This is a genomic window from Novosphingobium aquiterrae (genome assembly GCF_042434435.1).
In the GTDB taxonomy this organism is placed as follows: Bacteria; Pseudomonadota; Alphaproteobacteria; order Sphingomonadales; family Sphingomonadaceae; genus Novosphingobium; species Novosphingobium aquiterrae.
On sequence record NZ_JBHLTL010000011.1, the window covers coordinates 220,042 to 334,520 of the forward strand.

Consider the following 114,479-nt stretch of genomic DNA (forward strand, 5'->3'; position numbering starts at 1 on the left):
GCGGGATCAAGCTGCATGGGCGTTCTTTCGATAGATGTTCATGAAATGTTCTACACGTTCTTCGGTTGCAGGGCGGGGGGTGCGGCCGTTGCGCAGGTCTTCGACGAAGCGCGGATCGTGGGCGGCGAGCCGGCCGAACTTGGTCCACGGCATTCCGGTTTCACGCAAGAAGCGCTCGATCCGGGTAATCAACATTGCTCTGCCCCTTTCCGCTGGCGAATCGACGAAGGATTTATCCCTTTGTTCTTCGCCAAATCCTACTTGTCTAGGAAAAATACTTCGAGTAAGGCAATTCCATGATTGCAACCAATCCGCGCGCCCGTTTGCTTGATCTGGCCACCCAGCGCGGCGTCAGCCTGTCCGGGCTGTCCGAACTAATCGGACGCAATGGCACGTATTTGCAGCAATTTATCCGCAAGGGCAGCCCGCGCAAGCTGGAAGAGACCGATCGCCGGACGCTGGCGCGGTTCTTTGGTGTGGCCGAATCGGAACTTGGTGCACCAGAGGAAAAATCCATTCAAGGTGCAGGAAATGCGCGTCGCGGTGACTGGTGCGATGTGCCGCGGTTGGCGCTGGGCGCCTCGGCCGGTCCAGGCTTGCTGACAGGGGAAGAGGCGGCGATCGGCGCTTTCCGCTTTTCCAGCCGCTGGCTGCGCGAACAGGGGCTCGATCCGGCGCAGCTGTCGGCGATCCGGGTCGAAGGCGATTCGATGGAAGGCACGCTGCGCGACGGCGACGAGATTCTGGTCGACCGGGCCCCGCGCCCCTTGCGCGACGGGATCCACGTGGTGCGGGCGGGCGATGCCTTGCTGGTCAAGCGACTCGATACCGCGCAGCCGGGCAAGGTCGTGCTGGTCAGCGACAATCCGGCCTATCGCCCAATCGAGCTGGCCCCCGACGAGGTCCAGGTGATCGGCCGGGTGGTGTGGAAGAGTGGCCGGCTTTGAGGGAATTCGTCCGCTTCGATCAGCGCAGATCCACCAGCGAAACCCCCGGCAAGGCCGCTGCGCCGGGCTGTTCGGTCCAATGGCGCATGTTGAGCACCGCGCCGTCCGCCTGCAGCGCGCCGACCCGGCCCGGATCGATCTCTGCATAGAGCCACTGCCCGGCGTCGACCGGCCCCAGGGCGACGATGCCGTCATCGGGGAAGGGGCCATCGGGCGGGCCGAAGATGCCAGCAGCGCCGCGGTTGACGTCGATCGCGGGGGACCAGTCGGCATTGCCCACCAAGGGCGCCTGGACGGTGTAGCACTGTCCTTCCATCGCCCGCGCCTGTGCTGCCAGGCGGACGCGCCAATAGCCGTGCAGACTGTCGGTGCAGGACGGCATCAGCAGCACCTGCGCGCCGGCCTCGACCTGCGCGCGGGCCAGTAGCGGAAACTCGCTGTCATAGCAGATCAGCACCCCGATCCGACCCAGCGCGGTGTCGAACAGGCGCAGCGGTGCGCCGGCCGAAACACCCCAGGTCTCGCGTTCGAAGCGGGTCATGATCAGCTTGTCCTGCACGCCCATCTTGCCGTTCGGCGCGAACAGCCGGGCGCGATTGACGAAGCTGCCGTCGCCCTGGCGGCAGGGGCCGCTGGCCGCCAGAATATGCATGCCGTGACGCGCTGCCAACTCGCGGTGCAGCTGATCGACCCGCGGCATCAGCCCGGCAACGAAGGCCATCGACCGGGCCAGATCGCCCATTGTCGCGGGATCGAGCGAGGCGAGCTCCATCGCGCCGTACTCAGGAAACACCGCAAGCCTAGCGCCGCGATCGGCAGCCTCGGCAAGCCAGCGTTCGAGCTTGGCGGCGTAGTGCGCCCAGTCGGCCAGGCGCTCCACCGGATATTGTGCGGCAGCGACGATGAAGGTCATGCCCGGCGAATCCAGTACTGCATCGGCTTCAGGCTTTCGGCGGCCTCGCCATGTTCCTTCCAGGCCAGTTCGGTCACGACACCGGGCAGCGGCGCATAGCCGCGCTTGCGCCAGAACCCGTCGAGCGGGACATAGCCGGTGGGCCTGGACGGGTGATCGTCAGGCCGGACAACGGCCGCGAAATAGGTTGCGGCCGCGCCCCAGGCGGCTGCGTGCGCCTCGCGGTGATCGAAAAAGGCGTGGCCGACGCCCTGACCGCGATAATTGGGCAGCAGCACGCTTTCGCCGAAATAGAACAGCGTGGCCGTGTCGATCCCGCGCGCTTCGAAGGGTGCGCGGAATTCGGCCTTGCTGGCGTCCATCGGCGATGCCGTGGCCGCGCCGACGATCGCCGCGCCGTCGAAGGCGGCGACCAGCACGGCATCGCGCGCCGCGACGAAATCGCGCAGATAGTCCGCTTCGTATGCGGCATCACCGTCGTAAAGATAGGGATAGGCCGCGAAGACTTCGATCCGCAGCCGGGCCAGGTCGTCGATCGCGGCGTCGATCTCGCCGCCGGTCAGCGGCCGGACGGTCAGGCTCATCCGCCGACCTGCGCGGTCCAGTCGGCCAGGTTGTAGTAAACGCTGACCCGGGTGATCGCACCGTCCGACAGATCGAAGAAGGCGCCGGCGGGCAGCTCATAGGTCTGCCCGGCGGCTTCGGGCAGGCCTTCGTCGGTGGCGAGGTATTTGCCGTGAACGACGAACTCGGCGCTGGCGCGGGTTCCTTCGTCGTTGGCCATGGTGACGATGTCGGTCAGCCGTTCGCTGTAGCAGCGGTCCATATGCGCCAGGAACGCGGCAAAGACCGCCTTGCCCGATTGGCGCGCGCCCTGGTTGATGTCATGCGCGACATCGTCCGCCAGGCAGTCGAGCATGGCCTGGTTGTCGCCCCGGTTGAAGGCGTCGTAATAGCGGTCGAGCAGCGCGATGGCGTCGGAGCGGGTCAAGTACGGGTCCTTTCGTGTCAGGGCAGGTTCGGGGCCAGCAGGTCCACCGCAGCCCGCGCAATCGGACTGAGCGCGGCCCGGTCACTGGCCAGGATCGCGGCGGTCATCCGCGGATCCCAGAAATCGATGATGTGCTGCGCCGTGGCAGCCACCGCCGCCGCTTCGCCGCCCGCCGCCAGATTGCGCGCGATCTGGTTGGCCATGTAGATCAGGTGATCAGCGTCCATTGTGCTACTCGGCAGGCTCGACCGCGGCGACGATGCGGCGGCTGCGTGCCGACCACGCGGCATAGTCTTCCTGCCAGTCGGTCGGGCCGTTCGACGGCATCACCTGGACCGCGGTCACCTTGTATTCCGGGCAATTGGTCGCCCAGTCGGAGTATTCGGTGGTGACCACATTGGCCTGGGTCGCAGGGTGGTGGAAGGTGGTATAGACCACGCCCGGCGCGACCCGGTCGGTGACCAGAACCCGCAGCGTGGTCTCGCCGGTGCGGCTGGCCAGCCGCGTCCAGTCACCATCCTTGAGCCCGCGATTCTCGGCATCGGTCGGGTGCATTTCCAGCAGGTCTTCGGGGTGCCAGACGGTGTTGCCGGTCCGCCGGGTCTGCGCGCCGACGTTGTACTGGCTGAGAATCCGCCCGGTGGTCAGCAGCAGCGGAAAGCGCGGGCCGGTCTTTTCGTCGGTCGGGACATAGTCGGTGACGACGAACTTGCCCTTGCCGCGAACAAAGCCGTCGACATGCATGATCGGGCTGCCATCGGGCGCGGCGGCGTTGATCGGCCATTGCAGCGATCCCGCCTGGTCGAGACGCTGGTGGCTGACCCCGGCAAAGCTGGGGGTCAGGCGGGCGATCTCGTCCATGATTTCGCTTGAATTGGCATAGTCCCAATCCAGGCCCATGGCATTGGCCAACGCCTGGGTGACTTGCCAGTCTTCCATGCCGTTGGCCGGCTCCATCACCTTGCGCACCATCTGGATGCGGCGTTCGGCATTGGTGAAGGTCCCGGTCTTTTCCAGGAAGGTCGATCCGGGCAGGAAGACATGCGCGTAGTCGGCGGTCTCGTTGAGGAACAGGTCGTGGACGATCACGCAGTCCATCGCCTTCAGCCCCGCCGCGACGTGCTTGGTATTGGGATCGGACTGGAGGATGTCTTCGCCCTGGACGTAGAGCGCGCGGAAGCTGCCATCCATCGCCGCGTCGAGCATGTTGGGGATGCGCAGACCCGGTTCCGGATCGAGCGCAACCCGCCAGTCCGCCTCGAACAGCGCCCGGGCGTCGCCGTCCGAGATATGGCGGTAACCCGACAGTTCGTGCGGGAAGCTGCCCATGTCGCAGGCGCCCTGGACATTGTTCTGGCCGCGCAGCGGGTTGACCCCCACGCCGCGCCGCCCGATGTTGCCGGTGACCATCGCCAGATTGGCGATCGCCATCACGGTCGAGCTGCCCTGGCTGTGCTCGGTGACGCCAAGGCCATAGTAAATCGCGCCGTTGCCGCCGGTGGCGAACAGCCGCGCCGCAGCGCGCAGTTCGACCGCCGGGACGCGGGTGACCGCCGCCAGCACTTCGGGGCTGTGGCGCGGCTCCGACACGAACCGCGCCCAGTCCTGGTATTCGTCCCAGTCGCAGCGTTCGCGAATGAACGCCTCGTCGGCCAGGCCTTCGCCGACGATGACGTGGGCCATCGCGGTCAGCACCGCGACGTTGGTTCCAGGCTGGAGCGGCAAGTGATGCGCCGCCTCCACATGCGGCATCCGCACCAGATCGATCCGCCGCGGGTCGATCACGATCAACTTGGCGCCCTGGCGCAGGCGGCGCTTCATCCGGCTGGCGAAGACCGGGTGGGCGTCGGTCGGGTTGGCCCCGATCACCAGGATCACGTCGCTCTGGTCGACCGAGTCGAAATCCTGCGTCCCGGCACTGGTCCCGAAGGTGGTCTTGAGCCCGTATCCGGTCGGTGAGTGGCACACCCGCGCGCAGGTATCGACATTGTTGGATCCGAACCCGGCGCGCACCAGCTTCTGTACCAGGAAGGTCTCCTCGTTGGTGCAGCGGCTCGAGGTGATCCCGCCCAGCGCCCGCGCGCCATACTGCGCCTTGATCGATTGCAGGCGTCCGGCGGTGAAAGCCAGCGCCTCGTCCCACGAAACCTCGCGCCACGGCTGGTCGATGTGCTCGCGGATCATCGGGCTGGTGATCCGGTCCTGGTGGTTGGCATAGCCCCAGGCGAAGCGGCCCTTGACGCAGGAATGGCCGTGGTTGGCCTTGCCGTCCTTCCATGGCACCATCCGCACCAGTTGTTCGCCGCGCATCTCGGCGCGGAAGGTGCAGCCGACCCCGCAATAAGCGCAGGTGGTGATCACCGCGCGCTCGGGCTTGCCGATCTCCTTGACCGCCTTTTCCTGCAAGGTCGCGGTCGGGCAGGCCTGGACGCAGGCGCCGCAGCTGACGCATTCGGACGAGAGGAAATCGTCGCCGCTCTGCCCCGCACTGACCTTGCTGGCAAAACCGCGGCCGTCGATGGTCAGGGCGAGAGTGCCCTGAACCTCGTCGCAGGCGCGCACGCAGCGCGAACAGGCGATGCATTTGCTCGGGTCGAAATCGAAGTAGGGGTTCGAGGTGTCGGCGGCGAGGCCCAGGTGATTGTCCCCGGCATAGCCGTACCGCACATCGCGCAGGCCCACTGCGGCGGCCTGGTCCTGCAATTCGCAATCGTTGTTGGCGCTGCAGGTCAGGCAATCGAGCGGATGGTCCGAGATGTAGAGTTCCATCACCCCCTTGCGCAGCCTTTGCAGCCGCGGAGTCTGGGTGTGGACCACCATGCCTTCGGCCGCCGGGGTGGTGCAGCTCGCCGGAGTGCCGCGCATGCCGTCGACCTCGACCAGGCACAGCCGGCACGATCCGAAGGCCTTGACGTTGTCGGTCGCGCAGAGCTTTGGAATCGAGCCGCCGCATTCCGCCGCCGCGCGCATCACGCTGGTGCCAGTGGGCACGGTGACTGCCCGGCCGTCGATCGTCAGCGTGACGCTGCTATCGGCATGGACCTCGGGGGTGCCGAAGTCGCTTTGGCGTTCATAGCCCATCGCGGTGCTCCTGTGCGTCGGCCCTGACGGACGCGGCGATCATACCACGCGCGCCGCTCATGCGAAATCCTCCGGCCAGTGCTTCAGCGCGCTGAGCACCGGATAGGGGGTGAACCCGCCCAGGGCGCAGAGCGAACCGAATTTCATCGTCTCGCACAGGTCTTCCAGCAGTTGCAGATCGGCCGCGCGGCTGGGTGGCTGCTTGGGCGCATTGCGCATCTGGGGCAGGGCCGCGACAGGATCGGTAGCAGAAGCCCCCGAGCCGCGGATCCGGTCGATCAGCTCGACCCCGCGGGTCGATCCGATCCGGCAAGGGGTGCATTTGCCGCAGCTTTCTGCGGCGCAAAATTGCATGGCGAAGCGCGCCATGCGGCCCATGTCGGCGCTGTCGTCGAACACGACCACGCCGCCGTGGCCGATCAGCGCATCGGCATTGGCATAGGCCTCGTAATCGAACGGAAGGTCGAACTGGTCGGGGTGGATATAGGCGCCCAGCGGCCCGCCGACTTGCGCCGCCTTGACCGGGTGGCCCGATGCCGTGCCGCCGCCGATGTCGTGGATCAGTTCGCGCAGGGTGATGCCGAATGCGGTCTCGTACAGCCCGCCGCGCTTGATATTGCCGGCGAGCTGGATCGGCATGGTGCCCTTGGACCGGTCGATGCCCAGGCTGTTGTAGAGCGCTGCGCCGCCTTCGCTGAGGATGTGCGGGATCGCGGACAGGGTCAGGACGTTGTTGACCACGGTCGGGCAGCCGAACAGGCCTTCCAGCGCGGGCAGCGGCGGCTTGGCCCGCACTTCGCCGCGCTTGCCTTCGATGCTGTTGAGCAGCGATGTCTCCTCGCCGCAGACATAGGCGCCGGCGCCGACCCGGACTTCGACCGCGAAGGGCGCGACGATCTGCGCCGAAAGCGCGATGGCAGCGTTGAGCTTGGCAATCGCGTGCGGATATTCGCTGCGCACATAGATATAGCCGCGGCTGGCACCGACGGCGTGCGCGGCGATCGCCATGCCTTCGATCAGCTGGAAGGGATCGCCTTCCATCACCATGCGATCGGCAAAAGTCCCGCTGTCGCCCTCGTCGGCGTTGCAGACCACGTATTTGCGCGCCCCGGCGGCCTTGCGCACGGTCTCCCACTTGATCCCGGCGGGGAAGCCAGCACCGCCGCGTCCGCGCAGGCCGGAGCGGGTTACCTCGGCAACCAGCGCCTCCGCAGAGAGCGACCGGGCCCGATCGAGCCCGGCCCAGCCGCCGCTTGCTGCATAGTCGTACAGGCTGAGCGGCCGGGTCTTGCCCGCGCGGGCAAAGGTCAGGCGCTGCTGGCCCGCGATAAAGGGGTGATGGGCGATCTTGCCGATGCCCTTGTCGCTCGAACCTGCGAGGATTGCGGCGATATCGTCGGCACTGGTTGGGCCGAAGCCCACGCCATCGATCTCAACCAGCGGCTCGAGCCAATGCATGCCCCAGCTCGAAACCCGCTCGACCGCACTCCCGGCGGCAGCGAAGGCATCGGCAACCGCATCGGCACCGCAGGCCTGAGCGAGGGCATCGTCGGAGATCCGCACCACAGTCATGCCGATTGTACCAGCGCAAGCAGAGCCGCCTGATCGAGCCGGGCATGAACCTGATCGCCGAGCCGCGCTGCCGGACCGGCGCTGCACAGGCCCAGGCAATAGACCGTCTTGAGCTTGACCCGGCTGCCGGCCGCGGCCTCGGCGGCGCCGACCAGCGCTTCCACGCCGCGCGCCTGGCAGGCCTCGGCCCGGCACAGTTCGATGCAGGGGCGGCGATCCGGCTCTGCAGTGAAATCGTGGTAGAAGCTGACCACGCCGTGGACCTCGGCCCGGCTGAGGTTCAGCGCATGGGCCAAGTGGGCCTCGGCTGCGGCATCGACACAGCCGAAGGCATGCTGGACGTCGTGCAGGATTGGCAGCAGCGGCCCTTCGCGTCCGGCATGGGCGGCGATGATTTCGTCGAGGCGCGCGGCATCGCTCACGCCTTCAGCCGCTCCGCATGCCAGGCCACGTGCTCGGCCATGAAGCTGCTGATGAAGTAGTACGAATGATCGTAGCCCGGCTGCATCCGCACCGTCGCCGGAATCCCGGCCTTGCGGCAGGCCATGACCAGCAGCCCGGTCTTCAGTTGCTCATGCAGAAAATTGTCCGCCTCGCCCTGGTCGACCAGCAGATCGGGCAGCCGCGCGCCGTCCTCGATTAGCGCGCAGGCATCGTATTCGCGCCAGGCATTTTCGTCCGCGCCAAGGTAGCCGGTCAGCGCCTTTTCGCCCCACTGGCAATGCATCGGGCTGACGATCGGCGCGAAGGCGCTGACCGAGCGGAAGCGGCCGGGATTGCGCAGGGCAATGGTCAGCGCGCCGTGCCCGCCCATCGAATGCCCGGTGATCCCTTGACGCGCCATGTCGGCCGGAAACTCCGCCGCGATCAGCGCGGGCAGCTCGGTCTCGATATAGTCGCGCATGTGGAAATGCGTCGCCCACGGCGCCTGGGTTGCGTTGACATAGAAGCCCGCGCCCTTGCCGAAGTCGTAGCCTTCGTCATCGGGTACATCGTCGCCGCGCGGCGAGGTGTCTGGCGCGACAAAGATGATCCCGGCACGCGCGCAGGCGGCGCGAAATTCGCCCTTCTCGGTGACATTGGCGTGGGTGCAGGTCAGCCCCGACAGATACCACAGCACCGGCAGCTTCGCCCCCGGCGCATGGTCCGGCACGAAGACCGAAAAGGTCATCGCGGTGCCGGTGGCAGTGCTCTGGTGGGTATAGACGCCCTGTGTCCCGCCATGACTGCGATTGGCGCTGACCTGCTCCATGCTCAGAATACCACGACCGAGCGGATGCTTGTCCCGGCGTGCATCAGCTCGAAGGCCTTGTTGATGTCTTCCAGGCCCATGACGTGGGTGATCATCGGGTCGATCTCGATCTTGCCGGTCATGTACATGTCGACGATCTTGGGCACGTCGGTGCGGCCCTTGGCCCCGCCAAACGCGGTGCCGCGCCAGTTGCGGCCGGTGACCAGCTGGAACGGACGGGTGCTGATTTCCTTGCCGGCTTCGGCCACGCCGATGATGATCGAGGTGCCCCAGCCGCGGTGGCAGGCCTCCAGCGCGGTGCGCATGACCTCGGTGTTGCCGGTCGCATCGAAGGTATAGTCGGCCCCGCCGTCGGTCAGCGCGACGATCGCGGCCACGGTCTCTTCGCGGCTCATGCCCTTTGAATTGAGGAAGTCGGTCATGCCGAACTTGCGGCCCCATTCCTCGCGTGCCGGGTTGATGTCGACCCCGACGATCTTGCCCGCGCCGGCCAGCCGCGCGCCCTGGATCACGTTGAGCCCGATCCCGCCGAGCCCGAACACCACGACATTGTCGCCGACCTGGACCTTGGCGGTGTTGACCACCGCGCCGACCCCGGTGGTCACCCCGCAGCCGATGTAGCAGCTCGACTGGAACGGGGCGTCCTCGCGGATTTTGGCTACGGCGATTTCGGGCAGCACGGTGAAGTTGGAAAAGGTGCTGCAGCCCATGTAGTGGAAAATGGTCTCACCCTTGTAGCTGAACCGGCTGGTCCCGTCGGGCATCAGCCCCTTGCCCTGGGTGGCGCGGATCGCGGTGCACAGGTTGGTTTTGCCGCTGAGGCACGACTTACACTGGCGGCATTCGGGGGTGTAGAGCGGGATGACATGGTCGCCCGGCTTGACGCTGGTCACCCCGGCGCCGACTTCGCGGACGATCCCGGCGCCCTCGTGGCCCAGTACGCTGGGGAAGATCCCCTCGCTGTCGAAGCCGTCGAGGGTATAGGCATCGGTGTGGCAGATCCCGGTCGCCATGATCTCGACCAGGACTTCGCCCGCCTTGGGCCCTTCAAGGTCAAGCTCGACGATCTCGAGCGGCTGCTTGGCGGCAAAGGCAACTGCGGCGCGGGTCTTCATTTCTGGGCTCTCCTGGTCTTCAGCATTCGACGACATTGACGGCCAGGCCGCCAAGCGATGTTTCCTTGTACTTGGCTCGCATATCCATCCCGGTCTGGCGCATTGTTTCGATCACCTTGTCAAGGCTGACCATGTGCGAACCATCGCCCATCATGGCGAGGCGCGAGGCATCGATCGCCTTGACCGCGCCCATTGCATTACGCTCGATGCAGGGAATTTGCACCAGTCCGCCAACCGGATCGCAGGTCAGCCCAAGGTTGTGCTCCATCCCGATCTCGGCGGCGTTTTCGACCTGGGCATTGCTGCCGCCAAGCGCAGCAGTCAGCCCGGCCGCGGCCATCGAGCAGGCAACCCCGACTTCCCCCTGGCAGCCGACCTCGGCCCCGGAAATTGACGCGTTCTTCTTGTACAGCGCGCCGATTGCCGCGGCGGTCAGCAGGAATATGCGGCGGGTTTCGGCGGTGCCCTGATAGCAGCGATCGTGGAAGCGCATGACCGCCGGAATGATCCCGGCGGCGCCGTTGGTCGGCGCAGTGACGACGCGGCCGCCGGCGGCATTCTCTTCGTTGACCGCCATGGCCCACAGATTGATCCAGTCGAGCACGGCCAGCGGATCGCTGAGATTGGCTCCTTGCCGGGCGCTGAGCTCCTCGGTCAGGCACGGTGCGCGGCGTTTGACCTTGAGCCCGCCGGGAAGCACGCCGGTCTGGCGGCAGCCGCGGTCGATCGATTCCGACATTGCCTGAGCGATAGCATCGAGCGCAGCCTCGACCTGCTCGGCCGGCTGACGGACGCATTCATTGGCAAAGACCAGATCGGCAAAGCGCAGGCCTGTGCTTTCGCCCAGCTCCAGCAGTTCGGTGCCCGAGGCAAAGTCATAGGGCAGGCTGGCGTGATCGCTGGCGGTGCGGCTGTTGCTGCCGGCCTCATCCTCATCGACGACAAAGCCCCCGCCGACCGAATAGTACATCCGCCGGCCCAGTTCCTTGCCGGCATCATCGAGCGCTGAAAATGCCAGTGCGTTGGTGTGGAAGGGCTGGCGGGTCCGCTGATGGAAGACCATGTCGACGGCTGGATCGAAAGCGATCGACCGGCCATCGGACATCCGGACCGACTTCTGCGCGGTGACATCGGCAACGATCTGCGGAACCTGATCGACATCGATCGTGGCAGGGGCCGCGCCGCACAGGCCCAGGATGATCGCGTGATCGGTGGCGTGGCCCTTGCCGGTCAGCGCCAGCGAGCCATACAGGTCGACGTGCAGGCTCGCGGTCTTGCCGAGCAGGCCCTGCCCATCCAGCCACGCGACAAAGCGGCCCGCGGCAACCATCGGCCCGGTGGTGTGCGAGCTGGACGGTCCGATCCCGACCTTGAACAATTCGAAGGTGCTGATGCTCACAACGGTGCCGGGACAGTAACGACCAGCGGCGTGTGGCCGGTGGCTTGAAGGAATCGCAGCAAATCAGCGCCGGAAAGGCCCAGTGTGGCTGTATTGCGAAGGGGGTGCACGTTGACGCAGTCCGCGTCGGCAAGCCTGCTGTCAATCACGACACGAACCAGGGCTGCTTCGTCGTTGAATGCCGCCAGCGGCGTGACCGATCCGGGCGTAACGCCAAGCAAACGTTCCATATCGTCCGCCTTGCCGAAACTGACTTTCCTGGACCCGATCGCGGCGGGCAAGGCCTTCAGATCGACCCGGGCATCGTGCGGCACGGTCACGATCCAGAACTGTCCAGTAGCGTCCTTGAGGAACAGGTTCTTGGTGTGCATCCCGGCAATGGCCGCGTGCAGGCTTTCGCTTTCTTCGACTGTGAAGACGGCGTCATGCTCGGTAACCGAATAGGCAATCCCCGCGCTGTTCAGTGCGGACAACAGGGACGCTTCGCGGGACAAGGCAGACATTTCGGTCAACGGCTTACTTGAAGACGATGGTGCGGCTGCCGTTGAGCATCACCCGGTGTTCCAGGTGCAGCTTGACCGCGCGCGCCAGGACCCGGCTTTCGGTATCCTGACCCTGCGCGATCAGATCCTCGACCGTATCGGCGTGATCGACGATCGAGACATCCTGCGTGATGATCGGTCCTTCATCGAGGTCGGGCGTGACATAGTGCGCCGTTGCGCCAACCATCTTGACCCCGCGCTCATAGGCCCGGTGATAGGGCTTGGCGCCCTTGAAGCCGGGCAGGAAACTGTGGTGGATATTGATGACGCGGCCATCCAGCTTGCGGCACAGCTGGTCCGACAGCACCTGCATGTAGCGGGCCAGAATGATCAGATCGACCTCTTGCTCTTCCACCAGCTGCATCAAGCGGGCTTCCTGTTCCAGCTTGGTCTCGGGGGTGATCGGCAGGTGGTAGAAGGGCACGCCCTCGTGTTCGGCGCGTCGCTGCCAGGTGGTATGGTTGGAAACGACGCTGGTCACTTCCATCGGCAGCCGGTTGGTCGAGGTCCGGTAGAGCAGGTCGTTCAGGCAATGGCCGCCCTGGCTGACCATGATCATGGCTTTGAGCTTGCGCCGCAGATCGTGAATGCGCCATTCAAGACGGAAAGCGGTGGCCACCGGGGTAAACGCTTCGGTGAAGCTTTCGATCGTCATGGCCTGCGGTCCGCAGATCGCCACGCGCATGAAGAACCTGCCGGTATAGGCATCGCCGAACTGCGAATTCTCGACGATGTTGCAGTCCTGGCTGGCGATCGAATTGGCAACGGCCGCAACGATGCCCTTGCGATCTTCGGTCGCAATCAGAAGTACGAAATCGGCAGTTTTTTGCATTGCGTCCCCACCCTTGAGCGCCGGCGGAACGGGCTAGCGTCTAGTCGCGCCCCGGTCCATTGAACCCAGCGCTACATTAGCGGCTCTGATAGCAACATGTAGAAGTTGTGATCGATGCACTAACAATTTTTACCGGACAGGAAAATTTGGTGAATTGCCACTTGGATCGCGCAGGGACAGCCTTCATCGCGTCTGAATGGGATTGCCAAAGATCCGACAGGCTCAGGGCACATATGGGGAGACAGAAATTGAAAGCCAGCTGGAAAATGTCGTCGGCCATTGTCGCGGTGGCAATGCTCGGAGCAGGCGGTACACCCGTTTTTGCCCAGGACGCGGCCCAAACTGCGGACGACGGGGGCATCGAGCAGATCGTCGTGACGGCAACGCGGCGCGATGAAGCCGCCAACTCCATTCCGCTCGCGATTCAGGCCGTAGGCGGCAAGCAGCTTGAGCAGCTCAACGTCACCAACTTCGAAAAGCTGGTAGAATATCTTCCCTCGGTGCGCACCGCGTCGCGCGGGCCGGGGATTTCCTCGATCTACATCCGCGGCCTGTCGACGGATACGGCGGGGTCGCAGATTCTGGGCGTGGCCGGCGTGCAGCCCAACGTCGCGCTTTACATCAACGACGCGCCGGCCTCCACGCCGGGCCGCAACCTTGACATTCACCCGACTGACATCAACCGCATCGAAGTGCTGGCCGGTCCGCAGGGTACCCTGTTCGGCGCCAACGCGATGGGCGGCGCGATCCGCTATATCACCAACAAGCCCGATCTGGCCGAATTCCACGCCGGGTTCAGCGGCAATGCTTCTACGACCAAGGGTGGCGCGCCCAGCTTCGGTGTCGATGCTTTCGTCAACCTGCCGATCGTCAAGGACAAGCTGGGCCTGCGCCTGGCGGTCTACAGCGATCACCAGGGCGGCTATATCGACAACGTCGCCGGGACCTATCGCATGCCTTGGGATGCGGGCGGCCCGGGCCGCCTGCCGACCGGCAACCCGCTGCTGGTCCAGCAAGCGATCCAGTCGTGCGTCGGCGTCGTGAACTGCGTTGCCACAGCGACCGGAACCACTGGTGGTTTCCGGGTTCCGCTGCGCCGGTCGATCACCAACAACAACTTCATCGAGGACAACTATAACGACGCCAACTACAACGGCGGCCGCGGAACGCTGACCTATCAGATCGACGAAGACTGGTCGATCGAGGCGATGACGCTGTATCAGGAACTCAAGACCAACGGCGTGTTCGACTATGCCCCGGGGGTCGGTGATCTCAAGGTTCAGCAATATGGTCCGAACACGCTGAAGGACACGATCAGCCTGACCACGCTGACCCTCAAGGGCCGTCTGGGCATTCTCGATCTGATCTACACCTCGTCCTATCAGGATCACCACGCGGTCCAGCAGGCCGACTATGCCAAGTACGCCAATATCGGCCTGTTCATGCCCTACTACAACTGCGATCGCGGTGTGTACTATGCAGGGTACGCCAATTCCGCGGCAAGCGGTCAGACGTGCTACTCGCCGGCCAACAGCTACAAGGTCAACGACCGCAACCGGCGCTGGACGCAGGAATTCCGCATCACGACGCCGTCGGACAAGCGGGTCCGCGCCACGCTTGGCGTGTTCTATGACGTCAACCGGCTCTATGACATTACGCAGTGGAACTATGTGCTGCCCGATGCCGGTTTCGTCTATAATCTGGCGCCGAACCCGGCGGTAAATCAGGAAATCAACGCCGGCGTCCTGCCGGGCGCGGGCTTCGTCAACACCATCCTGCGGCGTGACCGCCAGTTCTCGGTCTATGGCGAAGCTTCCTTCGACATAATTCCAGACAAGCTGATCCTCACCGGCGGTGCCCGCTATTACAACGAGAACGCCTCGATGTACGGCGGGTCGAGCACCAGCTTCGTTGGTGGCATTCGCCAGAACTGCAGCGCAGTCACGACCGATCCGGCCACCGGACTGACAACCTGCGTCTATACGCCGCTGGCCACCCCGCCGACCGTTCTTGGTGCAAGTTCAGTGCTGTCGACGCGGCTCGCGGGGATCAACCCAACGACCTACACGGGCGTGCTTTTCAAGGGCAACTTGACTTACAAGCTTGATCCGACTTCGCTGGTCTACCTGACCTATTCCGAAGGGTTCCGCCCCGGCGGCTTCAACCGCAAGGGCTGCAACAATCCGAACGGCTCGGGTGGTCTTTCAGCTGCCGCCTGCTCGGCCAATCGCGCTTATGCACCGGATAGCGTCAAGAACTATGAATTGGGCGCAAAGCTGGGGCTGTTCGACCGCAAGTTGCAGGTCAACCTGGCAGCCTACATCATCGATTGGCGCGACATCCAGATCGCGGCGTTCGATCAGAACATCTCGAACCAGACCTTCGTCAACAATCTGGCCAATGCCCGGATCCACGGGATCGAAGGCGACATCACCGCGCGGCCGAGCCATGGCCTGACGCTTAGCGCCGGGTTCTCGTACAACGACACCAAACTGACCGGCTGCTCTGGCTCCGAGGTCGCCCAGACACTCTGTGCACAGGGCGTCATTGCACCTGCGGGAACGCCGCTGGCGCTCAGCCCCAAGTTCCAGGGCAACGTCCGCGTGCGCTACGAATGGGAAATGGAAAATGGGCTGAAGCCGTTCGTTCAGGCCGGGTTCCACCATGTCGGCAGCACGATCACGTCCGATCTGGTCAACGTGAACATCCTCTATGCCTGTGCTTCGCCTTATTCGGGCTGCGGCGTGCCCTCGACGATCAACGGGGTAACCGTCAACCCTGGCGACGCGATCACGAACCTGCAGAACCAGTTCACCCAGCCGGCCTATAACACGGTCGAGGCGTCGTTCGGGTTCAGCATGGATAACTGGTCGCTGACGGTCTACGGCGAAAACCTGACCAACGAACGACCGCAGCTGTTCACCAGTGCAAACGATGGTGAAAAGCGCGTAACCACATCGCGTCCGCAGACCTTCGGGCTGCGGGTGTCCTACAAGATGTAACGAGGCGTTGCCCGGTCCCGTCCGGGATCGGGCAACGACCTTCGGGTCCGGGCGAGGGCGGCGCCACACAGCGCTGCCCTTGTTCGCGAACAGCGCACTTAGGGATTGGACAATTGGCGCAATCCGGCCAGATTGAACGCATGAAAACCGACCAGAGTCCGCAAGATATGTCGTCGGGCGCGTTCGATGAAGCCGAGCGGCTGGTTGCCGCGGCCCGCGGCGATCTTCAACGCGGCCAGATGGGGGATGCCGAAAACAAGTGCCAGGAAGCGCTGGACCATGTGCCAACACATCGTGAAGCGTTATATCTGCTGGCGGTGATCCAGCGCATTTCCCGCCGCCCGCTGGACAGCCTCGCAAACGTTACCCGGCTGATCGAAGCCGACCCCGGCAATGGCCGCGCCTATCAGGAACGCGGCCATAGTCTGCTGGCGCTGGGCCGGACGGAAGAAGCCCTGGGCGCATTCCAGGACGCCGTCGCCTATAACGCCGGCTTGCTGGCCAGCTGGCGTATCCTGGCTGACATGCATGAGCGCGCCGGCCGGACCGAGGCCGCCCGTTACGCGCGTGCGCAATGCGCTTACCTTGAAAGCCTGCCTGAGGAATTGCAGGCCGTCGTCCGCCTGGTTCAGGAAAACCGGCTTGGCATGGCCGAAAACCAGTGCCGAGCGTTCTTGCAGCGGCATGGCCACCATACCGAGGCGATGCGCCTGCTGGCCGAGATCGGGACCAAGTTCAATTCTTACGAGGAGGCGGAATTTCTGCTTGAAAGCTGCCTGGTGCTCGAACCGCAGAATACCAATGCCCACTTCGACTATGTCAACCTGCTGCAAAAGCGGCAGAAGTTCGGCGAAGCGCTGGACCAGGCACGGGCACTTAGGGACAAGGCGCCCGAAAATGGCCAGTTCGACCTGCTCTATGCCAACCAGAGCCTTGCCGTGGGTGAGTTCGACGAAGCACTGGCGATCTATCGGCGGCACATCGCCAAAATGCCCGACAACCCGACGCTTCACCTGTCGGTCGGCCATGCGCTGAAAACCATCGGCAATCAGGCCGAAGCGATCGCGGCCTATCGCGAAGCGTACCGGGTTCGCCCCGAATTCGGTGATGCCTACTGGAGCCTGGCGAACCTCAAGACTTATCGGTTCGAGCCTGATGAAATTCGCCAGATGCGCGCGTTTGAGAGCCGGCCGACAACAGGGCTGGTCGACCGCTATCACCTCTGCTTCGCACTTGGCAAAGCTCTCGAAGATCGCGGCGACTACGCAGATTCGTTCGCCTATTACGAGCGCGGCAATCGCCTGAAGCGCGATGAACTGGGCTACGACTGGCGCCGGATCACCGCCGAAGTCGCGCTGCAGAAGCAGCATTGCGGGGCAGAGCTGTTCGAACGCTTCACGGGGGCCGGGTGCCAGTCCGCTGACCCGATTTTCATCCTTGGCCTGCCGCGCGCCGGATCGACTTTGCTCGAACAGATCCTGTCGTCGCACAGCCAGGTCGAAGGCACGCTCGAACTGCCCAATATCCTGGCTTTGTCGCACCAGATTGATGGCCGACGCAGGATCGGCGACGAAGCCAATTATCCGGGCAATCTCGTCGATCTCAGTGCAGACCAGCTAACGGAATTCGGCGAGGCCTTCATTCGCGACACCCGCGTCCACCGCAAGCAGGGCAAGGCGTTCTTCATCGACAAGATGCCAAACAATTTCAGGCACATCGCGCTTATCCACCTGATCCTGCCCAACGCCAAGATCATCGATGCCCGGCGCGGGGCGATGGGGTGCTGTTTCTCAGGGTTCAAGCAGCTCTTCGCCGAAGGACAGGAATTCACTTACGGGCTTGAGGAAATCGGTCACTACTATCGCGATTACGTCGACCTGATGGACCATTGGGACAACGTATTGCCCGGCAAGGTGCTTCGCGTCCGCTATGAAGACGTCGTTGCCGATCTCGAAACCCAGGTTCGCCGCCTGCTCGATTTCTGCGGCCTGCCGTTCGAAGCGGCCTGCCTCGAATTCCATCACACCGAAAGAGCGGTGCGCACCGCCAGCTCGGAGCAGGTGCGGCAACCAATCTACAAGACCGGTGTCGATCAATGGGAGAATTTTTCGGATTACCTGGACCCGCTGCGCGGTGTCCTGGGGCCGGAACTGGTCGCAACCTGAAGGGGAGAAGGCATGGCATCAACAGCAGCGACGCACGAGGCGGATATGCCCTCAATGGGGCAGCGCTGGTACGTGCTGATCGTGATGATGCTGGTCTATACGATCAACATTGCCGACCGGTACGTCATGTCCACGGTGCTCGAACCCATCCGGGTCGAGCTCAAGCTGTCCGATGGCGGGGTTGCCTTCCTGACCGGTGTTTCGCTCGCTCTGTTCTATGTCACCATGGGCTTGCCGCTTTCGTGGATTGCCGACCGGCACAATCGGCGCAACCTGCTGTCGTTTTCGATTGCCGTCTGGTCGGTGATGACGACGCTATGCGGTCTGGCAACAGGCTATTGGCATTTGCTGCTGGCCCGGATCGGCGTCGGTATCGGTGAGGCCGGCGGTACGCCGCCATGCAACACCATTGTCGCCGACTATTTTCCGCCCGATCGCCGGGCGATGGCGATGACGATCTTTGCCTTGGGCGCACCGATCGGTGCCTGGCTTGGGGCGGATCTCGCCGGTTATGTCGCCAATGCCTATGGCTGGCGTCATGCCTTCTTTGTGCTGGGCATTCCAGGACTGCTGCTGGCAGTGCTGATCATGGTGACAGTCAAGGAGCCGCCGCGCGGTCGCTACGATGCGCCGATGGAAGGCAATGCTCCTGATTTCGCCGCCACGATGCGGTTCATGCTGTCACAGAAGGCGGCAATCCATACGATGATGGGCAGCGGCGTTTCGGCGCTGTGGGGCTGGGGGCTGATGTGGTTCACTCCTGCCTATATCGAGCGGACCTATGGCTTGCCGGTTGGCGGCGGCGGCGGGGTTCTCGCGCCGATTCACCTGATTGGCGGGATCGGTGCCTCGCTTCTCACGGCGTGGCTATTTGCCAGGCCCAGCTACACCGATCCCCGCAAGATTCTTCGGGTGCTGGCCGTGGTTACCGGACTGGCGACGGTGCCGTCGTTCCTGGCCTATTACACCCACTCGCTCGATACCGCGCGGGTGATGTGGTGGATCTTCATTCCGGCGATCTACTTCTACATCGGCCCGGCCTTTGCCCTGGGCCAGAACTTCGCCCCGCCGAAAATGCGGGCCATGTTCATTGCCATTTCATTGCTTGTCGCGAACGTCTTCAACCTGATTGTCGCGCCGCAGGCCGTGGGCTGGATGAGCGACTATTTCGCTGGCGGCGGAGAGCCAAGCGCAGCCTCGCTGCGGATGGCCCTGCTGGTGCTGGCTCCGACCGGCTTCTGGGCGGCATGGCATTACTGGCGGGCCGAAGCGCTGGCGGTCGAAGACCAGAAGCGGGCGGTGGGTTATGTCTGATCAGCCGCTCAGGTCCTACATTGGTGGTCGCTGGGTAAGCCCGGCGCGATCGACCCAGACCTTCGAGGCGATCAACCCGGCGACCGAAGCGCGCGCTGCGCTGGTCGCGCTGTGCGGCCCCGAAGATGTCGAGAACGCCGTGGCCGCCGCCCGCGCGGCATTCCCTGCCTATTCGGCGCTGTTGCTGGACGAGCGCATCGCGCTGGTGGAACGGCTGATCGCGGTGTTCGAGCGTCGCTATGACGAGATGGTGACGGCGATCTCCACCGAAATGGGCGCGCCCTACGATCTGTCGTGCAATTCGCAGGCGGAGTGCGGGCCGGGCCACCTCAAGGAGACGATCCGCGCGGCCAAGGCCATGGAATGGGAACGCGCGATCGGAACTGGCGGCAGACTGGTACATGAACCGATCGGTGTCTGCGTGCTGATCACGCCGTGGAACTGGCCGATCAATCAGCTTGCTGCAAAGGTCGGCCCGGCCTTGATCGCGGGCTGCACCATGGTGCTCAAACCCAGCGAAGTAGCACCGCTATCTGCACAGCTCTTCGCTGCATTCATCGACGAGGCTGGATTTCCGCCCGGTGTTTTCAACATGTTGCACGGCACCGGACCGATGATCGGTAATGCGCTGACCAGCGATCCGGACGTCGACATGGTTTCCTTCACCGGTTCGACCCGGGCCGGAATTCAGGTTGCGAAGTCGGCGGCAGATACCGTCAAGCGCGTCTCGCAGGAGCTTGGCGGAAAGTCGGCCAACATCGTGTTTGCCGACGCCGGACTGGAAGCGGCGATAACCCGCGGCGTGCTCCACTGTTTCAACAACACCGGGCAATCGTGCAACGCGCCAACCCGCCTGCTGGTGGAGGCGTCAGCCTATGATCAGGCGGTCGAAATTGCCGCGGAAGTGGCGGCAAAGGTCAAACTGGGCGATCCGCGCGACAAGGGGCCGCATCTCGGGCCAGTGGTCAGCAAGCCGCAATACGACAAGATCCAGCATCTGATTCAGGTCGGTATCGACGAAGGCGCGCGGCTGGTTTCCGGCGGTCCCGGACGCGCCGATGGCTTTGCGCGCGGCTACTACGTCAAGCCAACGATCTTTGCCGGCGTCACCAATCAGATGGCCATCGCGCGCGAGGAAATCTTTGGCCCGGTCCTCGTGATGATACCCTTCGCGGATGAGGCCGAGGCGATCGCTATTGCCAATGATACGCCCTACGGCTTGGCGGGCTATGTCCAGAGCGGTGACCTCAATCGCGCACGGCGCGTCGCCCGGCAGGTTCGGGCAGGAAGCGTGCACATCAACGGGGCGGGGCAGGATTATTGCTCGCCGTTCGGGGGCTACAAGCAGTCCGGAAACGGGCGTGAATGGGGCGAATTCGGATTGCACGACTTCCTTGAGGTCAAGGTGATCAACGGGTTTGATCCAACATGAAGCTGACGGGTATCAGGACCTTCGTCGTCGGCAATCCGCCGCCTCACTTCGGCGGGCGCTATTTCGTCTTTGTGAAACTGACGACCGCCTGCGGGATAAGCGGAATCGGCGAAGCCTATTGCGTCCCCTTCGATCCGCACTTGGTGGCGAAGATGATCGAGGACGTCTTTGCCCGCTACGCCGAGGGCCGCGATCCGCATGATATCGAGGCATTGTGGCGCCGCGTCTATTCCAGCGGCTTTACCCAGCACCCCGACCTGACATTGATGGGGGTTTTGAGCGCGCTGGAAATGGCGTGCTGGGACATCGTGGGCAAGGCCGCGGGCCAACCGGTCTACAAGCTGCTTGGCGGCCAGGTGCACGAGAAGCTGCGCGCCTATACCTATATTTATCCGCGGCCAGGCGACCAGAGTGACGTCTATCATGATCCCGATCTGGCGGCGGTGCGCGCGGCGGAATACCTTGCCCAGGGCTTCACCGCTCTGAAGTTCGATCCAGCCGGGCCCTATTCCGCGTTTGACGGGCGGCAGCTGTCGCTTGAGGCGCTGGACCTTAGCGCGCGGTTCGCCCGGCAGCTGCGCGACGCGGTGGGCACCAGGGCCGACCTGCTGTTCGGCACGCACGGCCAGATGACCGCGGCGGGGGCGATTCGCCTGGCACGACGGCTGGAGCCCTTTGATCCCTTATGGCTGGAAGAGCCGGTGCCACCCGATGCGCCGGAGGAGATGGCCAAAGTCGCGCGGGCAACCAGCATTCCGATTGCCACGGGAGAGCGACTGGCCACCAAGTACGATTTTGCACGGCTGCTGCAGGCCGGCAGTGCTGCAATTTTCCAGATGAATCTGGGCCGGGTCGGCGGCTTGCTAGAGGCAAAGAAGATCGCCGGAATGGCCGAAGTGCACCATGTGCAGATTGCACCGCATCTCTATTGCGGACCAATTGTCGGCGCGGCCAATGTCCAGCTCGCCACCTGCTCACCCAATTTCCTGATCCTGGAAAGCATCGAAAGCTGGGGCGGGTTCCACAGCGACATTTTGGTCAAGCCCATGCAGTTCGAGCAGGGGCACGTCATCCCGCCGACAGAACCTGGCCTGGGGGCTGAACTGAATGAGGCAGTGGCCCTGGCCAATCCCTACACCGGTTCGATGCTCCATCTGGAAATGACCCAGACCCCGGTACGGTGATGGAAACGTTCGACTACGTTATCGTTGGCGCCGGCACCGCGGGTTGCGTCCTGGCCAGTCGGCTGACCGAAGACGGCAGGACAACCGTGCTGCTGCTCGAAGCCGGCGGAAGCGACCGCTCGATCTGGATCCAGATGCCGATCGGTTACGGCCGGACTTTCTTCGACCGGCGGATCAACTGGATGTACGATACCGAACCGGTCGAGGCGCTGGGTGGGCGGCGCAGCTATTGGCCGCGGGGTAAGGTCATCGGCGGTTCTGGCTCGATCAATGCAATGGTCTATGTGCGCGGTCAGCCCCACGATTTCGATGATTGGCGCGCCGCCGGCAATCCGGGCTGGGGCTGGGACGACGTGCTGCCATACTTCAAGAAGTCGGAGGATTTCGATCGCTACAGTTCCCATCATGGCCGCGGCGGGCCCCAGCATGTAACCGACATCACTCCGCATGTTCATCCGGTCTGTCACTCCTTTATCGATGCGGCGGCCGCCTTGGGTTTTCCGCCGACCAGCGATTTCAACGGCCAGCATCCCGAAGGGGTCGGGATCTACCATATCAACACCCGCGGCGGCTGGCGGGCCTCCACAGCCAACGCCTTTCTCCATCCCGCGCGCAAGCGTTCCTGCCTGAAAATTCAGTCCAAGGCGCTGGCGACGCGGATAGTGCTGGATGGGCGACGCGCCACCGGTGTCGAATATCTGGTCAATGGCAGAACCGTCACGGCGCAGGCCCGGCGCGAAGTCATACTGAGTGGCGGCGCGATCAATTCGCCGCAACTGCTGATGCTGTCGGGCATCGGCGATCCGGCGCAGCTTGCCGCGCTAGGCATCGCGCCAGTGGTTGCCGCCAAGGCCGTCGGCCAGAACCTGCAGGACCACCTTGCGGTATCGTACTTTTACAAGACTCGCACCGCGACGCTTAACGACATCCTCTATCCGGCAATCGGCAAGGCCATGGCAGGGCTGCGCTACATGTTCGATCGCGCCGGCCCCTTGTCGATGAGCGTCAATCAGAGTGGCGGCTTCGTGCGCAGCGACGCCTCGCAAAAGACGGTCAATCTGCAGCTCTATTTCAGTCCGGTCAGTTATACCAAAACGCCACTGTCAGAGCGCAAGCTGCTCAATCCCGATCCGTTCTCGGCATTTCTGCTGTCGCACAACCCCTGCCGTCCGACCAGTCGCGGCTATATCACGCTGGCGTCAGCGGATCCGACGCAACATCCGGTCATCCAGCCGAACTATCTGGCGACCCAGCACGATATAGACGATGTCCTGGCTGGCAATCGCCTGTTGCGACGGCTTGCCGCAACGAGGCCGCTGGCTGACATTATTACCGAAGAGATCGTCCCGGGCGTCCAGATTGACGGCGACGCCGCTCTGCTCGACGATTTCCGCAACCGCGCCGATACGGTCTACCATCCGACCAGCACCTGCATGATGGGCAGAGATATCGATACAGCGGTGGTCGACCATCGGCTGCGGGTGCATGGCGTACAGGGTTTGCGGGTCATCGATGCGTCGATTTTTCCCAACATTACGTCGGGTAACACGAATGCGCCGACCGTCATGGTGGCGGAAAAAGGCGCCGCGATGGCAATCGAGGATGCACGCGAGATCACCTGAATCTACACACGTCAAAATATTTTACCGATGGGTTTTCGGCTGATAGCCTGCGGCTCACAAAGCGTTCAGCCGAGTCAGCACCCATGAGCACCAAGATCGAACTTCGCCGCTTACCCCCGCTCAAGGCGCTGAAGGGGTTCGAAGCGGCGACGCGCCATCAAAGCATCCGCGATGCTGCAGCCGAACTGTGCCTTACCCACCCGGCAATCAGCCATCAGGTCCAGTTGATCGAAGAGGCGCTTGGCGTTGCGCTGTTCGCACAGGAAGGGCGGCATATCGTTTCAACCGAGGAAGGGCGTGTGCTCTATCCATACGTGCGCAGCGCGTTTGAATCGCTGTTGGAAGGTGTCGAAGCGGTCCACCGTCATGCCCTGGACAAGCCGCTGCGCGTGCAGACCTATGTCACCGCATCGATCCGCTGGCTCGCAAGGCGTGTGCCCCAGTTCCTTAACGCGCACCCCGAAATCAAGCTCACGCTCAGCACCTGCGCCGTTGAATGGGAGTTTGATGATGTCCATGCCGACGTCGGCCTGGTCTATTGCGATGTTGTCCCCGATCCGACAAAGTTTCACTGGATGCCGCTGTTCGATTACGCGCTGTTCCCGGTGTGCAGTCCGGGCTTTCTTGAAAGGATGGGCCCCGGGCCGCGACTTGAAGACCTGATGCAGCAGCCGCTGGTGGCAATCTATACCGAGGTACAGAACTGGGAGAGCTGGTTTACCTCCGCGGGCGCGAGGTTTGAGCCCAAGGTTCCCTACCTGATGGTCGATACGCTTGCGGTGGCTCTGGAAATGGCTCTCAACGGCGAGGGCGTTGCTTTGGTCAACGGGCCCTTTGTCGATCAGGATCTGGCCTCGGGGCGTCTGGTGCGGCCGTCCGACCATGTTGAGACGTGCCCCGGCGCGTGGGGCCTGATCTGCCGCAAGGATATGAAAGAGAATTTGCGCATCCGGACCTTTATGGACTGGATGGCCGATCACGTGGCTAATCCAAATTGAACCAGGCCGACTTGGACTGCATGTAGCCGGCAAGGCACTCCAGCGATTTGTCGCGCGTGTTTCCGGATTGCTTGTAGCCACCGAATGGCTGGGTCATGTCCCCATCGCCGAAGCAGTTGATCCAGACGACGCCCGCTTCAAGTGCCCTGACCATCCGGTGCGCGCGTTTGACATCGCTAGTCCAGACGCTGGCTGCAAGTCCATAGACAGAATCGTTGGCAAGGCGGATTGCGTCGTGCTCGCTCGCAAAGCGCTGAACGCAAGCAATCGGACCGAAGATCTCTTCGCGGCCGACAGCCATCGCAGGCGAGACATCCCGGAACAGGGTCGGGTTGACATAGGCGCCGGCGCTTCCTGCAAGGCCCGCGGTCCCGCCCATCGCCAGCGTTGCCCCGTCCGCCTTGCCCCTTTCGATCCAGTCCAGCACTGTCTGCCGATGCGCATGCGACACCAGCGGGCCCATGCTGGTGGCAGGATCAAGCGGATCGCCCGGAACATAGAACTGCGGGGTGCGGGCGATGAACCTGGCGATGAAATCTTCGTACAGGTCATCATGCACCAACAATCGCGAACCGGCGTTGCAGACCTGCCCGGCATTGTCGAAAATGCCCATGATTGCGCAGTCAACGGCCGCGTCCAGGTCTGCAAGATCGGGCATGAAGATCTGCGGGCTTTTGCCGCCCGTTTCCAGTGACACGCGCTTGAGGTTCGATTCCCCCGCCGCGATCAAAAGGCGCTTTCCGGTTGCAGTCGATCCGGTGAAGCTGATCTTGGCGACGTCAGGGTGCAACGCCAGGCGGTTACCGGCATCATGTCCAAGGCCATTGACCAGGTTGAAGACGCCGGGCGGGCCCCCGGCTTCGACAAAAAGCTGCGCCAGGCGAATGCAGGAAAGGCCCGCCCTTTCCGACGGCTTGAGCACGACACAGTTGCCCGCAGCAAGGGCGGGGGCGACTTTCCATGCCGCCATCAGCAGGGGATAGTTCCATGCCGATATCGCCCCAACCACGCCAAGCGGCTCGCGCGCGATCATGTGGCTGGCATTGTGCGGGCTGTTGGTGACCGATCCGCCGACCTTATCGATCGCCTCGCCGAAATAGCGGATTGTCACAATCGTCTCTGGCAGATCGATGCCCAATGCATCGCTGATCGGTTTGCCCATGCTGAGCGTCTCGAGCAGGGCCAGGTCGGCTGCGTTGCTCTCGATCAGATCGGCCCAGCGCCGGAAAACGTCCATCCGTGACCGCGGCGTCATGTACCGCCAGCGCCCATCGTCCCACGCCGCCTTTGCCGAGGCCACGGCGCGGTCCATGTCGGCAGTCGTGCCGCAGGCCAGTTCGGTCATGGTGCTGCCATTGGCAGGGTTGACCACGGCGAGCGGCTGGCCCGAACCAGCAATGCTGCGGCCCTCGATGAAAAGCCCCGTCTCGAATGCCAGGGCTGCGGCGCGCGCCGCCCAGATGGCGCGGTCGGACGATGGGGCCTTGTTCATGGACGTTTTCCTGACAGGCTAGCGCTTCGGCACGACCTCATAACCCGGCTCTTCTGGCTCGTCGTCCATCATCTGCGCGGGGAACCCCGTGCCGAGTACCTTGATCCCCAGCGGTTCTTCATAGCGGCGGATGATATTCGGCGAAAATTCGCGGCTGCCATAGCTGGCCTCGGCCTCCTTGAAGAGCCGGACGATGAGCGGGGAGATTTCAACCGGCACGCCAGCCTGCTGCGCGATCCTGTCGAACAGGCCGATATCCTTGCTGACCAGATCCATGGTGAAATTGATGTCGCGGCTGCCGTTGAGGATAACCTGACTTTCGGTTTCATGGACGAAGCTGTTGCCGGATGAAATGCGGATCGCTTCATAGGTCGTGTTCATGTCCAGCCCGATTGCCTTGCAGGTCGTCAGCGCCTCGGCCAGCGCGACAAGATGCACGGTGCACAGATAGTTGGTCATGACCTTGAGTTGAGAGGCCGTGCCCAGTTCGCCGGTATGCAGAATCCGCCGGCCCATGGTGGTCAGAACGGGCAACACGGTTTCGAATGCCGCGCGCGGACCGCCTGCGAAGATCGCGATGTTGCCGGTGTCGGCACGGTGGCAGCCGCCCGATACCGGGCATTCCATAAACATCGCGCCGCGCGCTTCGACCAGGGCGCCAAGCCGGATGATTTCCGAATAGTCGGTCGTGCTCATTTCGAGCCAGACCTGACCGGGCCGCATGACCTGGATTAAGCCGTCATCGCCTTCGGCAACGTCCGAGCTGGCCGCCGGGCTGGGCAGGCACGTGACGATCAGGTCGACCGCTTCGGCCAGTGCCCTGGGAGACGAGGCGGACTGGGCACCGCGTGCGACAAAGTCGCTGACCAGTCCGGCATCGAGATCCCGGACGGTAACGTCGTGGCCATTGCGAATAAGGCTTCCGGCAAGTTTGCCGCCGACATTGCCCAGGCCAATGAATCCAATTTTCATAATCGCTTTCTGCGCTGATGAGACCCCGCTATTCCGCCGGTTAGAGCCACGGGGGCGAAGCGCCACAAATGAATTTTTTGGGTTTAAGGCTAAATTTTTTGAACGCGGGGCCAACGGCACAGGCGGCGTCAGACCCGAAAATTTTTTGAACCAATGGCGCGGAATTGCCCATTTGTCGTGCCTATCGATCCCGCCCTAAAGTCATCCCAAAATGCCCCCGGGAGTGAGGCCGAATTACATGCAGACACAGGCGCGCGTAGTCATCATCGGTGGCGGGATCATGGGAGCAAGCCTGCTCTACCATCTGGCCGAGCTTGGCTGGACCGATTGCATGCTGATCGAAAAGGATGAGCTGACTTCGGGTTCCACCTGGCACGCCGCCGGGCAGTGTCCCAGCATCACCGGAAGTTTCAATCTTGCCAAGATCCATGCCTACAGCAACGAACTCTATCCGAGGCTAGAGGGGCTGACCGGACAGTATGTCAGCTGGCATAAGTCCGGCGGGATCCGCTTTGCCACCAATGAGCGCGAACTGGCCTGGTTCAAGTACATCCATGGCTTTTCGAAGATCATCGGATTCGACATGGAAATCATCCCGCCCGAAGAGATCCGGCGGATCAATCCGTTTGTCACCACCGAGGGCGTGATCGCCGGCGCGCGCACCACAAGCGACGGTCACGCCGATCCATCGGGCATATGCAATGCCCTGGCGATCGGCGCGAGGGACAAGGGCGCAACCATCGTTCGCCGCAACCGGGTAACCGGACTGTCGCAGCTGCCAGGCGGTGAGTGGGACGTCGCGACCGAACAAGGCACCGTCCGCGCAGAGATCGTCGTCAATGCGGCGGGGTGCTATGCCCGGCAGGTTGCCCAGATGGCCGGGATCGACATTCCCGTCACCAACATGGAACATCACTACATCGTCACGGACCCGATCCCCGCCTTCATGGAGCGGGACGAGGAAATTCCGGTGATGCGTTGCCCCTATGTCTCGGGCTATTTCCGGCAGGAGCAGAAGAGCGGGCTGATCGGCGTCTACGAGAACACCGGGCTAGCCGAGGCCTGGGCACCCAAGGGCATGCCCGAATGGGAATCGACCAGCGAGCTTTTCATCGATGATCTGGATCGCATCTCCAAATGGCTGGAGCGCGCGATCGAACGCATGCCGGTGTTCGGCGAAGTCGGCATCCGCCGGATCGTCAATGGCGCAATTCCCCATACCCCAGATGGTGGCCCGCTGCTTGGCCCCGCGGCAGGCTTGCGCAACTTCTGGCAGTGCTGCGGAACCTCGTTCGGGATTGCCCAGGGTGGCGGCTCGGGCAAGTACCTGGCCCAGTCGATCGTCTACGGTGACGCCGACATCAACATGGCCGAGTTCGACCCGCGCCGGTACGGACCGTTCGCCGATGAGGCCTACAGCCGGGCCAAGGTCTTCCTAGACTACCGGATGACATTCACTACCCGCCCGCCCGGCGAGGAAGAACCCGATGGCCGGCCGCAGAAGATCAGCCCGCTGTACGGGCGGTTGCTGGCAGCGGGCGCGAACTATGGCGAGACCTATGGCTGGGAACGGCCCAAGTGGTTCTCACTCGACGGTCGCACCGAGGAGCCGGGCTATCACCGCACCAATGTGTTCGATGTGGTCGCTGCCGAAGTGAAGGCGGTCGAGCGGCGGGTCGGGGTGCTCGACCTGTCGGGCTTCGCCAAATACGACGTCACCGGGCCCGACGCAGAGGCGTTCCTCAACCGGATTTGCGCCAACCGGATGCCCAGGAAGCTAGGCGGCATTGGCCTGGTCCACCCACTTTCGCGACTGGGCCGAATCTATGGCGAAATGACCGTGACGCGGATGGCCGACGATCACTTCTACTGCCTCTGCGCCGCGGCTGCAGAACAGCGCGACGCAGATCACCTGCATCAGAGCAAATTGCCGCACGAAGACGTCACGATTCGCAACGTCACCATGGATCGCGGCGTGCTGGTGATCAGCGGACCGCGCAGCCGCGATGTGCTGGCCAAGCTGACCGATGCAGACCTGTCCAACGAAGGCTTCCGCTGGCTGAGCGGGCAGGACATCGTCATCGCGGGCATACCTGTGCGGGCGCTGCGGGTGTCATATGTCGGTGAGCTGGGTTGGGAATTGCACCCGGCGATGGATGATCTGGCCGCGCTCTATGACGCCGTCTGGGCCGCAGGGCAGGAATTCGGGATCGCCAATTACGGACTTTACGCCGTCAACACCATGCGGATGGAAAAGGGCTACAAGGCCTGGGGCAGCGAGCTGACCAACGAGCAGACCATGATCGAGGCGGGAATGGACCGCTTCATCCAGTTCAAGAAGGACGATTTCGTCGGCAGACAGGCCACGCTCGATGCGCCGGACCGGTTCCGGATCGTCTATGGCGCGGTCGATGCCGCGGACGTCGATGTGCGCGGGGCTGAGCCATGCCTGGTTGGCGATGCTTGCATCGGCCTGACAACTTCGGGCGGCTATGGCCACCGTGTGGGCACGAGCCTGTTCTTCGCCTGCGTCCCGATCGAGCACGCCGCGCCGGGATCGACCTTCCAGATTCAGCTGCAAGGCGAGCTGCGCAATGCCGAGGTGCTGGAACATCCCGCCTACGACTCTGACAATGCCAAGATGAAGGCCTGAAGCGATGGCGGCAGATCTCCCACGCAAGGCCCGCGTTGTCATCATCGGCGGCGGTGTCATTGGCTGCTCGATCGCTTATCACCTGACCAGGATCGGCTGGGACGACGTAGTGCTGCTTGAGCGCAAGCAGTTGACCAGCGGCACCACCTGGCACGCCGCCGGACTGGTCGGGCAATTGCGCCCTTCGATCAACATGACCAAGCTCGCCAAATATACCGGCGAGCTTTATCGAGGGCTCGAGGCGGAAACCGGCCAGGCGACCGGCTACCGCCAGTGCGGTTCGATCTCGATGGCGACCAATGCCGAGCGGTTCGAGGAATTGAAGCGCAGCGCCTCGATGGCCAAGGTGTTCGACCTGCCGGTCCACGTCGTGACCCCGCAAGAGATCAAGGACCTCGCCGGGATCGTCAATGTCGACGACGTGGTTGGCGGGATCCATATTCCCAGCGACGGCTATGCCAACGCAGTCGACATCACGATGGCGCTGGCCAAGGGCGCGCGCAGCGGCGGGGCGCGGATCTTCGAGAACACCAAGGTCACCCGGATCCGCCACGACGGCACCCGCGCGACCGGGGTCGATACTGCCGACGGGCCGATCGATGCCGACTATGTCGTGATCTGCGGCGGAATGTGGACCCGCGATCTGGCCGCCAGCGTCGGGGTCACGGCGCCGCTCCATGCCTGCGAGCATTACTACGTGCTGTTTGAGGGCGTCGAAGGGATCGACCCAAGCCTGCCGGTGCTGCGCGACTACGACTATTGCGGCTACTACAAGTATGATGCCGGAAAACTTCTGGTCGGGGCGTTCGAGCCCAATGCCAGGCCATGGGGCATGGACGGCATTTCCGAAGACTTCTGCTTCGATGAGATTGCCGGCAGCTTCGAGCACTTTGAACCGTTGCTGATGGATGCGATGCGCCGTGTCCCGGCACTGGAGAATGCGGGCATCCTCAAGTTCTTCTGCGGCCCGGAGAGCTTCACCCCGGACGTTCGCTATCACCTGGGCGAAAGCGCCGAACTCAAGGGCTGCTTTGTTGCTGCCGGTCTCAATTCGATCGGCCTGCAGTCGGCTGGCGGCGTGGGCAAGGTCATGGCCGAATGGATTCGCGACGGCATCCCGCCCGCCGACCTATGGACTGTCGATATTCGCCGCAACATGCCGTTCCAGAACAACCGCAAGTACCTGCGCGAGCGTGTGACCGAGAGTCTTGGCCTGCTTTACGCCACGCATTATCCCTTCAAGCAGTACGAGACCGCGCGCGGGGTCCGCAAATCGGCGATCCATGATCGGCTGGCGGCTGCCGGGGCGTGTTTCGGCGAGGCCTTCGGTTGGGAGCGGGCCAACTGGTACGCAGAGCCGGGCACCAGCCCCCGATACGAATACAGCTACGGCCGTCAGAACTGGTTCGACGCCAGCGCCGGCGAATGCAAGGCGGTTCGTGAAGCGGTGGCACTGTTCGACCAGTCGAGCTTCGCCAAGTTCCGCCTGGAAGGGCGCGATGCCTGCGCGGTGCTGAACCGGGTCTGCGCCAACGATGTCGACGTCGCGCCGGGCAAACTGGTCTATACCCAGTGGCTCAACGACAAGGGCGGGATCGAAGCCGACCTGACGGTGACGCGGCTCAGCCGGGATGTCTTCTTGATTGTCGGCGGAGCCGAGACCGAGACCAAGGATTTCAACTGGCTCAAGCGGCATACGCCGGATGATGCCCGTGCCGTGCTGACCAATGTCAGCTCGGGGATGGGGGTGCTGTCGATCATGGGGCCCAATGCGCGCGCCTTGCTGCAATCGCTCAGCCCCAGCGATCTGTCAGACGCAGCGTTTTCCTTCGGGACCAGCCAGGAGATCGAGCTTGGTTATGCGATCGTCCGGGCCTCGCGGATCACCTACGTCGGAGAACTGGGCTGGGAAGTCTACATCCCGACCGAATTCATGGCCGGTGTCTACGACGAGATCGTATCCGGTGGCGCGGCGTTCGGCCTCAGGCACGCCGGCTATCACGCGCTCAACTCGTTGCGGATGGAAAAGGCCTATCGCCATTGGGGCCATGATATCACCGATGAAGATACCCCGCTGGAAGCCGGGTTGGGTTTCGCGGTCAAGCTGGACAAACCCGGCGGCTTCATCGGCCGCGAGGCCTTGCTGCGGCAGAAGCAGGACGGGCTCAAGCAACGCCTGGTCCAGTTCCTGCTCAAGTCGCCCGAGCCGATGCTCTATCATAACGAGCCGATCTGGCAGGGCGACCGGATCGCCGGATACATCCGCTCTGGCATGTATGCCCATAGCCTGGGCGCGGCCTGCGGGCTTGGCTACGTGACGGCCGCCGATGGCGGTGTGGTAGGACCGATCAGCCCGGATGACTACGAGATCGAAATAGCGGGCGTGCGCTATTCGGCTATCGCCTCGCTCAAACCCTTGTACGACCCCGCCAGCACCCGGATCAAAATGTGATGACCGAAACGTCAAACCAATTGATGCAGCGCCTCGCCGCCAACACGCGGGTGGGTTACAGCTTCGAGCAGGAATTCTACACCAGCGAAAGCGTGTTCAAGGCCGACTTCGAGCATGTAATTGGCCGGAAGTGGATTGTGGCGGGGCACGTCTCGCGCGTCCAGAACAAGGGTGACTATTTCCTGTTCCGTATCGGTAGCGAACAGATCATCGTCATCCGTGAGAACGAAGCGAGCGTCCGCGCGTTCTTCAATGTCTGCCGCCATCGGGGATCGACCATCTGCTCGGCCGAAAGCGGCAATGCGCCACGGCTGGTCTGCCCCTATCACGCCTGGACCTTCGGCCTCGATGGCCGGCTGCTTGCCGCGCGGCTGATGCCGGACGATTTCGACAAGGCCGCAAACGGCCTGTTCGCCTGCCATGTCCGCGTCTTCCACGGGCTGATCTTCATCAACCTGAGCGTGGATGAGCCCGACGATTTCGATGCGACCTTTGGTGATATGGGGCCGATCCTGGACTATCAGGGAATCGCCGATGCCCGGATCGCCCATGCCGGCAGCTATCCTACGGACGCCAACTGGAAGCTCGTCGTCGAGAACTTCTTCGAATGCTATCACTGCGTTCCATCGCATCCGGAATTCTGTTCGATGCACGCGGCCGAGTCGATCATTGCGGTTGGAGCAGGGCCGAGCTCGGGACCGGCAGAGGCAATTGCCAGCTTTACGCCGAAGCTCAAGGCGTGGGAGGAACGCGCCGCCAGACAAGGGCGCCCGATCGGCAATATCGACGAGACGCCGGACAGCAGCCATCTGCGCCTGTTGATGCAACGCATGAACAAAGAGGGCTGGGCTTCCGAAACGCAGGATGGAACTGCCCCCGCGCCGCTGATGGGCAAGCGCAAGGCAGCCGATGGCGGGCGGATGCATCTGAGCTTCAGTCCGTTTACCCAGATCGTCGCCGACGATCATTTTGCCATCCTGTTCCAGTTCACGCCGCGATCGGCATTGCGATCGGATGTTGAGATGATCTGGCTTGTCGATGGCCGTGCCGGTGCAGACCAGGTGGATATTCCCAAGATGATCTGGGGCTATCACGCCACAACGATGCAGGACAAAGTCATTACGGAGGACAACCAGGCTGGCATCATGTCGAGCCGCTATCGCCCGGGCCGCTATTCCGATCAGGAGGGCAGCGTGATCAAGTTTCAGAAATGGTATCTGAACCAGTTCGGTCTGGCCCGCGCCGAATGACCGTTCCGGCGGTCATGCGCGCGGTCCTGCTTACCGGCAATGGCGGATTCGACCGGCTTGAGCTGCGCAACGATGTACCCGTGCCGATCCCGCAAGCGGGACAGGTCCTGATCAAGGTTGGGGCTGCCGGGGTCAACAATACCGATATCAACACCCGCATCGGCTGGTATTCCAAGGCGGTGGCCGAGGCGACCGAAGCCGGAGCAGCCGAGGGAATTGCCGGCGCTGAGGATGATGGCTGGTCGGGCGCGGCCTTCCGCTTTCCGCGCATCCAGGGCGCCGACGGCTGCGGGCGGATCGTCGCCGTAGGACCCGGGGTTGACCCGTCCCGGATTGGCGAACTGGTTCTGGTCGAGCCGGTGTTCCGGGGCGCAGATCCCTTCGACGTCGTCTATTTCGGCTCGGAAGTGGACGGTGCCTTCGCCGAATATTCGACTGCGCCCTCCGTCCACGCTCACGCCATTCGGAGCGATCTGAGCGATGCCGAGCTGGCCAGCTTCCCCTGTGCCTATTCGGCAGCAGAGAACATGCTGACGCGCATAGGCCTTGATGCAGGGGAACGGGTCCTGATCACGGGGGCATCGGGCGGTGTTGGTTCGGCGGCGGTGCAGCTGGCCAGACGGCGGGGGGCGCAGGTCATTGCCATGGCAGGCAGCGACAAGGCCGAAGCGATCCGGTCGCTGGGCGCAGCAGACGTGATTGCCAGGGATGCCGATCTTGCCAGTCTGTTTGAACACGATCCGTTCGACGCTGCGGTCGATATTGTCGGCGGGACAAAGTTTGCCGCCATTCTCAAAAGCCTGCGCAACGGGGGACGCTATGCCGCTGCCGGCGCCATTGCGGGGCCGCTGGTCGAACTCGACCTGAGGACCCTCTACCTAAAGGATCTGCGCCTGATCGGCTGCACGGTGCTGGAACCTGAAGTCTTCCCGAACCTTATCGGCTATATCGAACGCGGTGAAATCGTGCCGTTGTTGTCGCGAACCTATCCGCTTTCCGACATCGTCCGCGCGCAAGAGGATTTCCTCACCAAGCGGCACGTTGGCAAGATCGTGCTGACCCTTTAGTCGACTGTTGCCAGCAAGTCCCCGATCCGCCCGATCATCTCGTCGATGTGCGCCTTTTCAAGGATCAGGGGCGGGGATAGTGCGACGATATCGCCGGTGACGCGGATCAGCAGCCCGGTATCGAAGCACTTGTGGAACAGCTCCATCGCGCGTTTGCCCGCAGCGCCGGCGCGCGGTTCCAGCTCGATTCCCGCGACAATGCCCAGGTTGCGCAGGTCGATGACGTGGGGCTTGCCTTTCAGACTGTGGACGGCGTCCTGCCAATAGCCTGACAAGTCGGCCGCCCGTTCAAACAAGCCTTCGTCGCGGTAGAGATCGAGCGAGGCGATGCCGGCGGCGGCGGCCAGCGGATGGCCCGAATAGGTGTAGCCATGGAACAGCTCGATGCCATCGGGGCCGCCTTCGACGACCGCGTCATGGATCACGCGGCTGACCGCGACCGCGCCCATCGGCACGGCGGCGTTGGTCAGGCCCTTGGCCATGGTGATGATGTCCGGAGTAACCCCCAGCACCTCGGCAGCGGTCGCTCCGCCAAGCCGGCCGAAGGCGGTGATCACCTCGTCGAAAATCAGGACAATGCCGTGCCGGGTGCAGATTTCGCGCAGCCGTTCGAGATAGCCGAGCGGCGGGATCAGCACCCCGGTCGATCCGGCCATCGGCTCGACGATCACCGCGGCGATCGTCTCCGCGCCGTGCAGGGCGACGATCCGCTCAAGATCGTCGGCCAGATGCGCGCCGTGCTGCGGGCGGCCCTTGGTGAAGGCGTTGGCGGCCAGATCGTGCGTGTGCGGAAGGTGGTCGACCCCGGTCAGCAGGGTGCCGAACTGGCGGCGATTGTTGACGATCCCGCCGACCGAGATCCCGCCGAACCCGACTCCGTGATAGCCGCGTTCGCGCCCGATCAGCCGGGTCCGCGTGCCTTCGCCGCGCGCGCGCTGATAGGCCAAGGCGATCTTCAGCGCGGTATCGACCGATTCCGAACCCGAATTGGTGAAGAAGATCCGGTCGAGCGGTTCGGGCATCAATGCCGCAAGCCGCGTCGCCAGTTCGAAGGCCAGGGGATGGGCCAGCTGGAACGTCGGGCCGAAGTCCATCTCGCCCGCGGTCTTGCGGATCGCCTCGACGATCGGCGCCCGGCAGTGCCCGGCATTGACGCACCACAGCCCGGCCGTGCCATCCAGCACCTGCCGCCCGTCGCTGCTGGTGTAATGCATGTCCTTGGCTGACGAGAGCAGGCGCGGCGCCGCCTTGAACGCCCGGTTGGCCGTAAAGGGCATCCAGAATGCCGCGAGCGGATCGTTCTCCAATTTCATGCCCGGGCTCCCTTGGCTTGGCTTTGCGGTTGTAGCCTTCGTCGATCCGCTTGTCGCCAGCGATTGAAAAGATTGCCGCGATCGGAAAATTTCCGTTGGCGGATTGGCCCCGCGTTCAACCGGTCCCGGTGCGGCGGGCGAACCATAGCTTGGCAGCGTACCCCGCCATGAAACCGCACGTCACCGCGATACTGGCCCACAGTTCGACCCGGTGCCCTGGCGAAAGCCCCATCAGCGCGATCACGCCGGCCATGCCGGCCATCGCCGCCCAGGTGCCATAAGGATGAAACCACATCCGCAGCTTCAAGGCATCGGGCGCTTCGGCCTCGAACTGGCCGCGCAGGCGCAGCTGGGCCCAGGCGATCAGCAGGTAGATGAACAGCATGATTGCACCCGACGAATTGATCAGGAAATTGAACACCCGGTCAGGCGACAGGATCGATGCGGCGAGCGCGCCGTAACTGAACAGGCTGGCGATCAGGATCGCGCGGGCGGGGACCCGCGCCTTGCTGAGCCTGACACAGGCCTTCGGGGCATCGCCGTTCTGGGCCAGCCCGAACATCGCGCGGCTGGTGATATAGATCCCGGAATTGAGGCACGACAGCACCGCGACCAGCACAATCCCGTCCATCACCATGTCCGCCGCCGGATAGCCCATCACGCGCAGCGCATGGGCAAACGGCGATACCCCGACGACGATCTGGTTCCATGGCACCACCGAAACGATCATCAGGATCGACAGCACGAAGAATACAAGGATGCGGATCGACACCGAAATGGTCATGCGCGCAATGGTCTGCGCGCCTTCGTCGGATTCGGCAGCGGCCAGGGTGGCGATCTCGGCCCCGCACAGCGAGAAGATCGTGGTTGCGACCCCGGCGAAGATCGCGGTCACGCCGGCCGGAGCAAAGCCGCCATGCGCGGTAAGATTGGCGAAGGTCGAGCCGCCGGGCGACGTGATCCCGAATGCATAGGCCGCCGCGATCACGATGAAAGCGATCACGGCAATCACCTTGGTCGAGGCAAACCAGAACTCGAACTCGCCATAGGACCGCGCCGACAGCAGGTTCACCGCGGTCAGCAGGGCCATCAGGGTCACCCCGATCTGCCACACTTCGAACTGGGGGAACCAGCTGTTGATGATCTTGGCCCCGGCGATCGCCTCGACCGCGATCACCACCACCCAGAAGTACCAGTAGAGCCAGCCCACCAGATAACCCGCCCAGGCGCCGACACCTTCCCTGGCGAAGGCGGGAAATGTCTGAACGCCCGGCATGGCCATGGCCATTTCGGAGATCATCCGCATCACCAGCAGGACGAGAAACCCGGCAAGGGCATAGCTGACCACGGCGGCCGGTCCGATCGTGCTGATCGCGGTGGAGGAGCCGACGAACAGCCCCGCGCCGATGATCCCGCCAAAGGTAATCATCGAGACGTGCCGGGCCTTGAGCGCGCGGCTCAGCTGATCTGCGGCGCGGTCTTCGTCCATCGGTCCTGATAGTGTCGCCAAGTTTCCCCCCATTGCCGGCAATCGATGCCGGCCTGTGGATCATTCATGCCGACAAACCGGGGGCAGAGCCAAGGACAAAACGACACGCGGGGTCTGATCAAGCTCTAATCCTAGATATTAGAATGGCCGATAGTGAGCCCGGATCGGCTTTTGACAGTTGTCGCTGCGCCGGGTTGGCTGACATAGCGAGAGTTCTTCGGGAACAATCGGGCAGCCAAAATGAAATCGACGGCCAGAGCAGTGGTGATCGGCGGCGGCGTCGTCGGGGTCTCTACGCTGTACCACCTTGCCAAGCTGGGCTGGACGGATTCGATCCTGCTCGAGCGCAAGGAGCTGACATCGGGATCGACCTGGCATGCCGCCGGGCTGCTACCGCTGTTCAACCTCAGCTATTCGGTGGGCAAGCTGCACCAGTATTCGGTCGACCTGTACCCTAGCCTTGAAGCGGAGACCGAACTCAATGTCGGGTTCTCGCGCGTTAGCAATATCCGCCTGGCAACCACGCGCGACCGGCTGGACGAATATCATTACTATGCCGGGGTCGCCAAGACGATCGGGGTCGACGTCAACTTCCTGACCGCCGACCAGGTCAAGGAGATCTGGCCGCTGTGCAACACCGATGGGGTGATTGGCGCGATCCAGCACCCTGAAGATGGCTATATCCAGCCTGCCGACCTGACCCAGGCGCTGGCCAAGGGTGCCCGTCAGCGCGGCGCGACGATCCATCGCAACACCACGGTGACCGGGATCACCCAGCTGCACTCGGGCGAATGGCTGGTCTCGACCGATCAGGGTGACATCACCTGCGAACACGTAATCTCGTGTTCGGGCAACTTTGCGCGCCAGACCGGGGCGATGGTCGGTCTCGACATTCCCGTCATCCCGGTCGAGCATCAATACATCGTCACCGAACAGCATCCCGCGATCATGGAGCGCAAGCGCCAGGGCCTGCCCGAAATGGGCGTGCTGCGCGAATCCGATGCCAGCTATTACATGCGCGAGGAAGCCGGAGGGCTGCTGCTGGGGCCTTATGAAGTCGGCGCGCCGGCCTGCTATGTCGACGGTCCGGCCGCCAACAGCGAATACGAGCTGTTCCCCGACGCGCTGGAACGGCTCGAGCCCTACATCCTGGCGGCGATGGAGCGGGTTCCCGCCTTCGGTGAGGTCGGGATCAAGAAGGTCTATAACGGCGCGATCGCCTATACCCCGGATGGTTCGCCGATTGTCGGCCCGGCCTGGGGCTTGAAGAACTTCTGGCTCAACGAAGGCCACAGTTTCGGCGTGACCGCCGCGGGCGGGGCGGGCTGGCAGCTGGCCCACTGGGTGGTCGACGGCGAACCGACGATCGACATGATGGGGGTCGATCCGCGCCGCTTCGGCGACTATGCCGGGCGCGGCTACCTGATCGAGAAGAACGAAGAGGCCTATGCCAAGGTCTTCACGGTCCATTACCCCGACGAGGAGCGCGAAGCCGGACGGGCGCTGCGCCGCACCCCGTGCTATGACCGGATGAAGGCGCTGGGCGCGGTTTTCGGCTCGGTGTTCGGGTGGGAACGGCCGAACTGGTTCGCCCCGACCGGCTATGCGCTGAGCGACGCCGAACTCGACCGGCCCGAGGTGCTGCTCAACCACAATCATCCGGCAACCGGCGACGCCGAGCCGATCCGCGAGAAATGGTCATTCCGCCGTTCCAACTATTTCGAGCACGTCGGCAACGAATGCCGCCATGTCCACGAAAAGGTCGGCATCCAGGACATGAGCGCTTTCGCCAAGTGCGAGATCAGCGGTCCCGGTGCGGAGGCCTGGCTCGACGGCTTGCTGACCAATGCCGTGCCCAAGAAGGTCGGGCGGGTCTCGCTGTCCTATCTGCTGACCAGCAAGGGCGGGGTCCGCGCCGAATTCACCGTCTACAAGACTGCGCCGCAGCGGTACTACCTGGTGTCGGCCGGTGCCTATGAGCGGCACGATCACGATTACCTGCGCAAGGCCCTGCCGCGCGACGGCTCGGTGACGATGGAACGGCTGACCACGGCGATGGGCGTGCTCGTCCTCGCCGGACCGCGCAGCCGGGATGTGCTGGCCAAGCTGACCGATGCCGACCTGTCGAACGAAGCCTTCCCATGGCTGACCGGCCAGCGCATCAGCATCGGGCTGGCCCCGGTCGACGCGCTGCGGGTGAATTTCATCGGCGAACTGGGCTGGGAAATCCATCACCCGATCGAGATGCAGAACTACATCTTCGACCAGCTGATGGCGGCCGGCGCCGAATTCGATATCAAGCCATTCGGGATCCGGGCGATGACCTTGATGGCGCTGGAAAAGAGCTACAAGCTGATCCCGCGCGAACTGTCGGTCGAATATTCGGCGCACGAAAGCGGCCTCGATCGCTTCATCAGCCTCAAGAAGCCGGGCTTCTTCGGCAAGGATGCCTTGCTCGCCTGGCGCGACAAGGGACTGGCCAATCGGCTGGTCACCCTGGAAGTCCACGGCGTCACCGATGCCGATGCGCGCGGCTCCGAAGCGATCTATCGCGGCACCGAGCTGGTCGGCCGCGCCACCTCGGGCGGGTTTGGCTGGCGCTGCAACAAGAGCCTGGCGCTGGCGATGGTCAGCCCGGCCTGCGACGAAGTCGGCACCGAGCTTGAGATCGTGATCCTCGGCGCGCGCTACAAGGCCACGGTGATCGCCGATTCCCCGTTCGATCCGGACAACAATGCGCTGAGGAGCTGAGCCTATGTCGCGCCTTGAACCCATTGCCACCTGGCTGAACCAGAATCGCCCCGGCTATACCCTGCCGCGCGAACTCTACGTCAGCGAAGAGGCGTTCCAGTTCGACGTCCACGTCATGCTCAAGTCGGTGTGGCTCTATGCCTGCACCGTCGCCCACGTGAAGAACCCGGGCGACTATTTCGTCTTCGAACTGGCCAGCAATTCGGTGATCATCGTGCGCGGGCGCGACAACCAGGTGCGGGCCTTCTGGAATTCGTGCCGCCACCGCGGTGCCCGGATCTGCCAGGAACAACGCGGGCGCGCGCCGAGGCTGATGTGCCCCTATCACCAGTGGACCTACGGCCTTGATGGCGGACTGCTGGCCGCGCGGAGCATGGCGGAAGATTTCGACAAGAAGGACCACGGCCTGGTTCCCGTGGCGCTGGAAAACATCGGCGGGCTGATCTTCATCTGCATGGATGACAATCCGCCGCCGATCGACCGGGTCAAGGCCGACATTGTCGACCAGATCGCGGTCTACGACCTGGAAAAGTGCAAGGTGGCCGTTCAGGACAACCTGATCGAGGACGCCAACTGGAAGCTGGTGATGGAGAACAATCGCGAGTGCTATCACTGCGATGCCGGCCACCCCGAACTGATCAGCGTGCTAGGCACCTATGGCTTCGGCAAGGGCCTGCCCGAAGACGGCGAGGCCGACGTCGTCGATGACAGCGCGTTCGACGCAATGGTCGAGGCCAAGCGCGCGCAGTGGAAGGATCTGGGCATCTACCGCGACTTGATCGAGTTCCCCGACGGGTGGTGGCACCGCGTCGCGCGGCTGCCGCTGGCGAACGGGGCGGTGACCCAGTCGATCGACGGCAAGCTGGCATCGCAGAAGCTGATCGGTCCTTTTACCGAGCCGGAAACGTCGAGCCTCTCGGTCTGGACCCAGCCCAACAGCTGGCACCATTTCTGCTGCGATCACGTCGTGACCTTTTCGCTCACGCCCCTGTCGGCCGACAAGACCCTGCTGCGCACCAGCTGGCTGGTGCATGAGGATGCTGTCGAGGGCGTGGACTACGATCCCGATCACATCGCCGCGCTGTGGCGCACGACCAACAACCAGGACGGGCACTTCTCGCACCTCAACCATATCGGCATCGCGACCGACGGCTATCGCCAGGGTCCCTATGCGGTGGAAGAGAAGCTGGTCGAGGATTTCAAGGACTTCTACGTCGACCGGGCCAAGGCCGCCCTTCAGCAGGCGGCACAATGAGCTTGGGCAATCCGCTGCCGGCAGCCGGTTCGCAGAAGATCCGGGCAGCTGACTGGCTTGCCGGCGAGCGGCCGGGTGAGACTGTCCGCGCGCTGATCGACGATCCGGCGGGGTATCGCACCATGCTGATGCAGATTGCGCCAGGCCCGCTGGGCATGATGCACGCGCACGACACGATCGAGCAGATCTATGTCCTGGAGGGTGATTTCTTCGACGATGAGGCAAGCTATGGCCCCGGCGACTTTGTCGTACGCATGCCCGGCACCCAGCACCGCGCGGGGAGCCGCAACGGCTGCACCATGATGGTGATCTATGCCCCGCAGGTAGGGGCGGCAGCATGACCCGGTTCAGCGCCTTCAGCCTGTTCGCCAAGGCCCTGGGCGGGCATCAGACCTGGCCTGAGCAGTGGCCCGATGCGCAGCCCAAGCCGGCTTACGAGGCGATCATCGTCGGTGCCGGCGGGCACGGGCTGGGCGCAGCCTATTACCTCGCCAAGAAATATGGGATCACCAATGTCGCGGTGATCGAGAAGGGCTGGCTGGGCGGCGGCAATACCGGCCGCAACACCACGATCATCCGCTCGAACTATCTCTATGACGAAAGCGCCCATCTCTACGATCACGCAGTCAAGCTGTGGGACGGGCTGAGCCAGGAGCTCAACTACAACACGATGTATTCAAAGCGCGGCGTGATGATGCTGGCGCACAATGTCCACGATGTGCAGAGCTTCAAGCGGCACATCCACGCCAACCGCCTGAACGGCGTCGACAACGAATGGCTGACCACGGAGCAGGCCAAGGACTATTGCCCGCCGCTCAATGTCTCGCCCGGTGCGCGCTATCCGGTGCTTGGCGCCGCGCTGCAGCGCCGCGGCGGCACCGCCCGGCACGATACGGTGGCCTGGGGCTATGCCCGCGCGGCGGCAGCGCTGGGCGTCGATATCATTCAGAACTGCGCGGTCACCGGCATTCGCCGCGGCGCGGACGGGGCGGTCGAGGGGGTCGAGACCGAACGCGGCTTCATCGCGTCGAAGCGGATCGGGGTATCTGCTGCCGGCAATTCCTCGGTCATCATGCAGATGGCCGGGCTCGACTTCCCGCTGGAAAGCTATCCGCTCCAGGCGCTGGTTTCCGAACCGGTGAAGCCGATCTTTCCCTGCGTCGTGATGTCGAACACGGTCCACGCCTACATGAGCCAGTCCGACAAGGGCGAGCTGGTCATTGGCGCCGGGACCGACCAGTACGTCAGCTATTCGCAGCGCGGTGCGCTGCACATCGTCGAGCATACCCTGGCGGCGATCTGCGAGATTTTCCCGATCTTTCGCCGGATGCGGATGCTGCGGACCTGGGGCGGGGTGGTCGATGTCACGCCCGATCGCTCGCCGATCCTGGGCAAGACTCCGGTCAAGGGCCTCTACGTCAATTGCGGCTGGGGCACCGGGGGCTTCAAGGCGACCCCGGGGGCGGGCGATCTGCTCGCCTACACCATGGCCAGGGACGAACCGCACCCGATCAACGCACCCTACAACCTCGACCGGTTCCGGAGCGGCCGCCTGATCGACGAGGCCGCGGCCGCCGCGGTGGCGCACTGACATGCTGCTGATCCACTGCCCCTACTGCGACGAGCAGCGCGCCGAAATCGAGTTCGCCTATGCCGGCGAGGCCCATATCACCCGCCCGGCCGACCCTGCGGCGCTGAGCGATGAGGATTGGCAGTACTATCTGTTCATCCGTTCCAACCCGCGCGGTCGGCATCACGAACGCTGGCGCCACATCCACGGCTGCGGACGCTTCTTCAACGCGGTGCGCGACACGGTGACGGACAAGTTCGAAGTGACCTACAAGGCCGGGGAGCCGCGGCGATGAGCGGGTATCGGCTTGCCCAGGGCGGGCGCAGCGATCGCGGCCGCCAGGTCAGCTTCAGCTTCGATGGCGTGACCTATCAGGGCTTTGCCGGGGATACGCTGGCGTCGGCACTGCTGGCAAACGGGGTCAGGCTGTTCGGCCGCTCGTTCAAGTATCACCGCCCGCGCGGGCTGCTTGGGGCGGGCAGCGAGGAGCCCAACGCGCTGCTTTCGGTCAGCCGCGGACCGGGTCGCCATACGCCCAACCTCCGCGCCACCGCGGTGGAGATCTACGATGGCCTGGTCGCAACCAGCCAGAACCGCTGGCCTTCGCTCAAGAACGATCTTGGCGCGATCAACGACCGGCTGGGCATGTTCCTGCCCGCGGGCTTCTACAACAAGACCTTCATGTGGCCGCGCTCGGGCTGGGACAAGCTGTACGAGCCGGTCATCCGCCGCATGGCCGGGCTGGGCGAAGCACCGCGCGAGATCGACCCCGACCACTACGCCGCGACCTATGCCCACTGCGACCTGCTGATCGTCGGCGCCGGCCCCGCCGGGATCGACGCAGCGCTGGAAGCAAGCGGGACGGCCAGGCGGGTGATCCTGATCGACGAACAGGACGAGCCCGGCGGCGGGGCGCTGAGCGATCCGGCGCTGTGGCCGTGGCTGAAGGAAAGCCTGAAAGACCTGGCCGCCGCACCGAATATCACGCTGCTCACCCGCACGACCGCGTTCGGGTACTATCACGACAACTTCATCGGCGCGGTCGAGCGGCTGACCGATCATCTTGCCGATACCGCCAGCGGCGCCCGCGAGAAGCTTTGGCGGATCCGCGCCGGTGAAGTGATCCTGGCCCAGGGCGCGATCGAGCGCCCGCTGGTTTTTGCCGGAAACGACGTGCCCGGGGTGATGCTCGCCTCCGCCGCGCGGACGTACCTGCTGCGCCACGGGGTGGCGGTCGGACGGTCGATTGCGCTGATGGCATCGCACGACAGCGGTTGGCACGATGCCTTCGCCCATGCCCGGGCGGGGGTGAAGGTCGCCGCGATTGTCGATGTCCGCGATACGGTTGCTGCGGCGCTGACCGCAGAGGCGGAGGAACTCGGCATCCCGGTCATGCTGGGCCACAGCGTCTGCGACGTGCATGGCCGCCACGGGGTGAACGCGATCAGCGTCGCCCGCAACGACGGCAGCGGCGTGTCGCGGATTGCCTGCGATGCCCTGCTGATGGCGGGCGGCTGGACCCCCAGCGTGCACTTGTGGTCGCACAGCAAGGGCAGCCTGGCCTGGGATGCTGCGCTGGGTGCCTATGTGCCCGACAAGCCGAATGAAAGGGTCCGCTGCGTCGGCGCCTGTTCGGGCAAATGGAACTTCGGCAGCGGGGTGGTGATCGACGTCTTGCCGACCCCGCGCGATCAGAGCCGCATCAAGGCCTTTGTCGATTTCCAGAACGATGTGACGGCCAAGGACATCAAGCTGGCGGTGCGCGAAGGCTTCAAATCGATCGAGCACATCAAGCGCTATACCACCAACGGCATGGCGACCGACCAGGGCAAGACCTCGAACCTCAATGGCCTGCAGATCGCTTCGGGGGCGCTGGCCAAGCCGGTTACCGAAATCGGGCTGACCTCGTTCCGCCCGCCCTATACCCCGCAGACCTTCGGGGCGCTGGCGGGTCACGCCAAGGATGCCCTGTTCCAGGCCACCCGCCAGACCCCGATCGACAGCTGGGCCGAAGCGAACGGCGCGGTCTTCGAACTGGTCGCGCAGTGGCGGCGCGCGCGCTATTTTCCGCGCGGCGGGGAAGACATGCACGCCGCGGTCAACCGCGAATGCCGTGCGGTCCGATCAGCCGTCGGGATCTTCGATGCCTCGACGCTGGGCAAGATCGAAGTGGTCGGGCCCGATGCCGCCGAATTCCTCAACCGCATGTACACCAACCCGTGGAAGGCGCTGGAGCCAGGGCGGTGCCGCTATGGCCTGCTGCTGAAGGAAGACGGCTTCATCACCGACGACGGCGTCTCGGCGCGGCTCGCCCCGGACCGGTTCCACCTGACCACCACCACCGGCGGTGCCGCCCGGGTGCTCAACATGATGGAGGACTACCTCCAGACCGAATGGCCCGATCTTGACGTCTGGCTGACCAGCACAACCGAGCAATGGGCGGTGATCGCGCTGCAGGGACCGTTGGCGCGCACGCTGCTTGAACCGCTGGTCGAGGGCATCGACCTTTCGGCCGAGGCGTTTCCCCACATGGCGATCCGCGAAGGGACAATCTGCGGCGTCCCGACGCGCTTGTTTCGCGTCAGCTTCACCGGTGAACTTGGCTTTGAGATCAACGTCCCGGCCGCCTATGGCCGCGCCGTGTGGGAGCGCCTGATGGCGGACGGCGCTTCCCATGGGATCACGCCTTACGGCACCGAGGCGATGCACGTGCTGCGTGCCGAAAAGGGCTTCATCATCGTCGGTCAGGACACCGACGGCACCGTGACCCCCTATGACGCCGGGCTCGACTGGGCGGTCGGCAAGAAGAAGCCCGACTTCGTCGGCCGACGCAGCCTGGCCCGCCCCGACATCGTCGCGCCGGGGCGCAAGCAGCTGGTCGGGCTGCTCACCGAAGATCCCACCGTGATCCTTGAGGAAGGCGCGCAAATCGTCGCCGATCCGAACCAAGCCATTCCGATGACGATGATCGGGCATGTCACCTCGTCGTACTGGAGCGAGGCGCTGGGCCGGTCGATCGCCCTGGCGCTGGTTGCGGGCGGACAGGGCCGGATGGGCGAAACGCTGCACGTTCCCATGCCGGGCCAGACCCACCGCGCTGTCGTCAGCGGCATGGTCTTCTACGATCCTGAGGGGGCACGGCTGAATGTCTGAACGCCTTGCGCGCCTTGAGCCGGTTGCCAGCGCGCCGCTGGACCTGCGCGGTGTGACCGTCACGCTGGCACAGCCGATGCGCCGCTATTCGCTGCGCGCACGCGACCGCGCGCTGCTTGAAGCGGCCCTGTCGCTACCCTTGCCGGCGCAGATTGGCGAGACCAGGGGGCCGGCGGCCTGCCTCGGTCCCGACGAATGGCTGCTGCGCCTGCCCGATCACCAGCCGCTGGCCATTCCGGACGGCCAGAGGCTGGGCATTACCGAAATCAGCGAACGCGCGGTTTGCCTGGTGGTCGAAGGGCCGCGCGCTGCCGCGGTGCTGATGGCCGGATGCCCGCTCGATCTTGACCGCTTCGCCAACGGACGCGCCACGCGCACGGTGTTCGAAACGGTGGAGATCGTCCTGCTGCGCACTGGCGAAAGCCGCTTCGAAGTCGAAGTATGGCGCAGTTTCGCACCGTGGCTGAAGTCGGCATTGGAAGCCGCAGCGGAGTAGCTGCACCAAGGGGGAATTTTACGCATGTCGGATTGGACCAGGGACATTGATCCTGCTGGCTATGGTCAATCCAACCGGCGTTGGGGCGGGATGATCGTCAATCCGGCGGTGTTTTTCCCGACGGCGATCATCTCGCTTGCGGTCATCCTGTTCAGCGTGATCGCGCCCCAGGCTTCAGCCGATCTGTTCGGTGCGATGCGCGGCGGAGTGGTTGCGCACTTCGACTGGTTCCTGATGTCGGCGGGCAACCTGTTGCTGCTGTTCTGCGTGGCAGTCGCGGTGTCACCGCTCGGCCGGATCCGGCTGGGAGGAAAAGGGGCGACGCCGGACTATTCGCGGCTGTCATGGTTTTCGATGCTGTTTGGCGCCGGCATGGGTATCGGACTGGTGTTCTATGGCGTGGGCGAGCCCGTGACCCATTTTGCTTCGTCTTTGTCGGGCGCGGCAGGTGCACCGCTGGGCGGCGCGCCGGGCAATCCAGAGGCTGCGCGCAGCCTGGCATTGGCGGCGACAATCTTTGACTGGTCGCTTCATCCATGGGCCATTTTCGCCGTTACCGGGCTGGCATTTGCCCTGTTTGCCTATGATTTCAACATGCCGCTTTCGATGCGCTCGGCCTTCTATCCGATATTTGGCAAGGCGGTCTGGGGCCGGGCGGGCGACCTGATCGAAGTGCTGGCCGTGCTGGCAACGATCTTTGGCCTGGCGACGTCACTGGGGCTGGGTGCGCAGCAGGCGATGGCGGGAATCACCTTCCTGTACGGCGTCACCAGTTCACCGCTGACGATCCTGGCCCTGATCGGGATAATGGCCAGCATCACGTTCCTGTCGGTGCGGGGCGGGATTGATCGCGGCATCAGGATCCTGAGCGAGGCGAACATGTGGGTCGCCTTGGCGCTGCTGCTGTTCGTGCTGGCAACCGGGCCGATGTGGCACCTGCTGGCCGACTTCGCGAAAAACATCGGCAATTATCTGAAGCTCCTTCCCGCGCTGTCCAACCCGGTCGGTCGCAGCGACCGCGGGTTCTACGATGACTGGTCGGTCTATTACTGGGCCTGGTGGATCAGCTGGGCGCCGTTCGTCGGCATGTTCATGGCGCGAATTTCGCTGGGCCGCACAGTGCGTGAATTCATTGCCGGGGCCATGGTCGCACCAAGCCTGCTGGGGATCATCTGGCTGACGATTTTCGGCGATGCCAGCATCGAGCAGATCCTGGCCGGCAAGGCACCGGAATTGGCGAAGGCATCGCTGGATACCCAGTTGTTCGTTCTTCTGGAGACACTGCCCTATGCGCAGATCACCTCGTTCGTCTCGATCGCGCTGATCCTGATATTCTTCGTCACCGGGTGGGATTCGGGAACGCTGGTAATCGATACGATGACGGCCGGGGGGCGCACAGACACGCCCTTGCGCCAGAAGGCAATCTGGCTGTTTGCGGTCGGCGGGATCGGCGTGGTCCTGCTGCTGAGCGGCGGTCTCAATTCGCTGCAGGCCGGCGCGATCGCAACGGGGTTGCCGTTGGCGCTAGTCTTGTTGGTGATGTGTGCCGGCACGCTGCGCGGATTGCTGGCGATTCATCGCCAAGCGCGGACTAGCTGACCTTGAGCGACCATAGGTGAGTCAGCCAGACAACGACGATCCCTGCACCAAGCGCCACATAGGGCAAAATGCCTGCGCGCGGAACGACCACGGTCTTTTCGAACGGATCGGCGTCGGTGCCTTCGGACACCGGGAACTTGCCCGTGTCCTGCACATAGTGGCGGAAGGCGAAGACCGGTACGATCAGCAACACTGCCAACAATCCGTTGCGCAAGGTGCCTGCGCCCCAGACGTCGGCACCGGCCCCCATCCAGATCATGTTGATGAACCCGAAGGCCGCGCCGGTGGCGAGCAGCCAGGTCGGGCAGCGATAGGGCCGGTTCCAGTCCTTGCGGTCGATCCGGTGAATCCACCCGGCTTGCAGATTGAGGAAATTGAAGATGAAGTAGCAGACGTTGGAAATCATCAGCACGGCGAAATAGTCTGATGCCAGCAGCAGGATCAGGTTGAAGCCAAGATCGGTCCACATCGCCGCGGTCGGCGCGCCATGATGGTTGACCTTTGACAGGTACCTTGGCAGCCACCCGTCGACCGAGGCCTGGTACAGGGTGCGCGAAGATCCCATCATCGACGTCATCACGATCAGCAGCAATGCCAGGACCAGCATGACGATCAGCATGTTGCCGATGATCGCGCCGCCGCCGACGATCCGCGCCAGCGCCTGGGCGACGCCCGAACCATCGTAGATCGCCGGATCGAGCATCCCTTCCAGCCCCAGCGTGGCCTGGAAGGCCAGCGGAACCAGTGTGAAGATCCCAATGCACAGCATACCCGCAGCGATGATCGCCCGCGACGTGTCACGCGCCGGATCGCGGAATTCGCGCGTGTAACAGACCGCCGTCTCGAACCCGTAGGTCGACCATCCCGCGCCGAACATGGCCCCTGCCAACAGGGTCAGTCCGGCCGTGTTCCAGGTTCCGAAACCGGGATTGCCGGCCGCATCGCGCAGCATCGGCAGCAGCGGGAAAAGATGGTCGCGGGGAAGATCGCCGGTCAGCAGCGGAACCAGCCCGACCAGCAGCAGCGGCGCCATGCACAGTAGGCCCAGAACTTTCTGGAAGTTGGCCGCCTTGGCCGCACCATGGTGCTGCAGGGCGAAGGTCAGCAGCAGGAACGCCGCGCCGATGATCGATACCAGATTGATCCTAAGCGTCAGTCCGTTGCGCACGAAGCCGAGGTCGAACAGCTGGATCTGCCAGGTTCGGATGGCGGCATCGGGTGCGAACAGGCTGGCCATGACATAGCCGGCACCAAGGCTGGTCCCAAGCGCGAGAACGGGCGACCAGGCCAGCCAGTTGCACCAGACCGAGATCGGCGCAATGAACTTGCCATAGGGTAGCCAGCCGGCCGCGCCATAGACTGAAGCACCGCCCGACTTATTGGGATAGAGCCCGGCAATTTCGGCATAGACGAAGGACTGGATGAAACCCATGAAGATGGATGCGATCCAGATCACCCAGCTGGGCTGACCGATCACCGTGGCGATGCCGCCCATGGTCAGCAAGACGCCAGCCGGCACTCCGCTCGATGCCCAGAAGGCGTCCTTCCAATCGAGCTGACGGCGCAGCTGCAGCGGATCGGGGGCCTGTGCCGCCTCAGCCTGTGATGCCACTGGTTATGCTCCCCGACCTGTGCAGCGCCTGATTTTCTGCGTGTCCTATTTGCCGAAGTTGTAGGTAACGCTCACGCCCCAGGTGCGGGGCTTGGCATAGACGCCAAGGACATCGCCCCAATACAGCGATCCGTCGAAAGCGTAGACCCGGTACGCCTTTTCGAACAGGTTGTTGACGAAGACGGCGACGTCGATCTTTTCGTCTGCCGTGGTGAAGCCCAGCCGCGCATTGGCTACCGCATAGCCCTTTTCCCGCTCGACAGGGGCACACATGACGGTGAAGCACATCGAGGACTGGAACAGCGCATCGCCCTGGATCGAGGCCGTACCGCCAGCCAGATCAAACTCGTAGCGCGCCATGGCGCTGCCCGAGAACTCGGGAGCCTGTGGCAGGGAATGGTCTTCCAGCGTGACCCCATCAGGCAGCAGCACGTTCTTGACCGTGCTGGTCTGGTACGCGCCCGATAGTTGCAGGGTGAGCCCCTTGACAGGCCGGGTCGAAAAGTCCGCCTCGATACCCTTTACTGTCGCCGGCAGATTACGCACGACCTGGGTAAGACCGACCTGCACGAAGGCCTGATAGTTCTTGTAGTCGTAATAGAAGCCAGCGACGTTGAAGGTGGTTCCCGGCGCCAGTGTCGCCTTCAGACCCACTTCATAGTCGTTCAGCGTTTCCGGACGATAGGGCAGGTTATTGATCGTATCGATGAGCTGATAAGGGAACGGCGTGCCGGTCGAGAACGTGAAACCGCCGGATTTGGACCCGCGATTGTAGCTGGCATAAAGCAGAACGTTGTCGCTTGGCTTGTAATCGATCTCGGCGCGCGCAGTCAGGCCGCTGAAGCTTGGTGTCGCTGCGGCCGGCGTGATCGTCACTCCGGAATCTACGCCGCTGCCATAGGTCCATGACAAGGGATCATTGGTGCTGCCCGGCGACGTGTCGGTATAGGAGATATCGTTCGGGCCAAAATGCAGCGAAAGGGCATAGAGCGGCAAGGTGTGGACTGCAGTGTAATCCCCGATCTTGTGATCGTGCCAGTAACGCAGGCCGCCGATCAACTTCACCTGATCGCTGATCTTGAATTCGTCCTGGGCGAAGAAGGCGAACGATTCGGTGCGCTGTGTGAATTTGACGCTGGGATCGTAACCATCGAAAGGCGTGGCATATTTTGCCTTGTACTTGCCGTCGATGATCATGCCGAAGGCGCCGAAAGTCAGGAAATTGCGGTCGCTGGTGCGCGAGAACCGAAATTCCTGCGAAACCTGGTTCACCCTGGCGTCCTGATAGAACACCGTACCCGACGGATAGCAGGTTACGCTTGACGCTGGCGCCGGGCACGGTGCCGGACCCGCCGGAGTGACGTTTTCGACATAGGGCAGCTCGGGCGGGCCATCGCCGCTTTCGATGTAGAACTTCTTGAGGTGCTGGTAATCGGTGATCGATACCAGGTCGAAAGCCCCCAGTTGGGCATCGAGCCGCAACGTCGCACCGAACAGCTTGCGATCGACATAGGCAGGTCCGGTTCCGGCGGTCTTCCATGGGCTGCCGCCTTGCGAGGCGGCAATCTCTGGATTGAAATAGCCGGGGCCGGCCGTTCCCGTGGTACCCCAAACCGCACAGGTGTCGGTGGGCGACATGAACGTGCCCTGGAGCTGGGAATTGAAGCAGGCCGGAGCATAGTTGTAGACGCCGGCCTGGCGTTCCTTGTCGGCTTGCGAGAAGCGTAGCGTCAGTTTGGCCTTGAAGCTGCTTGAAGGCTCAAGCGCGAAGATCCCCCGTAGCGCCCAGTGGTTGTTGGCGCCGCGGTCTTTTTCGCCGGGGGTGATGTTCTTGATGTAGCCATCGTCGCGGTCATAGATGCCCGCAATGCGCGCGCTCAGGGTGTCGCTCAGTGGACCGGATACCGCAGCCTCGAAAATCGTCTGGTTGTAACGCCCGTAGGTCGCCTTGACGAAGCCATCGAATGTGTCCGTCGGCTGGTTCGAAACGAATTGCACCGCGCCGCCTGTGGCATTGCGGCCGAACAGCGTCCCTTGCGGCCCGCGCAGCGCTTCGACGCGGGCCAGGTCGAATACCGGGAAGCTCGCGGTGGTGATCGAACTGGCGTAGGAATCGTCCTGATAGACAGCGACCGGTGGCTCTTGTTGATCGCCGTAGTCATTCTGTGAGACACCTCGCATGTTGAACACGACCTGCGAAGACGAATAGGCATTGTATTTCAGGTTGGGGATGGCAGCGACCACGTCGGTCGCATTGTTGATCGAGCGGTGCCGCAGCTCTTCCTGGCCAAGTACCGAAATTGCGATACCGACGTCCTGAAGCTTCTGCTCACGGCGCTGCGCGGTAACGACGATATCGGCTTCGCCGGTCTGCTCATCGGCCGCTGCGCTCGGCGCAGACTGGGCCAATGCGCTACCTGCCGACATTCCCGCCGTGATCAGCGCGAGTGCAGTGCCTGCCCGCAGCCAGACATAGAGCGGCAAAGTGTGATTGCGATTGGCCATGCTAACCCCCAGTCAGTGGGCGACACCCACGGAGTTTTCCGTTCAGGTTGGCCGCCGCTATTTATCCATCCTCAGCAAAGAATGACCCATATTGAATGGACGTGCAAGACGGTCAGGTGTCGCTCTGGACCGGCTTTTGCAGAATCTGGCTCGCACCGTTTTATCCGAAGTCACCGTGTTGTGCAGATTATATAATTGAAAACGAACATAAACATATTTATCCAGCAACAAAATTGCGCATTTATGATGATCATCAATCCGGCTAATAGTGTATATCGGATTGCAGTTTCTTGATTGGAGATAGCCATCCTCGTTGATATTGAATGCTCGTTCAATGAATGGGAAGAGGTAAAGTCGATGCGCCGCCGCGAACCTGAAGATCGACGCGTGCAGCTGCTCCAGGCTGCCCTGGCGGCTCTGGCCGAGACTGGCATCGAGCAATTTACCATGGCCGAAGTCGCGCGCCGCGCCAAAGTATCCCCCGCGCTGATTGTGCATTACTTTGGTGATCGCGACACCTTGATCGAGGCGACGTTCCGCCAGCTGGTCGAGCGGGTCACCACCCGGCCCATGGATGCGCTTTCCACTGGCGGCGATCCCGAAGATCGCCTTCGCGCATTCGTACTTGCCCATCTCAACCCGGGAGAACTGAGTTCAGAGGCATCGCGCGCCTGGCTCTCATTCTGGGGCCTGGCGCTTTACAATCCCGCACTGGCCCGACTGCAACGCGTCCATCAGGAGCGGATGATTTCGAACCTCAAGCACGAGTTGCGCGCGCTTGTCGTTGCAGACGCCGTGACGCGGATCGCTGAAACCATTGCGGCCCTCATCGACGGGTTCTGGCTTCGTGCTGCGCTGGCGGGCGCGTGGAAGCCCGATGTCCAGATACCAGTCGACTGGATCTTTGCGGTTATCGAACGCGATCTGGCTGATTCCCGCCTGCCGGAAGCCGGCGCCAAGCCCGTCGCCGTCAGCTTCGATACGATCAATCCCGCAACTGGAGAGGTGCTGGCGACAATCCGGATCGACGGTCAGGCAGAAATCGACAATGCCGTGGCGCGCGCGGTCGAAGCGCAGAAGCACTGGGCGCGCGTTCCCGGAGTCGAACGCGGCCGTATCCTGTTTCGCGCTGCGCAGCTGCTGGTCGCCCGCAATGAGGAGCTGGCGCGACTGGAAACATGCGACACCGGCAAGCCGATCCAGGAGACCATCGCGGTCGATGTGCTGTCAGGCGCGGATTGCATCGAATACTACGCCGGTCTGGCACGAACGATAGCCGGAGAGCATATTGACCTTGGCGATGCGGCGTTCGGCTATACCCGGCGCGAGCCGCTTGGCGTGGTCGGCGGGATCGGTGCCTGGAACTATCCCTTGCAGATCGCCTGCTGGAAATCTGCTCCCGCGCTTGCTTGCGGCAATGCAATGATCTTCAAGCCGGCCGAATTGACCCCGCTTACCGCAATCGAACTCGAAAAGGTCTATCGCGAGGCAGGCCTTCCTGACGGTCTGTTCCAGGTGGTGCAGGGCAAGGGCGACACCGGACGGCTGCTCAGCCGACATCCCGGGATCGCCAAGATGTCACTGACTGGAGAGGTTGGCACGGGCAAGAAAGTGATGATCGATGCGGCAGGGACGCTGAAACACGTGACCCTGGAGCTGGGCGGCAAGTCTGCGCTGATCGTGTTCGAGGATGCCGACATCGATGAAGCCGTCTCCGGCGCGTTGCTGGCCAATTTCTATTCGGCCGGGGAGGTCTGCACCAACGGAACGCGGGTCTTCGTGCACGCCTCCGTGCGCGACGATTTCCTCGCCCGCCTCAAGCACCGGACCGAAGCGATGGTGCTGGGGGATCCACTGAACCCGGCCACCCAGATGGGCGCGCTGATTTCGCGCGAGCACATGGACAAGGTGCTGGGATATATCGCGTCAGGTCAGCAACAGGGCGCCAGACTGCTCACCGGCGGCAAGCGCGCCACCCATCTCGCCGGCAATTTTGTCGAACCGACCATTTTTGTCGATTGCCAGGACGACATGGCGATCGTGCGCGAGGAGATCTTCGGTCCGGTCATGACGGTTCTTGACTTCACGAACGAGGACGAGGTGATCGCGCGCGCCAATGCCACCGACTTCGGTCTGGCGGCCGGCATCTTCACGCGGGATCTGGCCAGGGCGCACCGGACGATTGCCCGCCTCGATGCCGGAACCTGCTGGATCAACACGTACAATATCACCCCGATCGAGTTGCCCTTCGGGGGCAACAAGCAATCCGGACTGGGACGCGAAAACGGTCTTGCGGCGATCGAGCATTATACGCAGCTGAAGAGCGTCTACGTGGCGATGGAGCCGATCGATGCCCCGTACTGACGAAAACTTCGATTATGTGATCGTCGGGGCCGGTTCCGCCGGCTGCGTCCTTGCCGATCGCCTTAGCGCGGATGGCCGGCACCAGGTGCTATTGCTCGAGTACGGCGGGAGTGATCGTTCCGTCCTGATCCAGATGCCCGCAGCGCTGGCTTATCCGATGAATACGCGGCGGTGGAACTGGGGTTATGAAAGCGAGACAGAGCCACATCTCAACAACCGCCGTCTCAATTGCCCAAGGGGCAAGGGCCTGGGTGGATCGTCCTCGATCAACGGGCTGGTCTACGTCCGCGGCAATCCGCTCGATTTCGAACGCTGGCAGGACGACGAAGGCGCGCGCGGCTGGGGTTATGCCGATGTTCTGCCCTATTTCAAACGCGCCGAAGAACGTGCAGAAGGCGGTGACGCCTATCGCGGCGGCGACGGGCCGCTTTCCACGACATACGGAACGCTTAAGAATCCGCTGCACCAGGCCTGGCTCGATGCGGCCCAGCAGGCGGGCTATCATCTGACCGAAGACTACAACGGTTTTCGCCAGGAAGGGTTCGGCCGGATGGATATGACCGTTCGCCGGGGCACTCGCTGCTCTGCGGCGAAGGCCTATCTTTATCCGGCCAGAAAGCGCGCAAACCTGACCGTCATCCAGCACGCGCTGGCAACCCGGGTGCTGTTTGAAGGGACGCGCGCGGTCGGCATCGCATATGAGCGCGATGGGCGGACCCATGAAGTTCGTGCCCGGCGCGAGGTCATTCTGTCCGGCGGGTCGATCAATTCGGTTCAGTTGCTCAAGCTGTCGGGGATTGGCCCGGCGCAGGAGCTAACGGATCTTGGCATACCGGTGGTGGCGCACCGGGAGGGCGTTGGTGCCAATCTGCAGGATCATCTGGAATTCTATTTCCAGATGGCCTGCACCAAGCCTGTGACGCTTTATGGCCAGTCGGGCCTGATCGGCAAGGCTTTGGCCGGCGCGCAGTGGCTGTTTCTGCGGAGCGGGATCGGCGCGACCAACCACTTCGAAAGCTGCGGCTTCATCCGCAGCCGCGCCGGGATCAAATATCCCGACGTGCAATACCACTTCTTCCCGCTAGCGATCAATTACGATGGCAGTTCCCTTGCCAGCGAGCACGGCTTTCAGGCGCATGTCGGCCCCATGCGCTCGAAGAGCCGCGGCACCGTGACGCTGCGCACTGCGGACCCGCGCGACAAGCCGGTCATCCGGTTCAACTATATGAGTCATCCCGATGACTGGGCAGAGATGCGCGCCTGTGTCCGCCTGACCCGCGAAATCTTCCAGCAGCCTGCGTTTGCGCCGTGGCGTGGCCGCGAAATTCAGCCCGGGGCGGATTGCATCAGCGATGAAGCAATTGACGCTTTCATTGCCGATCATGTCGAAAGTGCGCTGCACCCTAGCTGCACATGCAAGATGGGCGCACCCAGTGATCCGATGGCAGTCGTCGATCCGGATTTGCGGGTGATCGGGGTGGAAGGTCTGCGGGTGATCGACAGTTCGGTCATGCCATCGATCACGACCGGCAATCTCAACGCGCCAACCATCATGATCGGTGAAAAGGGCGCCGACCTGGTGCTCGGCAAGCAGCCACTGCCGCCTTCCAACGCGCCCTACTATGTCGCGCCCAACTGGCAGCACGAGCAGCGATGACCCGGTATGTCGCGGAACCTGCCCGGCACGTTGCGGTCATCCGTAAGACCGATGTCGTCGCACCCAGGCCATGAAACGGCCCGCGCCCGGGCCAGCAGGGCGCGAATACCGCCATCGACTGCTGGCCAAAGTGGATGCGAGCTATTAGTCAGGGTAATACTGCTCGATTGCGAGTGACTCCTTGGGGAAGGTCCATCCGTGAAGCCGACGCAAGAGTTCGATCTCCATGCCATCGAGGTGTTCATCATGACCGTCGAGCTTGGCGGGATGTCGCAGTGCGCACTGCACTTGCAGATCACCCAGTCGGCGGTGTCGCAAACGATTGCCCGACTCGAAGCGAATATCGGGACGCCCCTGTTCGATCGATCGATGCGTCCCCTGGGCCTGACGACCAGCGGCCGTTCGTTGTTCGAACGCGGCAAGCGGCTTCTGGCGCTGGCGCGCAGTACCTATGACGACATTCGCGTTGGGGCCAATTTGCCGCTGGCCAGCCTGACCCTGGCGATGTCCTTCAGCCTCGCTTACCAGCTGACCGCCACGATCATGAGCAACCTGGGCGACCGCGCCGAACGCTGGAACATCCGGTCGGGCATTTCGCAGGAACACCAGGGCGAGTTCATGGCCCGCGACATCGATGTGCTGATGACTGGCAGCTACAATCTGGAGCACCGCGACAACGTCGAACTTCACCCGGTGTTCGAGGAAGGCTTCGTCATTGTCACGCCGGCAAACTATCGCAAGCCCTTGCAGATCGACGTGGACAACCATGAGCTGCCGTTCATCCGCTTCTCGCACCTGACCGGGATGGGCCAGCAGATCGAGCGGCAGATCGTCCGGCTCAAGCTGAATCTGCGCCAGGTCGTCGAAGTCGAATCGTCGCATCAGCAGCTTGCGCTGGTCGCGGCGGGGTTGGGCTGGACGATAACCTCGCCGATCTGTCTGCTGGCGGCGCCCGAACTGCTGCGCAAGACCCGGATCGAACCGATGCCACGCGGGCGGTTCTCGCGCACGGTTCAGGTCGTTTCCCGGGTCGGAGAATTGGGAACGCTTCCGCAGGATATTGCCAAGGTCTGCGCCAACGAGCTGAGGGAAGTGACCTTCCCGCCGCTGTTCGAACACATTCCGTGGATGAAAGAGCAAGTCAGCTGGCATGCCTGACCTGGCAGGACGACCGGTCTAGGGCAGCGTTTCCGACGCCACCTGCCAGAAATGCAGCATGTCGTGCGCATAGCTTCGCGGCACGAAAGCAAGGCAGCTTTCGTCGCTTTCGACCAGCAGCCGGACATTGACGTGATCAATGAGGGTAGCCGCGCTGTACCCGGGCGCGAATTCAGGCGACTCGGCATCGAACACCCCGTGCTCCATCAGCAAGCTGCGCCATCCTGGACCGTTCAGCCGAAACCGGACGATTCCGCCGCCAATTGCCGTCAGGCTGCCATCGCCGCCCAACGCTGCCTGCAAGGGCGCCATGTCCCCCTCGACCAGCCAGACCGTTGGCTCGAAGCGTATGAAGTGCAGCGATGCTGTGCGAGAAGATCTGCCAAGCGGCGGCAAGGCAGTGCCGATGGTCGTCCTTATCCGTTTTGCGACAGCTGCAGCGTTGCCCCAGATCTCGAGAACATAGAGCGGTGTCGGCGGCAGCGCGGTGATCGTAACGTCAGTCACGGTAACGCTCTCCCGCCGTGTCGTAGAAGTGCGGTGCCACCACACGCACGCGTGCGGTCTGTCCCCGCGTTGGTGACGTCGCGATCAACTCTTCGCCGTGCCGCGCGAAGCCATTGGTCAGCTGACCAAGTGCGATCGATCCGCCTGCTCGTACGCGATAGGCAGCCGCGGTGACGTGCCCTTCGGCAGGGCTGTCATTGCCCGCAACCAGCATGGCGCCTTCAGGTATTGTGCCGCTGATCGCCTCAAGCCCGACCAATTGCTTACGGCCCGACAGGGCGAGTGAAGGTCGGGTCAGACCGGCTGCACCAACATAACCGCCTGCCTTGTTGAGCATCCGGTCAAGACCCAGATCGTGCGGCGTCAGCCGTCCGTCGATCTCGCCGCCGACAACCAGATGGCCCTTTTCAATCCGCAACAGCTCCATCGCCTCTAGGCCGTAAAGGCATCCGCCCCGGGCAGCCACTTCGGCATGGCAGGCGTTCCATACCGGTTCGGCGTGATCTGCCTCGACATAGATCTCGAACGCCCGCTCGCCGCTATAGCTTGCCGCCAGGACGATGACCGGAACGCCAACGATGGTGGCTGCAATTGTCGACATGTGTCGCGGCGCGGCCTCGCCGATCAGGGCGGACACGACCTCCACCGCCTTCGGCCCGGCGACGGCGATACCGGCATGGTGTTCCTGAACATTGACAGCCGAGACGCGAAATTCCGGGCGCAGGACCTGGCGGACGTATGAAATGTGCGTGGCCATGCGGTCGGCGCCGCCGGTCGAACTTGTCAGCAGGTAGCGATCTTCGGCCAGGCGCCAGACCGTGCCGTCATCGAACACCAGGCCGTCCTCGCGCAGCATGAAGGTATAGCGACCGCGCCCCACCGCCAGCTTGCCAACGCTGGTCGCACAGATCAGTTCGAGCAATGCCGCGGCATCGGGGCCGCTGACTTCGAATTTGGCCAGCGTCGAAACATCGGTCATGCCGACCACGCTGCGCACGCTGCGCGCCTCGCGAAGGGCTGCTTCGGCCAGGCCCTCGCTACCCTGCGGATAGGCCCGCGGTCGTTTCCAATAGCCGAGTGGTTGCCAGATCGGCTGATGCGCAAGATGCGCCTCGTAAAGCGCCAGGCGGCGCAGATGCGCGCCAGCATCGCGCTCGGTCCGTCCGGCCAGCAACCCCATTGTGACGGGGGTGTAGGGCGGGCGGAAGGTTGTCAGCCCGGCCTCGGGAATGGCCACGCCCTGCTTTTCCGCAAGTCTGCCTAGCGCAGCCATGTTGCTGGTCTTGCCCTGGTCTGTAGCCATGCCCAGCGTGGTATAGCGCTTGAGATGCTCAACCGAGCGGTACCCTTCGGCCCAGGCCAGATCGACGTCGCCCAGTGACACATCGTTCTGGAAATCGATGAACGCCTTGGCCGGATTTTCCGGCGCGAATATCGGTCCGACTGGATCGGCAGAAGCGGCTGCGCCAATCGATGAAACGTTTTGCCGAGCCGTCCCCGGCAGGAATGTCTGGCTTGCCTGATCCCAGTCCAGCGCGGCCCCGCCAGCCTGCATGTGGAGATGGACAACCGGCGTGAAGCCGCCTGACATAGCCAGCAAGTCGGCCTGCCAGCGCACGATCTTCCCGTCGATCCTGGCGCTGACTGCCCGCAGGTGATGCGCTGCTCCCTTGGTTGCTAAAGGCGCCGCATTGTTGAACACGGCAAAGCCACTTTCCGCTCCGGCAGGGGCGGGCCGCGTATCAAGCACGGCGACAATCGCAGCGCCCGCATCGCGCAAGGCGGCAGCAGTCAGATAAGCATCGTCGTTGTTGGTTGCGATGACTACTCTGCGGCCCGGAATGACGCCAAAACGCCGAACGTAGGTGCGCACCGCCTGACTGAGCATGACACCGGGCCGATCGTTGTGGGCAAATGCCAACGGACGCTCCAGCGCCCCGGTGGCAAGTACCACGCGCTTGGCGCGCACATGCCAAAGCCTTTGCGCGATGCCGCCGGGCGGCTCTTCCCCGGGCTCGGCCAGCCGCTGGGTCAGGGTGACCAGATTATCGTCCCAATAGCCCGTTGCCGTTGTGCGCAGCAGTATCCGCCCGCCCAGCGCGGCAATCCGCTTCGCCGTCGCATCAGCCCAATCGGGATCCTGCTGCGGCGGATCGCGGCGAAGCGAAGGAGCAAGAATCGTGTCCTGCTCTACCAGCATGACGCGTTCGCCGCTTTCTGCTGCGTCCAGCGCCGCGGACAGACCGGCGGGACCCGCCCCGACGATCAATACGTCGCAAAACGCCGCCCGCTGGGCAAATCGATCGGGATCGGCGTGGCTTGGCGCTTCGCCTAGACCGGCGGCACGGCGGATGAACCATTCGTAGACCATCCAGCGCTTGGCCGAGCCAAAGAAGGTCTTGTAATAGAACCCGGCGGGCAACGCCTTGGCGACCAGGCCAAGCACCGCACCGAAATCAAGCCGCAGGCTGGGCCAGCGGTTCTGGCTGCGCGCGACCAGTCCGTCGTAGACCAGGAGATCAGTCGCGCGGGTGTTTGGCTCGGTTCGGCCGCCGGTGCCTACGGTCACCAGTGCGTTGGGTTCTTCCACCCCGGCCGCCATGATCCCGCGCGGGCGATGATATTTGAAACTGCGGGCGACCAAGCCAATGCCATTGGCCAGCAGCGCTGCGGCCAGTGTATCGCCGGGGCGGGCAAGCAATGGCTTGCCCTCAAAGGTAAAGCGGATCGTTCCCGCCTCGCCGTCGCGCGATGGCCCGCTCATGGCAAAGCCTCTGGCCCCACGGCACGGATCGCGGCGATCTGGTGGGTTACGCGGTGCCGGGTCAGGATCAGCCATGCGCGGCAGCCAAACGTATGACGCCACAGTTCCTCGTCCAGACCGCGTGGATTGCCGCGCGCGAAAAGGGCTTCCATGGCGCCGGCGGCTTCGGCATCGGGCTGCACGACCGAATCCACAGTCCGTTCATAGACGAACTCGACCTGGGCGCGCGGGCCGCAGTGCGGGCAGGTGATCAGCAACATCGCAGTGCCCTTTCCTAGCGGTGGTTCGGCATCGGGCCGACGCCGTTTTCGTCGATGGTGTCGCCGCGGCGAAAGCGGTCCAAATCGAACGGCGCGTTGAGAGCATGCGGCGCGCCTGTGGCCAAGGTGTGGGCATAGGTCCAGCCCGACGCAGGCGTCGCCTTGTAACCGCCGTAGCACCACCCCCCGTTGATGAAGAGGTTCGGTACCGGGGTGGTGCCGATGATCGGCGATCCGTCGAAGCTCATGTCGGTCACCCCGGCCCAGGTCCGCAGCATGCGCAGGCGCGACAACGCCGGGACCAGCGCGATCGCCTGGGCAATGGCGCCCTGGGTGACCATCGGCTGGCCACGCTGGGCATAGCTGGGCCAGTTGTCGGGGTCGCCCCCCATCACGATCCCGCCCTTGTCCGACTGGCTGATATAGCAATGCAGAGATTGCGACATGATCACGCCGTTGATCATCGGCTTGACCCCTTCGGTGACCAGGGCCTGCAGGGTCTGGCTTTCGACCGGCAGCTTCAGCCCGGCCATTGCCGCGACGTGGCCGCTGTGCCCGGCAACGCAGATCCCGACCCGGCCCGCGCCGATCCGGCCGCGGGTGGTTTCAACCCCGACCACCGCATCGCCCTGCCTGACGAAGCCGGTGACTTCGCACTTCTGGATGATGTCGACCCCAAGCCGGTCGGCGCCGCGGGCATAACCCCAGGCCACGGCATCGTGGCGGGCGGTGCCGCCGCGGCGCTGGATCAGGCCGCCCTCGATCGGAAAGCGGGCATCACGCGACATATCGAGCAGCGGTTCCAGCTTCGCGACCTGGTCGCGGCTGAGCAATTCGGCATCGATCCCGTTGACCCGCATGGCATCGCCGCGCTCGGCCAGTCTGGTCATGTCGGCGTCGCTGTGGCCCAGGAACATCGCGCCGCGCGGGCTGAACATGACATTGTAGTTAAGTTCGTCGCTGAGATGCTCCCACATCTTAAGCCCGAATTCGAAGAAGTTGTGCAGCTGCGGCAGGCGATAGTTGGAACGGACCAGGGTGGTGTTGCGCCCGGTATTGCCGCCCCCGATCCAGCCCTTTTCCAGCACCGCGACCTTGCGGATGCCGTGGACGCTGGCAAGGTAATAGGCCGTCGCCAGCCCGTGTCCGCCGCCGCCGATGATGACGATGTCATAGCTGGCACGCGGTTCGGGATCGCGCCAGGCCGGCTGCCAGTGGCTCTGGCCGTTGAACGCGCCGCGCAGCAGCGAAAATGCCGAGTATTTGCCCATCAGACCGGCAGCCAGCCCTTGCTTGTCCGCCAGTCCGCCGCAATCCCGTCGAACCGGCTGAGCGCCAGCTTGTCGATGTCGGTAAAGCTGCAGCGTCCTTCCAGCACGAGGTCGCTGATGGCATGGCCCGAGGCGGGCGACAGGCCGAAGCCGACCCCCGACATGGTGCACAGCGTCACGTTCTCATGCCGGTCGATCACCGGGCGCCCATCCGGGGTCATCTCGATCACCCCGGCCCACGAGCGGATGACGTTGAGATGGGCCGCATTGGGGAACAGTTCCGCCAGCCGCCTTGCCAGGTTGCGCGTGAGGGGGGTGCTGGGCTTCACCTCGGGGCCAAGATCGCCGAAGGTCACCCATTCGTGCGGGCCGCCGCCATAGGCCAGGTTGCCGCGCAGGGTCTGGCGTCCGTACAGCCCGTTGCCGTCGACTCCGCCCAGCTTCATCATCGGGGCCGGCTCGGTGACGATCATTTCGGCGCGCGCCGCGGCCAGCGGCACTTCGATGCCCAGCTGTGCGGCTAGCGTGCCGGTCTGCGGTCCGGCAGCGATGACCACCGCATCGCAAGCGTGAGACGTGCCGTTGCTTTCGACCGAAACGACATTGCCGCTATTGGTCTTGAATCCGGTCACCGGCGAATGCTGCACGATCCTGCCGCCCAGGTCCTGCAGCGCCCAGGCATAGGCCTGCACCGTGCGATGCGGATTGGCGTGGCCGCCGAAGCGGTAGTGGATGCCGCCCAGGCAGTTGTCCCCAGCCAGCGGCACCGCTTCGCGCACCTGCTGCGGGTCAAGCAGGTCGACCCGGTGGCCCAGCCGGTTGTTCATCTCGGCGATGTAATGGTATTGCTCCAGCTGGCGCGGCGTCACCGCCATGACGATCCGCTCTGGGCTGAATTCGGTCGGATAGCCCAGCAGTTCGTCCATCTGCGGCCACAGCCGCTGCTCTTCCTTGAACAGCGGGCTTTGATAGTGCGAGCAGCCGCCGCCATTGCGGCCCGATGCTTCCCAGCCGACGATGCCCTTGTCGAGGACAGTCACCTGCACGCCGGATCGTGCCAGCCACCAGGCCGCGCTGAGGCCCGATGCACCTGCACCCACCACGACAACCCGCTGCGCGCTCACAGGCTCATGTTCCCGCCCAGGCGGCGCCGGTTTTCTTCCTCGAACGGCGTGCCGATGTCGGCATAGGGCACCCACTGCGTCGGGATCCCCATCCACACGTCCCAGCCGGCGCGCATCTCCTCACCTTCTTCCCAGTCGGCGATGACCTTGAGAGTCAAGGGGCGGACCGGCGCGCGGTGCGTGGCCAGCGGCACCTCGCCCAGCGGCGTTCCCGCCTCGGCCGCCAGGATCATCGCGACCTGATCGCGGCAACGCCGCCCCTGGCACTGGCCCATTCCGCTGCGGGTCAGACGCTTGACCTGATCCTGATTGGGCGGGCCATCTTGCAGCAGGCTTTTCAGCGAGCGTTTCTGCATGGCCGTCGGACGATCAAGATACTGCGGCGGTTGCACGCCGATCAGGTCGGCCAGCGTCATTTCCTCGCACTGGCAGATGATCGTATCGCCGCCGCAGGCTCCGCCAAGGGCGTCCATCCAATCCTGCCGATAAGCGGCGTGATCGAATCCCGTGTCCGGCAGTCCGGCGCAGCGCCCGACCGTCTGAATGTTGCCTTCCACCGCAGGAATCCATCCACCGCGCGCCGGCTCAAAACGGCGCGCGCCGTTCATGGCATCGACCAGCTCGATCATCGGAACCAGGCCGACGGCCATGACCAGGCTATCGCAGGTGATCGTGCTGCCATCCGAAAGGACCAGCGCTTCGACGCCATCGATGCCGCCCTTGGCCAATACCGGCGATACGCCGCAAAGGACAGGAATGCCCGCCTGCGCAATGTCCGCGACGCGCGCCGGGTCGCCCTGCGGTGCGTCGCGCACTTCGAGAATGCACGCCACTGCGATGCCGCGGCTGTGGGCCAGCAAAGCTGTTTCAAGGCCAAGATCTTGCGATCCCGCGACCACGATCCGCCGACCAGCAAAAGCGTCGTACATCTCCAGCAATTTGCGCAGCGCCGCAGCGCCCATGACCCCGGGCTGGTTCCAGCCGGGAAAGGCAATCGGCAGATCGCGCGCTCCGGTGGCCAGCACCAGCCGGTCAAAGCCGACTAGCCACGAGCGCTCCGCATCAGCGAGGCCGATCACTTGGGCAGGGAGGCTGCCGACCAGTGGGCCATTGCGATAGACCCCCCAGGCAGTCGTGCCGAGCTGCACGTCGACCCCGGCGTCGATCGCCTCCATCAGCCACGGAAGGTTGGTGAAGACCGTCTCGACCATGCGTTCGCTGTTCTGAACCGCAGTCGTGGCGCGCCCGCCGAAGAAGTAAGGTACGTCGGTGCCGATCAGCGCGCTCGAGACCGGGTTCTCGTCGACCAGCAATACTGTCTGTCCGCTCTTTGCAGCCTCGACGGCAGCCTGGGTGCCGCTTTTCCCCGCACCGACGACCACCACAGCAAAATGCTGCGCGGGCAGGGGGAACTTGCCGTCGATGGCATGCGGGTCAATCGAACGTGTGGTCACACCGCCTCCAATGCCTGGTCAAGGTCTGAGATCAGATCGTCGACGTGTTCCAGGCCCACCGAAAGCCGCATCGTGCCCGCAGTGATCCCGCCCTCGTGCCGCTGGTCCGGCGTCAGTGCATAATGTGTGGTGCTGGCGGAATGACAGATCAGCGTTTCCGATCCGCCAAGGCTGACCGCAAGTTTGAGCAGGCGAAGGCGGTCGAGCATGCGGAACGCTTCCGCTTCGCCGCCGTGGAGGTGGAACGAGAATGTCGAACCGGCGGCCTTGCACTGCCGGTCGTAAACCGCGCGCTGGCGACTGCCCTCGGGCAGGAAGCCCAGATAGGTAACGCCTGCGACCTTGGGGTGGTCGCGCAGAAATTCGGCAACCTTGCGGGCGTTGTCCATCGCCCGCTCGGTACGAACGTGCAACGATTCAAGGCTGCGCGTAACCAGCCAGGCGGTATAGGGATCCAGATGGTTGCCCCATGTCGTGCGCATGGCTTTCAGCCGGTCGATCGGGTCGTGTTTGCCGCTGACACCGCCGGCAAGCAGATCGCTGTGACCGCCGAAGTATTTCGTCAGTGAGGTCATGCACAAATCCGCACCCAGCGCGATCGGGCGCTGGGCAAAGGGGCCAAGCAGCGTGTTGTCGACGACCACAAGTGGCCGGTGGCCCTGCGCGGTTCCGACCGCATCGGCGAGGCGGACCATCAGCGCAAGGTCGACGATCGCGGCGGTGGGATTAGCAGGCGTTTCGGCGATAATCAGCTTGAGCGGCCCTTGCGCCATAGCCTGATCCGCTGCCGCACGAACGGCGGCTTCGTCGGTCCCGTCGCTGTAGGCAGCCGCATGACAGCCGTACTGGGGCATGATGCTGTTGTAGAGCATATCGACGCCGCCATAGATCGGGCGGCCATGCAAGACGCTATCACCGGGGGTGAGAAAGGCCAGCGCGATCGACGAATGCGCGGCCATGCCGCTGCTGTAGGCGACGGCTGCCTCCGCACCGTCGATGGCTGCGAGACGCGATTCAAGGATGTCTAGCCCCGGATGGCCAAGTCTTGAATAGATGTGGTGGCTTTCACCGGCCAGGGGCCCGGTGCCATCGAAGAACGCCTCGTGCACATGTTTGGCGTGCTGCGCCGAAGGGTAGACGAAAGTCGAGGTCATATAGATCGGCGGCTTGGCCGATCCCCCGGCGGACTGCGGGTCGTAACCGAAGGCTACAGCAAGTGTTTCCGGCCTGAAGCCGGTGGGCGGATCAATCGACATGGTCGGCAAGGTATGCACGCGCCATGTCGCAATACCAGTCGGTAAAGCGCATCACGAGCATCTCTGCGTCTTCGGAATAAGGACCGGGCGTATATCCGGGACTTCTGATCCCGGCATGGTTGTTTTCCGCCAGCTCCTTGTCCTGCAGATTGGTGCAGGTCCACAAGTCGGTCAGTTCGTCGAGGTGGTAGTCGACCCCTTCGACGGCATCCTTGTGTACTAGCCATTTGCTGAACACGTGGGTTTCCGCCGGGCCGACCGGCATGCAGCTGAACATGAAGGCGTGATCGGCCGTGGCATGGGCGAACAGGTGCGGATCGATGGCCCAGCGCATCGAACCAAGATCGCCATCGCCCTTGTCGCACATCAGCTTTTTCGACAGGTGGCTACCGTCGGGAGAGATCGAGACGCAGCCTTCGTTCAGGGCGAAGCGCGCGACCTGCCACCAATGGCCCTCGACCGCGGCATGCGCCATACCGAGCGCGTCCATCCGCCCGGCAAAGGCAGCGTTGCGCGAGTCCTCGCCAATGTCGAAGTGCTTCGACATGCCGACCGGGAATGTTCGCGAAAGCTCGGGGTGACCGGTCGCGCAGTGATAGCACTCGCGCGCGTTCTCCATCACCAGCTTCCAGTTGGCGTATTCGACCAGCACAGCCGATGCGGCCAGCTTGGCGTTCTTGAAATCGTGCGGCGCGGCATAGGCTTCGAATTTCGCCGCGAAATCCGCGATCGGCGGCGGCGTATCGGCCAGGCAGATGAACATCGCCCCGGCAATGCACTGGATCGCGAGCGGCTTGAGCCCGTGATCGGCCTTGCTGAAATCCGCCGGCATGCGCCCGGCGGCCAGCAAGCTGCCGTTGAGATCGTAAGTCCAGCGATGATAGGGGCAGACCAGCCGCGCGGCCGATCCGCTGCCCGGCTGGCACAGCAGCGATCCGCGGTGGCGGCAGGTGTTGTGAAACGCCTTGATCTCGCCGTCGCGGTTGCGGGTGATCAGGATCGGCCACTTGCCGACAGTCATCGCCATGTAGCTGCCGGGTTTGGGCAGCTCGCATTCGAACCCGGCCATCAGCCAGCTGTTGCCGTAGATCGCGTCGAGGTCGAAATCGTGGGCGCGCGGATCGAGATAGAGCCCTTGCGGCAGGGAGTGACCTTCGCGGCGCGCGGCAAATTGTGCGGCGGTCCAGGCCAGATCTGTCATCAAGATTCTCCCCACCGGCTAGTTGGCAGCGATACTGGCGCAGTGCGGTGCGATAGAGAAATCGACTTTTGGCATAGCCCTATGTCAAATAGTCAGACTATCAGGTCGGCAGTCGGATTGAGGCCCGGGGGAACAGAGTCATCGCGAACAAGGCTGTCATGAATAGGCGCTGGCTTCCGCTAAACGCGCTGCGCGCGTTTGAAGCTGTGGGCAAGCATCTCAGCTTCACTGGCGGGGCTGCGGCCTTGTCGGTGTCGCAAAGCGCGCTCAGCCGCCATGTCGCCGCCCTGGAAAGCTTGCTCGGCAAGCAGCTGTTCGATCGTGACGGTGGACGCCTGACGCTTTCACCGGCCGGTGCGGAACTGCTGGCCGTGGTGTCGAAATCGCTTGAGCGGATCGAGCAGACCATGAATGCAATCCGTGACGAAAGCACGCCCGCGCGCGCAATGCGGCTTCACGTGCCGCCGTCGCTGCTCCAGCAGATGTTCATGCCGATGCTGGCCGAATTTCGCCGGGACCATCCGGAAATCCGCATCGACCTGTCCAGCGCCAATGTTACTGGCCTTCCGTCGACCGAGCTCGACATGGCGATCGTCTATGACCGGCCTAATGTCGACGATCGGATAACCGACCTGCTCTGGATGGTTCGCGTCGCCCCGCTGTGCTCCCCGGCGACGGCAACGCAGGCGCGCGGACAATCGATGGAAGAATTTCTTGGTCGGCAGGAACTTCTGCACCTGAAGCTCGATGACCAACCCCGCGATTTGCTGTGGGGTGATTACCTTCGCCGCAATGCGATTGCGATCCCGGTCATGGGCGGATTGGCCTTCGATACGGCAATCGCTTCGGCAAAGTATGCGATGACCTCCGGCGGGGTCATGTTGGGCGATGTCGATATGTTTGCCGAGGAACTGGCGGCCGGCACGCTGGTCATGCCTTACGATGCGGTGATCGAGGATGGCTATGGCTATTACCTCAAGCTCCACGCAGATGATCTTGCCGACCCGGCGATTTCCTCTTTCCGAAGCTGGTTGATCGGGCGGTTCGCCGTGTTGCACGGGCCTATTGCGCCAGAATGAGCTCCGCTGCGGCATCGTAAACGGCCTCGGGATCGAGCCGATACAGGCTGTAAAGGTCGGGCAAGTCACCGGTCTGACCGAACCGGTCGATCCCCAGTGGGCTGACCCGGTGCCCCCGGACACTGCCCAGCCAGGACAATGCCGCGAGCGATCCGTCGATCAACGTGACAAGGCCGGCATCCTTGGAAAGCGGCGCGAGCAGCGTCTCGATATGGCTGAGTTGCCGCGCCGTTCCGGCAGCGCGTTGCGCATTGGCTGCTGACCAATCGCGGTGCAGCAGATCGGGCGAGGTCACCGCCAACAAGCCAAGCCCCGGCACATCGTCGCGCAGTGATTCCCATGCGCGCAAGGCTTCGGGTGCGATTGCTCCGGCATAGGCGATTGCCATGCGGCTGCCGGACTCAGGCGGACGGAGCCAATAGGCACCGCGCAGCGCATCGGCTTTCCAGCCGTCATCGCTGCGTTGAACTTGCGCAATGGCCCGGGTGGACAGGCGCAGATAAACTGATCCACCGTCCTGCGCCTGCATGTGCGCGAAGGCCCAATGCATCAGCAGCGCCAGCTCATCGGCATAGGCAGGTTCGAAGTAGGTCAGGCCAGGCTGCCCCATTCCGATCAGCGGCGTATTGATCGATTGATGCGCCCCGCCTTCGGGCCCGAGTGTCACACCCGAAGGCGTCGCCACCAGCAGGAATCGGGCGTCCTGGTAACAGGCATAGTTTAGTGCATCGAGTCCGCGGGCGATGAACGGGTCGTAGACCGTACCGATCGGAAGCAGGCGATGGCCGAACAGCGGGCCCGAAAGTCCCAGCGCGGCCAGCATCAGGAAAAGATTGTTCTCGGCAATGCCCAGTTCGATGTGCTGGCCGGCCAGATGACCCGACCACTTCTGCGGCGACGGGATCTTGTACCCGGCGAATATGTCCTTGAGCTCTTGTCGCCGAAACAGGCCGCGCTGGTTCACGAAGGCACCCAGGTTGGTCGACACGGTCACGTCGGGTGAGGTCGTGACGATGCGGTCGACCAAGGGGTGACCAGACTTCGACAGGTCGAGCAGGATCCGTCCGAAGGCGGCCTGGGTCGATTGCTCGTCACCATCGGGCACGGCAATATCGCCCGGCACGTCAATTCCGGCCGCCGCCATCTTGGGTCGCGCAAGAACCGAGCGGACCGGTTCGATGAAGTCTTTCAGGTCGCGGGCGGTATTGTCGCCCATTCCGGCAAAGGGGTGCCATTCGGCGCCCTCCGCGATTCCCAAGCTTTCGCGGAGCGAGGCGATTTGGGTGGGGTTCATCAGTCCGGCATGGTTGTCCTTGTGGCCCTGGAAGGGCAGGCCATATCCCTTCACGGTATAGGCAATGAACATGGTCGGGCGTTCGTCGTCAGCCTCGGCAAAGGCTTCAAGCAGGGTTTCGATGCAGTGGCCGCCCAGATTGAGCATCAGGGCGGACAGGTCTGCATCGTCCATGCCGGCAATCAGCTTCAGGGCTGCCTTGTTCCCCGCCAGGTCGGCGTTCAATCGCGCGCGCCATGCGCTGCCGCCCTGATAGGTCAGTGCGGCATATTCCGCGTTCGGGCAATCGTCGATCCAGCGCTCGATCGCTTGGCCGCCGGGCTTCTTGAACACCTGCCGCTGGATCTTCCCGTGCTTCAAGGTCAGCACGCGCCAGCCGCAGGTTTCGAAGATGTCGTCAAAGCGGCGGAACATCCGGTCAGCCGTGGTCGAATCGAGTGACTGGCGGTTGTAGTCGACGATCCACCAGCAATTGCGAATGTCGTGCTTGTAACCTTCGATCAGGCACTCGTAGATATTGCCCTCGTCAAGCTCGGCATCGCCCATCAAGGCAATCATGCGCCCGGCATCGGCCTGCGCCATTTGTCCGTGTGCGATCAGGTAATCCTGCACCAGGCTGGCAAAGGCCGTGATGGCGACGCCCAGACCAACCGATCCGGTTGAAAAATCGACGGGTATCTGGTCCTTTGTGCGCGACGGGTAGCTTTGCGCCCCGCCGAGCCCGCGAAACGCCTGAAGCTGCTCAAGCGACTGGTTGCCAAGCAGATAGTGAATTGCATGAAGGACGGGCCCGGCGTGCGGTTTGACCGCAACGCGATCCTGCGGGCGCAAGGCGTGAAAATACAGCGCGGTCATGATCGTGGAAATCGATGAACAGCTCGCCTGATGGCCGCCGACTTTCAGCCCGTCGCGGCTTTCGCGCAGGTGATTGGCGTTGTGGATGATCCAGGATGACAGCCAACGTAGCCGGGAATCGATCAACTCAAGCCGGGCGATGCGTTCGCGATTCTCATCTCGCACCGGAGTGAATTCATTCATTGGGGGTTTTTCCTCAACCTGTCCTGTTCCCGTCAGCGGGGGTGCGCGTTTGGGGCGGCATAGCTGGCATAGCCGGGTTGGCAGTGCAAACGGATCGCGTGACGAGGCCACGATTCATCGGCCGGGCTTGCCCATCGCGGCAAGGCGCGCCACATCTGTGGTCATGACCGATCAGACCCAAACCCCGCTGCGCGTGGGGATCATCCCCGTCACCCCGCTTGAACAGAACTGCTCGCTGATCTGGTGCACCCGCACGATGCAGGCGGCCCTGGTCGATCCCGGCGGCGATCTCGACAAGCTCAAGGCGGCGGTGGCCAAGGTCGGGGTGACGATCGAAAAGATCCTGATCACCCACGGACACCTCGATCATTGCGGGCAGGCCGGGATCCTGGCGAAGGAACTGGGCGTGCCGATCGAAGGCCCGCACGAGGACGACCGCTTCTGGATCGCCCAGCTGGACGACGACGGCAAGCGCTGGGGGATGCACGCGGAGAGCTTCGAGCCCGATCGCTGGCTGCAGGACGGGGATACCGTCACGGTTGGCGAAAGCACGCTGCAGGTCATCCATTGCCCCGGCCACACTCCGGGTCACGTGGTGTTCTATACCTCGGAAGGCCACCTGGCGATCGTCGGCGATGTGCTGTTTTCAGGGTCGATCGGACGCACCGATTTCCCGCGCGGCAATCACGCCGATCTGATCGCCTCGATCACGCAGAAATTGTGGCCGTTGGGCAATGACGTGACCTTCATTCCCGGCCATGGGCCAACCAGCACCTTTGGCCGGGAACGTCAGGTCAACGCCTTTGTCAGCGATTACGCGCTGAGCTGAGCTACATTACCTGCAGCACGATCAGCACCGCGACGATGGCCAGGCCGAGCTGCGACAGCATGGTGGTGAGCGTCCCGACCATCCGGCCCTTGGCGAATGGTCCGGTTCCGTCCATCCCAAGGCCGTGCGCGACGCGGCCCAGCATGTAGACTGCGCCGACGATGGCCAGCCACTGGCCGCCCTTGCCGGCCAGTTCGATCCCGGCGATCAGAAACAGCACCCAGGGTGTGTTTTCGGCGAAGTTGAGTTGGGCGCGCATCCGGCGTTCCAGCATTTCATTGCCGCCGGTGCCGATGCTGACGCTGGCACTTCGGCGAATGTTGCCGCAGCGCATGGCCAGCCAGAAATTGATGATTGCCGCCGCGGCAGCGAGTGAAAGCGTGGTAGGCAGGATTATGGACACGTGGATTCTCCCCCGTTGATGCTACGGACCTGATTGGGGACAGGCAGTGCTTGCAACCCGCGCCAAATTCGGTATAGGCGCGCCTTCGCAGCCGCCGGCCCCCAGGCCCAGCGCGGCCTTGGTAATCGACTTAAGACTATTCAGGAACAGGTGCCGCAATGGCTGTCCCCAAAAGAAAAACCTCGCCCTCTCGCCGGGGCATGCGCCGCAGCCATGACGCGCTGAAGGTCGAAGCATTCCACGAATGCCCGAACTGTGGTGAGCTTAAGCGCCCGCACAACCTGTGCCAGGCCTGTGGCCACTACAATGGCCGCGAGATCGTCTCGGTCGGGCTCTAAGCCCAATTAACCGGAGAATGCGCACATGAGCCTGCCGCGTATCGCCGTTGACGCGATGGGCGGCGATGAAGGCGTGCGCGTGATGGTCGAAGGCGCTGCGCTGGCCCGTCGCCGCCACGACCGCTTCAAATTCCTTCTGGTCGGCGATGAAGAGCGGATCAAATCCGCGCTTGATGCCCACCCAAATCTGCGCGCTGCGTCGGAAATTCTGCATTCGACCGATGTCGTCGCGGGGGACGAAAAGCCCACCCAGGCGTTGCGCCGGGCCAAGACCACCTCGATGGGCATGGCGATCAACGCCGTCAAGCAGGGCGATGCCGGGGCTGCAGTCAGCGCCGGGAACACCGGCGCGCTGATGGCGATGAGCAAGCTGGCGCTGCGCACGATGCCGGGGATCGACCGCCCGGCGCTGTCGGCAATCATGCCGACGCTGGGCGACAACGATGTCGTCATGCTTGACCTTGGCGCCAACACCGAATGCGATGCGCGCAATCTGGTGCAGTTCGCGATCATGGGCGCGGCCTATGCCCGAATCATTACCGGTCGCGACAACCCACGGGTTCGCCTGCTCAACATCGGCAGCGAGGACAACAAGGGCACCGAAGACCTTCAGCTCGCCTCGGCGCAACTCAAGGAAGCCGCGGCAAGTCTGGCCATGTCGTTCGACGGTTACGTCGAAGCGGACAAGATCAACCGCGGCGAAGTTGATGTCGTCGTCACCGACGGCTTTTCGGGCAATATCGCGCTGAAAGGAATCGAAGGCACCGCGCGCTTCGTGGCGGATCTGCTGCGGCGCAGTTTCGCCTCGTCGCTGCGCTCGAAGTTCGGCTTCCTGGTTTCGCGTCCGGCGACCGAACTGCTCAAGCATCACCTCGATCCCAACAACCACAACGGCGCGGTCTTCCTTGGCCTCAACGGCGTTGTGGTGAAAAGTCACGGCTCGGCCTCGGCGATCGGAGTGGCCAATGCCGTTGCCGTAACCGCACGGCTGCTGGAAAACGATCTGACCAAGCGCATTGCCGCGGACCTTGACCGGCTTGGCGGAAGCCATCTGGGCCGCACGGCCAAGGCTGCAGAGTGACGCGGCGTTCGGTCCTGATCGGCACGGGCTCGGCCCTGCCACGCCGCGCTGTCAGCAATGCCGAGCTGGCGAAGCAGGTCGATACCAGCGACGAATGGATCGTCGAGCGCACGGGCATCCGCAACCGCTATCTGTGCGGCGCGGATGAGAACACCGGAACGCTCGCCATTGCGGCGGCAAAGGCCGCGATCACTGCCGCGGGCATCGAACCGGGCAGCATCGGCCTGATCATTCTGGCCACGGCGACCCCAAACCAGACGTTCCCCGCCACCGCCACGATCGTCCAGCACGCGCTGGGCTGCAATGGCGGGATTGCCTTTGACGTTGCCGCGGTCTGTTCGGGCTTTCTCTACGCGCTGAGCATCGCCGATTCGATGCTGCGGACCGGCATGGCCCAGCGCGCGCTGGTGATCGGTGCCGAAACGTTCAGCCACATCCTGGACTGGGAAGACCGCACCACCTGCGTGCTGTTTGGCGATGGGGCGGGCGCGGTGATCCTTGAGGCGCAGGACGTGGCCGACGATGGCCCTGGAATACTCGCTTGCCGGCTCCATGCCGACGGGGCGCACAACGACCTGCTCTATGTCGACGGCGGACCGGCAACGACGGGAACCGTCGGACACCTGCGCATGAAGGGCCGCGAAGTGTTCCGCCATGCCGTCGTGAACCTTGCCGAGGTTCTGGGCGAAGTGCTTGACGACGTTGGGCTTTCGCCGTCGGACATCGATTGGGTAGTCCCGCATCAGGCCAACCGCAGGATCCTTGATGCAACCGCCAAGAAGCTGGGCCTTGCACCCGAACGCGTGGTCGTGACGGTCGATCAGCACGCCAACACGTCGGCCGCCTCGGTTCCGCTGGCGCTGGACACGGCGGTGCGCGACGGGCGCATCAAGCCTGGCGATCTGGTGGTGCTGGAAGCCATGGGCGGCGGCTTTACCTGGGGCGCCAGCCTCATCCGCATCTGACAAATCTGCGCTAACCCACAGGTTTTGTGCAGTTCCGTTGCATTTGTAGATGCATTGGCTATGCTTCGAATCGTCGGTCGCGCGCTATAACTGGGAAGGGGCTTGATGCGCTCCATGTCTACACTAACCCGGGCCGATCTGGCCGAAGCCCTGAATCGCAAGCTTGGCCTGTCACGGGCCGAATCGCTTGGCATGGTCGAATCGATTCTGGAACATATGTGCGACGCGCTCGAACAGGGTGAAAACGTGAAAATCTCCGGATTTGGCACGTTCCTGCTGCGTGACAAGGGCGAACGGATCGGGCGTAATCCCAAGACCGGGGTCGAAGTCCCGATCACGCCGCGGCGTGTCCTGACGTTTCGGGCCAGCCAGATGCTGAAAGACCGGATCGCCAAGGGATGAGTGCGGACGCCCAGTATTCTGACGGCAAGGACCCCGAGGCGCTGCGCACCATCGGGGAAGTCGCCAAGGCACTGGGTATTCGCCAACATGTTCTCCGCTATTGGGAAGAGCAATTCCCGATGCTCCGGCCGCTCAAGCGCAGCGGCGGACGGCGCTATTACCGGCCTGAAGACGTTCAGCTGGTCGAGACGATCCATCGGTTGGTCCACAAGCAGGGCTATACCCTGAAAGGGGCGAAGAACGCGCTGAGTGGTGCAACAGCCAGCGATCCATCGCCGGTTAGATCGGCCGGTTCGGACGCTGCGTCGGCGGTTTCAGCCTCTGGCGGCATGAGCAATGCCAACTTTGCCTTGCGCGCGCGGCTGATCGCCCTGCGCACGACCCTGGTTTCCGCCCTCCACGAATCCTGACTGCACCGCAAACGCGGCTGGCCTCTCGTCAAATCGCCTCCTGGCGGCTAGAGTCGCGCCATTGCAGGAGCGAGAGATATTATGACGCAAGGCTACGATGCAGACCTGGCGCTGCTGATCAATGGCAGCTGGAAACTTGGCGAAGGGCGCGATCTGTTTCCGGTGGTCGATCCGGCGCGCGGCGAAACGATTGCCGAAGTGCCGCTGGCAACCCCGGCCGACCTCGACGAAGCGCTCGACGCCGCTGAGAAGGGCTTTGCCCTGTGGCGCGCAACCCCGGTCGAGCAGCGCGCCGCCGTGCTGCACAAGGCGGCGGCGCTGATGCGTGAGCGCAGCGAAGCGATTGCCCGGCTGCTGACCCAGGAACAGGGCAAGCCCTTGGCTGAAGCACGCGGAGAAGTGGCGGGCAGTGCCGGATTGTTCGACTGGGCAGCCGAGGAAGCGAGCCGGATCTATGGCCGCGTGCTGGTCCGCCCGACCGGCCAGCGCTCCATGGTGCTGAAGCAGCCGGTCGGCCCGGTCGCGGCGTTCAGTCCTTGGAACTTCCCTGTCTACCTGATGGCCAAAAAGCTTGCCCCGGCGCTGGCCGTCGGCTGCTCGGTGATCGCCAAGCCGCCGGAGGAAACGCCGGGTTGCTGCGGCGCGCTGATGCGCTGCCTGACCGATGCGGGTCTGCCGGCGGGCGTCGCCCAGCTGGTGCATGGCGTGCCCGATGCGGTTAGCCGCCACCTGATTGCCAGTCCAGTGATCCGCAAGGTCAGCTTCACCGGTTCGATCCCGGTCGGCAAGCACCTGATGCGGCTGGCGGCAGACGGGGTGAAGCGGATCACCATGGAACTTGGCGGCCACGCCCCGGTGCTGGTTTTCGACGACTGCGATCTGGAAAAGACGCTCGACATAGTCGTCCCGCAGAAGTTCCGCAACGCCGGCCAAGTCTGCGTCAGCCCGACGCGGTTCTTCGTCCAGGAAGCGATCTATGACCGCTTTATCGACGGCTTTGCCGCACGCACCGCCGGGGTCAAGACTGGGCACGGACTGGACGCCGATACCAAGATGGGGCCGCTCGCCAATGTCCGGCGTCCCGATGCCATCGCCGCGCTGGTCGAGGATGCCGCCGCCAAAGGCGCGCGCGTGATGGCCGGCGGGCACCGGGGCAATGGCGGCTTCTTCTTCGAGCCGACGCTGCTGGCCGACGTGCCCGACAATGCCGACATCATGAACAACGAGCCGTTTGGCCCGGTTGCCGTCGCCGCGCCGTTCACCACGCTGGAGGACGCGATCGGCAAGGCCAATCGCCTGCCCTATGGCCTTGCCGCCTTCGCTTTCACCGAGAACATGCGCCAAGCCAATCTGCTGGGCGACGCAATCGAGAGCGGGATGGTCGGGATCAACACCTTCGCGATCAGCGTGCCCGATGCCCCGTTCGGCGGGATCAAGGATTCGGGCTTCGGCAGCGAAGGCGGGGTCGAGGGCATGGAGAGCTACCTCGCGACCAAGGCGGTCCACATGGCGTGACGCGCTACGCGGCCTCTGGCCCCAGCGCGGGGTCGAGGTCGCGTGGGCGCATCAGGTGGACCAGGCGGGCGCAGTTGTCGGCCAGGTCGGCCCAGCGCGCGATATCGAGTTCGAGCACGGCATAGGCGGCGGTCGGGAACTTGATCTCGACCACGTCGCGCAGCGGGCTTGAACCATCGTCGGGGACCAGGTCGAAGATCAGGTCCTCCAGGCCGGGATTGTGGCCGACCATCAGCGTGGCGGTGAAGCGGTCGTCCTGCTCGCGCAGGAGGTCGGCCAGAGTCGCGCTGCTGGCGAGGTAGATGCGCCGGTCCCAATTGACCGCCAGCGGGCGGCCGGCGGCTTCGGCGGCGATCTCGACCGTTTCGGTGCAGCGCACCGCCGGGCTGGCAATGACATGATCCCAGCCGATCCCGTGATCGCGGATATGCCGCCCCATCAGCGCCGCGCCCTTGCGCCCGCGCGCGTTGAGCGGGCGATCGAAATCGCGCGCGCGGGGATCTTGCCAGTCGGACTTGGCGTGGCGGAACAGACCGAGGGTTTTCAAGCGGGATTCTCACGCGGGACGGGCGCTCCAAAAGCACCGCTGGCGACGCGTTGTAAAGCCTCGTCGAGTGTCAGGCGGATGACAGGGGTGCCTTCGGGGAAGGCCGACAGCAGACGGCTGGGGAAGGCGGCGGACAAGACGACAAAGTGGCCGTGATCGTCGCGGCTACGGATCAGCCGGCCGAACGCCTGGGCCAGCCGGGCGCGGATGATCGCATCGTCATAGGCGCTGCCGCCGCCCGCCAGCCGCCGCGCGCGGTGGAGGATCGAGGGCTTGGGCCAGGGCACCTGCTCCATCACCACCAGCCGCAGCGAATGGCCGGGGACGTCTACCCCGTCGCGCAGGGCGTCGGTGCCAAGCAGGCTGGCGCGCGGATCGTCGCGGAAAATGTCCACCAGGGTGCCGGTGTCGATCGGGTCGACGTGCTGTGCGTAGAGCGGCAGACCGCTGCGGGCGAGGCGATCGGCGATGCGGCCATGGACCGCGCGCAGCCGGCGGATGGCGGTAAACAGGCCGAGCGCGCCGCCCTGCGCGGATTCGATAAGGCGGCCATAGGCCCCGGCCAGCGCCGCAACATCGCCGCGCGGCACATCGGTGACTATCAGCACCTGGGCCTGGGCGGCATAGTCGAACGGACTGGCGAAGCTCGACAGGTCGGGCACCAGGCCCAGCTCGGGCGCGCCGCTGCGGGTGATGGCCTCGTTCCAGCCGTCTTCGCCGCCGCCGCTGCCGTCCTTGAGCGTGGCCGAAGTGATCATCACCCCGTGCGCCGGTTCGAGCACGGTGCGGGCGAACGGCTTCATCGGATTGAGCCAGCGGCGGTGAATCCCGACGTCGAACTCGCGCGCCTCGGCCCGTTCGACCGCCAGCCAGTCGACGAACTCGGGATCGGCCGGACCGCCGAGCCGTTCGAGCAAGGCTTCCCACGCCGCCAGCAGGTCGATCCGCCAGGCGAGCGAATGGCGTGCGCCTTCGATCCGGGCGCGGCCCGCACCGTCGAGCCAGTCGGGCGGTTCGGCGAGCAGAGCATCGAGCCGCACGCTCAGCCGGATCAGCGGGCCGCGCAGTTCGGCCAATGCGGCCTGGGCCGCCCCGGCGCGCTCGATGAAATCGCCTTCCAGCTGCGCTGCTTCGGTTTCAAGGCCATAGCCAGCCTCCTGCCCGCCGCTTTCGTCGCGGGCGTAAACCGTGGCGCGGACCCCGGCGAACAGCTCCTCGAGCGGACCGGACGGCGCCCCTTCGACCAGGCGCTGCAACCAGCCGTCGCTAGGCAGCGCTTCTGCCGCGTAGCGCGCGGCGGCGATTGCCTTGCCCCCGGCCTCGTCATAGCTGGCCAGATCGGCGAGCCGCGCAGCGAGCCCGCGGCGGCGGCCCTTGGAGCCGCGTTCCGGGCCGATCACCCAGCGCCGCAGTTCGATCGTCTCGTCCCCGGTCAAGGCCGCGGCAAAGGTCGAATCGGCGGCTTCGAACACATGGTGGCCTTCGTCGAAGACGATCCGCGTCAGGCGCTGGGCGGCATCGCGGCCACGCGCGGCATTGACCATGACCAGCGCGTGATTGGCGATCACCAGGTCGGCCTGGGCGCTGGCCCGGCTGGCGCGCTCGATGAAGCATTTGCGGTAATGCGGGCACCCGGCATAGACGCATTCGCCGCGCCGGTCGGTTAGCGCTGCGACCCCGCGCTGGCGGAACAGCGTACCAAGCCAGCCGGGCAGATCGCCGCCGATTATGTCGCCGTCCTGGCTGTAGGCTGCCCAGCGCGCGATCAGCTGCGCCAGGATCGCCGCGCGGCCGGTAAAGCCGCCCTGCAGCGCGTCCTCCAGATTGAGCAGGCACAGGTAGTTTTCACGCCCCTTGCGCACCACCACCGGTCGGGTTCCGTCAGCGCGCTTTTCGCCCCAGGCGCGGCGGCTTTCGCGGCGCAGCTGGCGTTGCAGCGCCTTGGTATAGGTCGAGACCCAGACCGTCCCGCCGCTACGTTCGGCCCACAGCGAGGCGGGGGCAAGGTAGCCGAGCGTCTTGCCGATCCCGGTGCCGGCCTGGGCGAGCAGCAGGTGCGGCTGGCCGTCGCGCTGGCGCGGTCCGAACATCCCCGCAGCTTCCAGCGCATAGGTCCGCTGCGCGGGGCGTTCCTCGGCGCCGGCACCGGTCAGCGCTGCCAGCCGCGCGGCAACGTCTGCGGCGGGTAGGGCGATCTGCGCGGGCTGCGGCCGGTCGGCGCCTTCTTCCCACTCGGGCAGCCGCGCGAACAGCCAGCGTTCGGCATTGTCGGGCCGGGCTATGCGCGGGGCGAGCAGCGCGGCCCACGGCCAGCGCTGGCGGGTCAGGCTTTGCAGCGCGGTCCAGGCGCCTTCGCGCTGGGGCCAGTCGGAAGCCTCGCACTGTGCCAGCATTGCGCCGGCGGCCTGCTGAAGCAGCGCGGGGACGGCATCGTCGCCCTCCGGCTCGGGCAAGTCGAGCGCGTGGGCCAGGCCTTTGGGCGTGGGGACAACAAAGCGGGCGGGGAAAATGAAGGCGAACAGTTCGAGCAGATCGAGCCCGGACAAGTCCGGATAGCCCAGCCGCGTCGCGACCAGCGGGGCATTGAGCATGAGCAGCGGCGTATCGGCGGCGGCGACAATCGCGTCGCCCTTGGCTACGCCCCGGGTAGTCCCGGCACCATCGCGCAGCCAGCATCCGCCATGACTGGCGTGCAGCGCCGGCAGCGGCAGGGCAGGGGGGCTATCGGCCATCGCCCCGCACTAGAACGAAAAGGAAACGGTTTGAAGGGTGAAGCGGGCGATTATCGCCGGAAAAGCCGTTCCCACCAGGTCTGGTCGCTATCGAGCGGGCGGATCCGGCCGTATGTCCGCAGCCGGATCGATGGGTCCATCGGCGACCGGGCGCGCAGCCAGGCGTCATTCTCGCTGGATTGATGGCTTCGGGAGATCACGGCCTGTTCCTCTGTTTGCCCACACCTGCCAAACACACCAGACGCCGCGCGGTTCCCGCAAGGGCAGCCGCAAGTGTGTGATCGGACGTTGACCGCATCGCGGCGCTGCGCCAGCCTTGCTCGATGCCGAATCCCAGCCGTGATGCCCTGATCGCCCGCTTGCCCAAGGCAGAGCTGCACCTGCATATCGAAGGTTCGCTCGAGCCAGAGATGCTGTTCGCCCTGGCGCAGCGTAATGGCGTGGCGATCCCCTTTGCTTCGGCCGAAGCGGTGCGGGCGGCTTATGACTTCTCCAACCTGCAGGATTTCCTCGATATCTATTATCAAGGCATGGCGGTGCTGCAGACCGAGCAGGACTTCTACGACCTGACCTGGGCCTATCTGGAACGCGCCGCCGCCGACACCGTCCGCCACGTCGAGATCTTCTTCGATCCGCAGGGCCATACCGAGCGCGGGATCGCCTTCGAAACCGTGCTCGACGGGATCGAACGGGCATTGCAGGCGGGCGAGGAACGGCTGGGGATCTCCTATCGCCTGATCATCTGCTTCCTGCGCCACCTGAGCGAGGAAGATGCCTTCGCGACCCTGGCGCAGGCCATGCCTCATCTGGCTCGGATACATGGCGTCGGGCTCGATTCGTCCGAACTGGGCCACCCGCCTGCCAAGTTCGCCCAGGTCTTTGCCAGGGCGCGCGAAATGGGCCTGCACGTGACGGCCCATGCCGGCGAGGAAGGGCCGCCGGAATACGTCCACGAAGCGCTCGACTTGCTGCAGGTCGAACGGATCGACCACGGCAACCGTGCGCTGGAGGATCCGGCGCTGGTCGCGCGATTGGTTGGCGAAGGCATGACCCTGACGGTCTGCCCGCTGTCCAACCTGCGGCTGTGCGTGATCGACCGGATCGAGAGCAGTCCGGTGCAGCGGATGCTCGATCTGGGGCTGAAAGTTACGATCAACGCCGATGATCCGGCCTATTTCGGCGGCTATGTGAACGACAACTTCCGCGCCGTGGCCGACGCGCTTGACCTGTCACCCGACGCGATCGTGCGGCTGGCGGAAAACAGCTTTACCGGGTCGTTCCTGCCGATGGCCGACCAGATCGCGCACCTGGCCGAAATCGCCGAGGTGGCGGGTGACTGAAAAGACCTGGCTTACCGCGGACCGCCTGCTTGAGGACAGCTACCGCCTGGCCAACCTGATCCTCGACGCCGGGTTCCGCCCGACCCATATCGTCGGGATCTGGCGCGGCGGCGCGCCGGTGGGAATCGCGGTGCAGGAACTGCTGCAGTACAATGGCGTCGAGAGCGATCACATCGCGATCCGCACCGCCAGCTATTCGGGGATCGACCAACAGGACAAGGAAGTGCGGGTCTATGCCCTGGGCTATCTGGTCGACACGCTGAACCCCGACGACCGCCTGCTGGTGATCGATGACGTGTTCGACAGCGGCCGTTCGGTCGAAGCGTTCCTGCGCGAGCTGAAGGCGCGGTGCCGCCACAACATGCCGTCTACGGTCAAGGTTGCCACGGTCTATTACAAGCCCAGCCGCAACCGCACCGCGATGCAGCCCGATTTCTATGTCCACGAGACCGAGGACTGGCTGGTCTTCCCGCACGAGATCTGCGGACTGACGCAGGCAGAGATCCGCGCACACAAGCCGGGTGCCGAGCTGATCCTGCGCGATGGCGCAGGCGGCTGACCTTGGCCGGGGGCGAACAGATGCTGCAATCGCGGAACTATCCGCCATCGCCGCGCCTCGCGCCCTATATCGCGCGCCACTACGTCTTCAACGTCGAAGCGCCCGACCAGTTCGAGCTGATCGATCAGTTGCTGTCCGAAACCGCCTTTGTCCGGTTGCTGCTGCGCGGTGACTGGGCGGCAGAGGTGGTCAAGGGGATCTGGTCGAACGTCGGCAAGGCGGTGTTCTTCGGCCCTAACAGGCGACCGCTGAAAGTGCGGGTGCGCGGCGGTTTTCGCGTCGTCGGGATTGCCTTCTGTCCGGCTGGGTGGCGCGGACTGAGCAATATCCCGGCCGACGCCTTTGCCGATCGCATGGTCCCGCTGGCAGATATGCTGGGTCCACGCGCAGAGAGCCTGCTCGGCGAAGTGTCCCGCGTGACCGACGACAGTGCGCAGGGCGATGCCCGGATCATAGCGGCGATCGAAAAGGTCGTCTGCGATCTGCTCGACGCCCGCGGCTGGCCCAAGGCGGACGAGGCGATGCAGCGGTTCGAGCGATTGGCGCGCAACAACAGCACCGCCATGGTGCGCGACGCGGCGGTCCAGCTCGGCATGTCAGAACGCCAGCTGGAGCGCCGCTGCCGCCCGGCCTTCGGCCTGTCGCCCAAGGCGATCCTGCGCCGCAGCCGATTTCTCGACATGGCCGCGGCGATGCGCGGGCTGTCGAGCAGCGACGAGCGCGAGCAGGCGGCGCTGCGCTATTACGACCAGCCCCAGCTGATCCGCGAGTTTCGTCGCTTCATCGCGATGACCCCGGGCCAGTTCCAGAAGACCCCGACCCCGTTGCTGACCGCCGGGCTGGAACTGCGCGCGCTGCGCAAGGCGGAGGACGCGGCCCGGGCGGCGGGCGAAACGTAGCTAGCCCCTTGCGCCGCCGCGCCAAACACGCAAAGGCGCGGCTGTTATGACCGACGAAGCACTTCTGTCCGCCGCCCAGGTATCCAAGGCCTGGCCCTTCGAGGAAGCCCGCAAGCTGATCAAGCGGTTCCCCGGCGGCAAACCGGACGGCAGCGCGATGCTGTTTGAGACCGGCTATGGTCCGTCGGGCCTGCCGCATATCGGCACCTTCCAGGAAGTGCTGCGCACCACCCTGGTGCGCCGTGCCTACGAAGTGCTGTCCGGCGGCGCGCCGACCCGGTTGGTGGCGTTCAGCGACGACATGGACGGGCTGCGCAAGGTGCCCGACAATATCGAGAACAAGGCGGTGCTGCAGGCCAACCTGCACAAGTCGCTGACCCGCATCCCCGACCCCTTCGGCTGTCATGAGAGCTTCGCCCATCACAACAACGCGATGCTGCGCCAGTTCCTTGACCAGTTCGGCTTCGATTACGAATTCGTCTCCTCGTCCGACATGTACAATTCGGGCCAGTTCGATGACGCGCTGCGCAATGTCCTGCGCAATTACCAGGCGATCATGGATATCATGCTGCCGACCCTCCGGGCCGAGCGCGCGGCGACCTATTCGCCGGTGCTGCCGGTGTCGGAGAAGACCGGCCACGTGCTGCAGGTGCCGATCGAAGTGATCGATGCCGAGGCCGGGATCATCCGCTTTGACGACCAGGGCGAGACGGTCGAACAATCGATCCTGGGCGGCAGATCGAAGCTGCAGTGGAAGGTCGACTGGGGCATGCGCTGGACCGCGCTGGGGGTCGATTACGAGATGTGCGGCAAGGATCTGACCGACAGCGTTCGCGAAAGCGGCAAGATCGCCCGCGCGCTGGGCGGCCAGCAGCCCGAGGGGCTGATCTACGAGCTGTTCCTTGACGAGAACGGCGAGAAGATCTCCAAGTCCAAGGGCAACGGCCTGACCATCGAACAGTGGCTGACCTATGGCAGCGAGGAAAGCCTGGGCTTCTACCTGTTCCGCGAACCCAAGAGCGCCAAGAGCCTGCACGTCGGGGTGATCCCGCGCGCGGTCGACGAATACTGGCAGTTCCGCGAAAAGCTGCCCGCCCAGCCGGTTGAGCAGCAGCTCGGCAATCCGGTCTGGCACCTGCTGCGCGCCAACGGCTACCAAGGCGGCGATGGGGACAAGCTGCCGGTCACTTACGGACTGCTGCTCAACCTTGTCGGCGTGCTCGGTGCCGGGGCGACGCGCGATCAGGTGTGGTCCTATCTCGGCAACTATGTCGAGAATGCCGACCCTGCCGCCCATCCCGAACTCGACAAGCTGGTGACTACCGCGCTGGCCTACAGCCGCGATTTCATCGCCCCGACCCTGATCCGCCGCAAGCCCGAGGCGGGCGAGGCGCTGGCCCTGGCCGCGCTGGATGAGGAACTCGCCGCGACCAGCGACGACGCCACGGCCGAGGAACTGCAGAACATCGTCTACGACATCGGCAAGGATCCGCACTATGGCTTCGAGAGCCTGCGCGACTGGTTCAAGGCGCTCTACGAAACCCTGCTGGGATCGAGCGCCGGTCCGCGCATGGGCAGCTTCATCGCGCTTTACGGCATCGCCAACACCCGCCAGCTGATCGCCGAAGCGCTGGCTTGATCCTGCGCGGGTCAGTCCGCGATGATGTGGGGGATGAAGCGGGCGCGGTTGCCGGTGATCAGGCCGTCCTCGCGGATGCCAAGACCTGCGGCTTCGCCTGCCACAAGCCAGCTGCCCAGCACCGGATATCCATGCCCGAAGTCGCGCAGGTGATAGCGTTCCTGGAAGACCAGGCGATTGCGACTGTACTGGCCGCCGCTGCGGTCGATCAGCTTGCCGGCCGCAACGATCTCGACATTGGCGCCTTCGCGGGCGTGGACCGGCTTTGAAACATAGTCGCCGCGCATCGTATGCGGATCGAAGGCGGCGGGTAGCAGGTTGGGATGGCCGGGGAACATCTCCCACAGCGCGGCCAGCACGGCCTTGTTGCTCCACAGCATCTTCCACACCGGCTCCAGCCAGTTGGTTTCGGCCATTCGGGCCAGGGCGCGCTCTCCGAAGGCCTCGCTGGCGAGCCATTCCCAGGGATAGAGCTTGAACAGCGCGGTGATGATGCAATCGTCCTGATCGACAAGGCGCCCGTCGCCGTCGATCCCGATCTGGTCGATCAGCACCGCCCGCGTGGTCAGTCCGGCCTGCTCGGCAATGTCGCGCATCTAAGTGGTGGTGATCGTGTCTTCATGCGCGTCGTCGGCGGTGTGGGTGAACCAAGCCGCTTGCCCGGGCAGCCGCGGTGCCAGCGTCTGCCAACGCGCCAGCAGCTTTTCATGCAGGCTGTTGAACTGATCGGAGCCTGAAAAAACCTCTTCCTTCCAGTCCCACTGGACGATCGCCGTTTCCAGCATGGCAGTCGGCGTGTCGCAGTTGAATTCGAACAGCTTGGGTGGGCCGCTGCCGGCATAGCCGAAGTCGAAGCGCCCGTAATCGAGCGCCGGGACCCCGCCGGTCCAGCTGGCCCGCACGGCATCGTGATAGGCCATGGGAATGCCGCACAGCGACAGTAGCCTGGCATCGCCGACGATCCGCTCGCCCGCGGCGCGGTAAAGGCGGTAACACTCTTCCGTGGCGCCTTCGATCGTCTCGATCTCGGCCAGGGTGAAGCTGTAGCAAGCGCTTTCGTCCCAATAGGCGCCGTCGGCATCGCTATGCCAGATCAGGCCGAGTTCCTCGACCTTGTGCTGCCAGTTGCTGCGCGGAACCTGCGCGAGGCGTTTCACCGTTCAGGAACGTCCGCCGCCAAAGAAGCGCCCGGACGAGCCGAACCCGCCGCGCGAAACCGCCGCAGAACGAGTCATGTTGGCGGTCTTGGGCGCGCGGACATAGTCCGATCCGGCAATCGCCTGGCGCGATCCGCTGTTGCGAAAACGGGGATCGTTGATCGAATCGCCCAGATAGGGAATCCGCCCGCCGCGGTTGACATAGTACCAGCCGTGACCGCTGCCATGATAGCGCGGATTGTCGCAGCGGTCGTCGTCGACACGGGTGCCGACCTGATCGACGCAGACCGCGGTCTGCCGATCCGCCACCACGCCGTCGTCCCACGACGGCTCGCTTGAGCAAGCGGCCAGACCCGACAAGGTCGCCGCCATGGCCGTGGTCAGGGTCAGCTGCTTTCTGCCGATCATGGCACCATGCACGCCGCCTGGAGGATACCGATGCCCAGGCCCATGCCGCCGATGAACACGCCTGAGGCAGTGCAGCCCTGATCGATCTTCTGGGAAATTTCCTTGAACAGCAACCGCGCCACGATCACGAAAACGGCAAGCTGGATCAGGCCGGCCAATGCGCCCCAGATCAGCATGTCAGCCAGGCTGACCGAATGGCCGATGACCACCGCGACTGGCACGCAAAAGCCGATGAACGTCCCGGTCAACTGAATCGCGGCGGCGGTGTTGCCATCGCGGATCAGCGCAAACTCGCGGTGCGGGGTCGCCATGGCGTAAAGTGCAAGAAAAGCCATCGCCAGGCCCACTGCAACGGCAAAATAGGCCAGAAAATGCGGCAAGGTGGCGATGAAGTAGTCAAGCATCCGGCAAACTCCCTGGCGGGCTTGATATGGATTAGTCCAATACTGCGCAAGCACAGCTGGCGACGATCCGCTGCAGAACCTGAAACGATCAGATCCGCCGCGCGCCACTGACCCATTCGCGCGCCATATCGCGCGCCGCCTGGCGATCGTCGAAATCGCAAGCCGACTCGTTCAGCAACCGCGATTGCCGCAACCAGGCCTCGGGCACCGGATCGTAAAAGTGGATGCCGCAAAAGCCGGACCGAGCCCAGACCAGCTGGCCAAAGCTTTCCATCTCGAACCAGCGCAGCACCGCGTCACCGCGTTCGCAGGCGAGATGTTCGGCATGGACCCTCGCGCCGGTGCGGCTGAGATCGACAAGCAAGGCCTTCTGATCGCCGCTGCGCGTGATCAGGCGGCAAGGCAGCCGCAGGCGCAGCCTGCTTTGCGCCCTTCGTCCGCGTTCGATCATTGCCAGTGCCTTCGCCATAAGGCGTGCGGTCTAGCAGCGTCATGGCTAGCGGCCGGCAAAGCCGCGGGTCGGTAGAACTACCTGGTTGTCTGCGCGGCGATCCAGCGGTCGATCTTGGCTTCCAGGATCGGCAGGGGCAGGGCGCCCGAACCCAGTACCTGGTCATGGAAGGCGCGGATATCGAAGCGCGGTCCCAGTGCCACTTCGGCCTTCTTGCGCAGCCGCTGGATGGTCATCGCGCCGATCTTGTAGCTCAGCGCCTGCCCCGGCCAGGCAATGTAGCGCTCGACCTCGGCAGTGGCATCGCTTTCGCCCATGCCCGAATTGGCCAGCATATAGGCAATCGCCTGTTCGCGGCTCCACCCCTTGGCGTGGATTCCGGTATCGACGACCAGCCGCATCGCCCGCAGCATCTCGTCGTCGAGCGTGCCCCAATGCTGCAGCGGATCCTTGTAGAAGCCCATCGGATAGCCCAGCGTTTCGGCATAGAGCGCCCAGCCTTCGACATAGGCGTTGTTGCCGCCAAAACGCTGGAAATCGGGCAAGGTGCGGTCTTCCTGGGCCAGGCTGATCTGGAAGTGATGACCCGGCGCGCCTTCGTGCAGGTACAGCGTGGTGATCCCGCTGAGGAAGCGGCTGGGCAGGTCATAGGCGTTGTAGAAGAATACCCCCGGGCGACTGCCGTCGGGCGTGCCCTGGTTGTAGCTTCCCCCGGCCTCGTACTTTTCGCGGTAGGCTGGATAGGCCTCGATCACCAGCGGCGTGCGCGGCATGCGCGAGAAATACTGCGGCGCCAGCGCATCGACCTTCTTGGCGACCGCGGCGAACCCTGCCGCCAGCTCTTCGCGGCTCTTGGGGTGAAAGCGCGGATCGCTGCGGATGGTGTTGAAGAACGTCTTGAGACTGCCGCCATAGCCCAGTTCGCGCCGGACGGTGTCCATGTCGCCCTGGATTCGTGCGACTTCGTCCAGGCCGATCTGGTGGACCTGCTGCGGATCGAGCGGCAGCGTTGTATGTTCCAGGATCTGGCGGCGATAGAGCCCGACGCCGCCTTTCATGGCAGAAATACCCACCTGGCTGCGGGCTGCGGGCAGGTATTCGTCCGACAGGAATGCCCGCAAGCGGCGATAGGCCGGATAGACCTCGTCGCGCACCGCCGCCGTGTAGGCAGTCCGCAGCCGCGCCTGCTCGGCCAGGTCGATACCGCTGGGAAAGGCCCGGACTGGCGAAGTCAGCGGCGATTGTTCGACCGGTTGAGCCAGCAGGGCATCGACCTGCGCGATCATGTTAACCGTCGTCAGGCGCGATTCGACCACGCCGGTGGCGAGCCCCTGGCGAAAGCGCACGACAGCGTTGTCCAGCACCGTTGCAAAGGCCCGGATCAGGTCCAGGTTGGCGCGGTATTCCTCGGTGGTCTCGTATTTGAGCGCGCCGTCGCTGGCCAGCAGCGAGGGGAATTCGATGTGCAGACCACCAAAGTGGTTGAACGGGCGCACCGCGGTCAACGCGATCATGTCTGGTTGCAGCGCGTCGCGCTCGCGGCGCTTGTCGGTCAGGAAAACGTCATAGGAAATCTGCCGCTCTGCGCTTAGCTGGCGACGGTCAATCTTGCGTAGCGCGGCCATGCTCTGCCCGACTGAACCGCGCTGGGCACGGATCCGCGCATCGGTGAACAGCTGGCGCAGCGCCGCGGGATCGGGGCTTTGCCCGCGATAGATCACGGCCATCGAATCGAGAGCGTCCTCGCGCCGGGCATCGTCGCGGAACAGCGCCATCAGGCGCTCGTCCTCAACGCCCCGGGCGGCAACCGCAGGCGGCGCGGCAGCGGCTTCGGCCGCAGCGGCATATCCAATGTGTAACAGCAGCGCCGCCCCCAGCGCCGCCCAGACCCCTGCTTTCAACCGTGCCCCCATTTGCGTGTGCGGTACCATTTGGTGATGATGTATTTCGTTCCGCTTACCACCGGCGTGCCGGCATGCAGCGTGAACTGGTTCAGGGAACCGTCACGCGCGCCGTTGTTCCACGCCAGCAGCACACCGCGCTGCGGGGGGATCGACAATCCCAGGTTGAGGAACGCAGTCTCGCCGCCTTCCTCGACATCGTTGAGATAGATCATCGCGGTATAGGAGCGCTGGCCTCCGCGCTTTGCTTCGGTCTTGAAATAGGGCGCCTTGGTCCAGAACCAGTCCATATGCTCGCGGAATTCCTGGCCCGGGGCATAGCGCTGGCCCTGCATCGTCTCGCCGAATTCGCCGGGGATGCCCAGAAGATCGTCGATGCGACGCTCGATCATCCGCACAAACGGATCATCGATATCGACATCGCCCGAATAGGACGTCCGCCAGACTTCGTTGTAGCCGTGGTCGAGGATCTGCGAGGGCACCGCGGTGCGATCGATCATCGCCATCATCCGGACGCATTCGTCAGCGCTCATGAAATCGGCGGCGGCCCACAGCTCGGCCTGTTCGGCGGGCAGGCGTTCGACCTGGGGATCGCGTTCCAGCCGCGCCCGCACCGCATCGCCCAGCCGCTTCATCGCCGCCTGATCGGGGTTGGGGCAGGGCGGATACTGCTTGAGCGGCAGCGGCGCAGCGGCTTCTGACATGGCCCTTGTCTCGCCTTAACGATCAAGACTGGCGAGGGCGAGCGCCAGCGCCGCATCGCTGCCGTATGCGGCAACATCGGCGCTCGGCACGCGCAGATCTGGCATGACGTCCTCGCGCGGGCGGCCGTCAACGTGCCACAGCTTTTCATTGGGCAGGCTGACCGTGATGCAGGCCGCCGGCATCTCGTCCTGGACGATCGCTCCGAGCAGCTGGCCCATCTGCGAGCCGACAATTGGCGCCTTTGCCGCCGCGTTGAGACCGACGACAATGCCTTCGCCCATTGAGCCGGTCCAGCGCCCGGCCAGCACCAAGGGCGCAGGGCGCAGCGGGCTGCGGGGCTGGACATATTCCAGCCAGATTCGCGGCACCCCGCTCTTGACCCGCTCCACCGTCAGTTCGTGGCGTTGGTAAGGCCGCGGTTCGGATACGAAATGGCCGATGATCGCCCGCGCCACGGTCGACGTGCCGCCGCTGGGCGTGTCGCGCATGTCGACGATCACATGCGACGCTGCGGGAAGGGCGGCCACGGCATCATCGAAGGCCTTGATCAGCGCGGTATCCCCCAGCGAATTGTTGACCCGCAGCACCGCCACGTCATGCCCGGCGGGATCGCTGCGATGGGAAACGGTCAGCGGCCCGGCCGGGCGGTGGACCGAGGCATAGCCGGCGGGCAGGTCGATCGTGCGCGCTCGGCCCGCAACACGAAAGGTCATGCGGCGTGGCTGTTCGAGACGTCCCGCGGCCAGGGCGTTGATGGCGTAGAGCAGCTGATCGGCACCGGGGGTCACGCCGATCGCGGCAAAGCGGCCGCGCGCGGTCTGGCGCGGATCGGCGCCATCGATCGCGGTCAGTTCCCAGCCGGGACGAATACCGCGGGCTGCAGCATCGCTGCCCGCCTTGACGTCGCTGACCACCAGCCGCTCGCCCTGCGCCGAAAGCCACAGATCCGCCGCCGACGGGATCCACGCCATCGATGGCTTGGAGGTAGGCGACACGTGCAGGTGGCTGTCGCGAAAGACCAGCATCAGCACTTCCAGCCGGTCTGCGAAAGTCAGGCGGTCGGGCGCGCTCTGCATTGCGGGCGCCGCTGCTGCAAAGGCCTGGGCACCGCCGGCACGGTCCCAATAGGCATAGTTGTCGGCAAATTCGCTGCTGACTTCGCGCCACGCCGCCGCCGCATCGAACGGCTTGGTGCTGCATTCCGGATCAGCCCAGGCCGCAGCGGGCAGGGCGAGGCAAGCCGCCACGGTGAGCAGTAGAGGCGCGAAGGATCGGCAGGACCGTTTCATCGACAGGCTCTTTGCCATAGCTGTACGGCGAAACAAGGCTTGCCGAAGTGGCGGGCATTTGTAACACCCTTGCTCCCATGGACACCACAACCGCAACCGAAGCCCGCTATTCGCGTGGCGCCGTCATTCTGCACTGGATTATTGCCGTGCTGATCGCCCTCAATTTTGCCGCTGCCTGGGTGGCTGAAGACATGCCCGGTCCGCAGAAGATGCAGATCATGGGCAACCACAAGGCGATCGGGATCGTGATCCTGGTGCTGACCGTGGCGCGGATCGCCTGGCGTCTGACGCACCGCCCGCCGCCGCCGTCCCCCGATCTGGCCACCTGGGAAGTGGCACTGTCCAAGGTCGTGCACGTGTTGCTCTATGTCCTCATGCTGTCGATCCCGCTGGGCGGCTGGGCAACCCATTCGGCCTTTGCCGGAGGCAAGCCGGTCAGCCTGTTCGGTATCGTCAACTGGCCCGGCCTGCCGATGGCGCAGGACAAGGTTCTTGGCGAAACCTTGGGCGGCGCGCACGGGACATTCGCTTGGGTCATGCTGGGGCTGCTGGCGCTGCATGTCGCCGGTGCGCTCAAGCACCGCTTCCTCGACCGCAATTCCAATGCACTCAAGCGGATGTGGTTCGGCGGCTAGGCCTGCTGGCAGACACGCCGCAAACGAAAGGGCCTCCGCGGTTTTGTCCGCGGAGGCCCTTCGCATTTCAGGTAAGGCAGCAGCTTACCAGAAGAAGTTGTTGATCACGTCGACCACTTCGCCGTCATAGATGTTGACCAGCAGCGCGTCGTCGTAATAGCGGACCCAGCGATAGGGGCCGTACACGTCGGGCAAGCGGTACTGGTACGGATCGTTGATCCAGTAGCGCTGGCTGTAGAACAGCGAGTCGAGATAGAACCCGATGCTCAGCCGGCGATAGGAATAGTTCCGGTACGGCGAATAATAGGTGCCCCAGCGGAAGATCGACGGGTTGGAGCTGCGATAGCGGTTCCAGTCGTAGCGGTTGTTGTCGCGCCAGCGGCGATCCCAGCTGCGGTGATCGTTGCCATAGCGGTTGTTCGACCAGTTCGAACCGCTGTTGCGCCACTGCTGGTTGCGCCACTGTTCGTTGTAGCGGTTCTGGTTGTTGTCGCGCCTGCGGTTGTTGTCGCGGCTCCAATCGCCGTCGCGGTTGGTCCCACGCCAGTCGCGACCGTCGCGATCGCCAACCCGGCGCGCGTGGTCGACCCACGATCCGGTCGGGGCACCATTGGTGCCGTTCGACCAGCCACCCCGACGATCGCCGTCGCGGCGGTCACCATCGCGGCGGTCGTTGTCGTTCGAACCGGACGCATTGCCCCAGCGCACGACAGGCCGCTGCACCGGGGCTGGCGTGGCGACCGGTGGCTGAACCTGCGGCTGCTGCCAGCCACCGCCCTGCCGACCTGCCCAGCCGCGGCTCTGGCCGCCGTTGCTGTCGTTTCCACCATTGCCGCCACGACCCCAGGCCGGAGCCTGTCCGCCGTTGCCGCGCGATTCATCGTTGCGCGCGCCCCAGGCCGGGGTCTGCTGACCTCCGCCGCTGCGCGCCTGATCGTTGCGACCACCCCAGGCTCGGGCCTGGCCATTTTCGGAGTTGCCGCGCGCGCTGCGCCCTTCAGGACGGCCCTGATCGTCGGGTTCTGCCAGGGCAACGCCAGGCAGCGCAATGGCCGCCACGGCAAGGGCCAGCGCAGTGCGAAGGCCGGAACGAGAAGCAAAGTTGGCGGCCATAGCCGTATCTCCATTCAACGCGCCGCAGCAGTGCGGCGTCCATGAGACACGGCCTATCCGAGTCGCGCTGTCACCAGCGTGAACGGCTTGGTAAGCTTTCCGTTCAGGTCACCTGGTCAGCTTCTTGTAGGCCAACCTGGTCGGCCGGTCCGCTGCATCGCCCAGTCTGCGGCGCTTGTCTTCTTCATAGGCGGCGAAGTTGCCTTCGAACCATTCGACGTGGCTGTTGCCTTCGAAGGCCAGGATATGCGTCGCCAGCCGGTCGAGGAAGAAGCGGTCGTGCGAAATCACCACGGCGCAGCCGGCGAAGTTTTCGATCGCGTCTTCCAGCGCGGCCAGGGTTTCGACGTCCAGATCGTTGGTCGGTTCGTCAAGCAGCAAGACATTGCCACCAGCCTTGAGCATCTTGGCCATGTGGACGCGGTTGCGTTCCCCGCCTGACAGCTTGCCGACGTTCTTCTGCTGGTCGGCACCCTTGAAATTGAACGCTCCGACATAGGCGCGGGTGCTCATCTCCTGCTTGTTGACGGTCATGTAGTCATGCCCGCCGGAGATTTCTTCCCAGACGTTGTTTTTGGGGTTCAGGTCGTCGCGGCTCTGGTCGACATAGCCGAGGTGCACGGTCGAACCGATCTCGACGGTCCCGCTGTCGGGCTGTTCCTTGCCGGTCAGGATGCGGAACAGGGTCGACTTGCCCGCGCCGTTGGGGCCGATGATCCCGACGATGCCGCCCGGAGGCAGCATGAACGAAAGGTCCTCGAACAGCAGCTTGTCGCCATAGGCCTTGGAAATGCCCTTGGCCTCGATCACCTTGCCGCCGAGGCGCTCGGGCACTTGGATGACGATCTGGGCCTTGCCGATCGGGCGGTTGTCCTGGGCGTTCTGCAGTTCCTCGAACTTGCGGATACGCGCCTTGCTTTTGGTCTGCCGTGCCGCCGGGGTCTGGCGGATCCATTCGAGTTCGCGGGTAAGCGCCTTCTGCTTGCCGCTTTCCTCGCGGTCTTCCTGCTCAAGCCGCTTGGCCTTCTTTTCCAGGTAGGTCGAATAGTTGCCCTCGTACGGGAAATAGCGCCCGCGATCGAGTTCGAGGATCCAGCCGACGACGTGATCGAGGAAGTAGCGGTCGTGGGTGATCATCAGCACCGCGCCGGCATATTCCTTGAGGTGGTTTTCCAGCCATTCGACGCTTTCCGCATCGAGGTGGTTGGTCGGTTCGTCCAGCAGCAGAATGTCGGGCTTCTGGATCAGCAGGCGGGTCAGCGCGATGCGGCGCTTTTCACCGCCCGAAAGGCTGTCCACCGGCCAGTCGCCCGGCGGGCAGCGCAGCGCTTCCATCGCGATTTCAAGCTGGTTGTCGAGCGTCCAGCCGTCGACCGCGTCGATCTTGGTCTGCAGCTCGCTCATCTCTTCGCCAAGCTTTTCGAAGTCGGCGTCGGGCTCGGCCATTTCCATGCTGATCGCATTGAACCGGTCGACCAGGTCGGCGGTGGCGCGCGCACCGTCCTTGACGTTTTCGAGGACCGTCTTGGTCTTGTCGAGTTCCGGCTCCTGCGGGAGATAGCCGACCGTGATGTTCTCGCCCGGCCAGGCCTCGCCGGTAAAGTCGGTGTCGATCCCGCCCATGATCTTCATTAGCGTCGACTTGCCCGCGCCGTTGGGGCCGACGATACCGATCTTGGCACCTTGATAGAACTGCAGGCTGATATCGCTGAGCACCGGCTTTTGCGCACCGGGGAAGGTCTTGGTCATGCCCTTCATGACAAAGGCGTACTGGGCGGCCATCGGATCCTCGAAACTGTAACTGGAAAGATTTAGGCGGCCTGTAGTGTCCAAAGTGCATGTTTGCAATGCACCGGGCGGCAGATATGGTTCCAGAACCGCCGGGCAATGCACATGGCGAATGGTCGCAAGATAACATCCTTGGTTGAGGAGATTACGAATGCGTACCAGTTCAATCTCCATCGCGCTTGCGATGGGTTCTGCCGGCCTTGCCGGCGCCTTCCTGGCGATATCCACCCCGGCGGCATCCCAGTCCGACAAGATGGCCCCGCTGCCGGCGCAACTGCCCGCAGCGACCATCTACCGCGATGCCGGCTATTCCGGGCCCGCAGTGGCCGTTTAGGATGCCAACCCGGACATGGGCCTGGCCTGGACGGTAAACTCGATCCGGATCACGGCCGGCACCTGGCAGCTGTGTCCGCAGACCCAGTACCGCGGTGCCTGCCGGACGATTACGACCAGCACCCCGATGATCCGTCCCATGGCCGGCCTGCCGGTCCAGTCGATCCGTCCGCTGGGCTGGATGGGACCGGGCGCGCCCGGCGACAATGCCTCGCTCCGCGGAATGGCGGCAGAATTCTATCCGGCCCCGGCACGCAACGGCATGCGCGTACTGGCCTGTACCCGAGGTTCTGCGACGGCTGCCTGCTCTGCCGCTACCGCCGACAATTTCTGCATCGCGATGGGCTATCGCGGTTCGGCCCGGCAGTCGATGGAGACGGTTCGGCAGCGTGTCTACCTGGCCGATACGCTCTGCACGCGCACCGGCTATTGAAAGGGACGATCATGAAAAAAGTCATGGCATCGCTGGCGGCATTCACCGCGCTGGCTGGCTGCCAGACGATCGGGGGACCGGGCGTCAGCAGCTATTTCGATTGCAACAACGGGACCATGCTCAAGGTCACCTACGCCAAGCGCGGTGCCACCGTGCAGGTCGGCGGAAGCGCTATTCCGATCTTCCTGCGCAGCGTGCCGTCGGTTGGCGGAACCAGCTTCGAGGGCGGCGGTTATAACCTGCGGGTGATGGGCGATACCGCGACATGGTCCGGACCGACGCGCGAAGCACCCAAGACCTGCAGCCGGGTCGCCGTTCCGCGCTGATCCGCAGCAGACAATTCGGTTTGGCGGCACCGTCCTGCTTGGCAAGGCGGTGCCGCCCCGATATGCCGCGGACATGAACCTCTCATTCCGCGCGCTCGCGCTCTCCGCCTCGTTCCTGATGACCGTGCAGACGGCAGCGGCGCAGCCCGCCAAGGACATGCCGGCCTCGGCCCCGTCCGATCAGACTGCATGGACAATTCTTGAGGACCTGACCACCGAGGTCGGCCAACGCCTCGCCGGGTCGCCGCGCGAAGCGGCGGCGCGTGACTGGGCTGTGGCGCGGCTGAAGGCCCTGGGCTTTGCCAATGTCCGCAGCGAGCCGTTCACGATCACCGCTTTCGTGCGCGGAGCCGAAACCGCGCGGCTGACCGCACCCTATCCCCAGCCGCTGCACATCACGGCGCTGGGCAATTCGGTGCCGACCCCGAAAGGCGGGCTGACCGCCGAAATGGTCTATTTCCCCAGCCTGGACGCGCTGAAGGCCGCACCGGCGGGATCGCTTAGCGGCAAGATTGCCTACATTGATAACCAGATGCGCGCCTACCAGGACGGCTCAGGCTATGGCCCCTATGGCAACGCCCGGCGCCAGGGCGCTGCAATCGCCTCGACCAAGGGTGCGCTGGCAACGGTGATCCGCTCGGCCGGAACCGACCACAACCGCGATCCGCACACCGGTGGGACGAACTTTCCGGCTGGGACGAAAGCCATTCCGGCCGGAGCGGTCTCCGCGCCCGATGCCGATCTGATCGCGCGCATTGCCGCGCGGGGCAAGCCGATGACCGTGGCACTGGTGCTGGAGGGCTACCCGCAGCCCAATGCGCCGTCGGGCAATGTGATTGCCGATCTGCCGGGCCGCGACCCGTCACTGCCGCCGATCCTGCTGGGTTGCCACCTGGATAGCTGGGACCTTGGCACCGGCGCGATCGATGACGGCGCGGGCTGCGCGATCATCACCGCTGCCGCCTTGCGCGCGCAGCAGGACGGCAAGACCCTGCGGACGATCCGTCTGCTGTGGGCCGGCAGCGAGGAACTGGGCGGCTTTGGCGGCGAGGCCTATGCCAAGGCCCACGCCGGTGAGCCGCACGCGCTCGCCATGGAAAGCGATTCCGGCGCAGACCGGGTCTGGCGCGTCCAGCTGGGCCTGGCCGAAAGCAACAAGGCCGTGGCCGACAAGGTGTCGGCTGCGCTGGCGCCGCTGGGCATCGTCAAGGGGCAGGGCAAGCCGCAGGGTGGCACCGATGTCGAACCAATCATCGCCGCGCAGAAGCTGGCGGTGATCGACCTCGATCAGGATGCGACGCGCTATTTCGACCTGCACCACACCCCCGACGATACGCTCGACAAGGTTGATCCGGCGCAGCTGGAACAGAATGTCGCGGCGTGGACCGCGGTGCTCAAGGTCGTCGCCAACGAGGCGGGGCCGCTGTCAGGCGCGAATTAGGCCACTCAGCGGCTTGCCTGCCGTTTCGGGGAACAGTCGAGCCGTCGCGATCGCGGGATCCAGCGAAAAGTGCCCGGCAATGGCGCCGGAAAGCAGGGCGTCCAGCGCTATCGTCGGCTTGAGATCGCGGCCTTCGTAAAGCTGCGCCGGGGCAAGGCCGGGCCAGTCGGCAAGGATGCGCCCGCCCGCAACAGTTCCGCCCAGCAGCATGGCGAGCGCGCCCGTGCCGTGATCGGTTCCGCCCGTGCCGTTCACCGCCGCGGTGCGGCCGAACTCTGTCGCGACGATGACCAGCGTGTCATTCCAGGTCGGGCCAAGCCCTTCCTTCAACGCGCCGATCAGCGCATCGAGGCCGCCAAGCTGTGCGGCCAGGCGGCCCTTCTGCTGGGCGTGCGTGTCCCATCCGGTTGTCTCGACCATGACCACGCGCGCGCCCTGCGCCCCGCTCATCAGCGAGGCGACCAATTTGCCCGCAGCCTCTCCGCCGCGGGCCCCGGCCAGATCGGTGCCCGCGGCCATGGCGCGGGTCTGCAGGGCTTCTTCCCACAGGCCGTGCAATTGCGGATCACCGGCATAGAGCTGCGAGACGCGTTGCAGCAGATCGCCCGGCGCATCGGGCAGGTTCGACGGGGCATAGCTGGCGACCGGATTGTCGCCGCGCAAGGCCGCCGGGATCGTCGCTGAGACTGCCAGAGCGCGCGCTTCGCCGGCCGGCAGCAGTGAGAGCAGCCGGTTCATCCAGCCATCCTTGCGCGCATAGGGAACAGTGCCGCCCGTTTCGAGCACGTTCTGCGCATCGAAGTGCGACCGCTCGCGATAAGGAGAGGCGATGGCATGGGCGAACAGCGCCTGCTTTGCGCCATAGAGCTGCGCGGTCTGGGCCAGGGCTGGATGGAGTGTGAACAGCGGATCGAGCCGGGCGCCGCCCTCCAGATTGGCCAGATCGCCGCGCAGCCCTGAATAGGCCTTGTCGCCAAGCGGGGCGAGGGTGGCGAGCCCGTCGGCGGCACCGCGCTGGATGATGAAGACCAGCCGCCGCTCGGTCGCGGCGCGGGCAAACGCGATGCGCGGGGCAAACAGGCTGGCGGCGCCGGCTGCAAGGATCTGGCGTCGGTCGAGTTTCATGGCTTACCTCCGCATCATTTCGGGGCTGGCGAGCAGCAACGCGAGCGCTTGCTGGCCGCTTTCGGCGCGGGCCAGCGCGGTCCGGGTGGCGTCACTGACAGCGCCGGGAAACAGCGCCAGCGACAATTGCCTGGCATCGACGGTCGCGGCCCGCGCGGCAATCCGCTGTGCCACTTCGATCCGCCGATAGAGTGCATCGGGGCCGGCCCAGCTTGGCGCAGCATCGTCATAGCCGGCGGGCGATCCGGGCTTCCAAACCGCCTGGCCCAGCTGCTGGAATGCCGCCGCAGCGGTCGCGCCGGGCAGGGCGATAACACCGGTGCCGCGCAGCGCGGCAATGGTCCACTCCCACGGGGTGCGGAACTTCGTTGCCGTCTCCGACCACGGCTCGGGCGCCTCGATCAAGGCGCGATAGATCGTCGGCAGATCACCGCCGGAACGCAGGTACGCCTGCTCCAGCCGGGTGACCAGTGCAGGCGGCGGGTCGTCGGCGGCAAAGTGACGCGCCAGCTTGGTGGCAATGTGCCGGGCGGTTGCCGGGTGGACCGCCAGATCGTCAAGCACGGCCTGGGCCTGACGTGCGCCCGGCTGGTCATAGCGCTTGCCCATGATGGTGCGCGGGCCCGGCTCGTGGATGAACTCGGCAAAGGTAAAGCCATCACCACTGCCCTGCAGCGCGGGCAAGCGGCCCAAACCGCCGACGGTCCAGCCGGTCAGCGCGCGGGCGAATTCGGTGACGTCGGCCTGGCTGTAGCCGCTGCGCACGCCAAGGGTATGCAGTTCAAGGATTTCGCGCGCGAGGTTCTCGTTCAGTCCGCGGTCGCGGCCGCGCTGGGCGGCGCGCCGGCCAAGCCGGCTTCCGGGTCCGATCGATTGCGCCTGATCGAGATAGAGCAGCATCGCCGGGTGCCTCTCCACTTCTCGAAGCATTTGCCCGAAGCTGCCGAGAATATTGGGGCGGATCGCCTCGAACTCGAATGCGCCGGCCAGGCCCACGGTGACAATCTTGTCTACCGAAATGGCGAAGTGGTTGGACCAGAAATGAACCAGCCGCTCGGCAAACGGCGTGTCGCTGCCCAGCGCGCTGGCCGTCCGGGCGCCGACAGCGGCGACGTACTCTTCGCGCAGGTCTTTGTAAGGTCCAGGCATTCCGGCCCTGGCACGGGGGTTTTTGCCAGTGGCAGGCTCACTCTCAGGGGTCGGCTGCTGCGCGGCGTCGGCCTTGCTCTCTTTCCGATCGGCCTGCGCCTCGCGCAGCATGGCGATCAATGCCGGCGTTCCGGGCAACCGGGCGATCACCTCCGGGCGCGGGTTGTACCGGCTCAGTTGGTCGAGCAGCCAGCGACGCGGATCGGTGATCGGACTGTCGTTGCCGCGCGCACCCAGGCCAAAGCGATTGAGAGCCACGCTTGCCTCGCCCATTGCCGAATCTCCTGTGCGCTGACCAATTCACGCGACAGACTGCGCGAATGCTCCAGCGCGGTCTTGCCGCAAAATGTATTGCTTTGTCGCGGCAAAGTGCGCTGCGAAAACTGAACATCGGCTTGCCGGGCCAGAGCGTGCCATTCTAAGACCGGTCAACTGACGGGGCAGGGGTCCCGATCTGGGAGCGTCGATGACAGACCGAACCGTGCCAGCCGATCCGCAAGCCGCGATGATGCGCCTGGGGTGCTGCTATTATCCCGAGCATTGGCCCGAAGCGATGTGGCCGCAGGATGCGGCGCGGATGGTCGCGGCCGGGCTCAGCCGGGTGCGGATCGGCGAATTTGCCTGGAGCCGGATCGAACCCGAGCCAGGCCGCTTCGACTGGGGCTGGCTGGACCGGGCGATTGCAGTTCTGGGCCAGGCCGGGCTGGGCGTGATTCTGGGCACGCCGACCGCAACCCCGCCCAAGTGGCTGGTCGACCGCATGCCCGGGATGATCGCGCTGGACGAACAGGGCCGGCCGCGCCGGTTTGGCTCGCGGCGGCACTATTGCTTCAGCCACGCCGGATATCGCGCCGAGGCGGTGCGCATCACCCGCGCCGTAGCCGAACGTTATGGCCGGCATCCCGCGGTGATCGCGTGGCAGACGGACAACGAGTATGGCTGCCATGACAGCGTGGTCAGCTTTTCTGAGGCGGCGCGCGCGGCCTTTCGCAGATGGCTGGCGGCGCGCTACGGCACGGTCGACGCGCTCAACCGGGCCTGGGGCAATGTCTTCTGGTCGATGGAATACCGCAGCTTTGATGAAGTCGAGCTGCCCAACCTGACCGTGACCGAGGCCAATCCGGCGCACTGGCTGGCTTTCCGGCGGTTTTCCTCCGATCAGGTCGTCGCGTTCAATCGCGCCCAGGTCGAAGTGCTGCGATCGCTTTCGCCCGGCCGCGACGTGATGCACAATTTCATGGGCTTCTTCACCCAGTTCGATCATCATGACGTGGCTGCTGACATCGATGTGGCTGGTTGGGACAGCTATCCGCTGGGCTTCCTTGACAGCTTCCGCTTTTCGGCTGCCGACAGGCTGGCCTATGCCCGACAGGGCCACCCCGACATCGCCGCGTTCCACCACGATCTGTATCGTGGATGCCATCCCGACGGGCGCTGGTGGGTGATCGAGCAGCAGCCAGGTCCGGTCAACTGGTCAGCCCATAATCCCGCGCCGCTGCCCGGCATGGTACGGCTCTGGACGCTGGAAGCGATGGCCCACGGCGCCGAACTGGTCAGCTATTTCCGCTGGCGCCAGTTTCCCCAGGCGCAGGAACAGAACCACGCCGGCTTGCTGCGGCCCGACAGCTCTGATGCGCCGGGTCTGGGCGAAGCACGACAGGCGGCTGCCGACATCGCGCAGATCGGGCCAACAGGCGCGCCGCCGCGCACGGTCGCGCTGGTTTTCGCTTACGATGCGGACTGGATTACGACGATCCAGCCCCAGGGCCGGGGCTTTTCCGCGCTGTGGGCGGCGTTCGATTGCTATACCGCGCTGCGCCGGCTGGGGCTGGATGTCGACATAATCCCGCCAGGGCGGTCGCTGGATGGCTATGCGCTGTGCGTCCTGCCTTGCCTTCCGCACATCCCAGACGCGCTGGCCCAGCAGTTGGCGCGCTTCACCGGTCAGGTCGTGATCGGCCCGCGCAGTGGCAGCCGTACCGCCGAATTCGCCATTCCCGAGGGGCTGGCCCCCGGCGTGCTGCGCGACGTCCTGCCGATGCGAGTGACGCACGTTGAAAGCCTGCCGCCGGGCCTGGCGCACCGCGGAGATGGCTGGGCGATGACGCGCTGGATCGACCATGCAGAGGGAGCGATGACGCCGGAACTGGTTGCCGAGGATGGCACCGTCGCTGTCTGGCGGCACGGCAAGTACCGTTACCTGGCGACCTGGCCCGAGCTCGCGCTGGCCGCCGTGCTGATGCGCCGCGCTGCGATCGACGCTGGCCTTGCGGTTCACGACCTGCCCGAAGGCCTGCGCCTGCACCGCGCCGGATCACGCACTTTCGCGTTCAACTATGCCAACCGGCCAGTCGAAGTTCCGCAATCAGTTGAAGGGAACCCGGTGATCGGCCAGCGCAATCTCGGTCCGGCCGAAGTTTGCGTGTTTGAAGCCTCGTCGATTTGAAAAAATTGGTCGGGGAGACAGGATTCGAACCTGCGACATCTTGCTCCCAAAGCAAGCGCGCTACCGGACTGCGCCACTCCCCGACCTGGGGTATTTCTGTCCGTGGTGGGCCCGGCAGGACTCGAACCCGCGACCTAGCCGTTATGAGCGGCCAGCTCTAACCAACTGAGCTACAGGCCCCTAGCCCGGAAGGACCCGGACGGACGCCGCGCGGGTTAGCGGGGAAGGGTGGATTAGGCAAGCTCGACGGATGCCATGATTTCGACAACCGTCGTCGGCGCGACATTGCGCTTCCTCAGATAGGCGAAAACCCCGCGCCACCAGTCGTACAGCGCGTCCAGATCATCCTCGTTGCGCACATAGGGCGTATAGCCCGGGGCAAGCGATGGACTGTGGAACGAGAAGACCAGTACAGGCAGCCCCATGTCGAGCGCAATGTCGATGCCGCGCAGCGCCTCGGGCAGGGTAACGCCTTCGGGGGTCAGCGGAATCCGCTCCATGATCCCCAGCCGCGACAGCACCCCGCGCATCTGCGGAATGCGCCACAGCCGCGGATAGAGCCAGTCGCCGATCTGGCGCAGCATGCCGGAATAGACCGTGGTCAGCGGCAGCTCCATCAGCCGGCGGTCGGCGTCGATCCACCACGGGGTCAGCGGCAGACGACGGAAATTGGGGCCACCGGCAAAGCTGTAGTCGAAGTTCGAGCGCACCGAGGTGTCGATGGCGATCCCGCCGTCGGCCAGGATCTGCGCGGTATTCGGCCCGATCCCATAGCGTCCGGCGCGGTAGATCAGCGGAGCTTTGCCGAAATTGCCCTCGATCGCCTGGCGCAGCCGCGTGAACTTTTCCCGTTCCAGTGCCGGATCGAGATTGCCGGCAAAGCTGTTGTATTCGGTGACGTCTTCATCGTGCGGCGGACTGACCCAGGGGTGCAGCTGGACGCCGATCTCGGCGCGGCCTTCGGCCAGCGGGCCGCGCAGGATGTCAGCCGCGGCCGGCGATGTGGCGATCGGATAGTCGACCAGATAGATCGGGCAGATTCCCGCGCCCTGGCAGAACTCCTGAAAGCGGGCCAGCCGCGCAATGGTGTGGACGGTATGGCCGGACCGTTCGATTGGCTTGTTCCAGTCGAACTCTTCCTCGGTGTCGACGGTCAGGATGAAGCGCTGGCCAAAGTCCGGCGCGAAACGCACCGCGCTGCCGGGGGCCGGGGGATCGGTAATGCGGATACCCGCCACGATATTAAGGCCCCTTGCTGTGTCCCGTCAGGCCGCTGGAGCAGACGCCTCGTCTGTCGCGGCAGTGTCGCTATCGCTATGGGGGTCGGCGGTTGCGGTCAAGCCCGGCAGGATCAGCCGCAGCCGGTCGCCCTTGTGGACAAGCCGCCCGCCGGCGGCACTTGCTTCAGCCGCGACCAGGCGCAGGGCAAAGCCGACACCGAAGACGCCGGCGGCGATAACTTGCGGCACTGCCCCGGCGGACGTTTCGAACAAGGCCTTTTCGTCCCGCACGGCAAGGATCGCGGGCAAGGCGACATCCAGGCGGATGTTGGCATTGCGCCTTTGCAGCTTCAACCGCAGCACTTCACCCGGACCCGATACGCCGGCCAGCGTGGCCAGCAACCGCCACACAAGCCGTTCCACCTCGATGCGCGCCAATGGCACCGCCAGCGGGGCAGCGGCGATCTTCACGGCAAAGCCGCTGCCCCGCTGCCGGGTGTGGGCGGCCAGCTGGGCAACAGTGGCTTCCACTGCGGCCGCAAGATCAGTCTGGCCGGCCTCGATCTCGACAGCGCCGCTTTCCAGCTTGGCCAGTCGCTCCAGTTCTTCGAAGGCGGCGAGCATCCGCGCGGCATCGCCGGCGATTGTCGCGGCCAGGGCGCGGTATTCGTGCGGGGTCGGGCCGAACAGCTGCTGCTGGATCACCTCGGCAAATCCCTGGATCGCGTTCACCGGCGTGCGCAGTTCGTGCAGCATCTGGCGAATGCGATCGGCCTGGCTGTCGGGCCTCTGCCGGGGTGCGGCCGGAGCTTCCGCGCGTGTCTCTGTGGGGCGGCGCATCCGTCCGCGCCAGCCCAGGTGGCGCCCGGTCAACGGATCGAACCACGGCGCAGCGTCAACCTGCCAGTGCCCGGCAATCGCCGGCGCGCCTTCCAGGGTCAGGCCCAGCGCGCGCAGCGGCTGGCGGCCGCGCAGGGCCTCGCGCAGGGGGCCATGGGCGCGTTCATCCAGCGCGCCGAGGGCGCGGCCGATCATCATCGGTGCGCTGCCCGGATCGGCCCAGACCACGCGGCCCGCCGCATCGGTGGCAAAGTCGAAAGCGCGAACCTGCGCCGGTGCCTCGAACAGATGGTCTTCATCCAGCGGCAGACGCGGCGCATCGGTGTTGGCCGGAACGTGATCGACCACCTGGCGCGCCTTGCGATAGGCTTCGATCTTGCGCACGATCGCACCGATACCCTGATCGGGCGCGGCGGACGGCGCAGCCGGCGGCGCGGATTCGATCAGCGTATCGATATGGTTGGCGGCGCGGTGCGCGGGCGCGTCGGCAACCGCACTGCGCGCTGGCGGCAGGCCGCGGTCGCGGATGCCCAGCCGGGCCAGTTGCGCTTCTACTGCCAGGCTCAGATCCCGGCGGCGGCGGACATGGCCGCGGGCCGCGATCGGCAGGGCGGGCACCAGGTCAAGCCATTCGTCCTCGCCCAGCTCAGCGCGGTCAAGCGCAGCCTGGGCAACCAGCGAATCGTCGCCCGCCAGGTTGGCGACCAGCCGGGTCGAGCGCAACCGCAGCCCGCGGTCGCGAATCATCCCGGCGCGTTCCTCGGGCGGAATGGTTGCAGCCAGATCGGCCAGCCGGGTGAACGCACAGTCAACCTGATCGCCGCGCGCCTCGCTGGGCAGGGTGCCCAGCAGATCGAGCAATTGCCGGTACTGGATGCGGCGCACCGCCGGACCGTCCGCCCGAAGGCGCAATACGGTTCCAAGACGGTCGTCATAATGCATCATCTATTCCGGGTATGGTGGCCCGCTCCTATACAGCGTTCGGGGCTGTGCGGGTGGGGCATAGCAAACTTGTCCCCAGCGTGAACCGGCAGCAATTGCAGCGTTGCAAAGCGGGACAATTGCGATATGAAATAATAATATTAGCGCAGGAACGGTTCGGGGCTGCGTTTGTTGCTGAATTCGAAAAGTGTGCCGCGGCCGGGTGGGGCTGCTTCAAACGGGCGCGCCAAGGGGTGGGTTGCATGGCAAATCTCGATACGATCGATCGGCGCTTGCTCGCCGAATTGCAGGACGAAGGCCGCGTCACCAACGTGGAACTGGCCAACCGCGTCGGCCTGACCGCGCCGCCGTGCCTGCGCCGGGTCCGCGCGCTCGAGGAATCGGGCGTGATTCGCGGCTACCACGCCGATCTCGACGCCTCGAAGCTGGGTTTTGCCATAACTGTCTTCGCCATGGTTAGCCTCAAGAGCCAGGCCGAGGATTCCCTGCGGCAGTTCGAAGAAGCGATGCGCGACCTGCCAGAAGTGCGCGAATGCCACATGCTCAACGGCGAGATCGATTTCATCCTCAAGATCGTTAGCAAGGACCTGCAGAGCTTTCAGGAATTCCTGACCAGCAAGCTGACCCCGGCGCCGAACGTGGCGAGCGTGAAGACCAGTCTGACGATCCGGACGGCGAAGCAGATGCCCGGGGTGCCGTTGGAGTAGGGGAAGTTCTAGTCGGATAGCTTCGTGAATTTCCCAGCTTGGTGAACCCAAACCTCTGTAAAATGGGTTCGCGCAGTTGACGCCGCGCTTTCCCACCATTGCTGATTGATCTGATGCGCGCGCTCGACGGGGAAAGCATTGAACCAAATCAAAAGACCGTCGCACTTATCGTAGGTCTTTTTTACCTTAGAAGTGATGCGATGGACGGCGGCTTCGAATAACTCTTCCGGATTGCTCCATTCATGGTCAGCGAAGCTCTGGGCTCCTTCGACGAGCGGCTCATCACCCCTTCGGCGACCTGGGCGATCAATCTCAGTCGTTTCGAACCACAGTTCTTTTCCCATTGAAATTAAGGCAAAATCAGGGGTCTGTTGGCCTTGCCTTGTTTCCAAGAGTCGTACCGCTGTTGCGCCGCAGTGTAACGCAAATCTAGACGCGGCAAATGCTTCGCGGAATTCTTGGCCCGGTCCCTTCAGAGCCAGTGCGCCTAATCCTTCGGATTCTAATTCGGCAAGCCGCTTGAGGTCTTCTGGCGTCTGCCATTCAAAGAACTTCAGATTGGCCATCTTAGGCTCGATTGTCGGCAGCCAAGATTACCCCGCCCGCCCCGCCAGCCACTCTTCCAGCCACTTGATCGTGTAGTCACCGTGGATGAAATCCGGCTCGTTCATCAGCGCCTGGTGCAGCGGGATGCTCGTCTTGACCCCGCCGATGACCATTTCTTCCAGCGCGCGTTTGAGGCGCATGATGCAGCCCTCGCGGGTGCGGCCCTTGACGATCAGCTTGGCGATCATCGAGTCGTAATATGGCGGGATCTTGTAGCCGGCGTAAAGCCCTGAATCGACGCGGACATTCATCCCGCCGGCGGCATGATAATTGCTCACCAGGCCGGGAGAGGGGGTGAAGTTCCACGGGTCTTCGGCGTTGATCCGGCATTCGATCGCGTGGCCGTTGAACTCGATGTCGGCCTGCTTGACCGACAGCGGCTTGCCGTCGGCAATGCGGATCTGTTCGCGGACCAGGTCGACCCCGGTAATCGCCTCGGTCACCGGATGTTCGACCTGCAGCCGGGTGTTCATTTCGATGAAATAGAACTCCCCGTTTTCCCACAGGAACTCGATCGTCCCGGCGCCGCGATAGCCCATGTCGGCCATCGCCTTGGCGACGATCCCGCCCATGCGGTCGCGCTCTTCGGGGCTGATGACGGGCGAGGGGGCCTCTTCCAGCACCTTCTGGTGGCGGCGCTGGAGCGAGCAGTCGCGCTCACCCAGGTGGATCGCCTCGCCATTGCCGTCGCCGAACACCTGGAACTCGATGTGGCGCGGATTGCCGAGGTACTTCTCGATATAGACGGTGGCGTCGCCGAAGGCGGCCTTGGCCTCGCTGCCGGCCTGCTGGATCAGCGTCTCGAGCTCGTCGGGGCCGTTGCAGACCTTCATCCCGCGCCCGCCGCCGCCGCTGGCGGCCTTGATGATCACCGGATAGCCGGCCTTTTCCGCAATCGCCTTGGCCTCGGCAATCTCGCTGACCGCGCCGTCCGATCCGGGGACCAGCGGCAGGCCGAGCGCGCCGGCGGTGCGCTTGGCCTCGATCTTGTCGCCCATGGTGCGGATGTGTTCGGGCTTGGGCCCGATCCAGGTGATCCCGTGGGCTTCGACGATCTCGGCAAACTGGGCGTTTTCGGAGAGGAAGCCATAACCGGGATGGATCGCGTCGGCATGGGCAATCTCGGCCGCGGAAATGATCGCCGCGACGTTGAGATAGCTGTCCTTGGCCGCGGGAGGCCCGATGCACACCGCGTGATCGGCCAGCCGCACGTGCATCGCGTCGGCATCGGCGGTGGAATGCACCGCAACCGTCTCAATGCCCATTTCATGCGCGGCGCGGTGGATGCGCAGCGCGATCTCGCCGCGATTGGCGATCAGGATCCGGGAAATGCCCATGGGTGCGGCCTAGCCGATCACGACCAGCGGCTGGTCGAATTCGACCGGCTGCCCGTTGTCGACCATGACGGCCTTGACCGTACCGGCGCGCGGCGCGGCGATCGGGTTCATCACCTTCATCGCCTCGATAATCAGCAGCGTGTCGCCTTCCTTGACGCTTTGGCCAACGCTGACAAACGCGGCCGCACCGGGTTCGGGCGAGAGATAGCAGGTGCCGACCATCGGCGATTTAACCGCGTCGGGATCGTCGGCCGGGGCGGCCGCCGCAGGCGCTGCAGCCGGGGCGGCGGGCGCGGCGATCAGCGGCGCGTGGGCCGGTGCCATGTGCTGCACCGCGGCCACAGGCGCGGCCTGGCGGGCGACCTTGATCTTGCGGTCGCCGTCTTCGACCTCGATTTCGGTAAGGCCGGTTTCGGCCAGTAGTTCGGCCAGTTCGCGCACCAGCGCGCTGTCGATGTTCATGCCGCTGGCCGCGCGGGGGGCGCTCTTTGCGTCGCTCATGCGATCCTCGTGATTGCTGTCGTTAATCGCCTATGCGCGGGGGGAAGGGCGCTGACAAGACCCTTCGCGGCCCTGTCCACGCTAGAGCGCGGCGGCTTTCTCCAGCGCGACGACATAGCTGTTGGCGCCCAGGCCCTTGACGCAATCGACCGCAGCCATGCCGACGTAGGAGAGATGGCGGAACGGCTCGCGGGTTTCGGGATCGGACAAGTGGACCTCGATCACCGGAACCGTGATCGACTTGATCGCATCGTGGAGCGCGATCGAGGTATGGGTATAGGCCCCGGCGTTGAGCAGCACCGCATGGACACCCTCGAAATGCGCCTCGTGCAGCCAGTCGATCAGGTGTCCTTCGTGGTTGGACTGGCGCACGTCTACGCTGACGCCCAGTTCCGCCCCGCGCGCGACGAGCCGGGCGGCGATGTCGTCCAGCGTGTCATGCCCATAGATTTCGGGCTGACGCGTGCCGAGCATGTTGAGGTTGGGGCCGTTGAGTACGTAGATCGTCTTGTCGGCCACGCTTGCCTCCTGTCCGGATGGGGTTCGCGCCGAACCCTTACCCGGACAGGGAGGCGAGGCAAGAGGGCGCTATTTCGATTCGGCTTCCTCGACCGCACGACGCACGTCTTCTTCGGTCGGCTGGGGCGGGCCGGCATTGATCGGCTGGCCGTTTTCGTCGGTGGCGGCGTCCTGGGGATGATCGCCGCCGGCATCACGCGATGCCGTGGTGGGCTTGTCGCCGGTCACGCCATCGGGCCCGGCCACTGCAAGATTGGCAGGTGCGGTGGCATCGGGCGTGGCGGCTTCGCTGGCAGTGTCCGACGCTGCGGCGATGGCGGTCTGGTCGCCGCTGCTGGCACTGCCGCAGGCGGCAAGCAGGGCGCTGGCCAGCGCCGCCACGGCAGCGGTGCGCAGGAAGCGGGGGCGGATCGCGGTACGGGTCACGGGCAAACTCCGGTGAAGGACAATGTTCATGGCCCAGACTGGTAGCGCAAAATGGTTACGCGAAGGCAACCATGCGAAATTTTGCGTCGCCCTATTTGTCGCTGCCGGCAATCTTGCCCCACTGGCGCGCGGCGGTGTAGCCAAGGTAGCCGGTGCCGAACAGCGCGTAGAGCGGCTCGGGCAGGCCGGCCAGATAGGCGTTCATTCCCTGGGCAATCGCCATGGCACGCTGCGGGGCAAAGGCGGCGAGCAGGCCCATCGGCAAGGCCCACAGCAGCAGCAGGTACATCACGTAGAGAAAGCTCGGCCGGGCGCGGCTGGTCCAGGGATCGTGCGAACTGGCCTCGGCGACAATTGCAGAGAGGCGGGCGTCGATTTCGGCGAGGTCCTGGGTGCCCTGCAATTGCAGCAATTCCAACTTGGCCTTGTCGCGCGCGGCCTTGTCGGGGATGACCTTGTCGATGATTGACGTGATCGGCCCGATCAGGGCTTCAAGAATGGGCATGGGGCAGCTCCTTTGGAATGTGGGAGCGCAAGCAGATAACCAAATTGGTGCGTGTAGGAAAATGAAGGAATAGGCGATGACGCAGATAACGATCGAAGTGAGCGGGGGCGTCCGGCGCGTTACGTTGAACCGGCCCGACCAGCTCAACGCGATCACGATGCAGATGCACGCCGAACTCGAAGCGGCCTTCGATGCATTCGCCGCCGCCTGCGATGAGCATATCTGCCTGGTCACCGGGGCCGGGCGGGCGTTCTGCGCCGGAACCGATCTCAAGGAAGCGGCTTCCAGCGGCAACCGCGCCTATCCCGCCCACGGCTATGCCGGACTGATCGAACGCTTTGACTGTCCCAAGCCTTTCGTCGCGCTGGTCAATGGCCTGGCGCTGGGCGGCGGGTTCGAGCTGGCGCTGGCCTGCGATCTGATACTTGCGGCCGAAAGCGCCCGTTTCGGCCTGCCCGAACCACTGGTCGGGGCGGTGGCTTTGGGCGGCGGCTTGCACCGGCTGGCGCGCCAGGCTCCGCTCAAGCAGGCGATGGGCATGATCCTGTCGGCGCAGCCGGTCTCGGCGGACGACGGCTTTCGCATGGGCTTCGTGACCGAAGTTGTGCCCGACGGAGAGCTTGACGCTGCCGCGGCGCGGTGGTGCGCCGCCTTGCTGCGCGGATCGCCCGTGTCGCTGCGCGCGTCCAAGGCGATCGTCCAGTCCGGCCTGGCCGAACCCGATGTCGCTGCGGCGATGCGCGCCCAGCCAGATATGCAAGCCTTCCGCGATTGGCGCGGCAGCAACGACGCCCGCGAAGGCCCACGGGCATTTGCCGAGAAGCGGCCACCGCAGTGGACTGGCGATTAGCGTGAAAAGAAGGAAATTGGTCGGGACGAGAGGATTCGAACCTCCGACCCCCACACCCCCAGCTCGCCTTTTGCACCCGCGAACGCGACCGATAAAGCATTAAAAAATCACAAAATATCTTGAGTTCCCTTACTTTTTTGGCATCATCGATCTTGCGCTGGTGGTGCATTTGTTCTATTTATGTTCCGTGCCGTTTCGACATTTTGCACCACCAGTGCACCACCAGAAATGGGACGAGAATTCGAAGGCAGAACTGAAATGCGCATCAGCTTGACGCGGGACTTTGTCAAAAAGGTCCCGATCCCGGATCGGCCGGTTGACTACCGCGATACACGTCTCAAGGGCCTCATCTTGCGTGTCATGCCAACGGGCGTCAAGTCTTGGTATTGTGAGTATGCACGCGCCAAGCGGGTCTGGCTGGGACGGGTCGATGCGGTCGGGTATTCGGAGGCGTTCGAGGCGGCGCAGAAGATTCTGTCGGAGTTCTATCGGGGCATCGATCCGATCGAGGCTCGCAAGCCAGCACCTGATGTCCCCACATTGTGTGACTTCTTGGACGGTGACTATGCAATCTGGGCACGGGCCAATCAGCGGGCGCACGAGCAAAATCTTGGGAGGCTAAAGGCGACCTTCAAATCGCTCCTTGCCAAAAAAATGGATGCGATCTCGGCCTTGGATATTGAACGCTGGCGGGGAAAGCAGGTCGAACGTGGCCTCAGCCATCAAACGCTCAACCGAGATATCTCTTCGATCAAGGCCTGCTTCAACAGGGCGGTCGATTGGGAAATCCTGGACAGAAATCCTATCGCGAAAGTGAAGAAGGCGAGGACCGACGATCGTGTGAAAGTGCGATTCCTGTCCGGCGAGGAGGAGGAGCGGCTACGGAATTCGCTTGACCAACGAGAAGAACGCCGGCGTCAGGAGAGGGCTTCAGCCAATGCCTGGAGGATCGCGCGAGGCTATGAGCCGTTGCGAAACATGCATGAATTGCAGTTCACTGACCATTTGAGGCCCTTGGTCCTTTTGTCGATCAACACCGGGGCAAGACGAGGCGAACTTTTCGATTTGACATGGGAAAACGTTGATTTGGACCGACGCTTGATGACCGTCAGTGGTATGACCGCTAAGTCGAAACGGACTCGACATATTCCACTCAATCGAGAGGCGACTTGGGTGTTGAAGGGCTGGCAAGAGCAGACCGAGAAGTCGAGCGGGCTTGTCTTCGTCAATGACGATGGGCATCGTTTTGATCGAGCGAACACCTCGTGGAGAGGGCTGCTGAAGCAAGCGGAGATCGTGAACTTTCGTTGGCACGACATGCGCCATCACTTTGCATCCAGGCTCGTAATGGGCGGCGTAGATCTCAACACCGTGCGTGAGTTGCTTGGCCACAGCGATTACGACATGACGCTTCGTTACGCGCACTTGGCGCCTGAGCATAAAATGAAGGCGGTCGAAGTTTTGGACCGATAGGACCTTCAGGTTGCTGCTTGATCATCCCAATGATCGAGACAAATGATGATCACGCAACCCTTGGGCCTAGTTCATCTGTACCGCCGCGCCTATCCAGTCGACCACAAGTCGATCATACCCATGCTGCGCGCCTTCGACCGTCACTCGAGATCCAAGAAGATCCAAGTCCAAATCGAGGCGGTCCAAGATCCAAAGGTCGCCTGAATCAGTCAAAATGCTCGGCCCGTGCCCATCGTCGCTGAGTACGCCGCTCACGCGCATGCGTCGATTGTTGCCATTCCCGAACATCGAACTCACTTGGCTCCCCAGAACGAAAGGACGTTCCGCACGTAGGACGGAGTCTCACCGTTGAGCGGAATGCCGCCGGCGCGCTCGACGGCACCAGGCCCTGCATTATAGGCCGCGACCGCGAGATGGACGACTCCAAACTTGTCCAGCATCTGGCGCAGGTATTTGGCTGCGGCCCACAAGTTCGCACGCGGATCGAACCGATTGGACACCCCAAGCTCGCGCGCCGTCTTCGGCATCAGCTGACCAAGTCCCGCAGCGCCGGCACCGCTCACCGCGAATGGATTGTAGCGCGATTCTGTCCAGATCAGCGCATCGAGGAGCCCGGTGGGCAATCCATATTGCGCTTCGGCGGCATAAACGTGGGGCAGGTAGACAGCACGCCGAAAACTTGGCTGAGTTTCTGAAGCTTTCTTGATTTTGTGCGGCGTGGATGCACCCAGGCCGGTCGGCTGGTTTGGTCTCAGGGTAGACCCTGCAATCTGCACAGGCGCTTGCCAGACGCCGTGTGTCACGAGCTGGAAGTCTTCCGCCGATCCATCAACCCGGTAGCCGGCCGCTGCGCTTTCCGGCCGCATGGCAGCCAACTTTTCATCTTGGGCGAGGGCAGGCCTTCCCGCCAAAAGTGCCGCTGCCGTGAGCAGTTTCCCGATCGTTTTTTGCGCCATGTGCAATTCCTTCTCTGGCCGAATCGGAACGGAACATATATAGAACACAGTTTGTAGGAAAACCGATTGTCAGCGGCGCAGAGCGGAGGCTGCGCGGGTGGAGGCATGTCATGATGGAGATGCCTCATGTCCAAAGGTCACGGCCGCGATGCGCTCGAAACGCGTGCCAGGAAAATCGTTGAGCAACTGGGCGGGACTTGGTCGCGCTCAAAGGGTATGTGTTGCTGCCCGGCCCATGCCGATCGCACGCCCTCGCTCAGCATCACGCTCGGCAAGCGGGCGATCCTCGTCCACTGCTTTGCTGGCTGCACCAACGAAGCGGTCATGCAGGCCATGGCTAGGCTCGGGGTGCGGATCTCGGACCTGTTCAATGGACCTGGTGGCCCGATCGCGATCCAGCCGCGCGTTGACGTCACCGATCGCAATGCGTTTCGGCTATGGCTCGAAGCCTCGGCCTTGGCTGGCACACCGGCTGAGCGCTATCTCGCGGGACGGGGAATCGCCGTTTCATCGCCCGACTTGCGCTTCCATCCACGCATGCCGCTTGGACCCAAGGGCTCGGTGCGTTTCCTGCCCGCGATGGTCGCTGCGGTGCGCAACGATGCCGGCGTCCTGGCGCTGAACCGGACCTTCCTTGATCCAGAAAGCGACCGCCTCGCGTCGTTCGAGCAGCCCAAGCGCTCGCTTGGCAGCCCGGGCTCAGGCTCGGTGCGCCTTGCCTTTCCGCGCGGCGGGCGCCTTGGTCTTGCCGAAGGTGTAGAAACGGCGCTTTCGGCTATGCAGCTTTTTGGCATTCCCTGCTGGGCGACGCTTGGCAACGAGCGGTTCGGTTTGGTCACGATCCCGGAATCGGTGCGCGAGCTCCACTTGTTCGTCGACAACGATGCCGGAGGGCGGCTCGCCGAGGAGCGCGCGCGCGAAGTCCACGCCCGCGAAGGCCGCCGGATTGTCGCCCGGCCGCCGCCGGGACACGGTGACGACTGGAACGACGAGTTACTGCGCCGAATTCGCGCGGCCGCTTGAGCATCGCAGGAGAGGAAAGAGGTCTTGGGGCCTGGTGAGGCCCCGGAAGGACTTGGGCCTCGTCAGGAGGATCCCGATGTCCAACGCTTCACCCGCATTCGCCTTTCCCGTTCCCACCGAACCGCTGGTGCTCACCGCAGGGCGCGATCTCGCCGCCACGCTGGCTGCCCGTCAGATCGTTTCGCGCACCGTGCTCAATACAGTTATGGCCGAACACTTCGGCGGCAGCGACGCTGCAGGCCGCTGGTCGGTGCGCGACGCACACGCCGCGCTCGAACTGGCCCAGGTGCTGTTGCTGCATGGAGCGGCATCGCTGACCGGCGACATGCCGACCAACGTCGCCGAGCGCGTCTTTGATCGCCTCGAAGCGCTGGTACCCAGCCAGACCACGCGCAGCGACGAGCAGATCGAATGGCAGCAGTTTGCAACGCCGCCGCGGCTTGCCTGGATTGCGGCGCGGGCCTGCGCGCTGTCAGCAGGTGACCAGATGCTCGAGCCCTCGGCCGGCACCGGAACGCTCGCGGTCTGGGCCTCGAAAGCTGGCGCGCGCCTGGCGCTCAATGAGATCTCGCCGCTTCGCCGAGAATGCCTGCAAGCCTTGTTTTCGGCGGAACCGGTGACTGGCCATGACGGCGAGGTGATCTTGGTCAGGAAGTTGCGGAAGCCGGGGCAGTTCGTTGCCATCAATTATGGCAGAGCAGGCGTCAGGTCGACCGAATCGACGACGCTAACTTTGGCAGCCGACAACAGAGGTTCGACCAGAGATTTCCGCGCGGACTGGTGCTGAGCAGGGATCCGGCTTGTCAGGACATTCCATCCGCGCCACGAAAGCGCCGCGTCGATGAGGCAGCTACTGCCTGGGTCGACCATGTTGCGTCAAAAGCCTGTGCACTCGTCTAACGCTCTCCTCTATCGCCAGGAGCGACTCGCGCTGATAGTGCGGGAAACGGAGGTCACGTTGAACCAAGTGGAAAAGGAGAAAGCGAAACGCGGTAGGAGGATGGGGCGTCCGACTGCCGCAGACGCGGTCCGATTGACCGGTCACATCCTGAAGAGCGCGCGCGACGTTTTCTTCGAGCACGGCTTCGAGCGGGCAAGCGCCGACATGATTGCCGAGCATGCCAGAATTTCCGAGCGCACGCTTTATGCTCGTTTCGGCAGCAAGGCTCGCGTATTCGAGGCCGTGATACTCGATGAAATCGACACGCAACTGCGAGTGCTCGAGCCGACCGTCGATGACAAGCTTGAAATCGCAGCGAGGCTTCACGCGATTGCAGACGTCCTCTTGGAATGGCTTCTAACGACGCGAATCGCGCCGATGGAACGCGTTGTCATCGCTCAAGCCGTGCGCTTCCCCGCACTCGGAGCAAACATCCATGAATTCGGCTTCCAGC

The 114,479-nt window shown here is 64.1% G+C and carries 99 protein-coding genes, 2 tRNA genes and 1 pseudogene (2 of these 102 only partly in view); 47 read left to right on the top strand and 55 right to left on the bottom strand.

Translation table 11 applies throughout. The features are described from left to right. Window positions 1-17, bottom strand: partial view of a hypothetical protein gene (locus ACFFF7_RS14615; protein WP_379482091.1) — the start only. It extends 355 nt beyond the left edge of the window; 17 of the gene's 372 nt are visible here — the first part of the coding sequence; it begins with the start codon at window positions 15-17; its stop codon lies beyond the left edge, outside the window. Continuing rightward, window positions 7-195 carry a hypothetical protein gene (locus ACFFF7_RS14620; RefSeq protein ID WP_379482092.1) on the bottom strand — a complete coding sequence of 63 codons (189 nt, stop codon included), beginning with the start codon at window positions 193-195 and terminating at the stop codon, window positions 7-9. The genes ACFFF7_RS14615 and ACFFF7_RS14620 overlap by 11 nt, the downstream gene beginning before the upstream one ends. Before the next feature lie 101 nt (window positions 196-296). On the opposite strand from ACFFF7_RS14620, the gene ACFFF7_RS14625 reads away from it, so the two are divergent. After that, complete coding sequence (locus ACFFF7_RS14625) at window positions 297-947, top strand: S24 family peptidase (RefSeq protein WP_379482093.1); 651 nt, start codon at window positions 297-299, stop codon at window positions 945-947. 19 nt (window positions 948-966) lie between these two features. On the opposite strand, the gene ACFFF7_RS14630 is transcribed toward ACFFF7_RS14625, so the two are convergent. Genes ACFFF7_RS14630 through purU form a run of 12 tightly spaced genes read right to left on the bottom strand, consistent with a single transcriptional unit; the run spans window position 967 to window position 12,644 of the window. Beyond that, on the bottom strand, window positions 967-1,860 hold the full coding sequence (locus tag ACFFF7_RS14630; protein ID WP_379482094.1) for a carbon-nitrogen hydrolase family protein: 894 nt from the start codon (window positions 1,858-1,860) through the stop codon (window positions 967-969). Continuing rightward, window positions 1,857-2,444, bottom strand: a complete 588-nt coding sequence (locus ACFFF7_RS14635; RefSeq protein ID WP_379482095.1) for a GNAT family N-acetyltransferase — start codon at window positions 2,442-2,444, stop codon at window positions 1,857-1,859. The genes ACFFF7_RS14630 and ACFFF7_RS14635 overlap by 4 nt, the downstream gene beginning before the upstream one ends. Further along, window positions 2,441-2,851, bottom strand: coding sequence for a ketosteroid isomerase-related protein (locus ACFFF7_RS14640; protein ID WP_379482096.1), 411 nt, complete (start codon window positions 2,849-2,851; stop codon window positions 2,441-2,443). The genes ACFFF7_RS14635 and ACFFF7_RS14640 overlap by 4 nt, the downstream gene beginning before the upstream one ends. Before the next feature lie 17 nt (window positions 2,852-2,868). Next, the gene (locus ACFFF7_RS14645; protein WP_379482097.1) at window positions 2,869-3,078 is read right to left on the bottom strand and encodes a formate dehydrogenase subunit delta; all 210 of its coding nucleotides are present in this window, start codon (window positions 3,076-3,078) and stop codon (window positions 2,869-2,871) included. 4 nt (window positions 3,079-3,082) lie between these two features. Next, entirely contained in the window at window positions 3,083-5,932 is a 2,850-nt protein-coding gene (gene fdhF, locus ACFFF7_RS14650) for a formate dehydrogenase subunit alpha (RefSeq protein WP_379482098.1), read from the bottom strand. Between the two features lie 57 nt (window positions 5,933-5,989). After that, window positions 5,990-7,504 carry an NADH-ubiquinone oxidoreductase-F iron-sulfur binding region domain-containing protein gene (locus ACFFF7_RS14655; RefSeq protein WP_379482099.1) on the bottom strand — a complete coding sequence of 505 codons (1,515 nt, stop codon included), beginning with the start codon at window positions 7,502-7,504 and terminating at the stop codon, window positions 5,990-5,992. After that, entirely contained in the window at window positions 7,501-7,926 is a 426-nt protein-coding gene (locus ACFFF7_RS14660) for an NAD(P)H-dependent oxidoreductase subunit E (protein WP_379482100.1), read from the bottom strand. Before ACFFF7_RS14660 ends, ACFFF7_RS14655 begins: the two co-directional genes overlap by 4 nt. Beyond that, the gene (gene fghA / locus ACFFF7_RS14665; protein WP_379482101.1) at window positions 7,923-8,756 is read right to left on the bottom strand and encodes an S-formylglutathione hydrolase; all 834 of its coding nucleotides are present in this window, start codon (window positions 8,754-8,756) and stop codon (window positions 7,923-7,925) included. The genes ACFFF7_RS14660 and fghA overlap by 4 nt, the downstream gene beginning before the upstream one ends. Before the next feature lie 2 nt (window positions 8,757-8,758). Continuing rightward, window positions 8,759-9,871, bottom strand: coding sequence for an S-(hydroxymethyl)glutathione dehydrogenase/class III alcohol dehydrogenase (locus tag ACFFF7_RS14670; RefSeq protein ID WP_379482102.1), 1,113 nt, complete (start codon window positions 9,869-9,871; stop codon window positions 8,759-8,761). Window positions 9,872-9,890: 19 nt separating this feature from the next. After that, on the bottom strand, window positions 9,891-11,270 hold the full coding sequence (locus ACFFF7_RS14675) for an L-serine ammonia-lyase (protein ID WP_379482103.1): 1,380 nt from the start codon (window positions 11,268-11,270) through the stop codon (window positions 9,891-9,893). Next, on the bottom strand, window positions 11,267-11,743 hold the full coding sequence (locus ACFFF7_RS14680; protein ID WP_379482104.1) for a prolyl-tRNA synthetase associated domain-containing protein: 477 nt from the start codon (window positions 11,741-11,743) through the stop codon (window positions 11,267-11,269). Before ACFFF7_RS14680 ends, ACFFF7_RS14675 begins: the two co-directional genes overlap by 4 nt. Before the next feature lie 43 nt (window positions 11,744-11,786). Then, window positions 11,787-12,644: a formyltetrahydrofolate deformylase gene (purU, locus tag ACFFF7_RS14685; protein WP_379482105.1), complete on the bottom strand. Its 858-nt coding sequence runs from the start codon at window positions 12,642-12,644 to the stop codon at window positions 11,787-11,789. A 266-nt stretch (window positions 12,645-12,910) separates the two neighbouring features. Here purU and ACFFF7_RS14690 point away from each other — a divergent pair, with 266 nt between their 5' ends. From ACFFF7_RS14690 to ACFFF7_RS14720, 7 genes are all read left to right on the top strand, one after another. After that, entirely contained in the window at window positions 12,911-15,646 is a 2,736-nt protein-coding gene (locus ACFFF7_RS14690; RefSeq protein WP_379482106.1) for a TonB-dependent receptor, read from the top strand. 140 nt (window positions 15,647-15,786) lie between these two features. Next, window positions 15,787-17,811, top strand: a complete 2,025-nt coding sequence (locus ACFFF7_RS14695) for a tetratricopeptide repeat-containing sulfotransferase family protein (RefSeq protein ID WP_379482107.1) — start codon at window positions 15,787-15,789, stop codon at window positions 17,809-17,811. 12 nt (window positions 17,812-17,823) lie between these two features. Next, complete coding sequence (locus ACFFF7_RS14700; protein WP_379482108.1) at window positions 17,824-19,125, top strand: spinster family MFS transporter; 1,302 nt, start codon at window positions 17,824-17,826, stop codon at window positions 19,123-19,125. Continuing rightward, window positions 19,118-20,557 (top strand): aldehyde dehydrogenase family protein, encoded by a 1,440-nt coding sequence (locus tag ACFFF7_RS14705; RefSeq protein WP_379482109.1) that lies wholly within the window; start codon window positions 19,118-19,120, stop codon window positions 20,555-20,557. The genes ACFFF7_RS14700 and ACFFF7_RS14705 overlap by 8 nt, the downstream gene beginning before the upstream one ends. Then, window positions 20,554-21,741 (top strand): mandelate racemase/muconate lactonizing enzyme family protein, encoded by a 1,188-nt coding sequence (locus tag ACFFF7_RS14710; RefSeq protein ID WP_379482110.1) that lies wholly within the window; start codon window positions 20,554-20,556, stop codon window positions 21,739-21,741. Before ACFFF7_RS14705 ends, ACFFF7_RS14710 begins: the two co-directional genes overlap by 4 nt. Further along, window positions 21,741-23,363, top strand: coding sequence for a GMC family oxidoreductase (locus ACFFF7_RS14715; RefSeq protein WP_379482111.1), 1,623 nt, complete (start codon window positions 21,741-21,743; stop codon window positions 23,361-23,363). The genes ACFFF7_RS14710 and ACFFF7_RS14715 overlap by 1 nt, the downstream gene beginning before the upstream one ends. Window positions 23,364-23,446: 83 nt before the next feature. Then, window positions 23,447-24,361: a LysR substrate-binding domain-containing protein gene (locus ACFFF7_RS14720; protein ID WP_379482112.1), complete on the top strand. Its 915-nt coding sequence runs from the start codon at window positions 23,447-23,449 to the stop codon at window positions 24,359-24,361. Here the strand turns inward: ACFFF7_RS14720 and ACFFF7_RS14725 are convergent. Together ACFFF7_RS14725 and ACFFF7_RS14730 are read right to left on the bottom strand one after the other, a co-directional pair. Continuing rightward, the gene (locus ACFFF7_RS14725) at window positions 24,348-25,853 is read right to left on the bottom strand and encodes an aldehyde dehydrogenase family protein (RefSeq protein WP_379482113.1); all 1,506 of its coding nucleotides are present in this window, start codon (window positions 25,851-25,853) and stop codon (window positions 24,348-24,350) included. The two genes, ACFFF7_RS14720 and ACFFF7_RS14725, sit on opposite strands and share 14 nt — an antisense overlap. 18 nt (window positions 25,854-25,871) lie before the next feature. Next, a complete protein-coding gene (locus tag ACFFF7_RS14730; protein ID WP_379482114.1) occupies window positions 25,872-26,825 on the bottom strand; it encodes an NAD(P)-dependent oxidoreductase in 954 nt (317 codons plus the stop codon). Window positions 26,826-27,063: 238 nt separating this feature from the next. Here ACFFF7_RS14730 and ACFFF7_RS14735 point away from each other — a divergent pair, with 238 nt between their 5' ends. The 4 genes from ACFFF7_RS14735 to ACFFF7_RS14750 are packed head-to-tail and all read left to right on the top strand — an operon-like array spanning window position 27,064 to window position 34,247. Continuing rightward, on the top strand, window positions 27,064-29,478 hold the full coding sequence (locus tag ACFFF7_RS14735; protein ID WP_379482115.1) for an FAD-dependent oxidoreductase: 2,415 nt from the start codon (window positions 27,064-27,066) through the stop codon (window positions 29,476-29,478). Between the two features lie 4 nt (window positions 29,479-29,482). Beyond that, window positions 29,483-31,930: a GcvT family protein gene (locus ACFFF7_RS14740; RefSeq protein ID WP_379482116.1), complete on the top strand. Its 2,448-nt coding sequence runs from the start codon at window positions 29,483-29,485 to the stop codon at window positions 31,928-31,930. After that, on the top strand, window positions 31,930-33,180 hold the full coding sequence (locus ACFFF7_RS14745) for an aromatic ring-hydroxylating oxygenase subunit alpha (RefSeq protein ID WP_379482117.1): 1,251 nt from the start codon (window positions 31,930-31,932) through the stop codon (window positions 33,178-33,180). The genes ACFFF7_RS14740 and ACFFF7_RS14745 overlap by 1 nt, the downstream gene beginning before the upstream one ends. Beyond that, the gene (locus tag ACFFF7_RS14750) at window positions 33,177-34,247 is read left to right on the top strand and encodes an alcohol dehydrogenase family protein (RefSeq protein ID WP_379482118.1); all 1,071 of its coding nucleotides are present in this window, start codon (window positions 33,177-33,179) and stop codon (window positions 34,245-34,247) included. The genes ACFFF7_RS14745 and ACFFF7_RS14750 overlap by 4 nt, the downstream gene beginning before the upstream one ends. On the opposite strand, the gene aptA is transcribed toward ACFFF7_RS14750, so the two are convergent. Together aptA and ACFFF7_RS14760 are read right to left on the bottom strand one after the other, a co-directional pair. Next, the gene (gene aptA / locus ACFFF7_RS14755) at window positions 34,244-35,560 is read right to left on the bottom strand and encodes an omega-aminotransferase AptA (protein ID WP_379482119.1); all 1,317 of its coding nucleotides are present in this window, start codon (window positions 35,558-35,560) and stop codon (window positions 34,244-34,246) included. The genes ACFFF7_RS14750 and aptA overlap by 4 nt on opposite strands. Window positions 35,561-35,675: 115 nt before the next feature. Then, window positions 35,676-37,049, bottom strand: a complete 1,374-nt coding sequence (locus ACFFF7_RS14760; RefSeq protein WP_379482120.1) for an amino acid permease — start codon at window positions 37,047-37,049, stop codon at window positions 35,676-35,678. Window positions 37,050-37,289: 240 nt separating this feature from the next. Here ACFFF7_RS14760 and ACFFF7_RS14765 point away from each other — a divergent pair, with 240 nt between their 5' ends. From ACFFF7_RS14765 to ACFFF7_RS14800, 8 genes are read left to right on the top strand one after another with little or no spacing between them, the layout of a single operon-like run. Next, window positions 37,290-39,800, top strand: a complete 2,511-nt coding sequence (locus ACFFF7_RS14765; protein ID WP_379482121.1) for a GcvT family protein — start codon at window positions 37,290-37,292, stop codon at window positions 39,798-39,800. A 4-nt stretch (window positions 39,801-39,804) separates the two neighbouring features. Then, window positions 39,805-41,055, top strand: coding sequence for an aromatic ring-hydroxylating oxygenase subunit alpha (locus tag ACFFF7_RS14770; protein ID WP_379482122.1), 1,251 nt, complete (start codon window positions 39,805-39,807; stop codon window positions 41,053-41,055). After that, window positions 41,052-41,396: a cupin domain-containing protein gene (locus ACFFF7_RS14775; RefSeq protein WP_379482123.1), complete on the top strand. Its 345-nt coding sequence runs from the start codon at window positions 41,052-41,054 to the stop codon at window positions 41,394-41,396. Before ACFFF7_RS14770 ends, ACFFF7_RS14775 begins: the two co-directional genes overlap by 4 nt. Then, window positions 41,393-42,646 carry a sarcosine oxidase subunit beta family protein gene (locus ACFFF7_RS14780; RefSeq protein ID WP_379482124.1) on the top strand — a complete coding sequence of 418 codons (1,254 nt, stop codon included), beginning with the start codon at window positions 41,393-41,395 and terminating at the stop codon, window positions 42,644-42,646. Before ACFFF7_RS14775 ends, ACFFF7_RS14780 begins: the two co-directional genes overlap by 4 nt. 1 nt (window position 42,647) lies before the next feature. Beyond that, complete coding sequence (locus ACFFF7_RS14785; RefSeq protein WP_379482125.1) at window positions 42,648-42,920, top strand: sarcosine oxidase subunit delta; 273 nt, start codon at window positions 42,648-42,650, stop codon at window positions 42,918-42,920. Next, window positions 42,917-45,778, top strand: coding sequence for a 2Fe-2S iron-sulfur cluster-binding protein (locus tag ACFFF7_RS14790; RefSeq protein WP_379482126.1), 2,862 nt, complete (start codon window positions 42,917-42,919; stop codon window positions 45,776-45,778). Before ACFFF7_RS14785 ends, ACFFF7_RS14790 begins: the two co-directional genes overlap by 4 nt. Next, window positions 45,771-46,274: a sarcosine oxidase subunit gamma gene (locus ACFFF7_RS14795; RefSeq protein WP_379482127.1), complete on the top strand. Its 504-nt coding sequence runs from the start codon at window positions 45,771-45,773 to the stop codon at window positions 46,272-46,274. The genes ACFFF7_RS14790 and ACFFF7_RS14795 overlap by 8 nt, the downstream gene beginning before the upstream one ends. A gap of 24 nt (window positions 46,275-46,298) precedes the next feature. Continuing rightward, window positions 46,299-47,873 carry a BCCT family transporter gene (locus ACFFF7_RS14800; RefSeq protein ID WP_379482128.1) on the top strand — a complete coding sequence of 525 codons (1,575 nt, stop codon included), beginning with the start codon at window positions 46,299-46,301 and terminating at the stop codon, window positions 47,871-47,873. On the opposite strand, the gene ACFFF7_RS14805 is transcribed toward ACFFF7_RS14800, so the two are convergent. Together ACFFF7_RS14805 and ACFFF7_RS14810 are read right to left on the bottom strand one after the other, a co-directional pair. Further along, the gene (locus tag ACFFF7_RS14805) at window positions 47,866-49,485 is read right to left on the bottom strand and encodes a trimethylamine N-oxide permease (protein WP_379482129.1); all 1,620 of its coding nucleotides are present in this window, start codon (window positions 49,483-49,485) and stop codon (window positions 47,866-47,868) included. The genes ACFFF7_RS14800 and ACFFF7_RS14805 overlap by 8 nt on opposite strands. A 45-nt stretch (window positions 49,486-49,530) precedes the next feature. Beyond that, window positions 49,531-51,990 carry a TonB-dependent receptor gene (locus ACFFF7_RS14810; protein WP_379482130.1) on the bottom strand — a complete coding sequence of 820 codons (2,460 nt, stop codon included), beginning with the start codon at window positions 51,988-51,990 and terminating at the stop codon, window positions 49,531-49,533. A gap of 357 nt (window positions 51,991-52,347) precedes the next feature. On the opposite strand from ACFFF7_RS14810, the gene betB reads away from it, so the two are divergent. From betB to ACFFF7_RS14825, 3 genes are all read left to right on the top strand, one after another. Continuing rightward, the gene (gene betB / locus ACFFF7_RS14815) at window positions 52,348-54,354 is read left to right on the top strand and encodes a betaine-aldehyde dehydrogenase (RefSeq protein ID WP_379482131.1); all 2,007 of its coding nucleotides are present in this window, start codon (window positions 52,348-52,350) and stop codon (window positions 54,352-54,354) included. Beyond that, window positions 54,341-56,011, top strand: coding sequence for a choline dehydrogenase (gene betA / locus ACFFF7_RS14820; protein ID WP_379482132.1), 1,671 nt, complete (start codon window positions 54,341-54,343; stop codon window positions 56,009-56,011). The genes betB and betA overlap by 14 nt, the downstream gene beginning before the upstream one ends. Before the next feature lie 198 nt (window positions 56,012-56,209). Further along, window positions 56,210-57,169, top strand: a complete 960-nt coding sequence (locus ACFFF7_RS14825; protein WP_379482133.1) for a LysR family transcriptional regulator — start codon at window positions 56,210-56,212, stop codon at window positions 57,167-57,169. A gap of 18 nt (window positions 57,170-57,187) precedes the next feature. On the opposite strand, the gene ACFFF7_RS14830 is transcribed toward ACFFF7_RS14825, so the two are convergent. The 8 genes from ACFFF7_RS14830 to ACFFF7_RS14865 are packed head-to-tail and all read right to left on the bottom strand — an operon-like array spanning window position 57,188 to window position 67,006. Beyond that, window positions 57,188-57,676 carry a hypothetical protein gene (locus ACFFF7_RS14830; RefSeq protein ID WP_379482134.1) on the bottom strand — a complete coding sequence of 163 codons (489 nt, stop codon included), beginning with the start codon at window positions 57,674-57,676 and terminating at the stop codon, window positions 57,188-57,190. After that, window positions 57,669-60,440 carry a 2Fe-2S iron-sulfur cluster-binding protein gene (locus ACFFF7_RS14835; protein ID WP_379482135.1) on the bottom strand — a complete coding sequence of 924 codons (2,772 nt, stop codon included), beginning with the start codon at window positions 60,438-60,440 and terminating at the stop codon, window positions 57,669-57,671. The genes ACFFF7_RS14830 and ACFFF7_RS14835 overlap by 8 nt, the downstream gene beginning before the upstream one ends. After that, window positions 60,437-60,700 (bottom strand): sarcosine oxidase subunit delta, encoded by a 264-nt coding sequence (locus ACFFF7_RS14840; protein ID WP_379482136.1) that lies wholly within the window; start codon window positions 60,698-60,700, stop codon window positions 60,437-60,439. Before ACFFF7_RS14840 ends, ACFFF7_RS14835 begins: the two co-directional genes overlap by 4 nt. A gap of 14 nt (window positions 60,701-60,714) precedes the next feature. Beyond that, the gene (locus ACFFF7_RS14845; RefSeq protein ID WP_379482137.1) at window positions 60,715-61,971 is read right to left on the bottom strand and encodes a sarcosine oxidase subunit beta family protein; all 1,257 of its coding nucleotides are present in this window, start codon (window positions 61,969-61,971) and stop codon (window positions 60,715-60,717) included. Further along, window positions 61,971-63,095, bottom strand: a complete 1,125-nt coding sequence (locus ACFFF7_RS14850) for an NAD(P)/FAD-dependent oxidoreductase (protein WP_379482138.1) — start codon at window positions 63,093-63,095, stop codon at window positions 61,971-61,973. The genes ACFFF7_RS14845 and ACFFF7_RS14850 overlap by 1 nt, the downstream gene beginning before the upstream one ends. Next, window positions 63,092-64,549 (bottom strand): FAD-dependent oxidoreductase, encoded by a 1,458-nt coding sequence (locus ACFFF7_RS14855; RefSeq protein ID WP_379482139.1) that lies wholly within the window; start codon window positions 64,547-64,549, stop codon window positions 63,092-63,094. The genes ACFFF7_RS14850 and ACFFF7_RS14855 overlap by 4 nt, the downstream gene beginning before the upstream one ends. After that, the gene (locus ACFFF7_RS14860) at window positions 64,546-65,805 is read right to left on the bottom strand and encodes a cystathionine gamma-synthase family protein (RefSeq protein WP_379482140.1); all 1,260 of its coding nucleotides are present in this window, start codon (window positions 65,803-65,805) and stop codon (window positions 64,546-64,548) included. Before ACFFF7_RS14860 ends, ACFFF7_RS14855 begins: the two co-directional genes overlap by 4 nt. Continuing rightward, a complete protein-coding gene (locus ACFFF7_RS14865) occupies window positions 65,795-67,006 on the bottom strand; it encodes an aromatic ring-hydroxylating oxygenase subunit alpha (RefSeq protein WP_379482141.1) in 1,212 nt (403 codons plus the stop codon). The genes ACFFF7_RS14860 and ACFFF7_RS14865 overlap by 11 nt, the downstream gene beginning before the upstream one ends. A 158-nt stretch (window positions 67,007-67,164) precedes the next feature. On the opposite strand from ACFFF7_RS14865, the gene ACFFF7_RS14870 reads away from it, so the two are divergent. Continuing rightward, window positions 67,165-68,085, top strand: a complete 921-nt coding sequence (locus ACFFF7_RS14870; protein ID WP_379482142.1) for a LysR family transcriptional regulator — start codon at window positions 67,165-67,167, stop codon at window positions 68,083-68,085. Here the strand turns inward: ACFFF7_RS14870 and ACFFF7_RS14875 are convergent. Continuing rightward, window positions 68,069-70,417, bottom strand: coding sequence for a thiamine pyrophosphate-binding protein (locus tag ACFFF7_RS14875; protein ID WP_379482143.1), 2,349 nt, complete (start codon window positions 70,415-70,417; stop codon window positions 68,069-68,071). The two genes, ACFFF7_RS14870 and ACFFF7_RS14875, sit on opposite strands and share 17 nt — an antisense overlap. A 163-nt stretch (window positions 70,418-70,580) precedes the next feature. On the opposite strand from ACFFF7_RS14875, the gene ACFFF7_RS14880 reads away from it, so the two are divergent. After that, a complete protein-coding gene (locus ACFFF7_RS14880; RefSeq protein ID WP_379482144.1) occupies window positions 70,581-71,246 on the top strand; it encodes an MBL fold metallo-hydrolase in 666 nt (221 codons plus the stop codon). A 1-nt stretch (window position 71,247) separates the two neighbouring features. Here ACFFF7_RS14880 and ACFFF7_RS14885 read toward each other — a convergent pair whose 3' ends face one another. Beyond that, on the bottom strand, window positions 71,248-71,649 hold the full coding sequence (locus tag ACFFF7_RS14885; protein WP_379482145.1) for an MAPEG family protein: 402 nt from the start codon (window positions 71,647-71,649) through the stop codon (window positions 71,248-71,250). Between the two features lie 158 nt (window positions 71,650-71,807). On the opposite strand from ACFFF7_RS14885, the gene rpmF reads away from it, so the two are divergent. From rpmF to ACFFF7_RS14915, 6 genes are all read left to right on the top strand, one after another. Continuing rightward, complete coding sequence (rpmF, locus tag ACFFF7_RS14890) at window positions 71,808-71,987, top strand: 50S ribosomal protein L32 (RefSeq protein ID WP_100865555.1); 180 nt, start codon at window positions 71,808-71,810, stop codon at window positions 71,985-71,987. 25 nt (window positions 71,988-72,012) lie between these two features. Next, window positions 72,013-73,068 carry a phosphate acyltransferase PlsX gene (plsX, locus tag ACFFF7_RS14895; protein WP_379482146.1) on the top strand — a complete coding sequence of 352 codons (1,056 nt, stop codon included), beginning with the start codon at window positions 72,013-72,015 and terminating at the stop codon, window positions 73,066-73,068. Then, entirely contained in the window at window positions 73,065-74,033 is a 969-nt protein-coding gene (locus tag ACFFF7_RS14900; protein WP_379482147.1) for a beta-ketoacyl-ACP synthase III, read from the top strand. Before plsX ends, ACFFF7_RS14900 begins: the two co-directional genes overlap by 4 nt. A 105-nt stretch (window positions 74,034-74,138) precedes the next feature. Then, complete coding sequence (locus tag ACFFF7_RS14905) at window positions 74,139-74,435, top strand: integration host factor subunit alpha (RefSeq protein ID WP_379482148.1); 297 nt, start codon at window positions 74,139-74,141, stop codon at window positions 74,433-74,435. Next, the gene (locus ACFFF7_RS14910) at window positions 74,432-74,845 is read left to right on the top strand and encodes a MerR family transcriptional regulator (RefSeq protein WP_379482149.1); all 414 of its coding nucleotides are present in this window, start codon (window positions 74,432-74,434) and stop codon (window positions 74,843-74,845) included. The genes ACFFF7_RS14905 and ACFFF7_RS14910 overlap by 4 nt, the downstream gene beginning before the upstream one ends. Window positions 74,846-74,926: 81 nt before the next feature. Then, entirely contained in the window at window positions 74,927-76,360 is a 1,434-nt protein-coding gene (locus ACFFF7_RS14915) for an NAD-dependent succinate-semialdehyde dehydrogenase (protein WP_379482150.1), read from the top strand. 4 nt (window positions 76,361-76,364) lie between these two features. On the opposite strand, the gene ACFFF7_RS14920 is transcribed toward ACFFF7_RS14915, so the two are convergent. After that, entirely contained in the window at window positions 76,365-76,907 is a 543-nt protein-coding gene (locus ACFFF7_RS14920) for a SixA phosphatase family protein (RefSeq protein WP_379482151.1), read from the bottom strand. Beyond that, the gene (locus ACFFF7_RS14925) at window positions 76,904-79,639 is read right to left on the bottom strand and encodes an ATP-dependent DNA helicase (RefSeq protein WP_379482152.1); all 2,736 of its coding nucleotides are present in this window, start codon (window positions 79,637-79,639) and stop codon (window positions 76,904-76,906) included. The genes ACFFF7_RS14920 and ACFFF7_RS14925 overlap by 4 nt, the downstream gene beginning before the upstream one ends. A 323-nt stretch (window positions 79,640-79,962) precedes the next feature. On the opposite strand from ACFFF7_RS14925, the gene ACFFF7_RS14930 reads away from it, so the two are divergent. The 4 genes from ACFFF7_RS14930 to ACFFF7_RS14945 are packed head-to-tail and all read left to right on the top strand — an operon-like array spanning window position 79,963 to window position 84,076. Continuing rightward, a complete protein-coding gene (locus ACFFF7_RS14930; RefSeq protein ID WP_379482153.1) occupies window positions 79,963-80,979 on the top strand; it encodes an adenosine deaminase in 1,017 nt (338 codons plus the stop codon). After that, entirely contained in the window at window positions 80,972-81,538 is a 567-nt protein-coding gene (locus ACFFF7_RS14935; protein ID WP_379482154.1) for a phosphoribosyltransferase, read from the top strand. The genes ACFFF7_RS14930 and ACFFF7_RS14935 overlap by 8 nt, the downstream gene beginning before the upstream one ends. Before the next feature lie 20 nt (window positions 81,539-81,558). Further along, a complete protein-coding gene (locus tag ACFFF7_RS14940) occupies window positions 81,559-82,437 on the top strand; it encodes a helix-turn-helix transcriptional regulator (RefSeq protein WP_379482155.1) in 879 nt (292 codons plus the stop codon). A 46-nt stretch (window positions 82,438-82,483) separates the two neighbouring features. Further along, window positions 82,484-84,076 carry a lysine--tRNA ligase gene (locus ACFFF7_RS14945; protein WP_379482156.1) on the top strand — a complete coding sequence of 531 codons (1,593 nt, stop codon included), beginning with the start codon at window positions 82,484-82,486 and terminating at the stop codon, window positions 84,074-84,076. Window positions 84,077-84,087: 11 nt separating this feature from the next. Here the strand turns inward: ACFFF7_RS14945 and ACFFF7_RS14950 are convergent. The 7 genes and pseudogenes from ACFFF7_RS14950 to ACFFF7_RS14980 form a co-directional block, all read right to left on the bottom strand. Further along, window positions 84,088-85,233, bottom strand: a pseudogene (locus ACFFF7_RS14950) (glutathionylspermidine synthase family protein). A gap of 3 nt (window positions 85,234-85,236) precedes the next feature. Then, on the bottom strand, window positions 85,237-85,641 hold the full coding sequence (locus tag ACFFF7_RS14955; RefSeq protein WP_379482157.1) for a hypothetical protein: 405 nt from the start codon (window positions 85,639-85,641) through the stop codon (window positions 85,237-85,239). Continuing rightward, a complete protein-coding gene (locus tag ACFFF7_RS14960) occupies window positions 85,638-86,045 on the bottom strand; it encodes a DUF350 domain-containing protein (protein WP_379482158.1) in 408 nt (135 codons plus the stop codon). Before ACFFF7_RS14960 ends, ACFFF7_RS14955 begins: the two co-directional genes overlap by 4 nt. 88 nt (window positions 86,046-86,133) lie before the next feature. Further along, window positions 86,134-86,514, bottom strand: a complete 381-nt coding sequence (locus ACFFF7_RS14965; protein ID WP_379482159.1) for a PilZ domain-containing protein — start codon at window positions 86,512-86,514, stop codon at window positions 86,134-86,136. 59 nt (window positions 86,515-86,573) lie between these two features. Beyond that, a complete protein-coding gene (locus ACFFF7_RS14970) occupies window positions 86,574-88,397 on the bottom strand; it encodes a DUF885 domain-containing protein (protein ID WP_379482160.1) in 1,824 nt (607 codons plus the stop codon). Continuing rightward, window positions 88,394-89,101 carry a prolyl hydroxylase family protein gene (locus tag ACFFF7_RS14975; protein ID WP_379482161.1) on the bottom strand — a complete coding sequence of 236 codons (708 nt, stop codon included), beginning with the start codon at window positions 89,099-89,101 and terminating at the stop codon, window positions 88,394-88,396. The genes ACFFF7_RS14970 and ACFFF7_RS14975 overlap by 4 nt, the downstream gene beginning before the upstream one ends. Window positions 89,102-89,116: 15 nt before the next feature. Next, on the bottom strand, window positions 89,117-90,391 hold the full coding sequence (locus ACFFF7_RS14980) for a S41 family peptidase (protein ID WP_379482162.1): 1,275 nt from the start codon (window positions 90,389-90,391) through the stop codon (window positions 89,117-89,119). 77 nt (window positions 90,392-90,468) lie between these two features. Between ACFFF7_RS14980 and ACFFF7_RS14985 the strand changes: the two genes are divergently transcribed. Then, a complete protein-coding gene (locus tag ACFFF7_RS14985; RefSeq protein ID WP_379482163.1) occupies window positions 90,469-91,026 on the top strand; it encodes a cytochrome b in 558 nt (185 codons plus the stop codon). A gap of 84 nt (window positions 91,027-91,110) precedes the next feature. On the opposite strand, the gene ACFFF7_RS14990 is transcribed toward ACFFF7_RS14985, so the two are convergent. Together ACFFF7_RS14990 and ettA are read right to left on the bottom strand one after the other, a co-directional pair. Beyond that, on the bottom strand, window positions 91,111-92,139 hold the full coding sequence (locus ACFFF7_RS14990; RefSeq protein WP_379482164.1) for an RcnB family protein: 1,029 nt from the start codon (window positions 92,137-92,139) through the stop codon (window positions 91,111-91,113). Between the two features lie 108 nt (window positions 92,140-92,247). Beyond that, window positions 92,248-93,921 carry an energy-dependent translational throttle protein EttA gene (gene ettA, locus ACFFF7_RS14995; protein ID WP_379482165.1) on the bottom strand — a complete coding sequence of 558 codons (1,674 nt, stop codon included), beginning with the start codon at window positions 93,919-93,921 and terminating at the stop codon, window positions 92,248-92,250. A 157-nt stretch (window positions 93,922-94,078) separates the two neighbouring features. Between ettA and ACFFF7_RS15000 the strand changes: the two genes are divergently transcribed. From ACFFF7_RS15000 to ACFFF7_RS15015, 4 genes are all read left to right on the top strand, one after another. Continuing rightward, window positions 94,079-94,261, top strand: a complete 183-nt coding sequence (locus ACFFF7_RS15000) for a hypothetical protein (RefSeq protein ID WP_379482166.1) — start codon at window positions 94,079-94,081, stop codon at window positions 94,259-94,261. Between the two features lie 15 nt (window positions 94,262-94,276). Next, complete coding sequence (locus ACFFF7_RS15005; protein WP_379482167.1) at window positions 94,277-94,693, top strand: hypothetical protein; 417 nt, start codon at window positions 94,277-94,279, stop codon at window positions 94,691-94,693. A gap of 11 nt (window positions 94,694-94,704) precedes the next feature. Then, window positions 94,705-95,019 (top strand): hypothetical protein, encoded by a 315-nt coding sequence (locus ACFFF7_RS15010; RefSeq protein WP_379482168.1) that lies wholly within the window; start codon window positions 94,705-94,707, stop codon window positions 95,017-95,019. A gap of 73 nt (window positions 95,020-95,092) precedes the next feature. Beyond that, window positions 95,093-96,460: a M28 family peptidase gene (locus ACFFF7_RS15015; RefSeq protein ID WP_379482169.1), complete on the top strand. Its 1,368-nt coding sequence runs from the start codon at window positions 95,093-95,095 to the stop codon at window positions 96,458-96,460. On the opposite strand, the gene ACFFF7_RS15020 is transcribed toward ACFFF7_RS15015, so the two are convergent. Together ACFFF7_RS15020 and ACFFF7_RS15025 are read right to left on the bottom strand one after the other, a co-directional pair. Then, on the bottom strand, window positions 96,446-97,585 hold the full coding sequence (locus ACFFF7_RS15020; protein WP_379482170.1) for a DUF1501 domain-containing protein: 1,140 nt from the start codon (window positions 97,583-97,585) through the stop codon (window positions 96,446-96,448). The genes ACFFF7_RS15015 and ACFFF7_RS15020 overlap by 15 nt on opposite strands. Window positions 97,586-97,588: 3 nt before the next feature. Continuing rightward, window positions 97,589-99,007, bottom strand: coding sequence for a DUF1800 domain-containing protein (locus ACFFF7_RS15025; protein ID WP_379482171.1), 1,419 nt, complete (start codon window positions 99,005-99,007; stop codon window positions 97,589-97,591). 193 nt (window positions 99,008-99,200) lie between these two features. Between ACFFF7_RS15025 and ACFFF7_RS15030 the strand changes: the two genes are divergently transcribed. Next, window positions 99,201-101,180, top strand: a complete 1,980-nt coding sequence (locus ACFFF7_RS15030) for a beta-galactosidase (RefSeq protein ID WP_379482172.1) — start codon at window positions 99,201-99,203, stop codon at window positions 101,178-101,180. A 6-nt stretch (window positions 101,181-101,186) separates the two neighbouring features. On the opposite strand, the gene ACFFF7_RS15035 is transcribed toward ACFFF7_RS15030, so the two are convergent. The 4 genes from ACFFF7_RS15035 to ACFFF7_RS15050 form a co-directional block, all read right to left on the bottom strand. Continuing rightward, a tRNA-Pro gene (locus ACFFF7_RS15035) sits at window positions 101,187-101,263 on the bottom strand. A gap of 20 nt (window positions 101,264-101,283) precedes the next feature. Beyond that, a tRNA-Ile gene (locus tag ACFFF7_RS15040) sits at window positions 101,284-101,360 on the bottom strand. Between the two features lie 53 nt (window positions 101,361-101,413). Further along, window positions 101,414-102,418 carry a polysaccharide deacetylase family protein gene (locus tag ACFFF7_RS15045; protein ID WP_379482173.1) on the bottom strand — a complete coding sequence of 335 codons (1,005 nt, stop codon included), beginning with the start codon at window positions 102,416-102,418 and terminating at the stop codon, window positions 101,414-101,416. A 27-nt stretch (window positions 102,419-102,445) separates the two neighbouring features. Next, window positions 102,446-104,182: a sensor histidine kinase gene (locus tag ACFFF7_RS15050; protein WP_379482174.1), complete on the bottom strand. Its 1,737-nt coding sequence runs from the start codon at window positions 104,180-104,182 to the stop codon at window positions 102,446-102,448. Window positions 104,183-104,424: 242 nt separating this feature from the next. Between ACFFF7_RS15050 and ACFFF7_RS15055 the strand changes: the two genes are divergently transcribed. Then, a complete protein-coding gene (locus ACFFF7_RS15055) occupies window positions 104,425-104,889 on the top strand; it encodes an Lrp/AsnC family transcriptional regulator (protein ID WP_379482175.1) in 465 nt (154 codons plus the stop codon). 8 nt (window positions 104,890-104,897) lie between these two features. Here ACFFF7_RS15055 and ACFFF7_RS15060 read toward each other — a convergent pair whose 3' ends face one another. From ACFFF7_RS15060 to ACFFF7_RS15085, 6 genes are all read right to left on the bottom strand, one after another. Next, entirely contained in the window at window positions 104,898-105,455 is a 558-nt protein-coding gene (locus ACFFF7_RS15060; RefSeq protein WP_379482176.1) for a hypothetical protein, read from the bottom strand. A 27-nt stretch (window positions 105,456-105,482) separates the two neighbouring features. Beyond that, window positions 105,483-106,832, bottom strand: coding sequence for an acetyl-CoA carboxylase biotin carboxylase subunit (gene accC / locus ACFFF7_RS15065; RefSeq protein WP_379482177.1), 1,350 nt, complete (start codon window positions 106,830-106,832; stop codon window positions 105,483-105,485). Between the two features lie 9 nt (window positions 106,833-106,841). Further along, on the bottom strand, window positions 106,842-107,333 hold the full coding sequence (gene accB / locus ACFFF7_RS15070; RefSeq protein ID WP_379482178.1) for an acetyl-CoA carboxylase biotin carboxyl carrier protein: 492 nt from the start codon (window positions 107,331-107,333) through the stop codon (window positions 106,842-106,844). A gap of 81 nt (window positions 107,334-107,414) precedes the next feature. Continuing rightward, the gene (locus ACFFF7_RS15075; protein WP_379482179.1) at window positions 107,415-107,852 is read right to left on the bottom strand and encodes a type II 3-dehydroquinate dehydratase; all 438 of its coding nucleotides are present in this window, start codon (window positions 107,850-107,852) and stop codon (window positions 107,415-107,417) included. A 69-nt stretch (window positions 107,853-107,921) separates the two neighbouring features. Continuing rightward, complete coding sequence (locus ACFFF7_RS15080; RefSeq protein WP_379482180.1) at window positions 107,922-108,278, bottom strand: hypothetical protein; 357 nt, start codon at window positions 108,276-108,278, stop codon at window positions 107,922-107,924. A 91-nt stretch (window positions 108,279-108,369) separates the two neighbouring features. After that, window positions 108,370-108,783 carry a holin family protein gene (locus ACFFF7_RS15085; RefSeq protein WP_379482181.1) on the bottom strand — a complete coding sequence of 138 codons (414 nt, stop codon included), beginning with the start codon at window positions 108,781-108,783 and terminating at the stop codon, window positions 108,370-108,372. Between the two features lie 76 nt (window positions 108,784-108,859). On the opposite strand from ACFFF7_RS15085, the gene ACFFF7_RS15090 reads away from it, so the two are divergent. Both ACFFF7_RS15090 and ACFFF7_RS15095 read left to right on the top strand, forming a co-directional pair. Further along, the gene (locus ACFFF7_RS15090) at window positions 108,860-109,633 is read left to right on the top strand and encodes an enoyl-CoA hydratase-related protein (protein ID WP_379482182.1); all 774 of its coding nucleotides are present in this window, start codon (window positions 108,860-108,862) and stop codon (window positions 109,631-109,633) included. A 258-nt stretch (window positions 109,634-109,891) separates the two neighbouring features. Beyond that, window positions 109,892-111,106: a site-specific integrase gene (locus ACFFF7_RS15095; protein ID WP_379482183.1), complete on the top strand. Its 1,215-nt coding sequence runs from the start codon at window positions 109,892-109,894 to the stop codon at window positions 111,104-111,106. Between the two features lie 66 nt (window positions 111,107-111,172). Here ACFFF7_RS15095 and ACFFF7_RS15100 read toward each other — a convergent pair whose 3' ends face one another. Both ACFFF7_RS15100 and ACFFF7_RS15105 read right to left on the bottom strand, forming a co-directional pair. Further along, window positions 111,173-111,394: a DUF5818 domain-containing protein gene (locus ACFFF7_RS15100; RefSeq protein ID WP_379482368.1), complete on the bottom strand. Its 222-nt coding sequence runs from the start codon at window positions 111,392-111,394 to the stop codon at window positions 111,173-111,175. 5 nt (window positions 111,395-111,399) lie between these two features. Beyond that, on the bottom strand, window positions 111,400-112,062 hold the full coding sequence (locus tag ACFFF7_RS15105) for a lytic transglycosylase domain-containing protein (RefSeq protein ID WP_379482184.1): 663 nt from the start codon (window positions 112,060-112,062) through the stop codon (window positions 111,400-111,402). A 126-nt stretch (window positions 112,063-112,188) separates the two neighbouring features. Here ACFFF7_RS15105 and ACFFF7_RS15110 point away from each other — a divergent pair, with 126 nt between their 5' ends. The 3 genes from ACFFF7_RS15110 to ACFFF7_RS15120 all read left to right on the top strand — a co-directional run. Beyond that, entirely contained in the window at window positions 112,189-113,085 is an 897-nt protein-coding gene (locus ACFFF7_RS15110; RefSeq protein WP_084276758.1) for a DUF7146 domain-containing protein, read from the top strand. Between the two features lie 76 nt (window positions 113,086-113,161). Continuing rightward, entirely contained in the window at window positions 113,162-113,872 is a 711-nt protein-coding gene (locus ACFFF7_RS15115) for a TRM11 family methyltransferase (RefSeq protein ID WP_379482185.1), read from the top strand. A gap of 180 nt (window positions 113,873-114,052) precedes the next feature. After that, window positions 114,053-114,479, top strand: partial view of a TetR/AcrR family transcriptional regulator gene (locus ACFFF7_RS15120; protein WP_379482369.1) — the 5' portion only. The gene runs 248 nt beyond the window's last position; only the first 427 of its 675 coding nucleotides appear in the window; its start codon is at window positions 114,053-114,055; the stop codon falls past the right edge of the window.

Excerpts from the sequence above, each read along its gene's own strand:
- ACFFF7_RS14620 (WP_379482092.1), bottom strand. The coding sequence starts at position 195 with ATGTTGATTACCCGGATCGAGCGCTTCTTGCGTGAAACCGGAATGCCG.
- ACFFF7_RS14625 (WP_379482093.1), top strand. The coding sequence starts at position 297 with ATGATTGCAACCAATCCGCGCGCCCGTTTGCTTGATCTGGCCACCCAG.
- ACFFF7_RS14630 (WP_379482094.1), bottom strand. The coding sequence starts at position 1,860 with ATGACCTTCATCGTCGCTGCCGCACAATATCCGGTGGAGCGCCTGGCC.
- ACFFF7_RS14635 (WP_379482095.1), bottom strand. The coding sequence starts at position 2,444 with ATGAGCCTGACCGTCCGGCCGCTGACCGGCGGCGAGATCGACGCCGCG.
- ACFFF7_RS14645 (WP_379482097.1), bottom strand. The coding sequence starts at position 3,078 with ATGGACGCTGATCACCTGATCTACATGGCCAACCAGATCGCGCGCAAT.
- fdhF (WP_379482098.1), bottom strand. The coding sequence starts at position 5,932 with ATGGGCTATGAACGCCAAAGCGACTTCGGCACCCCCGAGGTCCATGCC.
- ACFFF7_RS14655 (WP_379482099.1), bottom strand. The coding sequence starts at position 7,504 with ATGACTGTGGTGCGGATCTCCGACGATGCCCTCGCTCAGGCCTGCGGT.
- fghA (WP_379482101.1), bottom strand. The coding sequence starts at position 8,756 with ATGGAGCAGGTCAGCGCCAATCGCAGTCATGGCGGGACACAGGGCGTC.
- ACFFF7_RS14670 (WP_379482102.1), bottom strand. The coding sequence starts at position 9,871 with ATGAAGACCCGCGCCGCAGTTGCCTTTGCCGCCAAGCAGCCGCTCGAG.
- purU (WP_379482105.1), bottom strand. The coding sequence starts at position 12,644 with ATGCAAAAAACTGCCGATTTCGTACTTCTGATTGCGACCGAAGATCGC.
- ACFFF7_RS14690 (WP_379482106.1), top strand. The coding sequence starts at position 12,911 with ATGTCGTCGGCCATTGTCGCGGTGGCAATGCTCGGAGCAGGCGGTACA.
- ACFFF7_RS14695 (WP_379482107.1), top strand. The coding sequence starts at position 15,787 with ATGAAAACCGACCAGAGTCCGCAAGATATGTCGTCGGGCGCGTTCGAT.
- ACFFF7_RS14700 (WP_379482108.1), top strand. The coding sequence starts at position 17,824 with ATGGCATCAACAGCAGCGACGCACGAGGCGGATATGCCCTCAATGGGG.
- ACFFF7_RS14705 (WP_379482109.1), top strand. The coding sequence starts at position 19,118 with ATGTCTGATCAGCCGCTCAGGTCCTACATTGGTGGTCGCTGGGTAAGC.
- ACFFF7_RS14710 (WP_379482110.1), top strand. The coding sequence starts at position 20,554 with ATGAAGCTGACGGGTATCAGGACCTTCGTCGTCGGCAATCCGCCGCCT.
- ACFFF7_RS14715 (WP_379482111.1), top strand. The coding sequence starts at position 21,741 with ATGGAAACGTTCGACTACGTTATCGTTGGCGCCGGCACCGCGGGTTGC.
- ACFFF7_RS14720 (WP_379482112.1), top strand. The coding sequence starts at position 23,447 with ATGAGCACCAAGATCGAACTTCGCCGCTTACCCCCGCTCAAGGCGCTG.
- ACFFF7_RS14725 (WP_379482113.1), bottom strand. The coding sequence starts at position 25,853 with ATGAACAAGGCCCCATCGTCCGACCGCGCCATCTGGGCGGCGCGCGCC.
- ACFFF7_RS14730 (WP_379482114.1), bottom strand. The coding sequence starts at position 26,825 with ATGAAAATTGGATTCATTGGCCTGGGCAATGTCGGCGGCAAACTTGCC.
- ACFFF7_RS14735 (WP_379482115.1), top strand. The coding sequence starts at position 27,064 with ATGCAGACACAGGCGCGCGTAGTCATCATCGGTGGCGGGATCATGGGA.
- ACFFF7_RS14740 (WP_379482116.1), top strand. The coding sequence starts at position 29,483 with ATGGCGGCAGATCTCCCACGCAAGGCCCGCGTTGTCATCATCGGCGGC.
- ACFFF7_RS14745 (WP_379482117.1), top strand. The coding sequence starts at position 31,930 with ATGACCGAAACGTCAAACCAATTGATGCAGCGCCTCGCCGCCAACACG.
- ACFFF7_RS14750 (WP_379482118.1), top strand. The coding sequence starts at position 33,177 with ATGACCGTTCCGGCGGTCATGCGCGCGGTCCTGCTTACCGGCAATGGC.
- aptA (WP_379482119.1), bottom strand. The coding sequence starts at position 35,560 with ATGAAATTGGAGAACGATCCGCTCGCGGCATTCTGGATGCCCTTTACG.
- ACFFF7_RS14760 (WP_379482120.1), bottom strand. The coding sequence starts at position 37,049 with ATGGACGAAGACCGCGCCGCAGATCAGCTGAGCCGCGCGCTCAAGGCC.
- ACFFF7_RS14765 (WP_379482121.1), top strand. The coding sequence starts at position 37,290 with ATGAAATCGACGGCCAGAGCAGTGGTGATCGGCGGCGGCGTCGTCGGG.
- ACFFF7_RS14770 (WP_379482122.1), top strand. The coding sequence starts at position 39,805 with ATGTCGCGCCTTGAACCCATTGCCACCTGGCTGAACCAGAATCGCCCC.
- ACFFF7_RS14775 (WP_379482123.1), top strand. The coding sequence starts at position 41,052 with ATGAGCTTGGGCAATCCGCTGCCGGCAGCCGGTTCGCAGAAGATCCGG.
- ACFFF7_RS14780 (WP_379482124.1), top strand. The coding sequence starts at position 41,393 with ATGACCCGGTTCAGCGCCTTCAGCCTGTTCGCCAAGGCCCTGGGCGGG.
- ACFFF7_RS14785 (WP_379482125.1), top strand. The coding sequence starts at position 42,648 with ATGCTGCTGATCCACTGCCCCTACTGCGACGAGCAGCGCGCCGAAATC.
- ACFFF7_RS14790 (WP_379482126.1), top strand. The coding sequence starts at position 42,917 with ATGAGCGGGTATCGGCTTGCCCAGGGCGGGCGCAGCGATCGCGGCCGC.
- ACFFF7_RS14795 (WP_379482127.1), top strand. The coding sequence starts at position 45,771 with ATGTCTGAACGCCTTGCGCGCCTTGAGCCGGTTGCCAGCGCGCCGCTG.
- ACFFF7_RS14800 (WP_379482128.1), top strand. The coding sequence starts at position 46,299 with ATGTCGGATTGGACCAGGGACATTGATCCTGCTGGCTATGGTCAATCC.
- ACFFF7_RS14810 (WP_379482130.1), bottom strand. The coding sequence starts at position 51,990 with ATGGCCAATCGCAATCACACTTTGCCGCTCTATGTCTGGCTGCGGGCA.
- betB (WP_379482131.1), top strand. The coding sequence starts at position 52,348 with ATGCGCCGCCGCGAACCTGAAGATCGACGCGTGCAGCTGCTCCAGGCT.
- betA (WP_379482132.1), top strand. The coding sequence starts at position 54,341 with ATGCCCCGTACTGACGAAAACTTCGATTATGTGATCGTCGGGGCCGGT.
- ACFFF7_RS14835 (WP_379482135.1), bottom strand. The coding sequence starts at position 60,440 with ATGAGCGGGCCATCGCGCGACGGCGAGGCGGGAACGATCCGCTTTACC.
- ACFFF7_RS14840 (WP_379482136.1), bottom strand. The coding sequence starts at position 60,700 with ATGTTGCTGATCACCTGCCCGCACTGCGGCCCGCGCGCCCAGGTCGAG.
- ACFFF7_RS14845 (WP_379482137.1), bottom strand. The coding sequence starts at position 61,971 with ATGGGCAAATACTCGGCATTTTCGCTGCTGCGCGGCGCGTTCAACGGC.
- ACFFF7_RS14860 (WP_379482140.1), bottom strand. The coding sequence starts at position 65,805 with ATGTCGATTGATCCGCCCACCGGCTTCAGGCCGGAAACACTTGCTGTA.
- ACFFF7_RS14865 (WP_379482141.1), bottom strand. The coding sequence starts at position 67,006 with ATGACAGATCTGGCCTGGACCGCCGCACAATTTGCCGCGCGCCGCGAA.
- ACFFF7_RS14870 (WP_379482142.1), top strand. The coding sequence starts at position 67,165 with ATGAATAGGCGCTGGCTTCCGCTAAACGCGCTGCGCGCGTTTGAAGCT.
- ACFFF7_RS14875 (WP_379482143.1), bottom strand. The coding sequence starts at position 70,417 with ATGAATGAATTCACTCCGGTGCGAGATGAGAATCGCGAACGCATCGCC.
- ACFFF7_RS14880 (WP_379482144.1), top strand. The coding sequence starts at position 70,581 with ATGACCGATCAGACCCAAACCCCGCTGCGCGTGGGGATCATCCCCGTC.
- rpmF (WP_100865555.1), top strand. The coding sequence starts at position 71,808 with ATGGCTGTCCCCAAAAGAAAAACCTCGCCCTCTCGCCGGGGCATGCGC.
- plsX (WP_379482146.1), top strand. The coding sequence starts at position 72,013 with ATGAGCCTGCCGCGTATCGCCGTTGACGCGATGGGCGGCGATGAAGGC.
- ACFFF7_RS14905 (WP_379482148.1), top strand. The coding sequence starts at position 74,139 with ATGCGCTCCATGTCTACACTAACCCGGGCCGATCTGGCCGAAGCCCTG.
- ACFFF7_RS14910 (WP_379482149.1), top strand. The coding sequence starts at position 74,432 with ATGAGTGCGGACGCCCAGTATTCTGACGGCAAGGACCCCGAGGCGCTG.
- ACFFF7_RS14915 (WP_379482150.1), top strand. The coding sequence starts at position 74,927 with ATGACGCAAGGCTACGATGCAGACCTGGCGCTGCTGATCAATGGCAGC.
- ACFFF7_RS14925 (WP_379482152.1), bottom strand. The coding sequence starts at position 79,639 with ATGGCCGATAGCCCCCCTGCCCTGCCGCTGCCGGCGCTGCACGCCAGT.
- ACFFF7_RS14930 (WP_379482153.1), top strand. The coding sequence starts at position 79,963 with ATGCCGAATCCCAGCCGTGATGCCCTGATCGCCCGCTTGCCCAAGGCA.
- ACFFF7_RS14940 (WP_379482155.1), top strand. The coding sequence starts at position 81,559 with ATGCTGCAATCGCGGAACTATCCGCCATCGCCGCGCCTCGCGCCCTAT.
- ACFFF7_RS14945 (WP_379482156.1), top strand. The coding sequence starts at position 82,484 with ATGACCGACGAAGCACTTCTGTCCGCCGCCCAGGTATCCAAGGCCTGG.
- ACFFF7_RS14955 (WP_379482157.1), bottom strand. The coding sequence starts at position 85,641 with ATGATCGGCAGAAAGCAGCTGACCCTGACCACGGCCATGGCGGCGACC.
- ACFFF7_RS14960 (WP_379482158.1), bottom strand. The coding sequence starts at position 86,045 with ATGCTTGACTACTTCATCGCCACCTTGCCGCATTTTCTGGCCTATTTT.
- ACFFF7_RS14965 (WP_379482159.1), bottom strand. The coding sequence starts at position 86,514 with ATGGCGAAGGCACTGGCAATGATCGAACGCGGACGAAGGGCGCAAAGC.
- ACFFF7_RS14975 (WP_379482161.1), bottom strand. The coding sequence starts at position 89,101 with ATGTCAGAAGCCGCTGCGCCGCTGCCGCTCAAGCAGTATCCGCCCTGC.
- ACFFF7_RS14980 (WP_379482162.1), bottom strand. The coding sequence starts at position 90,391 with ATGAAACGGTCCTGCCGATCCTTCGCGCCTCTACTGCTCACCGTGGCG.
- ACFFF7_RS14985 (WP_379482163.1), top strand. The coding sequence starts at position 90,469 with ATGGACACCACAACCGCAACCGAAGCCCGCTATTCGCGTGGCGCCGTC.
- ACFFF7_RS14990 (WP_379482164.1), bottom strand. The coding sequence starts at position 92,139 with ATGGCCGCCAACTTTGCTTCTCGTTCCGGCCTTCGCACTGCGCTGGCC.
- ettA (WP_379482165.1), bottom strand. The coding sequence starts at position 93,921 with ATGGCCGCCCAGTACGCCTTTGTCATGAAGGGCATGACCAAGACCTTC.
- ACFFF7_RS15000 (WP_379482166.1), top strand. The coding sequence starts at position 94,079 with ATGCGTACCAGTTCAATCTCCATCGCGCTTGCGATGGGTTCTGCCGGC.
- ACFFF7_RS15005 (WP_379482167.1), top strand. The coding sequence starts at position 94,277 with ATGGGCCTGGCCTGGACGGTAAACTCGATCCGGATCACGGCCGGCACC.
- ACFFF7_RS15010 (WP_379482168.1), top strand. The coding sequence starts at position 94,705 with ATGAAAAAAGTCATGGCATCGCTGGCGGCATTCACCGCGCTGGCTGGC.
- ACFFF7_RS15015 (WP_379482169.1), top strand. The coding sequence starts at position 95,093 with ATGAACCTCTCATTCCGCGCGCTCGCGCTCTCCGCCTCGTTCCTGATG.
- ACFFF7_RS15020 (WP_379482170.1), bottom strand. The coding sequence starts at position 97,585 with ATGAAACTCGACCGACGCCAGATCCTTGCAGCCGGCGCCGCCAGCCTG.
- ACFFF7_RS15025 (WP_379482171.1), bottom strand. The coding sequence starts at position 99,007 with ATGGGCGAGGCAAGCGTGGCTCTCAATCGCTTTGGCCTGGGTGCGCGC.
- ACFFF7_RS15030 (WP_379482172.1), top strand. The coding sequence starts at position 99,201 with ATGACAGACCGAACCGTGCCAGCCGATCCGCAAGCCGCGATGATGCGC.
- ACFFF7_RS15050 (WP_379482174.1), bottom strand. The coding sequence starts at position 104,182 with ATGCATTATGACGACCGTCTTGGAACCGTATTGCGCCTTCGGGCGGAC.
- ACFFF7_RS15055 (WP_379482175.1), top strand. The coding sequence starts at position 104,425 with ATGGCAAATCTCGATACGATCGATCGGCGCTTGCTCGCCGAATTGCAG.
- ACFFF7_RS15060 (WP_379482176.1), bottom strand. The coding sequence starts at position 105,455 with ATGGCCAATCTGAAGTTCTTTGAATGGCAGACGCCAGAAGACCTCAAG.
- accC (WP_379482177.1), bottom strand. The coding sequence starts at position 106,832 with ATGGGCATTTCCCGGATCCTGATCGCCAATCGCGGCGAGATCGCGCTG.
- accB (WP_379482178.1), bottom strand. The coding sequence starts at position 107,333 with ATGAGCGACGCAAAGAGCGCCCCCCGCGCGGCCAGCGGCATGAACATC.
- ACFFF7_RS15085 (WP_379482181.1), bottom strand. The coding sequence starts at position 108,783 with ATGCCCATTCTTGAAGCCCTGATCGGGCCGATCACGTCAATCATCGAC.
- ACFFF7_RS15090 (WP_379482182.1), top strand. The coding sequence starts at position 108,860 with ATGACGCAGATAACGATCGAAGTGAGCGGGGGCGTCCGGCGCGTTACG.
- ACFFF7_RS15095 (WP_379482183.1), top strand. The coding sequence starts at position 109,892 with ATGCGCATCAGCTTGACGCGGGACTTTGTCAAAAAGGTCCCGATCCCG.
- ACFFF7_RS15100 (WP_379482368.1), bottom strand. The coding sequence starts at position 111,394 with ATGTTCGGGAATGGCAACAATCGACGCATGCGCGTGAGCGGCGTACTC.
- ACFFF7_RS15105 (WP_379482184.1), bottom strand. The coding sequence starts at position 112,062 with ATGGCGCAAAAAACGATCGGGAAACTGCTCACGGCAGCGGCACTTTTG.
- ACFFF7_RS15110 (WP_084276758.1), top strand. The coding sequence starts at position 112,189 with ATGTCCAAAGGTCACGGCCGCGATGCGCTCGAAACGCGTGCCAGGAAA.
- ACFFF7_RS15115 (WP_379482185.1), top strand. The coding sequence starts at position 113,162 with ATGTCCAACGCTTCACCCGCATTCGCCTTTCCCGTTCCCACCGAACCG.